We start from the raw sequence: 90,726 nt of genomic DNA on the forward strand, positions 1-90,726 counted from the left end.
GACCTGCTGCGGCGACAGCGAGCCGTCCTCCGGCTGGTCGTAGCCGAGCGGGTAGGTGTCGCGCCAGCGGGTGAGGTCCTTCCACCAGGCGCTGTAGTCGCCCCGGTGGCCCTCGCTGTGCTCCTTCTGGACGGCCTGGACGAGGTCGGCGATGACCTCCCGGGCGTCCCCGACGATCGGCACGTCGGCGGCGCGGTTCTTGCCGATCTCAGCCGGGTCGATGTCGGCGTGGACGATCTTGGCGTAGGGGGCGAAGCTGTCCAGCTTGCCGGTGACACGGTCGTCGAAGCGGGCTCCGAGGGCGACGATCAGGTCGGCCTTCTGCAGCGCGGTGACGGCGGTGACCGAACCGTGCATGCCCGGCATCCCCACGTGCAGCGGGTGGCTGTCGGGGAATGCGCCGAGCGCCATCAGGGTCGTGGTGACGGGCGCTCCGGTGAGTTCCGCGAGGACCTTGAGTTCGGCGGTGGCCTTGGCCTTCAGGACGCCGCCGCCGACGTAGAGGACGGGCCGCTTCGCGGAGGTGATCAACTTGGCGGCCTCGCGGATCTGCTTGGCGTGCGGCTTGGTCACCGGGCGGTAGCCGGGCAGGTCGGTGACGGGCGGCCAGCTGAAGGTGGTCTGGGCCTGGAGGGCGTCCTTGGCGATGTCGACCAGGACCGGGCCGGGGCGGCCGGTGGAGGCGATGTGGAACGCCTCAGCGATCGTCCGGGGGATGTCCTCGGCCTTGGTCACGAGGAAGTTGTGCTTGGTGATCGGCATGGTGATGCCGACGATGTCCGCTTCCTGGAAGGCGTCGGTGCCGATCGCCTTGGAGGCGACCTGGCCGGTGATCGCGACCAGCGGCACCGAGTCCATGTGGGCGTCCGCGATGGGGGTGACCAGGTTGGTGGCGCCGGGGCCCGAGGTCGCCATGCAGACGCCGACCTTGCCGGTGGCCTGCGCGTAGCCGGTGGCCGCGTGGCCCGCACCCTGCTCGTGCCGCACCAGCACGTGCCGCACCCGCCGGGAGTCCATCAGCGGGTCGTACGCCGGAAGGATCGCACCGCCGGGAATACCGAATACCGTCTCGGCGCCGACCTCCTCGAGAGAGCGGATGAGGGACTGCGCACCCGTGACATGCTCGGGTGCGGACTGGTGTCCTCCGGATCGGGGCCGCGGCTGCGGGTGATGGGCCCCGGTGGCCTGCTCGGTCATCGGCATTCTCTTCTCGATGCTGAGGGTTTTTGCGAGGTTCGGGCGGTGTTCGACTGGTGCGTGTGCAACAAAAAACCCCTCGTGCCGGTAGGCAAGCGAGGGGAGCGCGCCGGGTGTGGTCGCTGGGTGTTCCGGTTCATTTCCGGTGGGTCCCAGCTCAGCCGACGCGCTTTCCAAGTACGAGAATTCGGGTGCGCATGGCACTGACCCTCCCCCCGGCACGCCATAACTGTCAAGTGGGTGGGACGGGAGTCTCACTATGTGAGCGTAGGGCGTTCCCACCCCCGAAAACGGCAGGTACACCGCTTGTGTACAGCGTCGCTCCCCCGATCGCGAACGCCGGCGCCGGCTCCACCGGCCCGTGCGGCACGGCACAGTGGCCGGAAGTGAGCGCCCGGCGCAGCCGGTGCTCGTCCAGCGGTCCCGAGAATGCCATGCCCTGCCCGTGCGTACAGCCCATCGCGCGCAGGGCGACGACCTGCTCGGGCAGGTCCACCCCGTCGGCGACCGACTGAAGACCGAGGTCCGTGGCGATGCGCAGCAACCCACTGGTGATCTTGTGCAGACGCGCGGACTCCACGACCCCTTCGACCAGGCCGCGGTCGAGCTTCAGTACGTCGACGGGGAGCCGGCGCAGCGCCGTGATCGCCGCGTAGCCGCTGCCGAGCCCGTCCAGGGCGACCCGGACGCCGATCCTGCGCAGTGCGCCGAGTCTGCGCTCCAGCTCGTCCAGGGAGACCTTCGGGTCGATGTCGGACAGCTCGATGACCAGGGCACCCGATGCCAGGCCGTGCCGGGTGAGCAGGCCCTCGACCGAGCCGAGGGGCAGGGAGCGGTCGAGAAGGCGGCGGGCGCTCATCCGTACGACGACCGGAACGGCGAGCCCGGTCGCGTTGCGTTCGGCGGCCTGCTCGACGGCCTCCTCCAGCACCCAGCGGCCGAGCTCGGCGGCCTTGTCGCTGTCCTCGGAGACCCGCAGGAATTCCGCGGGAGTGAAAAGCACGCCCTGGGAGCGCCAGCGCGCCTGCGCGCTGACGGAGGCGATCCGGCCGTCCTCGAGCGACACGACGGGCTGGTGCAGCAGGGTGAACTCGCCGTCGTGCAGAGCGGCCCGCAGCCGGGTGGCCAGCTCGCCCTTGCGTACGACGTCCTGCTGCATCTGGGGCACATAGAGCTCGACGCGGCCCTTTCCGGCGGCCTTGGCGCGGTACATGGCGAGGTCGGCGTTGCGCAGCAGTTCGCCCGCGCCCAGCCCGGGCTCCGCGAAGGCCACTCCGATGGACGCGGCCACCCGGACATCGTTGCCGTCGATGTCGTACGACTGCGAGAGAGTGATCCGGAGCCGGTCGGCGAGTTCCAGGATGTGCCCCTCACGGGCGGCGCGGTCACGGGTGCCGTCGCCGACGATGAGAGCCGCGAACTCGTCACCGCCCAGGCGCGCGGCGGTGTCCCCCTGGCGTACCGAGTCCTGGAGTCTGCGGGCGGCCTGGACGAGCAGCTCGTCGCCGGCCTGGTGCCCGATGGTGTCGTTGACCGCCTTGAAGCCGTCGAGGTCGATGAAGAGGACCGCCGTGTTCCGCAGGGCGGCGCCGCGGTCGGAGGCACGGCGGCCGGAGAGCGCCTGCTGGACGCGCTTGGTGAACAGGGCGCGGTTGGGCAGGTCGGTGAGCGGGTCGTGTTCGGCGTTGTGCTGCAGCTGTGCCTGAAGGCGCACACGTTCGGTCACGTCGCGGCTGTTGAAGATCAGGCCGCCCTCGTGGCGGTTGACGGTGGACTCGACGTTGAGCCAGCCGCCGTCGCCGGACCTGAAGCGGCACTCGATACGGGTGGTGGGTTCCACGAAGGGGCTGACGGCCAGGAAGCGGCGCACCTCGTGGACCACGCAGCCCAGGTCGTCCGGGTGGATGAGCGCGGCGAGTTCGGTTCCGACGAGCTCCTCGGCGGGGCGTCCGTAGACACCCGCGGCCGCCGGGGAGACGTACCTGAGGATGCCGCTGGGGGCGGCGATCATGATGACGTCGCTGGAGCCCTGCACCAGGGAGCGGAAGTGGTTCTCCTTCTGCGCGAGTTCCTGGGTGAGGGTGATGTTGTCGAGCAGCATGATGCCCTGGCGGACGACGAGCGCGAGGACCACGGCTCCCGCGGTGATGAGCACCACGCGGTCGACGCTGTGGCCGTTGAGGACGTTGTAGAGGATCCCCAGGGTGCAGACGGCGGCGGCCAGATAGGGGGTGAGCGCGGCCAGCGATCCGGAGATCGGGCGTGTGGCCGGGTAACGGTCGCGCTCGGTTCCATGGGGGACCCCGGCCGGGTAGCGGTCGTACGCGGGCTGCTGCGCGGAGCCGGGCCCCGCCTGCCGCGGGAGTACGGGCGTGTGCCCTTGCCCCCGGTCCACCCGTCCGGAGTCCGGCCGGCGCCGGCCCGGTACGTGCTGGTGCACCACGCGCGCGTGGGCGCGGTCGCGCGGCAGCCGGTTCCGGACGCCGACCCAGGGGGCGTACGCGAGGAGCAGCGAGCCGGAGAACCAGCCGGCGTCCAGCAGTTGGCCCGAGTGGTAGCTGTTGTGCAGCAGCGGCGATGTGAACAGGGCGTCGCACATCACCGTCAGGGCGAGCGCGCCGATGGCGGTGTTGACCGCCGACCGGTTGACCGCCGAGCGGCGGAAGTGGAGTGCGACCACCATGCTGATCAGGGCGATGTCCAGCAGGGGGTAGGCGAGCGACAGCGCGGCGTGCGCGACGCTCGGTCCGTCGAACCTCGCCGCCTGGGCGAGCGCGAGGCTCCACGACAGGGTGAGGAGCGAGCCGCCGATCAGCCACGCGTCGAGCGCGAGGCATACCCAACCCGCCTTGGTGACGGGCCTTTTGGCGAGCACGAGCAGTCCTACGATGGCGGGCGGAGCGAAGCAGAGGAAGCAGAAGTCGGCAAAGCTGGGCGAGGGGACGGGGCGGTCGAGGACGACCTCGTACCAGCCCCATACGCCGTTGCCCAGTGAGGCCATGGCGGAGGAGAGCGCGAACAGCAGCCAGGCGGGTCGAAAGCGGCTGCGGCTGCGGCGGGCGTAGACAAAGCAGGAGACCGATGCACTGCCCGCCGCGAGACTCAGGCCGAAGTCACCCATGAAGAGCGCGAGGCTCCGGCTGCCCCAGTCGAGCGCGGAACCGAGGGCGTATCCCGCGCACACCAGGGTCAGGACCAGTTGCGGAACCAGACGCGTCCGGCCTCCCAGGTCCGGACGGCCGGCCGGCAGTGCTCCGGGGGAACTCACCGGATCCTCCCGGTCCGAGGCGCCGCCGGGTCCCGCTGGTCCCGGTGCGCCGGGTGCGCATGCCTCTTGCGGCCGCTGTGCCGGCGGTGGTGGTGATGACCGCCGTGTCCGCTGTGGCCGCGTCTGCGTGTAGTCGCTCGCCAGGGTCGCAGCCCGCGACCCCGCCGCGTCGGATCGTTCGTCCATAGGCCGTGCATCGCCCGTCGCCCCCCTCGCATGTCTGAAAATTCCGTCCCCGGCGCCGAGCGGTGCGCGGCGCAGCCCCTGTCCGGGACGATACACCAGTCTCGTCACTCTGGGACATAGCTTCTCTACGCTCAGTGACGACCAGCGAGGATGCGCGTACGTACTGCGTACGAGGGACTGCGGAGCGTACTGGAAGCGGACGGGGGGACAACGGGGAACGACACGTGCGCCGGTGGTGCGCCCCCTCGAGAGGCACGCGCGCGGGCGGCGGCGATGGCGTGAAACATACGCCCACGGGTTGTCCCGGCGTCCGTTCGCCGGCCCCTCTCCGCCCCGGTGCGGCGGCTTATTCGAGGCCGGTGGTCAAGACCACGTTCGCCATCGGTTCCCCCTGCGCGAAACGGTTCAGCTGGGCGCTCAGAAGGCGTGTGGCGCGGGGCCGGAACGCCGAAGTGGGACCGCCGACATGAGGGGTGATCAGCACGCCCGGCGCATGCCACAAGGGGTGTCCCTCGGGCAGCGGTTCGGGGTCCGTGACGTCGAGGGCGGCCGTGATGCGGCCGGCCTCCAGCTCGGCCAGCAGCGCCTTGGTGTCCACGACGCCGCCGCGCGCGACGTTGACGAGCAGCGCCCCGTCCTTCATCCGGGCCAGGAAGCCCGCGTTGACCAGGCCTTTCGTCTCCGTCGTGAGCGGCGTGACGACCACCACGATATCGGCGTCGGGAAGAAGTTCCGACAATCGGGAGAGGGGATGCACAGGACCGCGCCCTGACTCACGCGCACCGCGCGCGATGCGCGCCACCCGCGCGACTTCAAAGGGCGCGAGCCGGTCCTCGACGGCGGCGCCGACCGAGCCGTATCCGACGATGAGGACCGACTTGTCGGCGAGTGCGGGACGGAAACCGGAACGCCACTCCTCGCGATCCTGTCCCCGGACGAAGTCGGGGATGCCGCGCAGCGAGGCGAGGATGAGGGTCAGGACGAGCTCGGCGGTGCTGGCGTCGTGCACCCCACGCGCGTTGCACAGCTGCACCCCGTCGGGCAGCAGTGGCAGGCCGGGTTCGACGTGGTCGTAGCCGGCGGAGAGCGTCTGCACGACCTTCACGGACGTCATGGCGGCCATCGGGCGCACCGCCACCTCGCTGCTCTTCATGTAGGGCACCACGTAGAACGCGCAGTCGGCGGGATCCGCGGGAAACTCCCGGTCGCCGTCCCAGAAACGGTAGTGGAAGCGCTCGGGGAGGTCCCCTGTCTCGTCGGTGCGGAACGGAAGCCAAACGTCTTCGGTCATGGTCAGGAGGCTATGCGAAGGATCGCGTGTCGCATTGGTTAGTTTGGGGTGCAAGGAAAGGGAGGACACGGCCAGGTGGAGCGCAGGACGATCGGCGCGGCAACGCTCGAAGTGGGGGCCGTCGGACTCGGGTGCATGCCGATGAGCTGGGCGTACTCCGGTTCGCGGCAGCGGGGCGACGAGTCGCTGCGGACGGTGCACCGGGCGCTCGACCTGGGAGTGACGCTGCTCGACACGGCCGACATGTACGGGCCGTTCACCAATGAGCTGCTGGTGGGCCGGGTGCTCAAGGAGCGGCGTGCCGAGGCGTTCGTGTCGACCAAGGTCGGTCTGCTGGTGGGCGAGCAGCACATCGTGGCCAACGGCCGTCCGGGCTATGTACGGCGGGCCTGTGACGCCTCGCTGCGGCGGTTGCAGACGGACGTCATCGATCTGTACCAGCTCCACCGCGCGGACCCCGAGGTTCCCGTCGAGGAGACCTGGGGTGCCATGGCGGAGCTGGTACGGGCCGGGAAGGTACGGGCGCTCGGGCTGTGCGCGGTGGGCGCGCGGGGCGGGCGGCGGACCGGGGCGCGGCTGCACGACGGCACGATCCGGCAGCTGGAGCGGGTGCAGCAGGTATTCCCGGTGAGCGCGGTGGAGGCCGAGCTGTCGGTGTGGTCGACGGAGGCGCTGGACGCGCTGGTGCCCTGGTGCGCGTCGCGCGGGGTCGGCTTTCTCTCCGCGATGCCGCTCGGCAATGGCTTCCTGACCGGCACGCTGACGCCGGGCGAGGGCTTCGAGCCGGACGATCTGCGCGCCCGGCACCCCCGCTTCACCGCCGAGATGATGGCGGCCAACCAGCCCATCGTGGCAGGCCTGCGCCGGGTGGCGCTCCGCCACGGCGATGACGTCACGCCCGCTCAGGTGGCCCTGGCCTGGGTCCTGGCACAGGGACGGCACGTGGTCCCGGTGCCGGGGGCGAAACGGAAGCGCTGGGTCACGGAGAACGCGGGCGCGCCCGGCCTCCGGCTGACCCCGCAGGACCTCACCGACCTCGCGGGCCTGCCGACGGCGCAGAGGTCCTGGGACTGAGCGGCGGCGTGGGGCCGACCCGATCGGTCGGTTCTCCGCCGGGCGGGGAACCCTGGGGCGTCGCGCAGCGTACGTAGGGAAGAAGCCCCGCGTCGAAGGGACCTGGATCGTGCGACGTCGAGCTGTGGCGGCCGTGTCGGCCGCGGCCGCGCTCCTGCTGGCGGCGGGCTGCTCCTCCGGTGCCGGGGGCACGCCCGGCGACGGGAACTCCTCCTCCGCACCGGGGACGTCCAGGCCCGGGCAGACGGGCGAACGGACCCCGCCCGCAAGGGGTTCCGTCCGCGTGGTGCGGACGGTCGCCGAGAACCTCAGGACCCCCTGGGGCCTCGCCCCGCTGCCCGGCGGCGGGCTGCTGGTCTCCTCCCGGGACGACGGGACGATCACCCGTATCGACGACAGGAGCGGGAAGAAGACCGAGCTGGGCGCGGTGCCCGGTGTCTCGGCCGCCGGCGAGGGGGGCCTGCTGGGTATCGCCCTCTCCCCCGGCTACGCCTCGGACCACCTGGTCTACGCCTACCTGACGACCGACTCCGACAACCGCATCGTGCGCATGCTGTACGACCCGCGGAAGCCGGCCGGTGCGCAGCTGGGCGCACCGGACACGGTCTTCAAGGGCATCCCGAAGGGAATGATCCACAACGGCGGCAGGATCGCGTTCGGCCCGGACGGCATGCTGTACGCGGGCACGGGCGAATCCGGCGAGCGGGGTCTGGCTCAGGACCGGGCGTCCCTCGGCGGCAAGATCCTGCGCATGACGCCGGAGGGCGAGCCCGCCCCCGGCAATCCGTTCGGGAACTCGGCCGTGTACTCCTTGGGCCACCGCAACGTCCAGGGCCTGGCCTGGGACGGCAGGCAGCGGCTGTTCGCCGCGGAGTTCGGCCAGAACACCTGGGACGAGCTGAACGCGATCAAGCCGGGCGACAACTACGGCTGGCCGAAGGCCGAGGGGAAGTCGGCCGATCCCGAGTACCACAATCCGCTCGCCCAGTGGCACACCGACGTCGCCTCCCCCAGCGGTGTCGCCTACGCCGAGGGCTCCCTGTGGACGGCGGGCCTGCGCGGGCAGCGGCTGTGGCGCGTGCCGCTGAACGGAACCGAGGCGTCCGCACCCCCGCAGGCGTTCCTGACGGGCGCCTACGGCCGCCTGCGCACCGTGGTCGCGGCCGACGGCAACAGACTGTGGCTGACCACGAGCAACACGGACGGCCGGGGCAAGCCCGCGAAGCCCGACGACCGGATCCTGGAGCTGGAGGTCTCGTAGGGCACCCGCCACGCTCAGGCCGGGCGGCTGTCCGGATCGTCGTCGGGAGCCTGCTGCGGGATCCGTATGACGACCTTGCCCGAGGCCAGGTCGATCGGGCCCGTCCCCGGATCGCCGTCCGTCACGTCCACCCGGGACAGTTCCAGGCGCCGCTGCTCGTCGTGGGTGTGCTTGCGGCCCGGTGCGAACAGTTCTTCGAACATGTTGAACACAGTGCCTCCTAGTGCCCCGTTCCCCGGGGCGCAGTCCTCACCCCGAACTCGCCGGGACGGCCATCCCTTTGAACGCGCGAAGGGGCCCCGGCGCTCCCGCTGAACACGTGAAAGGCCCCGGTCCTTCCGCACGGATACGGCGGAAGGACCAGGGCCCCTGTCAGGAGCTGCGCGGACTCAGCCGGCGGACGGCAGTCCGAGCAGGACGTCGGTGTACTTGAGGACGGCCAGGAACAGCCCGATGACGCCCAGGGCGACACCGCCCCAGGCGACCGACTTGATCCACACGGCCTGCGGCTTCCCGGGCGCCCCGAACGCGGGGCGGGCCAGCACGACGACGCCCACGATCAGCGCTGCCAGCGCGAACAGGCCGCCCCACAGCGCGGTGGCGTGCCAGGCGTCGCCGTACACCTCCTTGATCTGCTGGGAGACGCTGGCCGTCGACGAGGTCCGCAGCTGGCCCACGAGGGTCTCCCGCGCGGAGGCCACCGTGGAGACCCAGCTGCCGGTGAGGGAGACGATGCCGAGCCCGGCCGCGACGACCGCGCCCGCTCCCTGACCGACCCCGGACGGCCCCTCGGGCGTCTTCTGCTCGGACGCCGTCTCGTCGGACGCCGTCTCCTCGGGCGCGTTCTCCTCGGGCCGGCCCTCGGCCCCGGGCTCCCCGGCCCTCTCCTCGCCGTCGATGGCCTCCACCTTCTCCTCGTCGTTGGTCGCCTGGGCGCCGGTTGCGGCCCCGGCCTCGTCGACTGTCTTGGTTCCCATGTCCCGCACCGTACGGACGCTGTCTGAGAGGTCTCTTAATGATCCTCCGATGACCGTCGCGGGCGCCGTGCACGCGTGCCGCCCGCCACTCGGGCGCGAGCACCGACCACACCTCGGTGTCCTGGCGCACACCGCGGTACAGGTGGCTCTCGCGCAGTACGCCGTCCCTGGTCATGCCCAGCCGCCGGGCCGCCTTGATGCTCGGGACACCGGCGGAAGACGCGTACCACTCCACACGGTGGATACCACGCTCGTCGATCGCCCAATCGATGAGCACCCGCATGCCACGGGTGACGAGTCCCCGCCCGGTCGCGGCCGGCTCGGGCCGGCAGCCCGGGTGACGAACTCGCGCCCCCGGCCGAGGTGCGCCAGGAACTTCCCGGCATGCCACGGTTCCACGGGACGCAGTTCCGCCCCGTCGTCACCCAGGGATATCGCGTACGTCCCGCTGCCGCTCCCGCACGAGTACGCTCGCCAGCGCGTCCTCGTCGACCCGCTGCCCCGGCGTCGCCGCACGGCACTCCGGCGGTTCGATGCAGAGACGCGGCAGCCGGCGGTCCAGCCAGGTCGGCAGCCACCAGTTGGCGCCGCCGAGCAGATGCATCAGGGCGGGGACGAGAAGGGTGCGCAGGACGAACGCGTCCAGCGCGACGGCCGAGGCCAGCGCGACACCGAACATGGCGATCACCCGGTCGCCGCCGGCCACGAAGGCGAGGAAGACGGAGATCATGATGACGGCCGCCGAGTTGATCACCCGGCTGGTCTCGGCGAGGCCGACCCGCACGGCCCGCCTGTTGTCCCGGGTCTCCAGCCACTCCTCGTACATACGGCTGACCAGGAACACCTGGTAGTCCATGGAGAGGCCGAAGAGCACCGAGACCATGATCACGGGGAGGAAGGGCTCGATCGGTCCGGCCCGGCCGAGACCCAGCAGCTCGCTTCCCCAGCCCCATTGGAAGATCGATACGACCACTCCGAACGCGGAGGCGACGGCGGCGAGGTTCATCGCCGCGGCCTTCAGCGGGATGCCGAAGGACCGGAAGGCGAGCAGGAGCAGCACAGAGCCCAGGCCGATCACCACGCCCACGAACAGCGGCAGCTTGCCGACGATCACCCCGGCGAAGTCGTCGTAGGCCGCCGTCACACCGCCCACCGACACGTCCAGCGTGGTGCCCTGCTCGGCGCGCGGCAGCACCTCGTCGCGCAGCCGGTGCACGAGGTCGCTGGTCTGCTGGGACTGCGGGGAGGACTGCGGCACGACGCTGAGGTAGGCGGTGTCGCCGCCGCTGTTGTAGGTCACCGGGGTCACCGAGGCGACGCCCTTGGTGGCCGCGAGGGTCCTGTCGAGGTTGTCGAGCGCGAGCCTGTCCTCGGCGCCGCCGACGTGGGTCACCAGGGTGAGCGGGCCGTTGACGCCCGGTCCGAAGCCGTCGGCGAGCAGGTCGTACGCCTGCCGGGTGGTCGACGTCTTCTGGTCGTTGCCCTGGTCGGAGGTGCCGAGGTGAAGGGAGAGCGTGGGCAGCGCGAGCACGGCCATCACGGCAAGCGCGACGGCGCCGAGCTTCTTGGGGTGACGCTCGACGAACGCGGACCAGCGGGCGGCGAGCCCGGTCGGCACCTCGGGTTCGGGCCCGTGCTCGGACAGCCGGCGCCGCTCGCGCCTGCTGAGGGCGCGCGGACCGATGAACGACAGCAGGGCGGGCAGCAGGGTCACGGAGGCCGCGACGGTGAGAAGGACGGTCAGACACGCGGCGAACGCGACACCGTTGAGGAAGCCGAGCCGCAGGATCAGCATGCCGAGCAGCGCGATGCACACGGTCGCGCCCGCGAAGACGACGGCCCGTCCGGTGGTGGCGACGGCGCCCACGGCCGCCTCCGTCACCGGGATGCCGCGCTTCAGGCTCCGGCGGTGCCGGGTCACGATGAACAGCGCGTAGTCGATGCCGACGCCGAGCCCGATCAGCAGGCCGAGCATGGGCGCGAAGTCGGCGACGGCCATGGCGTGGCTCAGCAGACCGACGCCGGAGTAGGCGGTGCCGACGCCGATCAGTGCGGTCGCGATGGGCAGCAGGGAGGCGGCGAGCGAGCCGAAGGCGAGGAAGAGGACCACAGCGGCGACGGCCACGCCGACGGCCTCGGCGAGATGCCCGCCCTTCGGCTGGGTGAGCGCGACGGCGCTGCCGCCCAGTTCCACCTTCAGGCCGGTGGTCTCGGCGGCCTTGGCGGTGTCGACGACGGCCTTGGCCTCACCCTTGCCGATGTTCTCGCTCGGCTCGTCGAAGGTGATCGTGGCGTACGCGATACGGCCGTCGCCGCTGATCTGGCCGCTGTGGCTGCCCTCGTAGGGGTTGGTGACGGAGGCGACGCCGGGCAGGTTCCCGATCCGGTCCAGGGTGCGGGTCATCGTCTGCTCGACGTCGGCGGAGCGCACACCGCCGGGGTCGGTGGTGCGCCATACGACGCTGTCGCTGTCGCCGCCGAGGCCGGGGAAGCCCTGCTGGAGCAGCTGGGTCGCGCGGCCGGCCTCGGTGCCGGGGGCGTCGTAGTGGTTCGAGTACGCGGAGCCCGCGACGGTGGCGCCGACCGTGACACCGGCGAAGGCGATCAGCCAGAGCAGGACGGTCACAAGGCGGTGGCGTACACACCAGCGCGCGAGGGCTGCCACAGACGTGCTCCCTGGGGGGTGGTTCGTGGATCTTTGACCGGGAACAGCCGCTGATGGAACTGAACAGCCCGCAAAGAACGAATGAGCGATCTCCAACACTGTGGCATCCGAAGGAGATCATTTGTCGCTTTCGTGGGGTTAGTCACATGAATGAGACCCAGGTCACACAAAGGGGCGGTCCATCGCATGCGATGGACCGCCCCTGAGGACGTACGCCCCTGAGGACGTTCCGCTCGTGGCCTCTCAGCCTTCGCTGACGCCCAGCTTCTCCAGGATCAGCTCCTTGACGCGGGCGGCGTCGGCCTGGCCGCGGGTGGCCTTCATGACCGCGCCGACCAGGGCACCGGCCGCGGCCACCTTGCCACCGCGGATCTTGTCCGCGATGGCGGGATTGCCGGCGATGGCCTCGTCGACGGCGGTGGTCAGTGCCCCCTCGTCGGAGACGACCTTCAGACCGCGCTTCTCGACGACCTCGTCCGGGGTGCCCTCGCCCGCGAGGACGCCCTCGATGACCTGGCGGGCCAGCTTGTCGTTGAGGTCGCCGGCGGCGACCAGCTTGGCGACCCGGGCGACCTGCTCCGGCGTGATCGTCAGCTCGTCCAGGGCCTTGCCGGTCTCGTTCGCGTGGCGGGCCAGCTCGCCCATCCACCACTTGCGGGCGGAGGCCGCGTCGGCGCCCGCCTCGATGGTGGCGACGATCAGGTCCAGGGCGCCGGCGTTGAGGATCGCCTGCATGTCGGTCGCGGAGATCCCCCACTCCTCCAGCAGCCGGGTGCGGCGCACGAGGGGCAGCTCCGGCAGCGCCGCGCGCAGCTCCTCGACCCACTCGCGCGGGGGCGCGACGGGCACCAGGTCCGGCTCGGGGAAGTAGCGGTAGTCCTCGGCCTCCTCCTTGGTGCGGCCCGAGGTCGTCGAGCCGGTGTCCTCGTGGAAGTGGCGGGTCTCCTGGATCACCTTGCCGCCGCCGTCGAGCACGGCGGCGTGGCGCTGGATCTCGTAGCGGGCCGCGCGCTCGACGGAACGCAGCGAGTTGACGTTCTTCGTCTCCGAGCGGGTGCCGAACCTCTCGGCGCCCTTCGGCATCAGCGACAGGTTCACGTCGCAGCGCATCTGGCCCATCTCCATCCGGGCCTCGGAGACGCCCAGCGCCCGGATCAGCTCGCGCAGCTCGCGGACGTACGCCTTCGCCACCTCGGGGGCGCGCTCGCCCGCGCCGACGATCGGCTTGGTGACGATCTCGATCAGCGGGATGCCGGCCCGGTTGTAGTCGAGGAGCGAGTGGGACGCGCCGTGGATACGGCCGGTGGCGCCGCCGACGTGCGTCGACTTGCCGGTGTCCTCCTCCATGTGGGCGCGCTCGATCTCCACGCGGAAGGTCTCGCCGTCCTCCAGTTGTACGTCGAGGTAGCCGTTGAAGGCGATCGGCTCGTCGTACTGGGAGGTCTGGAAGTTCTTCGGCATGTCCGGATAGAAGTAGTTCTTCCGGGCGAAGCGGCACCACTCGGCGATCTCGCAGTTCAGCGCGAGACCGATCCGGATCGCGGACTCCACGCCGATCTCGTTGACGACGGGGAGCGCGCCGGGCAGGCCGAGGCAGGTGGGGCAGGTCTGCGAGTTCGGCTCGGCGCCGAGCGCCGTGGAGCAGCCGCAGAACATCTTGGTCTTGGTGCCGAGTTCGACATGGACCTCGAGGCCCATGACGGGGTCGTACGACGCCAGCGCGTCCTCGTACGACACCAGGTCGGTCGTGGTGGTCACGGTGAAACTTCCCTCTCAGCCCAGCAGGACGTCGTCGTCGCCCAGCCGCTTCAGCTCGCGGTAGAGGATCGCGAGGCCGGTGACGATGGCGGCGGCGGACACGGCCGCGTCGATCAGGCGCAGCGTGTCGTTCTCGAGGCGGGCCTTCTTGGCCTGCTTCGCGACACTGATCGCGCCGAACGCGGTGGTGGCCATGGACAGGTACATACCGGACTTGGACTTCTTGAAGCCCTTGGCCTTGGACAGTGCCTTACTCACAGCGACGGAGCCTCCTCGAGAAGCGGGTGCCCCCACTTTTCCACGAAGGCGGCCTCGACGGCAGCGCCCACCTTGTACAGCCGCTCGTCCTTCAGCGCCGGGGCGATGATCTGGAGGCCGACCGGGAGGTTGTCCTCCGGGGCGAGACCGCAGGGCAGCGACATGGCGGCGTTGCCGGCCAGGTTGACCGGGATGGTGCACAGGTCCGCCAGGTACATCGCCATCGGGTCGTCGGCGCGCTCGCCGATCGGGAAGGCGGTTGTGGGGGTCGTCGGCGAGACGATCACATCCACCTGCTCGAACGACTTCTCGAAGTCGCGGGTGATGAGCGTGCGGACCTTCTGGGCGGAGCCGTAGTACGCGTCGTAGTAGCCGGAGCTGAGGGCGTACGTGCCGAGCATGATGCGGCGCTTGACCTCGGCGCCGAAGCCCGCCTCACGGGTGAGGGAGGTGACCTCCTCGGCGGAGTGCGAGCCGTCGTCGCCGACGCGCAGGCCGTAGCGCAGGCCGTCGAAGCGGGCGAGGTTGCTGGAGCACTCGCTCGGGGCGATCAGGTAGTACGCGGCCAGCGCCAGGTCGAAGGACGGGCAGTCCAGCTCGACGATCTCGGCGCCCAGCTCCTCGAGGACCGCGACGGCCTCGTCGAAGCGCTGCACGACACCGGCCTGGTATCCCTCGCCGCGGAACTGCTTGACGACGCCGATGCGCATGCCCTCCACGCTGCCGTTGCGCGCGGCCTCGACGACCGGCGGGACCGGGGCGTCGATGGAGGTGGAGTCGAGCGGGTCGTGGCCGCCGATGACCTCGTGCAGGAGGGCGGCGTCCAGGACCGTACGGGCGCAGGGGCCGCCCTGGTCGAGGGAGCTGGAGAAGGCGACCATGCCGTAGCGGGAGACGCCGCCGTAGGTCGGCTTGACGCCGACCGTGCCGGTGACGGACGCGGGCTGGCGGATGGAGCCTCCGGTGTCCGTGCCGATGGCGAGCGGGGCCTGGAACGAGGCGAGCGCGGCGCTCGACCCGCCACCGGAGCCACCGGGGATACGGGTGAGGTCCCAGGGGTTGCCGGTCGGGCCGTAGGCGCTGTTCTCGGTGCTGGACCCCATGGCGAACTCGTCCATGTTGGTCTTGCCGAGGATGACGACGTCCGCGTCCTTCAGCCTCTTGGTGAGGGTCGCGTCGTACGGCGGGATCCAGCCCTCGAGGAACTTGGACCCCACGGTGGTGGGCACGCCCTTGGTGGTGAAGATGTCCTTGAGCGCGAGCGGCACGCCGGCCAGCGGGCCGAGCTTCTCACCGCGCTCCCGCTTCTCGTCCACGGCACGGGCCTGCGCGAGCGCGCCCTCGCGGTCGACGTGCAGGAAGGCGTGCACCTTCTCGTCGACGGCCTCGATCCGGGCCAGGTGGGCCTCCGTGACCTCGACGGCCGTCAGTTCGCCGGAGGCGATCTTCTCGGCGGTCTGGGCGGCGGTCAGCCGGATGATGCTGTTCTTGTCCGTCATGGCGGGCTACTCCTCCCCCAGGATCTGCGGCACCTTGAAACGCTGCTGCTCCTGGGCAGGGGCGCCGGACAGCGCCTGCTCGGGGGTGAGCGACGGACGGACCTCGTCCGCGCGCATGACGTTCGTCAGCGGCAGCGGGTGGGAGGTCGGCGGTACGTCTTGGTCGGCGACCTCGCTGACGCGGGCGACCGCGCCGATGATGTCGTCGAGCTGGCCTGCGAAGTGGTCGAGCTCTTCGGGCTTCAGCTCCAGACGCGCCAGCCGGGCGAGGTGGGCGACCTCCTCGCGCGTGATGCCAGGCATGCAGCGATCCTCTGGGGTGAGTGTGAGTGGTTTGGGGCCAATCCTATGGCGCGAGCCCGGGTGCCCGCGCATGGGTTTGCCCCGGCCCCGCCGCGCCCGGCCCACACGACACCACGAGGGACAAGCCCCCTCGCCCTCGCCGGGCGGCCCACCAGCACCGGCGACCCGCCGACCGCGGGCGGCCCGCCGGGCTCCGGTCGGGCCGCCGGCTGGTGCCGGACCGCCTCGCCGACAACGGGCCACGCGTCGGCCACGAGGCGCACAGGCCGGTGGCGGGGCACTCCACACAAGACACGCCTATGAAACAAGACACGCCTACGAACCACTCGCCCGGCGCGCACCGCTTGCCGGCCGGAGGCCCCCCCTGCACGTCCGCTCGTCTACTCGTCCGTCGCCGCCGCGGGAAGGGCGGCCCGCGGGCGCTGCCAGCCTCGGGCGCCGCGCGCTCGGAGCCAGGCCGTCGTCTCCTCGGGCGGCATCGCGGCCGCGACCAGCCAGCCCTGGACCGCATCGCATCCGAGGTCGCGCAACCGCTCCCACGTCTCGTCGTCCTCGACCCCCTCCGCGACGACGAGCAGCCCCAGCGAATGCGCCAGGTCGACCGTGCAGCGCACGATCTCCGCGTCCTCCGCGTCCACCGCGAGCCGCGCCACGAACGAACGGTCGATCTTCAGCTCGCTCACCGGCAGCCGTCGCAGATGGACCAGCGACGAGTACCCCGTGCCGAAGTCGTCCAGCGACATCTTCACGCCGTGCCCGGCCAGCCCGGCCAGCGTGTCCGCGGCGCGCTGCGGGTCCTCCAGGAGCACGTGCTCGGTTATCTCCAGTTGCAGCGCACCCGCGGGGACCCCGTGCCGCGCCAGCCGCGCGGCCACCGCGCCGGCGAATCCGGGCGTGTGCACGTCCCGGGGCGAGACGTTCACGGCCACCGGGACCCGCAGCCCCTGGGCCCGCCAGCGCGCCACCTGTCCGAGTGCCGTCTCCAGTACGTACTCCGTCAGGTGCGGCATCAGCCCGGACGACTCCGCGATCGCGATGAACTCGTCCGGCGGCACCTTCCCGCGTTCGGGGTGCACCCACCGCACGAGCGCCTCCAGCCCGGCGACCTGCCCGTCGAAGCGCACCTTGGGCTGGTAGTGCAGCTCCACCTCGTGGGCGTCCAGCGCGCGTCGCAGATCACCCAGCAGCCCGAGCCGGTCCGGGGTGTTCGAGTCCCGCTTGGACTCGTACACCTCCACCCCCGTACGGTCCCGCTTCGCCTGGTACATCGCGACGTCCGCCCGCTGGAGCAGCCCCTCCGCGTCCAGCGCGTGCTCGGGGAAGACGGCGACCCCGGCACTGGCCTCCAGGACGAGCGTGAGTCCGTCGAGGTCGAGCGGCGAGCCGAGCGCCGCGACCAGGTTGCGGGCCGCCCGTGAGGCGGATGTCGTGGAGTCCGCGACGGGAAGTAACACGGCGAACTCGTCCCCTCCGAGCCGCGCCGCCTCCGCCCCGCGCGGCAGCGCGAGGCGCAGCCGCTCGGCTATCTGGAGGAGCAACCGGTCGCCGGCGAGATGACCGAGCGTGTCGTTCACCGACCGGAAGCGGTCGAGGTCGATCAGCATCAGGGCGGCCCGCGCACCGATCCGCTCGGCGTCGTCCAGCGCCGTCCAGGTGCGCTCCAGCAGCCACTGCCGGTTGGGCAAGCCGGTCAGCGGGTCGCGCAGCTGTTCCTCGGCCCGGGCCCGGGCGATCCGCAGGGTGGAGTCCAGCGCGATGAGCGGGATGGCGAACAGGGGCAGCAGGATCGGCAGGGCGACGGCGACGACGCAGATCAGCGGGGCGATACCGAGCAGGGCGACGGCGACGATTCCCTGCCTGACCAGGGCGGAGCGGGCGACCGTGGGCAGTCCTCCGGCGCGCGGCACCTGCACGTACCACAGCAGCAGCCGGGTCACCACGAGGTACGCGGCGGCGACGAGGACGACCTGGGGGGCGGCGTAGAGGGTCCAGCTCTGCGGGTTCCAGGGGTCCTCGACGGTCGGGACGCGTCCGAAGACGGCCAGGACGAGGGCTCCGGCGCCGATGCCGAGGATGTCGACCGCGCCGTACAGGATGCCCTGCCGCCAGTGGCCGAGCCGGGCCGCTCCGGCCAGCGCGACGACGGTGAGGCTGACCAGTCCGGCGGGCACCCAGCCGTACAGCAGCAGCACGGCGAGGGTCAGGGCGGCGCCGGAGCCCGTGGCGCCCCACCACCGCACACGGCCGAGCGCGACCAGGTGGCCGACGATGATGCCGGTGAGCACGGCCAGGGACCAGCCGACGGTGCCGGACGGGAAGAGCGCATGGTGTCCGCCGAACGCACGGTAGAAGCCGGCGCCGAGGACGCCCGCGGCCGCCGCGACGACCGCCGCGGGCAGCACGCGCCGGGACCCGTGCCCCTCGCCGTCCGGACCGGGCGGGCCGGACGGCAGCCCGGCGGGGAGCGGACCGGCCCCGGGCGGGGCGGCCTGCACGGGGATGAGGGCCGGCAGGTTCCTCGGGGGGACGTCGGCGCCGTGAGCGGTGCCCGCCGCGGGTGCCGGGCCCGGGAGGGAGCCCGGCACGGCGCTCGTGCCGTGGTTGCGCCGCGGGGTGCGCGCGGTGCGGCGGCAGGGCCGCCAGGCGCCGGACATCCGGCGCAGGCGCAGCCGTGAGTCCGAGGGGGCGCTCTCGGTCGGTTCCATTCCCGTCCCTCTCACAGCCGGCGGTGCCCACGCCACGCGGCCCGCTGCCCGACGAACCGTCAACGGCACCGCGTCTGAGAACCCGCCACGCGTCCGGGCACGGCAGGCGCACACCTCAACAGTAGGCCGCAGAAGGCTTTCACGGGCAGCGGTCGGAGACGGTTGCCCGAATGCAACCCGGCCACCCTATGCATCTGATATGCGCAGAACGGGTGGCCTTCAACCACTACTCTCCGGTCGGAAGGGCCACTTCCGCCGCCGCGTCGGGCCCCTGCTCCAACAGAACGGTGAAACCGTCCTCGTTGAGCACGGGAACCTTCAGCTGCATGGCCTTGTCGTATTTCGAGCCCGGGTTCTCACCGACGACCACGAAGGACGTCTTCTTCGAAACAGAACCGGTCACTTTCGCTCCCCGGCTCTGGAGGGCTTCCTTGGCCCCGTCGCGGGTGAATCGTTCGAGAGTGCCCGTGACGACGACGGTGAGCCCCTCCAGCGGGCGCGGGCCCTCGTCCTTGCCCGAGCCCTCGTCCTCCATACGGACGCCCGCGGCCTTCCACTTGCGGATGATCTCGCGATGCCAGTCCTCGGCGAACCACTCCTTGACGGAACGCGCGACGATCTCCCCCACGCCGTCCGTGTTCTTCAGCTCCTCCTCGCCGGCCTGGTCGATACGGTCGATGGAGCGGAAGGCACGGGCCAGCGCCTCCGCGGCGACCGGACCGACGTGACGGATCGACAGACCGGTCAGGACACGCGCGAGCGGGCGCTGCTTGGCGGCCGCGATGTTCTCCAGCATCGCGAGGGCGTTCTTCTTGGGCTCGCCCTGCTGGTTGGCGAAGACCGTGACGATCTTCTCCTCGCCGGTCTTCGGGTCACGCTTGGGCAGGCCGCTGTCCTGGTCCAGGACGTACGCCTTGATGGGCAGCAACTGTTCGGCGGTGAGGTCGAAGAGGTCGCCCTCGTCCCTCAGCGGCGGCTCGGAGGGCTCCAGCGGCTTGGTGAGGGCGGCGGCGGCGACATATCCGAAGTGCTCGATGTCCAGCGCCTTGCGGCCGGCGAGGTAGAACAGCCGCTCGCGCAGCTGGGCCGGGCAGGTCCGGGCGTTCGGACAGCGGAGGTCGACGTCGCCCTCCTTCATGGGCCGCAGCGGCGTACCGCACTCGGGGCACTCGGAGGGCATCACGAACTCGCGCTCGGTGCCGTCCCGCAGGTCGACGACCGGGCCGAGGATCTCCGGGATGACATCACCGGCCTTGCGCAGCACCACCGTGTCGCCGATGAGCACGCCCTTGGCCTTGACGACGTCCTGGTTGTGCAGGGTGGCGAACTCGACCTCGGAGCCCGCGACGGTGACCGGCTCGACCTGCGCGTACGGTGTGACCCGGCCCGTACGGCCCACCCCCACGCGGATGTTGACGAGCTTGGTGTTGACCTCCTCGGGCGCGTACTTGTACGCGATCGCCCAGCGCGGGGCGCGCGAGGTGGAACCCAGGCGCCCCTGGAGGGGGATCTCGTCGAGCTTGACGACGACCCCGTCGATCTCGTGCTCCACGGAGTGGCGGTGCTCGCCGTAGTACGCGATGAACTCGCGTACGCCGTCGAGGTCACCGACCACCTTGTTGTGCTTGGCGGTCGGCAGGCCCCAGGAGTGCAGCAGGTCGTACGCCTGGGAGAGACGGGTGAGGCCGTCCTGGAGGCCCTTCAGGGCGCCGATGCCGTGCACCACCATGTGCAGCGGGCGGGTGGCCGTGACACGCGGGTCCTTCTGCCGCAGGGAGCCCGCCGCCGCGTTGCGCGGGTTGGCGAAGGGCTTGTCGCCGCCCTGGACCAGGCGGGCGTTCAGCTCCTCGAACTTCTCCATCGGGAAGTAGACCTCGCCCCGGATCTCCACGAGGTCGGGGACCCGGTCGCCCGCGAGGCGGTCCGGGATCTCCGCGATGGTCCGGACGTTCGGGGTGATGTCCTCTCCGGTGCGGCCGTCTCCCCGGGTCGCCGCGCGCGTGAGGCGGCCGTGCTCGTAGGTGAGGTTGACCGCGAGGCCGTCCACCTTCAGCTCGCACAGGAAGTGGTGCGCCGAGGTGCCGACCTCCTTGGCGACGCGGTCGGCCCAGGCGGCGAGCTCCGCGTCGTCGAAGGCGTTGTCGAGGGAGAGCATGCGCTCGCGGTGCTGGACGGCGGTGAACTCCGTCTCGTAGGCCCCCGCGACCTTCTGGGTGGGCGAGTCGGGGGTGCGCAGCCCGGGGTACTGCTCCTCGAGCGCCTCCAGGGAGCGCAGAAGCCGGTCGAACTCCGCGTCGCTGATGACGGGAGCGTCCTTCACGTAGTACCGGAAGCGGTGCTCCTCGATCTGCTCGGCGAGCTGCGCGTGCTGCTCCCGGGCCTCGACGGGCACCGTCGTCTCCGCTTGCTTGTCGCCGGCCACCGTGTTGTCCTCCCGTTACTCTGGGTTGTCCGCGAGGGATCTCGCCGCCCGGACGCAGTGGGCGAGCGCCCTGCGGGCGTAGTCCGGGGAAGCGCCCGCGAGCCCGCACGTCGGGGTGACCGTGACCGTCTCCGCGAGAAGCCCCGGACGCAGGCCCAGCCTGCGCCACAGCGTCCTGACCCCCATGACGCTACCGGCAGGGTCCGACAATGGGCCGTCCGTGCCCGGCACGACCCCGGCGAAGAGCCGGGTGCCGCCCTCCACCGCCTCCCCGATCGCCTCGTCGTCACGCTCGGTGAGGAGCGAGAAGTCGAAGGACACGGCGGCGGCACCCGCCCGGCGCAGCAGGGCGAAGGGCACGTCGGGTGCGCACGAGTGGACGACGACCGGGCCGTCCGCGTGCACCGCGACGACGTCCCGCAGGGTGGCCTCGACGACCTGCCGGTCGACGGCCCGGTGCGTCCGGTAGCCGCTCGCGCTCTTCACCTGCCCGCGCAGCACCGCGGTCAGGGACGGCTCGTCGAGCTGGAGGACCGGCCGGGCGCCGGGTACGCGGCGCCGCACCTCCTCGAGGTGGAGCCGCAGCCCCTCCGCGAGGGACCCGGCGAGATCCCGGCAGGCGCCGGGGTCGGACAGCGCTGCCTCTCCGTTCCTCAGCTCCAGGGCGGCGGCGAGCGTCCAGGGCCCCACCGCCTGCACCTTCAGCGGCCCCTCGTACCCCTGGGTGAACTCCTCGAGCGCGTCCAGGTCCTCGCCCAGCCAGGAGCGGGCCCGTCTGGTGTCCCGCCCGGGCCGGTCACCGAACCGCCAGCCGCTGGGCTCCACGCGCGCGTACAGGTCGACGAGCATCCCGGCGGTCCGCCCGATCATGTCCGCGCCGGGGCCCCGGGCGGGCAACTCGGCGAGGAACGGGAAGTCCTCGAAGCTTCCGGTGACGGTCTTGGCGGCTTCCCGGGCGTCCCCACCGGGCATGGACCCCACCCCGGTCGCGGCACCGAACCTGAACTGGCTGTTTTCGCTCACCGGTGCAGCCTACGGAACGACCCCGGGCCGGTTTCAACGTCTGTGCGTTCCGTGCCGCTCCGGAAAGGCGAGCAGCCCGGCGGTACGCGCCCACGCCTCGTCCAGCCAGGCGCGGATCCCGTCACCGCCCGCCGCGCCGGCCGCCCTCCGCGGGCTCACCGTCCCGGCCGCACCGTCAGATCGTTGACCTCCGCGTCCCTCGGCAGGTCCAGGCACATCAGAACCGTCGTCGCGACCGACTCGGGTTCGATCCACCCGGAGGGGTCGTACGGCTTGCCCTCCTGCTGGTGGACCTTGGCCTGCATCGGGGTCGCGGTGCGGCCCGGGTAGACCGAGGTGACCCGGACACCGTTCGCGCGCTCCTCCTGGCGCAGGGAGTCCGCGAGGGCCTTCAGACCGTGCTTGGAGGCCGCGTACGCCGACCAGTCCGCATGCGCGTTCAGGCCCGCGCCGGAGTTCACGAACAGGACGTGGCCGCGCGCGACCCGGAGCTGGGGCAGGAAGTGGCGGGTCACCTCGGCGGGGGCGATCAGATTGACGTTCAGCTGGTGGCGCCAGGACTTGGGGGTCAGCTCGCTCACCGGGCCGAGGTCGACCACGCCCGCGATGTGCAGCAGGGAGTCCACCCGGTCCGGCAGGGCCTGGTGCGAGAACGCCCAGGACAGCTTGTCCGGGTCGGCGAGGTCGCCCACCAGGGTCGTGGCCCCGGGGAACTCGGCGGCCAGGTCCTTCGCCCTGCCCGCGTCGCGCGCGTGGAGCACGAGATCGTCCCCGCGCGCGTGCAGGCGGCGGGCCACGGCCGCGCCGATGCCGGAACCGGCTCCGGTGATCACATGTGTTGCCATGTCCGCCATGCTCGCACCCCGGCGCTAGCGGATGCCGAGCGACTCCTCCAGATACGCGAGCGCCCCCACCGGTTCCTCGGCGAAGAACACCAGCTCCGCGAGCGGACGCGGCAGAAAGCCCTCGTCCTCCATGCGCCGGAACTGCTCCTTCAGGCCGTCGTAGAAACCGGCCGAGTTCAACAGGACCACCGGCTTGTCGGTGTGGCCGTGCTTCTTCAGCTCCAGGATCTCGGTCGCCTCGTCGAGCGTCCCGGTCCCGCCGACCATGATCACGACCGCGTCCGCCTTCTCCAGAAGCAGCCTCTTACGCTCGGCCAGATCCTCGGCGACCACCATCTCGTCGGTGCCGGCCCGCGCCTTGGCGGCCAGGAACCGGACGGAGACGCCCACGAGCCTGCCGCCCGCCTCCTGCACTCCGTCGGCGACCACCTTCATCAGGCCGACGTCGGATCCGCCCCACACCAGGGTGTGACCGCCCTTGCCGAGCAGCTCCGCGAACTCGCGCGCGGGGCGGGTGTAGCGGTCGGCGAGGTCGGCGGCGGAGAGGAAGACACAGATATTCATGCAGCACACCGTACGCGGGAAGAACCGCGGTCCCGCAGGTGCTTTCCCGGTATGAGCAACGGACACACGATCACCATCGAGCAGGGCGACCGGCACGTGCGCGTGGTGCACGGCGGACAGGTCCTGGCGGAGAGCGACCGCGCCCTCGTGCTGCGGGAGACCGGCTGTCCCGAGCGGTACTACATCCCCGCCGAGGACGTCCGTATGGATCTCCTGACACCGTCCGAGACCCACACCCACTGTCCCTTCAAGGGGACGGCGTCGTACTGGTCGCTGCCGGACGCGGCGGACCTCGTGTGGGCGTACCCCGAGCCCAAGCCGGACGTCGCCCCGATCAAGGACCACCTCTGCTTCTACGAAGTGGAGGTGTCGTGAGCGACTAATGCCGCGCCCTGCGGCAGTCTCGCAGACATGGACAAGCAGACCATCTCACGCGACGGCACCCGCATCGCGTACGAACGCACCGGACAAGGCCCGGCGGTGGTCCTGGTGAGCGGCGCGATGTCCACGGGCGCCACGGTGGCACCCCTGGCCGCGCGCCTCTCCGACCGCTTCGGCGTCATCGTGTACGACCGCCGGGGCCGCGGCGGGAGCGGCGACACACAGCCGTACGCCGTGGCCCGCGAGGTCGAGGACCTCGCGGCGCTCATCGAAGCGGCGGGCGACGAGGCGTGGCTCTACGGCATCTCGTCCGGCGGCGCGCTGGTCCTGGAGGCGGCGGCGAGCGGGCTGCCGGTGCGCGGGGTCGCCGTCTACGAGACGCCGTACGCCGACTACGGGGGCGGTGAGCCGGAACGCGCGGAGTACACGATGAATCTCCGCGAGGCACTCGAACAGGGCCGGCGCGGTGACGCGGTGGAGCTCTTCCTCCGGCTCACCGGCCTGGCCCCCGGCGTGATCGCGAGCGCTCGCGAGTCCCCCATGTGGGCCGACATGGAGGCGATCGCACCGACCCTCGCCTACGACGACGCCGTGATGGGCGGCGGACTGGTGCCCCGGGAGCGACTGGGCTCGATCCCCGCCCCCGTGCTGTCCCTGGCGGGCGGCGCGAGCCCGGAGTGGCTGCGCAGGGCGGCCGAGGCGGTCGCGGAGTCGGCACCCCGCGGCACCTACCGGACCCTGGAGGACCAGAACCACATGGTGGAGCCCCAGGTGCTCGCCCCGGTGCTGGCGGAGTTCTTCGGGAGCTAGCGGCCGCACGCCGCAGCGGCCGCGTGCCCGGGCCTCAGGCCACCGCGCTCGTCGCGCGGGTCGTCGACGCGATCGTCGCCGAGCCCACCACGCGTGTGCCGTCGTACAGGACGATCGCCTGGCCGGGGGCGACGCCGCGGACCGGCTCGCCGAAGGTGACCCGCAGCTCGCCGTCGACGAGTTCCGCGGTGACCTCGCTCTCGCCGCCGTGGGCGCGCAGCTGGGCGGTGTAGGTGCCGGGGCCGGCCGGGGCGGTGCCGCACCAGCGGGGCTTGACGGCGGTCAGGGCGCTGACGTCCAGGGAGGACGCCGGGCCCACCGTCACGGTGTTGGTGACCGGCGAGATGTCGAGGACGTAGCGCGGCTTGCCGTCGGGCGCCGGGGTGCCGATCCTGAGGCCCTTGCGCTGGCCGATCGTGAAGCCGTAGGCGCCCTCGTGGGTGCCGACCTTGCTGCCCAACTCGTCGACGATGTCGCCCTCGGCCTTGCCGAGCCGCTCGGCCAGGAAGCCCTGGGTGTCGCCGTCCGCGATGAAGCAGATGTCGTGCGAGTCGGGCTTCTTGGCGACCGCGAGGCCCCGGCGCTCCGCCTCGGCCCGGATCTCGCCCTTGGTGGTGACCGTGTCGCCGAGCGGGAACATCGCGTGCGCCAGCTGCTTCTCGTCGAGCACGCCGAGGACGTACGACTGGTCCTTGGCCATGTCGGAGGCGCGGTGCAGTTCGCGCGTGCCGTCGTCGAGGATGACGACCTTGGCGTAGTGGCCCGTGCAGACGGCGTCGAAGCCGAGCGCGAGGGCCTTGTCGAGCAGCGCCGCGAACTTGATCTTCTCGTTGCAGCGCAGGCACGGGTTCGGGGTGCGGCCGGCCTCGTACTCGGCGACGAAGTCCTCGACCACGTCCTCGCGGAACCGCTCGGCGAGGTCCCAGACGTAGAACGGAATGCCGATGACGTCCGCGGCGCGGCGTGCGTCGCGCGAGTCCTCGATGGTGCAGCAGCCGCGCGCGCCCGTGCGGAACGACTGCGGGTTCGCGGACAGCGCGAGATGGACGCCGGTCACGTCATGGCCCGCTTCGGCGGCGCGGGCGGCGGCGACGGCGGAGTCGACTCCGCCGGACATGGCGGCGAGGACGCGGAGGGGGCGCTGCGGGGTCTCAGTCATAGCCCTTCAAGAGTACGGGGCGTCCGGTGCCCCGGGCTCGCGAGTATCCGTGGGGGCCGGAAAGGGGCCGCTCAGGTCAGGCCCGCGCTGCGCGCACGCTCCACCACGGGCCCGATCGCCTTGGCGACCGCCTCCACGTCCGCCTCCGTGGAGGTGTGGCCGAAGGAGAACCGGAGGGTGCCGCGGGCGAGGTCGGCGTCGGCTCCGGTGGCGAGCAGGACATGGCTCGGCTGGGCCACCCCCGCGGTGCAGGCGGAACCCGTGGAGCACTCGATGCCCTGCGCGTCCAGCAGCAGAAGCAGCGAGTCGCCCTCGCAGCCGGGGAAGGTGAAGTGGGCGTTGGCCGGAAGCCGGTCCACCGGGTCCCCGCCGAGGATCGCGTCCGGGACCGCCGTACGGACCGCGCTGATCAGCGCGTCGCGCAGCGCGCCGATCTCACGGGCGAACCACTCGCGCTGCTCGGCGGCGAGCCGTCCGGCGACCGCGAAGGAGGCGATGGCCGGCACATCGAGGGTGCCGGAGCGCACATGGCGTTCCTGGCCGCCGCCGTGCAGCACGGGCACCGGGCTGTACTCGCGGCCGAGGACCAGCGCGCCGATGCCGTACGGGCCGCCGATCTTGTGGGCGGAGACCGTCATGGCGGCGAGGCCGGACGCCTCGAAGTCGACCGGTACCTGGCCGAAGGCCTGGACCGCGTCGGCGTGCAGCGGGACGCCGAACTCGCCCGCCACAGCGGCGAGTTCGCGAACCGGCATGACCGTGCCGATCTCGTTGTTGGCCCACATGACCGTGGCGAGCGCCACATCGCCCGGGTTGCGGGCGATGGCCTCGCACAGGACCTCGGGGCGGACGCGGCCGTAGGAGTCGACGGGCAGGTACTCGACCGTGGCGCCCTCGTGTTCGCCCAGCCAGTGGACCGCGTCGAGCACCGCATGGTGTTCGACCGGGCTGGCCAGGACCCGGGTGCGGGCCGGGTCGGCGCCGCGGCGGGCCCAGTACAGGCCCTTGACGGCGAGGTTGTCGGCCTCGGTGCCGCCGGAGGTGAAGACGACCTCGCTGGGGCGGGCGCCGAGGGCTTCCGCGAGAGTCTCGCGGGCCTCTTCGACGGTGCGCCTCGCGCGGCGGCCGGATGCGTGCAGCGAGGAGGCGTTGCCGGTGGCCACGAGGTGGGCGGTCAGTGCCTCTGCCGCCTCGGGGAGCATCGGAGTGGTCGCGGCGTGGTCGAGGTAAGCCATGGTGGGCCAATTCTATGACCGGCCGTTTTCCGCTCGGGCCGGGGCCCGTTGCCGGGGGCGGGTACGGCCGGGCGTCCCGGCCGTCGCGGCGCCGCCCCTAGAAGCTCCAGGAAACGGTGTGGTCCATCTGTATGACGGTCAGCAGGACCACCAGGTCCGCGATCCCGAGGCCGAGGCCGAGGTAGGCGCGGCCACGGCGCTCGGTGCCGCGCCACAGGGCCACGGCGGCCAGGACGATGGCGATGGGGCCCAGGAAGACATTGAGGACGAGCAGGCCGAGGAGACCCAGGATGAAGGACGCCACGGCCATGCCCTCGGTGTCGCGCGTGCCGGTGCGGCGGGCCGGAGCCGTGGTGTCCCGGGTGGCCCGGGCCGTGGTGCTCTCGTTGCGTGTCGCGGTGAGGTTCATGATGCGGTCATCTCCCGAACGGTCGGATGGCGTACGGCGGTCAGTGGGCCGACGTGTGCCGCCGGCGCGCGTGCCGCTCACGGACCGCGAAGATCACGAGCCAGACGGCGATACCGGCCGCGGCCACGAGGGTGACGGGCAGCGGGGCATGCGCGACGGTGCCGAGGACGGTCCCCAGCAGCAGTAGGGCGGCGACGAGGAACAGCATGGGATGAGATCCCCTTCCGGAATACCTCGTGTTACGGGTCGGTGAACGGTTGTGGTTACAATCGTTCACTGACTTTCTAGTCTAACGTGTCTCACAGCTTTTCAATTCCAGCGAACAGTTGTTAACTGCATGGCATGAGTCACACCCTCGGCATCCGGCAGGCCCAGAAGCAGAAAACCCGCCAGGCGCTCATGGACGCGGCGCTCGGGCTGCTGGAGGAGCAGAGCCTCAGCAGCCTCGGTCTGCGCGAGGTCACCCGCGCGGTGGGCGTCGCCCCCACCGCCTTCTACCGGCACTTCCGGTCGACCGCGGACCTCGGCGTGGAACTGGTCCAAGAGGCCCTCGGCAGCCTCCACCCCATGATCGAGTCAACGGTCACCGCGGAAGGCGACAGCGACGAACGCATCGTGCGCACCGTCGAGCTGATCGCCCGCCACGTGGACGCGTACCCCGCGCACGTACGGTTCATCGCACGGGAGCGGCACGGTGGCGTCCAGCCGGTGCGCGAGGAGATCCAGCGCCAACTGGCCCGGTTCGCCGAGGAGGTGACGGACGCGCTGGCCGGGCACCCAGAATCCGCGGGGTGGAGCCGGGAGGACCTGCTGATGCTCGCCGGTCTGTACGTCGACCAGATGCTGGCGAGTGCCTGCCAGTTCCTGGAGGCACGGGAGGGTCCCGCCGAGGAGCGGGAGCAGGTGGCCAGGATGGCGGCCCAGCGGCTGCGCCTGATCAGTATCGGGCGCCATCACTGGAAGTCGTAGCGGGCCGGTCCGTGGCGTACAGGTCCGTTACGGAGGCCGCCGCCCGGGCCAGTTCCTCGCGCGCCTCCGGCGGCGTCAGCACCTCCACCCGGTCGGCGAACACCAGCAGTGAGCGCACCTCGCGCACGACGCCGTACGACAGCCGGGCGGTCACCCAGTCGCCGTCGCCGTTCTCCTCCGGCGGGGCCACCAGCGCGAAGGCGGTCAGGCGCCGGAACATGCCGAGGTGTTCGCGGCGCACCCGGACCGTCACCTCCAGACCGCCCGGCCGCTCCTCGACCTGCCGGCGCAGCACCTCCCAGGCGTCGGCGAGTTCGACCCCCGGGCGCCGCCGGACGGGATCGCTCAGCAGGGTCGCCGCATGCACCCGGTCCGCACGGAAGAGATGCGGTCTGCCGCGACGGTCTGCGACCAGGTACCAGACGCCCGCCTTGGAGACGAGGCCGTAGGGGTCGACGGTGTAGGTGCGCGGCTCTGTGTCCCCGCTGTGCCGGTAGCGCAGCCGCAGCCGGCGGTCGGTGAACACCGCGTCGTGCAGGGTGTCCAGGTCGGCGGCGGCCTCGGGGCCGCCCCTCCAGCGCGTCGCGTCCACGAGGATGCGGCGGCTGGTGGCCTCGGCGGCGGGCCGGTGCGGTACGGGCAGCGCCGCCATCACCTTGCGCAGCGCGGAGCCCAGGGCCGCGTCAAGACCGAGGGCGGCGTGCGCATCCTGCGCGGCCAGGACGAACAGGGCGCGCGACTCGTCGGCGGTCAGCCCTGTGACGTCCGTACGGAATCCGGCGAGCAGTTCGATGCCGCCGTACCGTCCCCGCTCGGCGTACACCGGCACACCGGAGGCGGACAGGGCCTCGATGTCGCGGTAGACGGTGCGCACCGACACCTCCAGCCGGTCGGCGAGTTCGCGGGCCCGGACGCGGCCGCGGGTCTGGAGCAGCAGGAGGATCGAGAGCAGGCGGTCCGACTTCACCGGCCCAGCATCGCGGCGGCGGCGGAAGGTCCGCAAAAGTTGACGGAAACTGTCAGGTTCTGCGGGGAGCCTCGCGTCACCGACTCACCGGGAGGACCCTCATGAACACCGATCCCCGTCCCCTGTACGCCCGTGCCGCCGCGCAGGTCGCCGCGCTGATCGAGACCGTACGGCCGGAGCAGCTCGCCGGCCCCACGCCGTGTACCGAGTTCGACGTACGGACGCTGCTGTCGCACATGGTCGGCGGCACCCGCCGGATCGCCGTGGTCGGCGCGGGCGGCGACGGGCTGGCCGTGCGCCCGTTCGCGGACGGCGTCGCGGACGACGGCTGGGCGGCCGCGTACGACGCGGCCGGCCGCGAGGTCCGGGAGGCCTGGGCGGACGACGCCCGGCTGGACGCGCCGGTGCGGGTGCCGTGGGGCGAGACGGCGGGGCGCAACGCGCTGTCCGGGTATGTGATGGAGACGGTCACCCACACCTGGGACCTGTGGGAAGCGCTCGGCCGGCCGCTTGAACTCGACCCGGAGGTGGCCGAGTTCGCGCTGGCCGTCGCCCGTGCCGTCCTGCCGGAGCCGGAGCGCGGCGACGACGTGCCCTTCGACTCGGCCCGCCCGGCTCCCGAGGGGGCCGACGCCTACGGGCGGCTGGCGGCCTGGCTGGGCCGCGGGCCGGCGGCCGCCCGCTGAGCCGCACCCGGCCGGACCGTGGGACGTCCCGGCCGTGCCCCCGCCGGGGCGCGGCCCGGATCCGCGGTCGGTCTCAGCGCAGCCTGACCCGGGCCAGCTGACGGGACTGCGCGACCAGGCGGTCCCGGCTGTCCCAGACCTCGGCGTCCTCCTCCAGGAAGCCGCCGGCGAGGTTGCGCGTGGTGATCGACACGCGCAGCGGTCCCGGCGCCGGACGGCACCGCACGTGCACGGTCAGCTCGACGGTCGGCACCCAGCCGGAGATGCCGAGCTCGAAGGCGGTGGGCGGCAGCGCGTCCACCGTGAGGAGCAGCGACAGCGGGTCCGCGTCGCGGCCGTCGGCGAGCCCGAACCACGCGCGCATCTCGCCCTTTCCGGAGGGCGCACCAAGGGCCCAGCCGAGGGTGGCCGGGTCCAGCTTGATCATCAGCCGGTCGGTGATCGCCGAGCTGCCGGGGACCGGCGCCGGGCCGTCCTGGGGACCGAAGCACTGGTCCATGGGCGGGATGACGGGCGGCCGCGCGGTGGTGCGCACGTCGTCGGGCAGGGAATCCAGGTCGCCGTACGAGGCCAGGACACGGATGCGCTCGACCTCGCGGCCCTCGTCGTCGTACTGGAAGAGGGACGCCTGGCCGGTGGAGAGGGTGCGGCCGGTGCGGACCGCGTCCGTGCGGACCACCGCGGGTCCCGGCTGGGAGGCGGTGAGGTAGTGGGCGGAGATCGTGAACGGGTCCGCGTGCGGCAGGGCGTCCGCGAGCGCACGGCCGAGGACGGCCAGCAGATAGCCGCCGTTGACGGCGCTGATGATCGTCCAGCCGGCGGAGAGGTCGATGTCGTAGACGCCGGGTTCCCGGAGGGTGACCGCGGTGTCGCGGTCGAACTCGCTGTCGCCGATCGTGGCGGTCGCGGCCCGTGCGGCAGCTGCTTCTGACATGCGGGAACCGTACAACACGAAATTACTAAGCAGTAGCTTTTCTCTGTTGCGAGTCCGTGACATCCGGCCGCCGGCGCACGGATCCAGCCATTCCTAGGTGAGCTTTTGGCAATTTTTAGGTAAGTGTCCGCACTCGTCCGTGACGGATGACCCCCGGTTTCCCTCTGAGAAGACGTACAGCTTGTTCCGCCCGTTCACAGGAAGAGCCGCCACGCCGATGAGCCTGACAGGGACGCCGTTCCTCCTCACGTCGATCGTCCTCGTGGCGGTCGCCCTCATCCTGCCTCTGGTCCTGTGGTCCCGGATCCGCGGCCCGGTACTGCTGCGGCACGCCGCCCGGATGGTGATGCTGCTGTTCGCGCAGGTCACCGCGGTCACCCTGGTCTTCGTCCTGGTGAACAACGCCAACAGTCTGTATGACAACTGGTCCGATCTGCTCGGCACGGGCAACCATGTGCGCCAGGCCGCCGACCTCGGCAAGGACGGCACCGGCGGAATCCAGATCAGGGCCCTGCCCAAGGTCCGCCAGACCTTCGTCCCGGCCGAAGGGCCGGGCATGCGCGCGGCCGGCGGTGTGCGCGTCACCCAGCTCAAGGGCCAGGTGTCGGGCGTCGACGCCGAGGTCTACGTCTGGCTGCCGCCGCAGTACCACGACCCCGCCTACAAGAACAAGAAGTTCCCCGTCGTGGAACTGCTCTCGGGCTACCCCGGCTCGGCGAAGGCGTGGTACGGGTCGCTCAAGGTGCACGAGCAGCTGCTGCCGCTGATGCGCAGCGGTCAGGTGGCGCCCTTCATCCTGGTGGCGCCGCGCACCAACCTCATCGCCAAGGTCGACACGGGCTGCGCCAACGTCCCCGGCGTGGTGAACGCCGACACCTGGCTCAGCATCGACGTGCCGAAGATGGTGACGGACAACTTCCGCGCCCAGTCCGCGCCGAACGGCTGGGCCGCGGCCGGCTACTCGGCGGGCGGGCACTGCGCCACGAAGCTGGTGACCGCGCACCCCGACCGCTACCGGGCCGCGATCAGCCTGTCCGGCTACAACGACCCGATCGGCGAGCGCAAGTCGCTGGCCGCGCGGAACGCCGCGCTGCGCCGGCAGAACAACCCCTACTTCCTGCTGAAGGCCCGGCCCACCCCGCCCCGTATCTCCCTGTACCTGTCCGGCCAGCTCGGTGACGGCTACCAGGCCGCCGCCGCGCTGGAGCAGATCGCCAAGCCTCCGACCGTGGTGCGCTCGATGCTGATCCCGCGCAGCGCGGGCGGGCACAGCATGGCCCTGTGGCGGCCGCAGATCCCGTACGTGTTCACCTGGCTCAGCCAGCAGATGACCGGGAGGGACACCATCGGGACTACTCCTCGGCAACCGTTGACCGACGGTTCCAAGCGCGCGGCGCTCGCCAGTGGAAGCGCATCGCCAAAAGGCGTAGTACGAAAGCGGTGACGACCGCGAGCCCCGACGTCAGCGGGGTCAGCGCGCCGTAGCGGATGCAGAGCACGACCATGGTGGCACCGACGATGGCCGGCACCGCGTAGAGGTCGCGGTCCCAGCGCAGCAGCGAGGGCACCTCGTTGGCGAGGACGTCGCGCAGGACGCCTCCGCCCACCGCCGTGGCGAGGCCGAGGGCCGCGCTCGCGGTGAGGCCGAGTCCGTATTCGTAGGCCTTGGTCGTCCCCGCGACACAGAACAGGCCGAGGCCGGCCGCGTCGAAGACATTGACGGCCACCTGGATCCGCTCCACCTGCGGGTGGAGGAAGAAGACCAGCAGGGCGGCCAGGAGCGGGGTCAGGAAGTACCCCAGGTCCGTGAACGCGGCCGGCGGTACGGCCCCGATGATCACATCGCGGAACAGCCCTCCGCCCAGCGCCGTGACCTCGGCGAGCACGGCGATGCCGAAGACGTCGAAGTTCTTTCGGACGGCCAGCAGCGCGCCGGAGATCGCGAAGACGAAGATGCCTACCAGATCCAGCGTGTGCTGGACGGAGGGGCTGAACAATTGCTGGAGCACCTTTACATTCTCACCCATCAGAGTGAATGCGCCTTGCAATACAAGGCCAGTGCTCCGAAAAATCTAGGTTACAAGACCGGCTTCCCCGTGCTGTAGATCCACGTCCGGAACAGGTCGTCCAGCTGCTGCCCGGAGACCCTTTCAGCGAGCCGGACGAAGTCGCCGGTGTTCGCGTTGCCGTAGCGGTGGAGCTTGGTCCAGGCGGGCAGGAGCCTGAAGAACGCGGTGTCGCCGATGCGCTCGCGCAGCGCCTGGAGGGCCATCGCGCCGCGCTGGTAGACCGCGGAGGCGAACATGGTGTCACGCTGCGGGTCGGCCACCTGGATCTGCCAGAACGCGCTCTCGGCCGGGCGGGCGTTGTACGCCGCGAGGAACGAGTCGTGCGCGGAGCGGGTGCCCTTGTGCTCGGCCCACAGCCACTGGGCGTAGGTCGCGAAGCCCTCGTTGAGCCAGATGTCCTTCCAGCGCTCCACCGAGACCGAGTCGCCGAACCACTGGTGGGCCAGCTCGTGCACGATGGTCGTCTCGTTGCGGACGGCCGAGTACGCGGGCTTGGACTGGACCTCCAGCGAGAAGCCCGCCTCGGGCATGTCGTCGACGATGGCACCCGTCTCCTCGAAGGGGTACGGGCCGAAGATCTGCGACCAGTAGTCGGTGGCCTCGGCCGTGACGGCGTAGACATCGACGTTCTCGCCGCTCTCGAGGGACGGGTCGATGGCCACGTAGATCGGGATTCCCGACGGTGTCATCCCGGTCCGCACGTCGAACCTGCCGATCGTGGCCGTCGCCAGGTAGGTGGCCATCGGCCGGGACTCCCGCCAGTGGGTGACGGTCCGGCCGCCCTTGTCGTGCGTCGACACCAGCCGGCCGTTGGACACCGCGGTCAGGCCCTTCGGTGTATTGATGCGGATGTCGTAGGTGGCCTTGTCGGCGGGGTGGTCGCTGGAGGGGAACCAGGTGGAGGCGGCATTGGGCTCGCACGCGACGAAGACGCCGTCGGCCGTCTTCATCCACCCGTACTGCGAGCCGAAGACGATGGGGCCGCCGAGCGGCTCGGGGACACCGCCGTAGGTGACGGTGACCGTGAAGTCGCCGCCCCGGGGGAGGACGCCGCGCGGGGTGATCCGTATCTCGTCGCCCGCGCGCGTGAACGCGGCCCGTCTGCCGTTCACCTCGATCCGCGTGACATCCAGCTTCTGGAGGTCGAGATCGAAGGACGTGAGGCTGTGGGTGGCCCGGGCCCTGATCGTCGTACGGCCGTCCAGACGGCCGCTGCCCGGGTCGTACGCGACGTCGAGAGCGTAGTGGCGGGCGTCGAAGCCGCCGTTGCCGAGCTGCGGGAAGTAGGAGTCGCCGATGCCGTCCGCCCCGGGCGAGGGGGCGGAGGAGGCCGCGATGACGAGGAAGGAGGCCGCCGTGGCGGCGAGTGTCCCTAAGCGTGCCGAACGGGAGAGTGCCATGAGTCGTCCCTTCGAGCGTGCTGTCGATCCGGCGATCAGACGGACACGCCAGACTCTGCGCTCTTCCGTTCGGTCATGTACATGGCTTTACCGATTTGTCATGCGCCACCCGGCCACTGGCTCCTGACACGTGTGCCCCGGCGACCGGGAATCGGGTTGCCGGGGCACATGCGTCGGTGCGACCGTCTGTCTACTTCCGGCCGCCGGACTCCGGCGCGTCGTCGGACGCGCCCGCTGCGCCGGGGGACGCATGCTCGGCGGTCTCCTCCGTGGAAGCCTCCGCGGCGTCCGCAGTCTCTTCCGCGGCCTCCTCGGAACCGGCCTCCGCGGCCTCGGAGGACGGAGCCTCAGCCGACTCTTCGGAACCGGCCTCCGCCGCCTCTTCGGAACCGGCCTCCGCCGCCTCCGAAGACGGAGCCTCAGCCGCCTCCTCGGCGGCCGGCTCGGACGACTCCTCCGCGGCCGGCTCGGCCGTGTCCGCGTGGACCTCCGCGGCCACGGCCGCCGACGTCTCCGCGGACTCCTCCAGCACCGCGTCCGGTACCAGCTCCGCCGCCTCCTTGGCGGCGGACAGCAGCACGGTGTCCTGCGGCGCCTGGTCCTCGAAGTTCTCCGGGTGGTGGCAGGCCACGCGCTGGCCGGGCTTCAGCTCCAGAAGCTGAGGCTCGGTCGTCCGGCAGATCTCCGTCGCCTTCCAGCACCGCGTGTGGAAACGGCAGCCGCTCGGCGGCGCGATCGGCGAGGGGACGTCGCCCTTGAGCAGGATCCGCTCGCTCTTGGCCGACTTGCGCTTGGGGTCCGGGATCGGCACCGCCGACATCAGCGCCTTGGTGTACGGGTGCATCGGCGCCCTGTACAGCGATTCCCGGTCGGCCAGCTCGACGATCTTGCCGAGGTACATCACCGCGATCCGGTCCGAGACGTGCCGGACGACCGACAGGTCGTGCGCGATGATCACGTACGTCAGGCCCAGCTCCTGCTGGAGGTCGTCGAGCAGGTTGACGACCTGTGCCTGGATCGACACGTCCAGCGCGGAGACCGGCTCGTCGGCCACGACCAGCTTCGGGTTGAGCGCGAGCGCGCGGGCGATGCCGATGCGCTGGCGCTGACCGCCGGAGAACTCGTGGGGATACCGGTTGTAGTGCTCGGGGTTGAGACCCACGACCGACAGCAGCCGCTGCACTTCCTTCTTGATCCCGCCCTCGGGCGTGACGCCCTGGAGCCGGAAGGGAGCGCCGACGATCGTGCCGATGGTGTGGCGCGGGTTCAGCGACGAGTACGGGTCCTGGAAGATCATCTGCACATCGCGGCGCATCGGGCGCATGCCGCTGACACCGAGATGCGTGATGTCCTTGCCCTCGAACTCGATGGTGCCGGCGGTCGGTTCCAGCAGCCGGGTGATCAGCCGGCCCATCGTCGACTTGCCGCATCCCGACTCGCCCACGACGCCCAGGGTCTCACCGGACTTGACCTCGAAGTCGATACCGTCGACCGCGCGCACCGCGCCGACCTGACGCTGGAGAAGGCCCTTGCGGATGGGGAAGTGCTTCTGCAGCCCCGTGACCTTCAGCAGGGTCTCGCCCGGCGCGGCGTCCTTGGTGAGGGTGGCCGTACCGGAGCTCTTCGCCTCCGCGCCGTCGCTCTGGGCAGGGATGCTCACTGCCTTGTCCTCTGCGTTCTCACTCACAGCTTCGGCGCAATCTCTTCGGTCCAGATCCGCTCCCGCTGCTCCTGCGTCATATGGCAGGCGGCCCAGTGCCGGCTGCCGACCTCGGTCAGCTCCGGCCGGACCGTGCGGGTCACGTTGTCCTTCGGGACGTCGGCGTACGGGCAGCGCGGGTTGAAGGCGCAGCCGGACGGGACATTGATGAGGGAGGGCGGGGAGCCCTTGACCGGGATCAGGCGCTCCTGCTGCTCGCGGTCCAGGCGCGGCATCGAGCCGAGCAGGCCCCAGGTGTAGGGGTGCCGGGGCTCGTAGAACACCTTCTCGGCCGGGCCCCGCTCGACGCAGCGGCCGCCGTACATCACCAGGATGTCGTCGGCCAGCTCGGCGACGACGCCCAGGTCGTGGGTGATGACGATGACCGCGGAGCCGAACTCCTTCTGGAGATCGCGGATCAGGTCGAGGATCTGCGCCTGGACGGTCACGTCGAGGGCGGTCGTCGGCTCGTCCGCGATGAGCAGCTCGGGGTTGTTGACGAGCGCCATCGCGATCATGGCGCGCTGCCGCATACCGCCGGAGAACTCGTGCGGGTAGCTGTCCACCCGCTTGTCCGGCTGCGGGATGCCCACCCGGTCGAGCATCTCGATCGCGCGCTTGCGTGCGGTCTTCTTGTCGACGTTGTGGTGGATGCGGTACGCCTCCACGATCTGCTGGCCGATCGTGTAGTACGGGTGCAGCGCGGACAACGGGTCCTGGAAGATCATCGCCATGTCGCGGCCACGCAGCCTGCGCACGTGGTCGGGATCGGCGGACAGCAACTCGGTGCCGTTCAGCCAGATCTCGCCGGAGATCTGCGCCTTGCGCTTGCCGTACTGGCCCGCGGTGTGCAGGCCCAGGATGCCGAGCGAGGTCACGGACTTGCCGGAGCCGGACTCGCCCACGATGCCGAGGGTCTTGCCCTTCTCCAGCTGGAAGCTGAGCCCGTCGACGGACTTCACCAGGCCGTCGTCGGTCGGGAAGTGCACCTTCAGGTCGCGCACTTCCAGGAAGGCGTTCGGAGCAGGGGAGGCGGTGGTGGGCTCCCCCACGGCCGCTCCGCTCTTGCTGAGTTCGGTCATGCGAGCCTCACTCGGGGGTCGATCACGGCGTACAGGACGTCCACCACGAGGTTGGCGAGCAGCACCGCGAGGGAGGTGATCAGGGTGACGCCCAGGATGATGGGCAGGTCCTGGTTCCTGATGGCGTTGAGCACGGCCTGGCCGAGGCCGGGCAGGCTGAAGGTGGTCTCGGTCAGGATCGCGCCGCCGATGAGGGCGCCGAGGTCCATACCGAGCATCGTCAGGATGGGCGTCATCGTGGAGCGCATGGCGTGCTTGCCGATGACGGTCTGCTCGCGCAGGCCCTTGGCGCGGGCGGTGCGGATGTAGTCCTCGCCGAGGACCTCCAGCATGGTGGCCCGGGTGATCCGCGCGTACATCGCCGCGTAGAGGAAGGCGAGGGTGACCCACGGCAGGATCATGCCGCCGAGCCAGCCGGTGAAGCTCTGACCGAGGGGCACGTACTGCGCGTCGATCCACTTCAGACCGAAGGCGAAGATCGCCAAGGAGAGCAGACCGGTGAAGTAGATCGGGAGGGAGACGCCCGCGAGGGCGACGACCATCGCGCTGCGGTCCCAGAGGCTGCCGCGCTTGAGCGCGGAGAGGACACCCGCTGCGACACCGAAGACCAGCCACAGCACCGCGGCACCGAGCGCGAGACCCAGGGTCACCGGGAAGCGGTCGGTCAGCACCGGCCAGACGGCCTGTTCACTGCGGAAGGAGTAGCCGAAGCACGGCGCGGCGCAGTGGGTGACGTCGCCACCCGCCGCGTAGGTGCGGCCGGCGAAGATGCCCTTGAAGAAATCCCAGACCTGGATGTAGATCGGGTCACCGAGGCCCAGCTTCTCCCGCACCGCCTGGACGGCGGCGGGGTCGGCCTGCTTGCCCACGAAGCTCGTGGCGATGTCGACGCCCGCCCACTTGGGGACGAGGAAGAAGATGCTGAAGACCACCAGGATGATGACCATCAGCATCACTACGGCGGCGAACAGCCGCCTGATGAGGTAAGCGAGCACAGCTTACGGCCCGCCGCGGGACCGCGGGCACCGGAGGTTGTCCGGTGGCCCGCGGCCCCGCCGCGCCGGCCTTCACCTGCCTTTCGTGCCGTGCGGCGGGTGTGCCGGGGTTACTTCGCGGACTTCAGGCCCAGGTTGACGAAGTCGTACTGACCGCTGTACGCGTCGGTCGTGTACACGTTCGCCAGTCGGTCCCCGCGCCAGTTGATGAACTTCTCGAAGACGAAGGGCAGGTAGTAACCGCCCTCCATCACCTTGTGGTTGATCTGCGTGGCGATCTGCGTCTTCTTCGCCTCGTCGAGCGTGTTGACGTAGTCGTTGAACAGCCCGTCGATCGCCTTGTCCTTGATCAGGGCGTAGTTGTTGTTACCGCTCTGCAGGATGTACTTGCTGTCCCACAGCGGCAGACCGAAGCCCTGGACGGTCGGGAAGTCCGGACCCCAGCCCATGATGATGACGCCGTAGCCCTTCTTCTTCACGTTCGAGGGGCTGCCGATGATGCCGGTGGTCTGCGAGCCGTCGTACTGGTCGATGTCGGCGGTGATGCCGACCTTCTTCAGCGACGCCTGCAGGGACTGGGCGGTGGCCACCTCGACCGGCTTGTTGTTGCGGACGGCGATGGTGGTCTTGAAGCCGTTCGGCTGGCCGCAGGCCTTCAGCTCTTCCTTGGCCTTGGCGGCATTGCCGGTCTTGTTGGCGCCGGCCAGCTCGAACGGGTCGTACTTCTGGCCCTCGGAGCCCGGGACGGACGGCGGCAGCATGTTGGTGCCGATGTCACCACCGGCGACCGGGCCACCGCGCGCGGTCTGCAGCGACACGTGGTCGGCGCCGTAGATGACGGCGTTGCGGCAGTGGATGTTGTCGAACGGCTTCACGCTCTGCGGGAAGGCCGCGTAGCGGATGTAGCCGGAGACCGGGTTGTCCAGGTTCGCCTTGTGCTGCTTCAGGGCGGCGGTGCGGCCCTGCGGCGACATGCCCGTCTGGTTGATGTCCAGGTCGATGTCGCCGTTGATCAGGCGCTGGTCGAGGTCGTTGGCGTTCGAGAAGAACTTGATCGTGATCTTGTCCGGGTACGCCTTGCGGACCGGGTCCGAGGACTGCTTCCAGTTGGTGTTGCGGACCAGCGTCAGGTCCTTGCCCGGGTTGTACGACTCGAACTTGTACGGTCCCGAGGAGAACGGGTGCAGGGAGTACTTGGACTTGGTGTCCTGGTCCTGGCGGACCGGGGACGCCGAGGTCAGCGCGAGCACTTCCTCGAAGTCCGCGTTCGCCTTGGGCAGGTGGAAGACGATCGTCTTGTCGTCGGGCGTGTCGATCGCCTTGAGACCGAGGTGGTCCGCGGCCTTGTCCTTGTACGGGCCCTGGTACTTGCCGTCGGGGTCCAGGAAGTCCTTGAGGTAGGTGGGACCGCCGGACAGCACGTCCTGCGCCCAGACACGCTCGATGCCGTACTTGATGTCCTTGGAGGTGATCGGCTTGCCGTCCTCCCAGGTGATCCCGTCGCGCAGCGTGTACGTGTACGTCTTGCCGCCGTCGCTGACCTTGGCGAGCCCGGTGGCGAGGTCCGGGGTGAGCTTGGCGCCTTCCTTGCCCGGCTCCGTCTTGTTCGTGACGAGCTGACGGCTGTAGTAGCGCATGAAGTTCCACGCGAAGCCGTAGTAGCCGCGGGTGGTGTCCCACGAGTCGGCGTCCTGGGCGCCGCCGAACCTCAGCGTGCCGCCCTTCTTGGCCAGCGAGGCCTGGGCGACCTTGTTGTTCGCCGCGTCGAAGCCGGCCGCACCGTTCTTCGAACCGTCGCTGTCCTTGCCGCCGCCGCACGCCGCCGTGGTCAGCAGCGCGGCGACCACGGCGGCAGCGGCCATGGCCTGCTTGCGCCGCCCTGAGGTGCGTTGGGTAGTCACGATCTCGGATCCTCCGGGTTAGATGAGAGACCCCGTGTGTAGTGCCACGGGTCGCTTGGGGTACGGCAGTTCAGCGGGAGCCCTTCGGGTCCAGCGCGTCGCGCACGCCGTCGCCGAAGAGATTGAAGGCAAGAACGGTGATGAAGATCGCCACGCCCGGGACCACCATGTACATCGGGTCCGAGTCGTAGTAGTCGATCGCGTTCGAGAGCATCTGCCCCCAGGAGGCCGTGGGCGGCTTGACGCCCACGCCCAGGAAGCTGAGCGCCGCCTCGGTGAGGATGTTGGTGGGGATCATCATCGTCGTGTACACGATGATCGGCGCGACGAGGTTGGGCAGCAGTTCCTTGAAGAGGATGTAGAAGCGTCCTGCACCCAGCGAGCGGGCCGCCTCCACGTACTCGCGCTCACGCAGCGAGAGCGTCTGGCCGCGCACCACACGTCCGATGTAGGGCCAGCCGAAGAAGCCGATGACCAGGATCATCACGAACACTCGGACGCCCGTGCCGCTCAGTCCCAGCATCTCGTTCGGCATGACCGAGACCAGGGCGATGATGAACAGCAGCTGCGGGAAGGCGAGCAGTCCGTCCATGACCCGGCTGATGGCGGAGTCGACCCAGCCGCCGAAGAAGCCGGCCAGGATACCCAGGACGGTACCGAGGATGACGGCGACGACCGCCGAGAGGAAGCCGACCAGGAGCGAGATCTGGGCGCCGTAGAGGATGCGGGCGAAGATGTCGCGGCCGTTGACCGGCTCGATGCCCAGCAGGTGGTCGCCGCTGATTCCACCCAGCGAACCCGTGGGTGTGCCGAACAGCGGGTCGATCAGGTTCTCGTGGTAGGCGTCCGGGTCCTGTCCGACGAGGTTCGTGATGACGGGCGCGAGCAGCGCGATCACGATGAGGACAAGCACGACGACGCCGCCCGTCAGGGCCAGCTTGTCCCGCTTGAGGCGCTCCCAGGCGATCCGGCCCAGGGAACGCCCCTGTACAGCCTTCGCGTCAGCGCTGACTACGGCCGCTTCCTCGGCAGCACTCGGCGCCGCTTCCGCGGTCGGCTCGTGCAATGGTGCCGTCATCTGGCAGGGACCCCTCTCAACCGGCGGTGACCGGCGCGCACTTGCCGCGGTGGCGGCATGATCAGTCCGTCGTACACAGGGGTCGAACCCCTTGAAGCGGGAGTCTTCAACGCTTCGGCGATCAGTTGCCAGACTTGAGGGTGAAAGGATGCGTAAACGTGATACGGGTAGAGGGGTTCCGTTATCCGGACGGTGGGTAACGGGGTGCGGACACCCGCCAATCAGGGCACTTCGCACGTTAACTGGACTATCCACGCTCATCTACGCGCGAAGAGGGGCTCTCGGTGGCGGAGGTGACCGAAAGCCGGACACCGCACGGAGGGTCACCACCGCGCGGCCGGACATCAGTACGCGCCGCGCACCGGCGGGTAGCCGTATCCGCCGCCCGCCGGGGCCTGGACCGGGGGCGCATGGGCCTCGCGGTCGTAGAACGGGCGGGCATGGGCGCGGAGCCACATCGCGACCGGGTCGTGCTCGTCGGACATCGCGACGGTCGACACGGGCAGTCCCTCCGGGACCGCCGCGACGGACTGCTGCATCATCGCGCGCACCGAGTCGACGGCGGGCGGCGAGGTGTCGTAGACGTCCAGGCCGATCGCCAGATAGGGCGCGCCGAGGGCAGGCTGCACCCAGGCGCGGCGCAGCGAGCGCACCGCGGGAGTGCGGTGCGCGTTCTGCGTGAGGAGGGCGTAGAACTGCGGGATCTCGATGGCCGGTTCACCGAGCCGGAGCGGGCCGGCGGGCTGGCGCTCGAGACCGGCCGCGATACGGCGCAGGTCCAGCCAGGGGATGCCTACGCCGCCGCCCGGCGCGTGCGGATTCAGCCAGAGGCCGTAGTGGTCCGGGTAGAGGGTGCGGGCCACGTCGAGGCCGTCGACCACCTCGTAGGAGCGGTTCCAGCCGCTGGCCGAGAGTTCCTGGGCGGAGGTGACGCAGGGCGCGTAGCCGTAGCCGTTCACCTCCATGTTGCCGTACTGGGCGTCGGGCGATCCGGCCTGGCCGTGCCAGAGCAGCATCCAGACCTGGCCGGACGACGGGGTCGCGAGTACGCCCAGCAGCGCCTCGTAGGCGTCGTAACGCCCGGGCGTCACCTGGCGCAGCATCTGCTCGACCTGTCCGGCCGCGGCCGTGCCCGACGCGCTCACCCTCTACCGCCCCTTCACCACAAACCTGACAACCCCGACGGAGGCTCTTCGGTGCGGTGTGCACGGTTTTCAGCCGCGTCACTCCGACCGAGCCATTCTCCCCTGTCCGCAGGACACCGCATCCCACCGTGTACGGCCGCGGCGCGGGCCGGGCCTCCGGCCGGAAGCGGGCTTGTTCCGTCCCGGCCATGAAACCAGGTTAAGGCGCCATACTGACAGCACCTCGGCGCGCACCACCCCGCATCCCCGGGCACCGCGCGCCGCGTCCGCGGGCGGCTCGGTGACCGGGCCGGCGAAGGCTCAGTAACCGTGCTGGTAGAAGGGCCGCACCCGCTCTCGCAGCCACTCCCCGACCGGGTCCTGGGCGACATCCAGGAACACCATGTTCACGGGCGTCGCCACCGGTACCTTGCCGAGCGCCCGGCCGAGCGCGTCGAGCGGGAGCGCACGTATGTCGGCGTCCCAGGAGGAGAGTTCGACGCCGATGAACATCACCGGGTCGGCGGTCTCGATCGCGGCCAGGCAGCGCCGTGCGGTGAGCACCACCCCGGTCGCCGCGAACTCGGCCGACGCGGCGGCGAGGAAGTCCACCGGGTCGTCCTGCCAGTCGGGCTCGAAGAGCCGGACACGCCCGCCGCTCACCGGGCCGTCCAGAGGGGTACGCCCGGCGCGGCACAGCTCGGCCACCGCGTCCGGCGGCAGCGGCACCCCGACCACGCCGCCCAGGTTGACCGCGATGCCGACCTGCGGGGGCAGCCCGCGGGCGAATTCGACGGCGGGCGCGATCGTGTACGACATGTGGTTGCCGACGACCTGGCGGAACTGCTCCTCCGAGCTGAACACCGGCACGTACGCCTGCCCCTCGATCTCCGTCGTGGGCAGGTCGAGCGGGCCGCTGTGCGGGCCGCCGCCGCTCGGCAGCGGCACCCACAGGAAGCTGCGGCCGAGGACCTCGACGATCCGGCCGCCGGCCGAGGGGATGCCGAGCGAGGCGGAGAGCACCTCCTCCAGCTCGTTGCCCGGCCATCCGCCGTGCGGGTGGGGGTGTGCCTGTGCGGGGAAGTCCGCGGGAAGATCCGCCGGGAAGTCCATCTGCTACCGCCTGCTGAGGAACCACTGCTGAGACCGGAAAGGCTATCGGGCGCCGGGGCCGCCGGTCGGCCCCACCCCGCAGCCGCCCCCGAAATCGATACGGCCCACGAGACCGACGCGCCTCGGCCCGCGACGTCGAAACGCCCCGGCCTCCCGAAACCGACTCGGCTCGGCCCGCGACGCCGATTCGACCCGGCCCCCTGAAGCCGGGGCGGCCCGCCCCCGATGTGGACGGGCTCGGCCCGCAGAGGCCACGTAGTCCCGCACCCGAGTGGATACGGCCCCGCAGCCGAATGGATACGGCCCCGCGCCCGAATGGATACGGCCCGGCACCCTAAGCCGATACGGCTCAGTCCTCGAAGTCGATGCGCCCCAGGACGTCCGCCGCTTCCCGGTCCAGGAGGATCACCGAGCCGCAGCCGTCCGGGACCGTGCCCTGCTCGACGGAGCCCAGCAGGCGCCGGGTGGCTCGGCGGTGCTTGAGGAACGCGTACCGCGAGACGCCCCGGCCGCGCTCGCGCTGGCCCGCCAGGGCGGTGTCGGCGGTGACGTCGAGCACGAGCAGGTGGAGCGTGCCCCCGCGGCGGCGGGCCGACCGGGCCAGCCAGGCACGCACCCAGGTCTGCGCACCGCAGTCGTGGACGACGACACCGGTGCCGGCCCGCAGGGCGCGGCGCAGGCCGGCGTAGTGGGCGAGGCGGACGAGGGGGCGGTAGACCGCGTACGGCAGGAAGCGGGAAAGGCGCGCGTCCCAGCGGTCGCGGACGTCCTGGGAGTCGATCCGCACGCCCCGCACGGCACGGCGCATGAGAGTGGACTTGCCGCTGCCGGGCAGACCCGTGATCACGACGACGTCGCTCGGGCCGAAGGTGAGGCCCTGGGGGCCACGGCCCGCGCGGTCGCGCAGGTCGCGGACCCTGACCGCCCGCGCCGGCCGGTGGGCCTGACGGGCCGGGGATCCCGGCTGCCCGGGCACCGCGATGCCCGACGTCGTCGCGTAAGCCGTCGTCCTGTTCACCGTGATCGTCCTCCCCTGGGGGTCAGGAAGTCCCGTGCCCGTCGAGTGTAAAGAGAAGGTAATGCGCGGTGTCTCGTGATTCCGTCGTCGTAGCGCCACAGGCCGGTTACAGATGCGGCCCTGCCACGATCGGACGAGGCATGCAATGATGTGCCCGCCAACTGCATACCGGCCGCTTGAATCCGCGCGGGAGAGTCCCGGGCCCGTACCTCTGCCGTACGACCGCCCGGGCGCCGAAGGAGCAAGTCCCTCCCTTGAATCTCTCAGGCCCCGATACCGCGCGGGCGAGGCACATCTGGAAAGCGGGCCGCTTCAGGTGGCTCCACCCAAGGTGCAAGCCGTGACGACCCGCCCGGCGGGGTCATGGCGAACCTCTCAGGTTCCGATGACAGATGGGGAGGAACGACCTCGCCCCTCCCCCACGTTCGCGCGGGGGACCCCATCGCCCTGGGAGCACAACCGATGAGCAGCAGCCCCCTGCGCCGTACCGCGCTCGATGCCCTGCATCGTTCGCTCGGCGCCACGATGACCGACTTCGCCGGCTGGGACATGCCCCTGCGGTACGGCTCCGAGCGCGACGAGCATGTCGCCGTCCGGACCAGGGCGGGCCTCTTCGACCTCTCGCACATGGGCGAGATCACGGTGACCGGCCCCGAGGCGGCCCGGCTGCTCGACCATGCCCTGGTCGGCAACATCGGCTCCGTCGGCGTCGGCCGCGCCCGCTACACCATGATCTGCCAGGCGGACGGCGGCATCCTCGACGACCTGATCGTGTACCGGCTCGGTGAGCGGGAGTACATGGTCGTCGCCAACGCCTCCAACGCCCAGGTGGTGCTCGACGCGCTCGTGGAGCGTTCCGCCGGCTTCGACGCCGAGGTGCGCGACGACCGGGACGCCTACGCGCTGATCGCCGTCCAGGGCCCCGAGTCCCCCCGCATCCTGAAGTCCCTGACCGACGCCGACCTGGACGGCCTGAAGTACTACGCGGGCCTGCCCGGCACGGTCGCCGGCGTCCCGGCCCTCATCGCCCGCACCGGCTACACCGGCGAGGACGGCTTCGAGCTGTTCGTCGCCCCCGAGCGCGCCGAGAAGCTGTGGCAGGCGCTGACCGAGGCGGGCACGCCGGCCGGCCTGATCCCCTGCGGCCTGTCCTGCCGGGACACGCTCCGCCTGGAGGCGGGCATGCCGCTGTACGGGCACGAGCTGACCACCTCGCTGACCCCCTTCGACGCCGGGCTCGGCCGGGTCGTGAAGTTCGAGAAGGAGGGCGACTTCGTGGGGCGCACCGCGCTCCTCGAGGCCGCCGAGCGCGCGGCGCAGAACCCGCCGCGCGTCCTGGTCGGGCTGGTGGCCGAGGGCCGGCGTGTGCCGAGGGCCGGGTACGCCGTCGTCGCCGGCGGCGAGGTGATCGGCGAGGTCACCTCCGGCGCTCCCTCGCCCACGCTGGGCAGGCCGATCGCGATGGCGTACGTCGACGCCGCGCACTCCGCGCCCGGCACGGCCGGGGTCGCGGTGGACATCCGGGGCAGCCATGAGCCGTACGCGGTCGTGGCGCTGCCGTTCTACAAGCGCCAGAAGTAGACACTGGGCCCGGGCCGGACGGACACCGCACCCGTCCGCCCTGCTCACGCGCGTCCTCAGCACTCCCCCCTTCACCATCACTCCCCCGCGTACAGGAGAATTCAGGCCATGAGCAACCCCCAGCAGCTGCGCTACAGCAAGGAGCACGAGTGGCTGTCGGCCGCCGAGGACGGCGTCTCGACGGTCGGCATCACGGAGCACGCGGCCAACGCGCTCGGCGACGTCGTGTTCGTCCAGCTTCCGGAGGTCGGTGACACGGTGAGCGCGGGCGAGACCTGCGGCGAGCTGGAGTCGACCAAGTCGGTCAGCGACCTCTACTCCCCGGTCTCCGGCGAGGTCACGGAGGTCAACGAGGACGTGGTGAACGACCCGTCCCTGGTGAACACCGCCCCGTTCGAGGACGGCTGGCTGTTCCGGGTGCGCGTGTCGAAGGAGCCCGCCGACCTGCTCACCGCGGACGAGTACACCGAGTTCTCCGGCAGCTGAGGAACCGCATCCATGTCGCTTCTGAACACACCCCTGCACGAGCTCGACCCTGACGTCGCCGCCGCCGTCGACGCCGAGCTGCACCGCCAGCAGTCCACCCTCGAGATGATCGCCTCGGAGAACTTCGCCCCGGTCGCGGTCATGGAGGCCCAGGGCTCGGTCCTCACCAACAAGTACGCCGAGGGCTACCCGGGCCGCCGCTACTACGGCGGCTGCGAGCACGTCGACGTGGTCGAGCAGATCGCCATCGACCGCGTCAAGGCGCTCTTCGGCGCCGAGCACGCCAATGTGCAGCCGCACTCGGGCGCGCAGGCCAACGCGGCGGCGATGTTCGCGCTGCTCCAGCCCGGCGACACGATCATGGGTCTGAACCTGGCGCACGGCGGCCATCTGACCCACGGCATGAAGATCAACTTCTCCGGCAAGCTCTACAACGTGGTCGCGTACCACGTGGGCGACGACGGCACCGTCGACATGGACGAGGTCGAGCGCCTCGCCAAGGAGAGCCGGCCGAAGCTGATCGTCGCGGGCTGGTCGGCCTACCCGCGGCAGCTGGACTTCGCCGCGTTCCGCCGGATCGCGGACGAGGTCGGCGCGTACCTCATGGTCGACATGGCGCACTTCGCAGGTCTGGTGGCGGCGGGCCTGCACCCGAACCCGGTCCCGCACGCCCATGTGGTCACCACCACCACCCACAAGACGCTGGGCGGCCCGCGCGGCGGCGTGATCCTGTCGACGGCCGAGCTGGCCAAGAAGATCAACTCCGCGGTCTTCCCGGGCCAGCAGGGCGGTCCTCTGGAGCACGTGATCGCCGCCAAGGCTGTCGCCTTCAAGGTCGCGGCGAGCGAGGACTTCGAGGAGCGGCAGCGGCGGACGCTGGAGGGCGCCCGCATCCTGGCCGAGCGCCTGGTCGAGGACGACGTCAGGGCCGTGGGCGTGGACGTCCTGTCCGGCGGCACCGACGTGCACCTCGTCCTGGTCGACCTGCGCGACTCCGAGCTGGACGGGCAGCAGGCCGAGGACCGCCTCCACGAGGTCGGCATCACGGTGAACCGCAACGCGATCCCGAACGACCCGCGCCCGCCGATGGTCACCTCGGGCCTTCGGATCGGCACGCCCGCCCTGGCCACCCGCGGCTTCACGGCCGAGGACTTCGCCGAGGTCGCGGACGTCATCGCCGAGGCGCTGAAGCCGTCGTACGACGCCGAGGCGCTGAAGGCCCGGGTGAAGGCCCTGGCCGACAAGCACCCGCTGTACCCGGGTCTCGGCAAGTAAGTCACCTACCGGCCGGCACCGCGCACACTGGAGTGTGCGCGGTGCCGGGTCGGCCCCTGCACCACCCCGTAATTGAGGAGTCACCGTGGCCATATCGGTCTTCGACCTGTTCTCGATCGGCATCGGCCCGTCCAGCTCCCACACGGTCGGCCCGATGCGCGCGGCGCGCATGTTCGCCCGCCGCCTGGAAAACGAGGGCCGGCTGGAATCGGTCGCGTCCGTGCGCGCGGAGCTGTACGGCTCCCTCGGCGCCACGGGCCACGGCCACGGCACGCCCAAGGCGGTCCTGCTCGGGCTGGAGGGCTCCTCGCCGCGCACGGTGGACGTGGAGGGCGCCGACCAGCGGGTGGAGGACATCAAGGAGTCCGGCCGTCTCCGGCTGCTCGACCGGCACGAGGTCGCGTTCTCCTTCGACGACGACCTGGTGCTGCACCGCCGCAAGGCGCTCCCCTACCACGCGAACGGCATGACCCTGTGGGCGTACGACGCCTCGGATGCCGAGCTGCTCACCAAGACCTACTACTCGGTGGGCGGCGGCTTCGTCGTCGACGAGGACGCCGTCGGCGCGGACCGCATCAAGCTCGACGACACGGTCCTGAAGTACCCCTTCCGCACCGGGGACGAGCTGCTGCGCCTGACGAAGGAGACGGGTCTGTCGATCTCCTCGCTGATGCTGGAGAACGAGCGGGCCTGGCGGACGGAGGAGGAGATCCGCGAGGGCCTGCTGGAGATCTGGCGGGTCATGCAGGGATGCGTGGCACGCGGCCTGTCCCGTGAGGGCATCCTGCCGGGCGGCCTCAAGGTGCGCCGCCGCGCGGCCGTCACCGCGCGCCAGCTGCGCGCCGAGGGCGACGCGCTGGCCCACGCGATGGAGTGGATCACCCTCTACGCGATGGCGGTGAACGAGGAGAACGCGGCGGGCGGCCGGGTGGTCACGGCCCCGACGAACGGTGCCGCGGGCATCATCCCGGCGGTGCTGCACTACTACATCAACTTCGTGCCCGGCGCGGACGAGGACGGGGTGGTCCGCTTCCTGCTCGCCGCGGGCGCGATCGGCATGCTGTTCAAGGAGAACGCGTCCATCTCCGGCGCGGAGGTCGGCTGCCAGGGCGAGGTCGGCTCGGCCTGCTCGATGGCGGCGGGCGCGCTGGCGGAGGTGCTGGGCGGCACTCCCGAGCAGGTGGAGAACGCGGCCGAGATCGGCATGGAGCACAACCTCGGCCTGACCTGCGACCCGGTCGGCGGTCTGGTCCAGATCCCGTGCATCGAGCGCAACGGCATGGCGGCGGTCAAGGCCGTCACGGCGGCCCGCATGGCGATGCGCGGCGACGGCTCGCACAAGGTCTCCCTGGACAAGGTCATCAAGACGATGAAGGAGACCGGCGCCGACATGAGCGTGAAGTACAAGGAGACGGCCCGGGGCGGGCTTGCGGTGAACATCATCGAATGCTAGGAAGCAGGCCCTGACCAGCGCGTTACTTCTTTCGGCGCTGTCAGGGCCTTCCCTGTCCACATGGCGGAATGGACGTTGGCGGTGCGGTGGCCGGGCGACGACCGCACGGTGCGACACGTGGCCGGAGGGCCGAAGACCGCAAGGAACGGTCTTCGGCCCTCCGGCTGGGTACAGCGGCCGTGGCGGCTATGACGACGGGCGGCAGGTGTGGGCCTCCGCATCACAGCACGGCCTCCGAGGCAGGCTAGTGGTGGCCGAAGTAGCGGTCGTGATCCCGGTACCGGTCGCCGTACCAGCCGTGGCGCCCGTCCTGGCCCCGGTGCCAGCCCCGGTTCCGCTCCCAGCCCCGGTGCCAGCCCCTGTTACGCTCCCAGCCCCGCTCCCAGCCCCGGTGCCAGCCCCGGTCCCGGTCGCCGAAGGGACCGTCGTGGTCGCTCCTGTGGCTGAGCGAGTGACCCCTGCTGTTGTCGCGGTCATCGCCGGCTCCGGCGGCCAGGGCCGGCATGGCGGCCGCGCCGACGAGTGCGCCCGAAGCCACACAGATGGCGATCAGGCGAACCGCCGTACGAGAAACAGACATGAATCTGTCACCTCACGTTCGTGCACACCGACCCCGGTCGGGGCGGACGTGCAATCCCAAATTCCCGGCTCGGTGCCGAGACCCCACACGGTGGCTCCCCACGGCGACACCAGGCCAAGGAAACGATTCGCGTTACAAAGCGCGGATATATCCGTAACTCTCCCTTGTATGGGCCATTGATACCGGGGAAGGGCCTGGGCGTCGGCCCTGTCCCCACTCGGAACCACGCTGAGAGCAGGCGAACAAGCAGCTGACGGTCCGTCACGCTCCTGACTGTCTCGCTGCCTCGACTCCTTCGAACGGCTCAATGGCTTCGGTAACGACCGGGGGGCGTCTGTTCGGGGGACCCGTTGCGGTCCGCGGCGATCCGGTCGACCGGCAGCTCCGACCGGCCGTGGGCAGTGGCCCGCGGCCGGTCTCGTGGGGTGCTGTGCCGCGTGCACGGTGCCCTCGTACCGCTGGGCGCAGCGGGTGCCGGTGGCGGCGGTGACCGTGACGTCGTACCGGCCCTCGTCGGTGCGCCAGGTCAGCCGGGTGCGCTCGCCCGTGCCGACCCACACGGTGCGCTCCTCACCGGCGAAGTCGTTCGGCGTGATCGTGAACGCCACCTCGGTGCCGCCGGCGTTCCGCAGCTCCAGCTCCAGCCAGGCGTGGCCCGGCTGCCGGTCGCCGTCGTACACACCGATCCGGTTCTTCGCGTCGGGTGCGTCCCTCGTCCAGTGGAAGGAGAGCCTGTCGCCCTCGTGCGGGGCGGGGGTCCTCAGCTCGACCGGGTCGCCGACGGGGGCGCCGGAGAAGCCGAACGGCTCCGTCTTGGCGAGGACGCCGTAGCCGTCCTTGGCAGATACGCGATGTACGGGCCGCCGCTCAGGCCGGAGGTGTCGAGGGTGGTCTGCCCGGACGCGCCGGGCACATACGTCCACACCAGGGAGCTGCCGCCGCTGCCGGGCAGCCGGTCGGCGGGGTAGACGCCGATCCGGTTCCTGGCGTCGGGCGCGTCCGCCGCCCAGGTGAAGGCCGGTCTGTCGCCGCGCTGCGGGGGTGCCGGGGAGGCGATCGCGATGCTGCTCCCGGACGTGGCGGCCTGTGAGAGGGCTGGCACGGTGTTGGGTCCTCTCCGCTCCCGGGTGCCGCCACGGCGATACCCGGGTGAGCAAAAGTTGTCTCGATAACTTCGCCCTCAGCAAGCCGTCCTACGACAACGGGCCAGTGAACGACGGGTTGCCGCCATCCGGGAAGCAGACAGAAATCCAAGGTTGCCCGGTGGGCGCCGGACGACCGACACCGGACCTCGAAACCCGGTCTGATCAGGGAGGTTATGAGCCGGCCGGACTCCTCGACGGTCCACGAAGGCCCGGAGCCGCGTCTTTGGCCGGACGGCGGCTCAGGGAGACATGGCGCCCCTCGCCCTTCGGCGACCCGCAAGGTGCTGTGCACACATCGGCCCGTACGCGGACGGCCGCGGTGCCGTCCACGGCCCCGGGCCGCCCCGGGGCCGTTGTTCCCCCCGGGGCTACCGTGCAGTAATCCGCCCCTTCTAGGCTTCCGCCAACTCGGTTCGGCAGAAGGGGAGTTGATGTGCGAGTGATGAGACGGGTGGCGGCACTGCTGGGTGCCGCCGCGATGGTGACGGCAGCAGGGAGCACCGCCCATGCGGCGACGCCCACATTCACCGACGCGACCACGATCGGGACGCACAACGCCTACGACAAGGCCAAGTACACGTACTTCGCACAGGCGTTGGACTCCGGCGCGTCACTGCTGGAGCTGGACGTCTACGTCGACAGCCTGACCAAGCGGTGGCGAGTGAGCCACAGCAACCCGCTGGGCAACAACAACAACTGCGAGGCCGCGAAGACGCCGGGCGAGCTGTACAGCAAGAGCCGCGACCAGGATCTCGGCAGCTGTCTGGACAACATCGCGGCCTGGAACCAGCTCCACCCCGACCACCCGCCGATCGTTTTCAAGGTCGAGATGAAGGTCGGCTTCAACAACAACGCGGGCCTCGGCCCGGACGAGTTCGACACTCTGGTGTCGCAGAAGCTGGGCAGCAGCGTCTACAAGCCGTCCGACCTGATGGGCGGGACGTACTCCTCCCTGGACGCGGCCGCCAAGGCCAACGCCTGGCCCTCCCGCGACTCCCTCAAGGGCAAGTTCCTCTTCGAGCTGATCCCCGGCACGGTGGAGCAGGCCAACCCGTTCGACCACTACTGGACGGACCGGGAGTACGGCGACCACCTGCGCGACCTGTACGCATCCGGGAACATCTCCAAGGCCGAGGCGTTCCCGGCCGTTCTGGGCGCCTCTTCCGGCGATCCGCGTGCCGGCCGCTACGACGCCTCGATCCGCCCGTGGTTCGTGTTCTTCGACGGGGACGCGGCGGCGTATGTCAACAACGGCTACGACACCGCCTGGTACGACACCGACCACTACTTCCTGATCATGACGGACGCGGCCGGCGTCTCGCCGGCGATCTCGTCCACGAACCCGACGGACGCGGAAGTGGCGGCACGGCTCTCGCTGCTGGCCGGGCGTCACGCGAGTGTGATCACCTCCGACTGGGCGGCCAAATCGGCCTCGGTTCTCGGTTCGGTGGCCGAGCGCGGCTGACAGGCCCCCTCAGGGGGCATACCACCGGTACCAGGGTGAACCAGGCAGCGATCCCTGCCCCACGAGCACTTCAGGGAGCCCCCATGCTGCGAGGCATCGACGTCAGCGCGTACCAGTCATCCGCCTACGACACGGACGGCCTCTCCTTCGTCTTCATCAAGGCGACGGAGGGGCGTTCGTATGTGAACCCCAAGCTCACCGCCCAGACCAAGACGGCCCGGGACGCCGGCTGCGTGGTCGGCTTCTACCACTTCCTGTGGCCCGGGAACATCGCGGCCCAGGCCGAGTACTTCGTCGCAAAGGCCCCGGAGAAAGCGGGCGACGTACTGGCCGTGGACTGGGAGACGACCGGCGACGGCACGCACGCGAGCACCGCGGAGAAGGACGCCTTCATCCGCCAGGTGAAGCGGCTCCGGCCGGACAACCGCGTCGTCCTCTACGCCAGCCGCAACTTCTGGCTCACCATCGACACCACCTCCTACGCCGGGGACGGCCTGTGGATCGCCGACTACGTCACGGCGGGCAAGCCGCGCATCAAGGCGGCGTGGCGCTTCCACCAGTACACCTCCGACCCCGTGGACAAGGACGTCGCGAATTTCACCAGCAAGGCCGCCCTGCGGGAGTGGGCCACGAGCGCCTGAACCGCTCGTGTTCCCTCACAACCGCCTGTGCGGCTCCGGATCGAGCAGCACCTCGCCCAGCTCGGCGGCGGTGAGCGGGGGCGCGGGCAGGCGGGGTACGGCGGGGCGTGCGCGCAGCCCGCCCCGTGGTGTGGCCGCCGGTCACGGTCGCGGGCCGTCGATGGATGGACGGCGGCTCACGTTCGACCGCCGACCTCCGACTGGCCCGCGGCTGCCGTCGGGTGCCGGCGGGTGCCGGCGGGTGCCGGCGGTCGTACCGGTCCCCCGCGCGGTCGGCCCGCATCCGAACGCCTCGCGGGAGGCCGACGAACTGTCCGCCGACGGGACGCGCGTCGTCCTGCTCTCGCCGGACCGTGCCGCGCGGCGGGCGATGGGCCGCAACCCGGCGGACGACTCGCGCCGCCCGGCCGCCGCCCGCGCGGGCCACACCCGGGGAGTCGCGGCCGCCGCGTCCGTGACCGGGATCTGGCAGGGCTGACGTCCGGGCGGGCCCGGCGAACGGGGGCGGCGGGATACCCGACGGGGCCGGGGTGCCGAGGTCTTCCTGCCCGGCCTCGGGCGGCGGCGGCCCTTACCCGCGGAACTCGGGGGTGCGCTCGGGGGACGCCTCCGCGAGGGCCTTGGTGACGGCGCCGGCGCCGGCCCGCAGGCCGTACACGGGGGTGGCGGGCTGCTGGCGCCAGGAGTCGTCGATGCCGCCGGCGTCGACCGTGTCGAAGCCCAGCTCGTCGACCAGGGCCCGCACCGTGCGCTTCGCCGCCTCGTCGTCGCCCGCGACCGGGAGCGCCATCCGGTCGGGGTCGCCGGCCGGGCGGGGGCCGTCCAGGAGGTCCTGGGCGTAGGTGCCGTTGAACGCCTTGATCACGGGGTGGCCGATCTGCCGTTCGGTCCAGCGGCTCTCGGTGAGGCCCTCGTCCTCGATCGCCGCGATCCGCCCGTCCCGCTCCCTGGGGTAGTAGTTGCCGGTGTCGATCACGGCGACGCCCTCGGCGGCGCCGTCCAGCAGCCCGGACGGCAGGTCCGGTACCGCCTTGACGGGAATCGTGATCACGACGACTTCGGCGCCGCGTGCCGCGTCCTCGACCGTGACGGGGGTCGCGCCCGTCTCCTCGGCCAGTGCGGTGAGCGTGTGGGGACCACGGGAGTTGGCGACGGAGACGTCGTGCCCGAGGGCGGTGAGCCGCCGGGTGAGGTTGCCGCCGATGTTGCCCGCCCCGATGATGCCGATCTTCATCACTCGTGTCGCCCTTCCGGGGGTCGGTGTCCTTGCACGGTGTTCGTGGGCAGCACCAACCCCGGGACGCTCCGGACTATTCCACCCGTGTGCGCCTTATGGCCGACGAGGGGGCTCCCGTCCCTCACCGGGCGGGCGCCCCTTCGTCATGGGCTCACTTGTTCAGGTACGTCCAGAACTCGTCGAACGACAGAACCTTGTCGCCGTTGAGGTCGCGGGTCCTGATGACGGCCTCGGCCACCGCCTCGGTGACGTTCCAGTCGCCCCCCTGGGCCAGCGCGGACTTGAACTCGGCGGCGGTGATGAATCCGTCACCGTCCGCGTCGATCCGTTCGAACTGCCTGCGTGCTTCCTCGATGTCCGCCACCGATCCGCCCCTTCTTGGTGCCTTTGCCGTCGTACGGCCGTCCTACTGACGGAGGTCAGATTAACGGCACCCCCGCGCCCCCAGCCCGGCGGCCACCCGGGCGGACTCCTCCCTGTGAGCCGGCCGGGGTCCGGCAGACGCGTCAGCGGAAGACGCCCGTGTGCCCCAGCGAGTAGCGGCCGGGCTGCGGATAGACCGCGAGGCCGTGCGGACCGCTGCCCACCTTGATCCGGGCGAGCTGCTTCCCGGTCCGCGTGTCGATGGCGTACACCACGGAGTTGTACCGGCCGGACAGCCACAGCACGGTGCCGTCCGTGGAGACGCCGCCCATGTCGGGGCTGCCGCCTCCCGGCAGGCGCCACTTGGCGGTGAGCTTGTTCTTCGGGAAGTCGAAGACGGAGATGGTGCCCTCGCCGCGGTTGGAGATGTACATCTCGCGGGAGTCGCGGCCGACGTAGAGGCCGTGCGCGCCCTTCCCCGTGGCGAGGAAGGACGGCTTGGCGAAGGTGTCGCCGTTCAGGACCCACACTCCGTCGGCCACCATGTCGGCGACGTAGAACGTCCTGCCGTCCGGGGAGATCTTCACGTCCTGCGGCATCGCACCGTGGAACGGCAGCTTCTGCTGGCCGGCGACCTCCATCTTCGCGGTGTCGACCTTGAGCAGCTCGCCGCTGAACTCGCAGGAGACGATGAAGTAGCGGCCGTCGGCCGAGAAGTCGGCGTGGTTGACGCCGTAACAGCTCACCGGAAGGGTCTTGGCCACCTTCATGGTGTGCGCGTCGCGGAAGACCAGTTGGCGGTCCTTGGAAGCCATCACGACCGCGTACTTGCCGTCCGGGGTGAAGTACAGGTTGTACGGATCGTGCACGGCGACCGGCCGGCCGGCCTCGCCGGTCTTCGGGTCGATGGGGGTGAGGGAGTTGCCCAGGTCGTTGTTGACCCACAGGGTCTTCAGGTCCCAGGACGGCACGACGTGCTGGGGCTGCCGGCCGACCTGGATCGTGTCGATGACCTTGTACGTCTTCGGGTCGATGACGGTCACGGTGTCGCTGTTGGTGTTGGGCACATAGACCCGGGACGGGAACTTCCTGACCACCTCGGAGAGCCGGCCCGGCCGGTCGGCCGTGTAGATGTCGTTCCCGTCCAGCACGGGCGGCATGCCCGGCAGGACCTGTACGGCGCTCTGCTGCTGGGAACGGCGGTCCGGGGCCTTGGAACCGTGGCTCCGGTCCTTGTGGGGGGATCCGCTGCTGCACCCGGCGAGCGCGACGAGGGCGGCGCCGGCGATCAGTACGCGCGTGACGGTCGAGAGGGGCATCAGCTCAACAGCTCCGTGGTGGTCACCGCGGAGAGGCCGCGGCGGTCGAGTGCGTGGAGGAGGGCGGGAAGGGCGACGACCGTGTCCGCGTACCCGAAGTGCAGGCTCACCACGGACCCGTTGCGGACCTCGTCGGCGATCTTGCGGGTGACGGCCGAGGCGCCGGGCGAGGTGTAGTCGAGCGAGTCGACGTCGTACGACAGGACGTGCGGGTAGCCGACGTCGCGGGCCAGCCGCGAGACGAGCGGCGTCGCGCGGCGCGCCCGCGAGGGGCGGAACCAGGTGCCGATGGAACCGGTGAGCCGCCGCAGCCGGTCCGCGCACTCCTGGATCTCGGCGCGGGCGTCCGCCTCGGGCATGGTGTTGATGTCGAGGTGGCGCTGGGTGTGGTTGCCGAGGTCATGACCGCCCCTGAGGATCCGGCGGGTGATGTCGGGGTGCTCGTCCAGCCAGGAGCCGACCGCGAGCACGGTGATCCTCGCGCCCGCGTGCTCGGCCGTGTCGAGGATCGTCGTGGCGATGGAGGGGTCGCCCTGCCCGTGGAAGGTGAGGGCCACCCGGGGGCGGTCGCGGGGACCGTGGGAGATCTGGTCGGGCTGGCCGGGAAGGGCGCGGGGCGGGGGCGCCTGGATGCCGGCCCCGGCGGAGCGCCTGTCGGTGGTCCGGGCCGGGAGGGCCGACGGGTGGACGACGGTGGGGCCGGGGGAACAGGCGGTGGCGATCGTGCCGACGACGAACCCCGCGCCCGCTCGCAGCGCCGAGCGACGGTCTGGCACCGGGCGCGGGGTGCCCGTCGCACGGTCCCGTGGGGCGGGGTCCGGGACGGCGGGGTCCGAGGGAGGGGGAGGGACGGGCGTGGTCACTCTCCCATTTAAGGGCCAGACTGTGTCCAAAGCGGCGATTGGCCCGTCCGGTGGAAGCGCGGGTCGTACCGGCACATGATCGGACGAACTGCCCGCAGACTCCGGCTCCGTGCGGTGCTCCGGAGGAAACCCGGCCGCCGGGCGGTGGGGGTTTTCGCCGTACGGGCGCACGCCTGCCGGCGGTTCCGGGCGTGCAGTCAGCGGTCGGCCGCGCGCATCTCGAACCAGGTCGTCTTGCCGCGCGGCAGCAGGTCGACGCCCCAGCGGTCGGCGAGCTTGTCGACGAGGAAGAGGCCGCGGCCGCTCACGTCCATGTCCTGCACCGGCATCAGACAGGGCAGTCCGCGGGAGGGGTCGCGGATCTCGACGCGGATCCAGCCCCGGCGACGTCGCATACGTAACCCGAAGACGCGGGCACCGGTGTGCCGTACGGCGTTGCCGACGAGTTCGGAGACGAGCAGCACCGCGTCCTCGGCCATCCTCGGGGAGTGCCCCCAGTGACGCAGGACCACGACCTGGGCGAGGCGGCGCGCGATGGCCGCGGATTCGGGGCGGGACGGCAGCGGGACCTCCGCCTCGGCGGGGTTGCCGAACAACTCCACCGCCTTCAGCGCCCGTTCGTCCTCGACCGCAGGTGACCAGCGTGCCGCGGTCGCACTCGCGTGCCGCCGCGGCTGTTCGAAACCCTCCAGCCCCGCCATGGCCCCATCATGGCCGTCCAGGGGCCACCGGGGGGCGTTACGGCGGAACACGCCCCCCGGAACCACACATTCCACACGATTCGATTGACATATGTCAGACGCAACTTGAGGCCCTTGACACACCAACCAACCTGCGAAAACAGCTCAGTTGGCGGCAAGGGCCACGCGCCTGGGGCGAGACAGCCTTAAGGTTGCCTTAAGGCTGTCATAATCCGCCCCTTCGGGGGACACCGGGTAAGACGCCGCGTCAACTGCAAGTGGATCAGCGTGATTTCCTGAACAATTCTCAGGTCCACCCGGAACCGCGCGCTTCGCGACCGCGATCAGACGAACTTCGCCTTGCCCGGCCCCTCTTCCACGAAGCTGCGCATCCCGCGCTCCCGGTCCTCGGTCGCGAACAGCCCCGCGAACCAGTTCCGTTCCACCGCGAGACCGGTCTCGATGTCCGTCTCCAGACCCGTGTCGACGGCCTCCTTCGCGGCGCGCAGCGCGATCGCCGGCCCCTGGGCGAGCCTGGCGGCCCAGGCGTGCGCCTCGGTGTACACCTCCTCGGCCGGGACCACCCGGTCGACGAGGCCCAGCGACAGCGCCTCGTCGGCCTTCACCATCCGCCCGGTGAAGATGAGGTCCTTGGCCCTGGACGGGCCGATCAGGCGCGCCAGCCGCTGGGTGCCGCCCGCCCCGGGGATCAGGCCGAGCAGGATCTCCGGCTGCCCCAGCTTCGCGTTCTCGGCGGCGATGCGGTAGTCCGCGCAGAGCGCCAGCTCGCAGCCCCCGCCCAGGGCGTAGCCGGTGACGGCGGCGACGACCGGCTTGGGGATGCGGGCCACGGCGGTGAAGGAGTCCTGCAGGGAGCGGGAGCGCAGCACCATCGCGGTGTGGTCCATGCCCTGCATCTCCTTGATGTCCGCGCCCGCCGCGAACACCTTCTCCCCGCCGTAGAGGACCACGGCGCGCACGTCCTCGCGGCGCGTGGCCTCCTCGGCGAGTTCCTTGATCCGGTCCTGGGTGGCGACGTCCAGCGCGTTCATCGGCGGGCGCTCCAGACGGAGGGTGCCCACGCCCTCGGCGACTTCGAGATGCACAGTCATGCCAGGAAGGTTAACGGGCACTAACGCCGCCGGGCCCGGTGTGCTCGCTCACAGCGGCACACCGGGCCCGGCCGGAAGAAGCTGTTACTTGATCCACTCGTCCCAGGGCATGTTCCAGCCGTTGAGCCCGTTGTCGGGCGCGACCGTCCGGTCGTGCGAGCGCTTCACGACGACGACGTCACCGATCATCGAGTTGTCGTAGAACCAGGCGGCCGAGACGGACTTGTCGTAGCCGCCGCGCACGTCGCGCAGGCCGACGCAGCCGTGGCTCGCGTTGTAGTTGCCGAAGGCGTCGCCGCCCCAGTAGTTGCCGTGGATGAAGGTGCCGGAGTCGGTCAGGCGCTGGGCGTGGGGCACGTCCTTGATGTCGTACTCGCCGCCGTAGCCGACGGTCTCGCCGTTCATCCGGGTCACGACGAGGCGCTCGCTGATGACCATCTGGCCGTTCCAGGTGTCGTAGCCCGGCTTGCCGGTGGTGACCGCGAGGGTCTTGAGGACCTTGCCGTCACGCTTGACGACCATCTTGTGGGTCTTGGCGTCGACGGTGGAGACCTGGCTGCGGCCGATGGTGAAGCGCACGGTCTTGGTCTGCTTGCCGTACACGCCGGGCCGGCCCTCGACGCCGTCGAGGTTGAGGTTCACGGTGACCTTGGTGCCGGCCTTCCAGTAGTGCTCGGGCCGGAAGTCGAGGCGGTCGTTGCCGAACCAGTGGCCGCGGACCTCGACGGCCGGCTCGGTCTTGACGGTGATGGCCCTCTCGACGTCCGCCGGGTGGGTGATGCCCCGGGTGAAGCGGATCGAGAACGGCATGCCGACGCCGACGGTGGTGCCGTCGTCGGGCCGGTAGATGCCGACGAAGGTGTTCTTCGGGGTGAGCGTGGTGAACGAGGACTCCTCGGCGGACGTGAGTCCCGCGGAGTCCTTGGCGACCGCGTGGACCTTGTACGTCGTGGCCGCGGCCAGATGGGTCGAGGGCGTCCAGGCGGTGCCCGAGCCGGATATCGTCCCGGCGACCGCACGGCCCTTGGCGTCCTCGACCCTGACCTCGGTCAGCTTGCCCTTGGCGGCCGTCACCTTCAGGGCACCGGCGGTGTCCACGGCCCCGGCGCCGTTCTTCGGCGCGATGGTGACGACGGCCTGCGACTGCTTGCTCCCGGTCTTGCCCGGGTCGTGGCCCTTGCCGTCACCGGCCCCCGCACCCGAATTCCCTCCCCCGCCGCACGCGGTGGCGGTCAGCAGGACGGCACCGAGTATCAGTGCCGTGAATCCCTTGCGTCTCCGCGTCCCCGCACCAACCGACGCCCCCGATATCGGTCGCCCGCTCACGTTCCGTCTCCCCTCGCACGGCCTGATCCAGGCCCGCACCCCTCACTCCAGCGCGACCGCGCGCGCATTGCGCAAATTAATCACACCCCCCGGCCGGATGACTCCCCGCGATTGTCACTGTTCAGTCCCAACCTCGGGTGCGCCAAGGCGCATGACGGGCCGCCGGACGCGCACCCCCGCGAACCCCCGCGCCCCCTTCCGGGTTACTGCGCCGCACCGCCTGCCTTCCACTCCTGCCAGCTCATGTTCCAGCCGCCGAGCCCGTTGTCGGGAGCGACCTTCTTGTCGTCGCTGTGCACGACCTCGATCACATCCCCCACGAGGCTGCGGTGGAAGAACCAGCCCGCAGGGGTGTTCGGGCCGCCGCCCTTGACGTCCCGGAGGCCCACGCAGCCGTGGCTGACGTTGACGTGGCCGGGAGCGCCCGGCGCCCAGTAGTTGCCGTGCAGGAAGGTGCCGGAGTCGGTCAGGCGCAGGGCGTGCGGGACGTCGGGGATGTCGTACTCGCCGCCGAACCCGACCGTGCGGCCGTCCATACGGGTGACCTCCAGCATCTCCATGACCACCATCTTCCCGTTGTACGTGGTGGTCTTCGGGGCGCCCGCGGTGATCGGCACGGTGGCGATCAGCCCGCCCGCGCGGCGGACCTGCATCGTGTGCGCGGCCGCGTCGACGAGCGAGACCTGGCTGCGGCCGACGGTGAACGAGAACGTCTTGTACTGGAGGCCGTAGACCCCGGGCGCGCCCTCCAGGTCCCGCAGCCGCAGTGAGACGGAGACCCGGGTGCCGGGTCTCCAGTAGTCCCGGGGCCGGAAGTCGAGACGGTCCCTGCCGAACCAGTGCGGGCGGATCTCCACGGGCGGTCGTGCGGTCACCCGGATCGCGCGCTCGACGGCGGCCCGGCGCGCGATCTCCCGGTTGAACTCGAGGGAGACGATCATCCCGGTGCCCACCGTGGAACGGTTCTCGGGGGTGACGTACGCGATGAACCGCCGGCCGGGGACGAACGTGGTGAACGTGGCGTGCCGGGCCGAGCGGCGGCCGCGGCCGTCGTGGGCCACCGCGTCGACCGTGTAGCGGGCGGCGAGGGCGAGACGGTCGTCGTCGGGCTGCCAGACCCTGCCGTCGGCGGAGAGGTGGCCGGGCACCGGGGAGTCCTGCGCGTCCTGCGACCTGACGACGGTCACCGACTCCAGCCGGCCGTGCGCCACGCTCACTTGCAGCCGCCGGCCGGGGCCCACGGCTGTGCTGCCGTCGTCCGGGGAGACGCGGATGACGTCCTCGGGCGCCGGCGGCTTGTCGAGCGTGTCGTCGGCTTCCTGGGAGGTGCAGCCGGCCACGAGGGCCGCCCAGGTCAGTGCGGCGGCCAGGGCGGCTGCCGCGCGCCGCGCGTGCGTCTGTACGTGCATCACGCCGAGCCCAACGACCCAGGCCTCCTGGGGAAACGTGAGTGCGAGCCACGCTCTGGGCAGAACAGTGGGGAGGACGACGCGACGGGAAGCCGCGCCCGTGAGCCGCAGGGGCGCACCCGTGCCGGACGACCGAGCGTGCGCGGGCCCGAGGGTCCCGCACGGCCGGCCTCCCGGCACCGGCCGAGGCGCCCCGAAGGCGGGCAGGCCAGAAAAGGGCGGGATGCCGCGCGCCCTTTTCCCGTGTCGCCGCGACGAGCCGCGGGAGGCTGAACGGTGTCGAGCGCAGCCGAGCAGGAGGCAGTGCAGAGGGAGCGGGCGAACGGGGGACGGTCCGCCCGCCCGGCCGCCGTGCTCAACGGCAGGCGGCGCCCGGTGCCGGCCGTTCCGGTGTGGCCGGGGGCACCCACCCCGCTCGGGGCGCGCTTTCGCGCGGGTCCGGACGGGGCCGTGGGCACCAACTTCGCGCTGTGGGCCGGCGGCGCCGAGGCGGTCGAGCTGTGCCTGTTCGACGGGCGGGGCCCGGAGAGCCGGGAGACACGGGTCGCGCTCACCGAGCTGACGCACGAGATCTGGCACGGATTCGTGCCGGGCGTGATGCCCGGTCAGCGGTACGGCTACCGGGTGCACGGCCGCTGGGACCCGTGGACGGGCGCGCGCTGGAACCCGGCGAAGCTTCTCCTCGACCCGTACGCGCGGGCGGTGGACGGCGACTTCCGTCTGCCGCCGGAGGTGTACGGGCATGTGCGGGACTGGCCCGACCAGCGGGTCGCGGACACCGTGCGCGACGAGCGGGACTCGGCACCGTACGTCCCCAAGGGCGTCGTCGTGCACGATGACGACGACTGGTCGGACGACCGGCGGCCGAAGACGCCGTGGGCCGACTCGGTGATCTACGAGCTGCACGTCCGCGGCTTCACCCGGCTGCACCCCGGCATCCCCCCCGAGCTGCGCGGCACCTACGCGGGTCTGGCGCACCCCGCGGCGATCGACCACCTGGTGCGGCTCGGTGTGACGGCCGTGGAACTGCTGCCCGTGCACCAGTTCGCCGACGAGGACCATCTGCTGCGGCGAGGCCTGGGGAACTACTGGGGCTACAACTCGATCGGCTACTTCGCCCCGCACGCGGCCTACGCCTCCTCGGGCACGACCGGCCAGCAGGTCGGCGAGTTCAAGCGGATGGTACGGGCCCTGCACGCGGCCGGGATCGAGGTGATCCTCGACGTGGTCTACAACCACACGGCCGAGGCGGGCGAACGGGGCCCGACGCTCTCCCTGAAGGGCATCGACAACGGCGGCTACTACCGCCTCCGGTCCGACGGACGCGGCTACACCGACTACACGGGCTGCGGCAACACGCTGCACGTGGTGCAGCCGCACGTGCTGCGGCTGATCACCGACTCCCTGCGGTACTGGGTCACCGAGATGGGGGTGGACGGCTTCCGCTTCGATCTGGCGGCGGCGCTGGCCAGGTCCATGCACGACGTCGACATGCTCTCCCCGTTCCTGGCCGTGATCGCCCAGGACCCGGTGCTGCGCCGGGTGAAGCTGATCGCGGAGCCCTGGGACGTGGGCTCGGGCGGTTACCAGGTCGGCGCCTTCCCGCCCCTGTGGACAGAGTGGAACGACCGCTACCGCAATGCCGTACGGGACTTCTGGCGGGGTGCTCTGCCGGACGTGCGGGACCTCGGGTACCGCCTGTCGGGTTCCAGCGACCTGTACGCCTGGGGTGGCCGCCGCCCGTACGCCTCGGTCAACTTCGTGACCGCGCACGACGGTTTCACCCTGCGCGACCTGGTGTCGTACGAGCGCAAGCACAACGAGGCCAACGGAGAGGGCAACCGCGACGGCACCGACGACAATCGCTCCTGGAACTGCGGCGCGGAGGGGGAGACGGACGACGAGTCGATCCGGGCGCTGCGGCGGCGGCAGCTGCGGAACCTCCTCACCACCCTGCTGCTGTCGACGGGCGTGCCGATGCTGGTGGCGGGCGACGAGATGGGCCGCACCCAGCGCGGCAACAACAACGCCTACTGCCAGGACAACGAGACCGGCTGGGTGGACTGGGGCCTGCTGCGGGAGCCGGGCTGGCGGGAGCTGTTCGAGCTGACCTCCCGTCTGATCGCGCTGCGCCACCGCCACCCGGTGCTGCGCCGGCGGGCGTTCTTCTCCGGACGGGCCCATTCGGCGGACGGACTGCGGGACCTGGCGTGGTTCACGGCGCGCGGGCAGGAGATGACGGAACCCGACTGGTACGCGCCTGCGGCGACCCTCGGCATGTATCTCTCGGGCCGCGACATACCGGGCCGGGACTCCCGGGGGGCGCCGGTGGCCGACGACAGCTTCCTGGCGGTCCTGCACGCCGGGGACCGGCCGGTGGGCTTCGCGCTGCCGGGACCGCCCTGGGCACAGCGGTACGAGCTGGTCGTGGACACCTCCCGGGAGGAGCAGAGCCGCCCGCCGGAGACGGCGTATCCGGCCGGCTCGACCGTGACGGTGCCCGCACGGGCGGTGCTGCTGCTGCGGGTGGCGGACTGACGAGGGCGTGACCGGCTCCGCGACGACGGGTCGTACGACCCCGAACACGCAGGTCGTAGGACTTACGGCGGAGCCGGGTCCGGCCAAAACCCGGTGGGCACTGTCCGTGCCGGTCCGTACTCTCGCCAGTGATGCCCACACAACGTGTAACGCCCGAAGACCGCTCGGCCGTCCGTACCCTGCTGCGTCTGTGGCCGTATGTGCGGCCGGTGCGGACGCGGCTTCTCGCCGCCGCGTTCGTCGCGATCGTCGCCTCCTGTGCCGGCCTGGTGATCCCGCTGGTCCTGAAGTGGCTGGTGGACGGGCCGGTGGCCGACCGGGACCCGGCGGGCGTATGGCTCGGCGCGCTGTACGTGCTGCTGCTCGGGATCGCCGAGGCGGTGCTGTTCGGGATACGGCGGTGGCTGGTGGCGCGGCCGCTGTCCCGCGTCGAGGCCGACATGCGCGCGGATCTGTACCGGCATCTCCAGCGCCTTCCGGTCGCCTTCCACGACCGCTGGGCGTCGGGACAGCTGCTGTCGCGGGGTACGACGGATCTGATGCTGCTGCGTCAGTTCCTCGCCTTCCCACTGACGTTCTTGCTGGTCAACGGGGTGACCATCCTCGTGGGCGTGATCATCATGCTGGCCCAGGACACAACGCTCGGCCTGGTCATCCTGGTCCCCGGCATCCCCGTGGTGGTCATGTGCGCGGTGTTCGAGCGGCGGTACGCGGAGGTGGCACGACGGGCACAGGACCAGATGGGCGATCTGACGACCGTGGTCGAGGAGAGCGTGCTCGGCATCCGGATCACCAAGGGGTTCGGCCGCCACCGCAGCCAGGCACGGGCGTTCGGGAAGCTGTCCCGCACGCTGCGCGGGACCGAGCTGGCCAAGGCGCGGCTGCTCGCGTCGATCTGGGCGGTCATCGTCACCCTGCCGGAGGTCGCGATCGGTGCGGCACTGGTGCTGGGCACCGTGCGGGTGGCGAACGGTGACCTCTCCACGGGCACCCTGGTGGCCTTCCTGTCCACGGCGCTCGCGCTGCGATGGCCCGTCGACTCGATCGGGTTCCTGCTGGCGATGAGCCAGGAGGCGGCGACGGCGACGGATCGGTTCTTCGAAGTCATGGACGAGAAGCCGGAGTCGGAAGGACCCGAGGGTCCGGGCGACCGGTCACCGGAGACCGAGGACAGCGGACTCCGGTTCCAGGGCGTCCGGTTCCGCTACCCCGACGCCCCCTCCGGCTCGCCCCCCGTCCTCGACCGCATCGACCTGCACATCCGCCCCGGCGAGACCATGGCCCTGGTCGGTGCCACCGGCAGCGGGAAGACCACGCTCACCACACTCATCCCCCGTCTCCACGAGCCGATCTCGGGCCGCATCACGCTGGACGGCCGGGACATCACGGCCATGTCCCGCCGGGAGCTGCGCTCCGAGGTGGCCGTCGCCTTCGAGGAACCCACACTCTTCTCCGCCTCCGTCGGCGAGAACGTCCTCATGGGGGCTTCGGACACGGCCGGTGAGCAGGACCTCGAGCGCGCCCTCGGCATCGCTCAGGCCGGCTTCGCGTACTCCCTCCCGCAGGGCACCCGGACGCAGGTCGGCGAGCAGGGCCTCAGTCTCTCCGGCGGCCAGCGGCAGCGCCTCGCCCTGGCCCGCGCGGTCGTCGGCAGGCCCCGGTTCCTGGTCCTGGACGACCCCCTGTCCGCCCTGGACGTGCACACGGAGGCCGCGGTGGAGGCGGCGCTGCGCCGGGTGCTGGACGGCACGACCGCGCTGGTCGTGGCGCACCGCCCGTCCACGGTCCTGCTCGCCGACCGTGTCGCCCTCCTCTCCGGCGGCCGCATCGCCGCCGTCGGCACCCACCAGGAGCTGCTGCACACCAATGCCGAGTACGCCCATCTGATGTCCGGAGACCCCGAGCACGGCGAGGACCGCGAGGAGGCCCGATGACGGCGCAGACGACCGCCGCGCCGAACGACGAGCACGACGAGCACGACGAGAGGGGCCTGCCCGCCCCGCCCTCCGCCGCTTCCGACGACCCGTTCGGCCGTGACGCCCTGCCCACACCCCCGGGCGCCACGGCCGCGCTGCTGCGTTCGCTGCTCGCCCCGCTGCGGGCCCGGACCCTGGTGACCTGTGTCCTCCTCCTGCTCCAGCAGGCCGCCGTGCAGGTGGGCCCGCTGCTGGTGGCGTACGCCATCGACCGTGCCGTACCGGCCTTCCGGCACGGCGACCACGGCCCGCTGATCGCGGTGGGGGTCGGCTATCTGCTGTCCGCCGCGGCCGGCGGCGCGCTCCAGTACGCGTTCATCGCCGCCTCGGCCCGCGTCAACCAGGATGTGCTGCTCGATCTGCGCGGCCGGATCTTCCGCCACGCGCAGGCCCTGAGCGTCGACTTCCACGAGCGCTACACCTCCGGCCGGCTGATCTCCCGTTCCACGACGGACGTGGAGTCGCTGCGGGAACTGCTCAGCGAGGGCCTGCAGGAACTGGTCACGGTCATTCTGTCGTTCGTCTACATCTCCGTGATGCTGCTCTGGCTGGACCTCGGCATGGGAGCGGTGGCGGTGGCGTCCCTGGTGCCGCTGTACTGGCTTGTGCGGCTCTACCGGCGCCGGGCGGGCCGGATCTACCGCCGCCGGTCGACCGCGATCGCCGCGGTCATCGTCAAGTTCGCGGAGACGATGAACGGCATCCGGCCGGTGCGCGCGTTCCGCCGCGAGGCCGTCAACGACGGTGAGTTCGGCGTCCTGAACACCCGGCACGCGCGGACCAACGGTGACGCGCTCCTGGAGATGGCCCGCTATGTCACCGGCTCCCGGCTGGTGGCCAACACGGCCGTGGCCTGCATCGTGCTGTGGGGCGCATACCGGGTGGCGGACGGCTCGCTGGAGCTGGGTGTGCTCGCGGCCGCGGTCCTGTATCTGCGGCGCCTGTACGACCCCATCGACCGGCTCGGGATGTTCCTCAACGCCTACCAGTCGGCGGCGGCTTCGCTGGAGAAGATCGCGGGGCTGCTCGCGCAGAGGCCGTCGGTGCCCGAGCCGTCCGCGCCGGTGCCGCTTCCGGGGCGCGCGAGCGAACGGCCGGGCCGCGAGGTCGTGTTCGAGGACGTGCGGTTCGCGTACCGCACGGGCGGGGAGGTGCTGCCGCGCTTCTCGCTGACGCTGACCGCCGGGCAGACGGTCGCGGTGGTCGGCGCGACGGGTGCCGGCAAGTCGACGCTCGCCAAGCTGCTCGCCCGCTTCTACGACCCCACCGGCGGACGGGTCCTGCTGGACGGTGTGGACCTGCGGGACCTCACCCTGCCCGAACTGCGCCGCGGGGTGGTGATGGTGACCCAGGAGGCGTTCCTGTTCTCCGGCACGGTCGCCGAGAACATCGCCATCGGCCGACCGGACGCGACGCGCGAGGAGATCGAGCGGGCGGCGAAGGCGATCGGTGCGCACGATTTCATCAGCGCGCTGCCCGAGGGCTACGACACCGACGTCCGCAAGCGCGGTGGCCGCATCTCGGCCGGTCAGCGCCAACTCGTCGCGTTCGCCCGCGCGCTGCTGGCGGACCCGGGGGTCCTGATCCTCGACGAGGCGACCAGCTCCCTGGACATCCCCGGGGAACGGGCGGTGCAGCGGGCCATGGAGACGGTGCTGCGGGGTCGTACGGCCGTGGTGATCGCGCACCGGCTGTCGACGGTGGAGATCGCGGACCGGGTCCTGGTCATGGAGGACGGACGCGTCGTCGAGGACGGCAGCCCCGCCGAACTGATCGCGGGCACCGGCCGGTTCGCCGATCTGCACCGGGCCTGGCGGGACAGCCTGGCGTGACCGCGGGCACGCCTGAGACACCCGGCCCTGCCGGCGGGTGGCCTAACTCACCGCGTCGACCGCTGGTTTGACGTAGTTTTCGTAGGGGGCGTACCGGTCCCGGCGGCGATGGGCCACCACGACATACGGCCGGTCGCCTTCGGCACCGGTGTGACGCGCGGCCGGCATTCAGCAGTTGCAGTGAACGGGCACCGTGACCCCAAGGGGCACGGCCGGCACGGAAGGACCACCCTTGAGCGGTACCGCAACGCGTCACCCCGGCGGGGTCCGGCTGTTCGGATTCCACCACGCCGGGGGTTCGAGCAGCCTGTTCCAGGCCTGGCGCCGGCTGCTCCCGGACGGCTGGGAGCTGCGAGCGCTCGACGCGCCCGGACACGGCACCCTCATGGGACAACGGCCGATCGACGACCTCGACGACCTTCTGGCGTTCTTCCTCGACACCGTCCGTCCCGAACCGGACGTACCCTACGCCTTCTTCGGACACAGCATGGGGGGCGTCGTCGCTTATGAGCTGACCCGCCGGCTGGTCGCGGAGGGGCGCGTTCCGCCGGTCTGGCTCGGCGTCTCCGCCTGCCGGGCACCCGGCACCCCGCTCACCCTGCGCCGCCACACGCTCGGCGACGAGGAGCTGCGCCGGCATGTCGCCGGGCTCGGCGGCACGCCCCGGCAACTGCTGGACGACCCGGGCCTGTGGGGGATCTTCGGCCCGCTCATCCGGGCCGACCTGCGTCTGGTGGAGACCTGGGAGTCCACCGCGGACCGGCCGTTGCACGTGCCCCTGTCGGTGTACGGCGGCCACGACGACGCCTCCGTGTCGCCGCGGCAGCTGGCCGCGTGGACGGATCAGTCCGCCGCGTTCCTCGGCACCCGGCTGTTCGACGGGGGCCACTTCTACTTCAGCGCCGATCCACGGCCCCTGCTGACCCACGTCGTCCGGGATGTGCGCGCGGCCGTGGAGTCCGCCGCGCAGAGGATCGGGTGATCCCGGCGGCGGCCTGCCGGGTGTGGTGGGCGCGGGGCGGCGACTACCGGCCGGAACTGGACGCCCTGCTGGGCCCCGCCGAGGCCACCCGCCGCGACCGGTACGCCAGGGAGGCGGACCGGCGCCGCTTCACCGTGTCCGCCGCCCTGCTGCGGCTGGCCGCCGCCCGGGAGTTGGGGTGTGCCGCGCGGGAGGTGCCGGTGGTGCGGGACTGTCCGGACTGCGCCGTGCCGCACGGCCGGCCCCGGATCGGGGGGCCGCTGCATGTGTCGGTGTCGTACGCGGGCGAAGCGGTCGCCGTGGCGGTGAGCACGGGCGCGGCGGTCGGTCTCGACGCGGCCGAGGCGCCGCCCGACGGCCCGGCTCGGCCCCGGCTGGCCGCCCTGGAACGGGCGCTGCGGCCGGAGGAGCGGGCCGAGCTGGGCGAGGCGCCCGAGGAGCTGCGGCCGGGGATGCTGGTGCGGTGGTGGACGTACAAGGAGGCGGTCCTGAAGGCCACCGGGGACGGTCTGCGTGTCCCGCCCACGGAGATAGGGGTGAGCGAGCGGTCCGGCGCGGCGCGGCTCACCGCGTATCCGGGTCGCCCCGAACTCCTCGGCGCGGGAACGGTGTTGCGACCCGCCGGGGCACCCGTCGGACGACGTTCACCTGCGGCCGTGGCATCCGTCGCGTTCTTGGTGGATCGTGGAATCCGTGTCGATCACGTACGAGGGGAAGACGGCCGGGAACTCCTGCGCCGTGCCGCGGGACGCTGAGCCGGCCGGCCTCTCGCGCACCGGCACCGCCGCACGGGCATCATCGAGGGGAGACACGCTGTGACAGGACAGGCGAGGCCGCGGCTGACGGTCGTGGGCAGCGGAGGGCGGCCCTACCGGGAGTACTGCTTCCACGCGCTCGTCGAGGACTACGAGTTGACGGCGGTCCTGCCGGCGCCCCCCACCTGGCAGTCCCGGTATCTGGCGGATCACCGGGTGGTCGACTGCACGGACCCGGACGCGATCGCCGCCGCGGTGTGCGAACTCGCCGGGCCGGACGGGCGGACGGGGGTCTTCACCTGGGACGAGCTGGTCCTCGAGGCCACCGCCGCGGCCGCCGGAAAGCTGCGTCTGCCGCATATGTCGTCCACCGCGGTGGCCCGGTGCCGGGACAAGTACCTGACCAGGTCGCTGATGGCCGAGGCGGGGCTGCCGTCGCCCCGCCACCGGCTGGTGACGTCCGCGGACGCGGCGGCGGACGCGGCGGCGGAGTTCGGCCGGCCGGTCGTGGTGAAGCCGCGCTCGCTGGCCGGCAGCATCGGGGTGGTCAGGGCCACGGACGAGGACGCGGTCCGTGCGGGCTTCGAGCTGGCCTCCCGGGCGGCGTACGCCACGCTGCCGGCCGGTGAGGGCATCCTCGTCGAGGAGTACCTGGACGGTCCCGAGATCAGTGTGGACAGCGCGGTCTTCGACGGGGAGGTCTCCTGTGTGCACGTGGCCCGCAAGCGGCTCGGGTTCCCGCCCTACTTCGAGGAGGTCGGCCATCTGGTGACGGCCGTCACCCCGCAGTCGCTGCCGCCGGAGGTGATGGAGCTGGTGCGGGCCGCGCACCAGGTGCTCGGGGTCGACTTCGGGGTCACGCACGCCGAGGTCCGGCTCACGCCGGCCGGGCCCCGGCTGGTCGAGCTGAACGGCCGGCTCGGCGGCGACCTGATCCCGTTGATCAGCCGGATGGCGACCGGAATCGACCTGGTGAAGGCGGCCGCCGAGATCGCCCTGGGCCGCGCGCCCCGGTTCCGCGGGGCCGCGGAGGGCGACCGCGGCCGCACGGCGGAGGTCCGCTTCGTCTACCCCGCGGAAGACTGCGAGGTGCGCGGCATCGATCTCGACGAGGCCGCCGCCGTGCCCGGCATCGTCCACGCCGCGGTGCTGGCCCCGCCCGGGACCCGTCTGCTGCTGCCGCCGAAGAACCCGATTCCGCGGCTCGCGGCGCTGATCGCGGTGGCCGACGACGAGGAGGGCACGAGGCACGCTCTGGACGTCGCCGAGCAGAAGGTCGCTGCGGACGTCGTTCCGTCGGCCGGCTGAGCCGAGGGCCGGTCCGGGAGCGGCGGCACGGCCCGCCCGCGGGCTACTCGCTTCCGGCCGGCGCCTTGACGATGCGGGCGACGAAGAAGCCCTCGAAGGTGTCGGTGGGCGCCACCCGGACGGCGTCCTTCAGGCGCTCGTCGAACTTCATGCCGCGCCACGAGGTGACCCCGGGCCGGAACGACGGCTCGGAGAAGTCCAGCGGCTCCAGGGTGAGGTCCTTGTGCCGTTCGAGATTCCTGCTGACCGGGAACTCGTTCTCCTCGGGGCTGAGGGTGCAGGTGGAGTACACCATGACGCCGCCGGGCCGCAGCAGCTTGTAGGCCGCGCTGATCATCTTGGTCTGGAGGAACTTGTACTTCTCGATGCGCTCCTCGGACCAGAACCGCAGAGAGCTGGGGCGGCGCAGGTCGATCCGGCCCTCGCCGGAGCACTGGACGTCCAGCATGATTCGGTCGAAGGACTCGGCGGGCAGCGACTTGTCGATGTACTGCGCGGGGTGCGTGGTCAGCTCCGCGTAGCGCACACCGTAGACCTCGGCCAGCTCGCCCATCTTGCGGGCTCGGGGGGCCGCGCCGTCGTTGAGCCACAGCCGGCAGTCGTTGCCGACCCGCGCGGCGAGGTGGAAGGCCTTCCCGCCGGGGGCCGCTGCCACGTCGAGGACGCTGTCGCCGGGGCGCGGCGACAGCGCGACGGGCGGGATGAGGCTGGAGGCGTTCTGGAGATAGACACGGCCCTCGTGGGCCATCGCGAGGATGTCCTCGAAGCCGTCACCCTCCGGCCACAGGAACGTGTGCTCGCACCAGTCGACCGGGAAGGCCTTGGGTGCCTTCTCCCGGACGGCCCGCAGCGTGTCCTGGTACGTGTCCTCGTCGAGCAGCCGGTTGACCCTGATGGAGGTCGGGCGGGCGCCCCGGAAGATCTTGTTGACCTCGGCCGGTCGGATCCGGAGGACCTCGGCCATACGCTGCTCGAACTGGCGGATGGTCCGCGCACTGGACACGGCCGGGCTCCTTTCTGGCCGACCCCCGGGTCGGAACGGTCTCTGGGCCACCAGTCTCTCACCCGGCGGTGGCCCCCCGATCCGCACAGCGAGACGCCCGCCCCGCCCCGTTCTATTCGAACACGAGTTTGACGTGGTTCCGCGTCTCCTCGTGCAGATACGGGATCCGGTCGACGTCCGTGCAGTGGTAGAAGGCGTCGTAGGTGTACATCCAGCCCTCGCGGGTGGCCTTCGACTCACCACGGGCCGGCACCCGGTGGCCGGGCTGCAGATACTGCTGCTCGAAGTCGAACTCCGGCTGGGCGCGCACCCAGTCCAGTCCGGTGAACTCCTTGAAGATCCCGGACTCCTCGGCGTTGACGAACACCCCGAGGAGGAAGCCCTCCTTGGCGCGCGGGTACGTCCGCGGCAGCGGCTCGCCCATCTGGAGCTTGCGGCCCATGTCGCGGACGTCGACGTCGAGCCACGCCATGAGCGTCTTGGCCACGCTGCCCCCGCCGATGCGCGGGTTCACCTCGATGATCGACACGCGCTCGCCGTCCCACTTCAGCTCGATGTGGACGAAGGTGTCGTCCACGCCGAGCTTGCGCAGCGCGTCCTGGAGGATCACACGGATGCGTTCCTCCTCCTCCGCCGAGACGAACGGCGTCGGGCAGACGTTCGCCGTCTCCAGCCGGAACCCGTCCTCCTGGGCCCAGAGCAGCTTCTCCTGGATCAGCAGCGACACCAGCTGACCGCCCTGCACGAACGCCTCGAACGACAGCTCCCGGCCCTTGGCGATGAACGACTCCAGCAGCACCTCGCCGCGCGGGTCCCACACCCGGGTCCCGTCGTCGAACGGGCCGTGCGGATGGCCCTCGCGCAGGCCCTCGAAGGTCTCCGCCAGCTCGTCGTAGGCGCGCTCGGGGTCCTGCACGATCTCCACGAAGGCGCTCGCCTGGCCCCAGATCGGCTTGATCACGAAGGGCACGCCCAGCCGCTCGACCACGGCGGCGGCGTTCTCCCGGGACAGGTCGGCGGCCTTGAACACCTCGGTGCGCAGCGGCAGCATGCCGCCCAGCACCTCCCGCAGCCTGGGCTTGATACGGCAGTTCAGCTGCCCCTCGAAGCCGGGGAAGTCCATGCCGAGGCGGCGCGCGGCGCCCAACTGCATCGGCCAGATCTTGTCGTTGACGATCGAGAACCGGTCGAGCCTGCCACGGTAGGGGGTCAGCGCCTCCACCACGGCCTCTTCGGAGAAGACGTCGGAACAGACGACCACTTCGTCGGCGACCTCCTCGTACACCGAAACGAACTCGGCGGCACAGAGGAAGAGAACGGGAACGCCGTGCTCGCGAAGACTTCGGGCGCGGTTTCGCAACTCCGGCCAGAGTTCCATTCCGGGAATGGACACCTCGACGAAATATCCCGTATCAGCGGCCGAGTTGTGGTGGTCGATTGCATTCACGATGGTCACGCTAACACCGGCCCGAAGGTGCGGCAAGGCTCGACGGAGGCGCCGGCGAAGGAATGTGACAGTGCGTCATGCGAGGGCCACCGACATCACGTGCCGGCTCTCGGAGTTGTTGCGGGCGATCCACGGACCTCATAGGATCCGACCGGCCAATGAAATGATGGGGGAGGTGGCTTGTGAGCAGGACCGAGGCGGGCTTCGACGATACCGCAGTCGTTTCGGCCAGAGGCCTGAAAAAGCGGTTCGGCTCGTTCGAAGCGGTGCGCGGCATCGATTTCGAGGTGGCCCGCGGGGAAGCATTCGGCCTGCTCGGTCCGAACGGCGCGGGGAAGTCCTCGACCATGCGGATGATCGCCTGCACCTCGCCCCGCACCGGCGGTGAGCTACAGGTGCTCGGCATGGACCCGCAGACGCACGGTCCGGCCATCCGGGCCCGCATCGGCACCGTTCCGCAGACCGACAACCTGGACATGGAACTGACCGTCCGGCAGAACCTCCAGACCTACGGGCGGTACTTCGGGCTGTCCCGGGCGCACGTGCGCGGCAAGGCCGTCGAGCTCATGGAGTTCGCCCGGCTCTCCGACCGCGCGGACGACGAGGTCCAGCCGCTGTCCGGCGGTATGAAGCGGCGGCTGGCCATCGCCCGCGGCCTGGTCAACGACCCCGAGGTGCTGCTCCTGGACGAGCCGACCACCGGGCTCGACCCACAGGCCCGGCACCTGCTGTGGGAACGGCTGTTCCGGCTCAAGCAGAGCGGCGTCACCCTCATCCTGACCACGCACTACATGGACGAGGCCGAGCAGCTGTGCGACCGGCTGGTCGTGATGGACGGCGGCCGGATCGTCGCCGAGGGATCCCCCGCCGGGCTCATCGAGCAGTACTCCACCCGCGAGGTACTGGAGTTGCGGTTCCACCCCGGCACGCAGACCGACCACGTCTCCGCGGTGGAGGACCTCGCCGAGCGCATCGAAGTGCTGCCGGACCGGCTGCTGCTGTACACCAAGAACGCCGACGCTACGGCCGCCCGCGTCTCCGAGCGGGACGTCCAGCCGCTGTCCAGCCTGGTGCGGCGCTCCACCCTGGAGGACGTCTTTTTGCGTCTTACCGGCCGGACCCTGGTGGACTGAGATGGCCACCGAAACCCCCCAGCGGACTCTCGCCCCGCCCGCCCGGGCCACGGGCTCGGTGGTCGGCCCCTGGCGGGCCATGGCACTGCGCATGGAGGTCCTGTGGTCCTGGTACCGGCGCTACTGGCGCGCGAACCTGTACTCCTCCGGCCTCCAGCCGCTGCTGTTCCTCAGCGCGATGGGCCTCGGCCTCGGCTCCCAGGTCAAGGACGGCTCGTTCCTGGGCGATATCACCTACCTCCAGTACATCGCCCCGTCGCTGCTGGTCAGCGGCATCGTCGCCACGTCGGTGAACGAGGCCGGCCACCCCATCCTGTCCGGCTTCAAGTGGAAGCAGGACTACGTCGCGGTCGTCGCCACGCCCATCACGCCCCAGCAGCTGTACGGGGCGCAACTGCTGTGGATCGTCCTGCGCCTGTCGATCTCCGCGGTGATCTACGGGCTCGCCGCCGCCCTCTTCGGCGCCTGGACCGGACCGGGGGTGCTGCTCGCGCTGCCGCTGGCGGTGTTCACCGGAGCGGCGTGCGCCGCTCCGGTCATGGCCTTCGCCGCCGTCACCCGCGGGGAGGGGCACGCCTTCGTCGCCCTCAACCGGTTCGCCGTCCTGCCGATGACGCTGTTCGCCGGCACGTTCTTCCCCGTCGACCGGCTGCCCGGGCCCTGCCTGCCCCTGGTGTGGATCTCCCCCATCTGGCACGGCAACGAGCTGGTCAGGGCGGTCACGCTGGACGGTCTGCCGCCGCTGCCGGCCCTCGGGCACGCGCTGTTCCTGCTGGCCATGCTGGTCACCGGCGTGCTGCTCGGCCGCCGGAGCTTCTACCGCAGGCTGGTGATCTGAGATGACCGAGGGGACGACCCCCGCCCGGATCCCGGCGGCCGGGGCCCCCGGCGTGCGGCCGGACGACGCACGGCCGACCGTCGCCGGGCGGCCCGTCGGCGGCGGTCCGCTGCTGCGGATGCTGCCCTCCAGCTCGTACTCCGGGCTGTCCTTCCGTCTGGTCGAGCGCAGCGTGCTTCTGTACTCCCGGGCCTGGCTGGTGCTGGTGTCCGGGGTCTTCGAGCCACTGTTCTACCTGCTGGCGTTCCAGGTCGGTTTCAGCTCGCTGATCGGCGACGTGACCGGCCCGGACGGCCGCCCCATGAGCTATGTGGCGTTCGTCGCCCCGGCGCTTCTCGTGGCCTCGGCCATGAACGGCGCGGTCTACGAGACGCTGAGCATCTTCTACAAGCTGCGCTTCGACCGCCTCTACGACGCGGTGCTGGCCACGCCCATGGGCACGCTCGACGTGGCGATCGGCGAGATCTCCTGGGCGGTGCTGCGCAGCGGCCTGTACGCGACGGCGTTCCTCGGCGTCATGGCGGCCATGGGGCTGGCCACGTCCCCGTGGGCCCTGCTGCTGATCCCGACGGCCCTGCTCATCGCGACCGCCTTCGCGGCGATCGGCATGGTGTGCGCGACACTGCTGAGGTCGTCGTCGCAGTTCGACTACATCCACGCCGTCGTGATGCCGATGTTCCTGTTCTCCACGACCTTCTACCCGATGTCGGTGTACCCGTCGTCGCTGCGGTGGCTGGTGGAGCTGTCGCCGCTCTACCACGGCATCGAGCTGGCCCGCGGACTGTCCGCCGGGGCCCTGGACCCCACCATGATCGGTCATGTCGGGTTCCTCGCCGTGCTGGCCGCCGGCGGGCTGTACGTCGCCTCGCGCCGGATCGGGAAGCTGCTGCTGAGCTGAGCCGCCGGGCGTCACGCCGGACGGCGGGGTGGCCCGGGACCCGATCCCGGGCCACCCCGCCGTCGTACGCGGCCCGTTCAGAGGGTGGGGGCCAGTTCGTACCACCTGACCGGCGGATCGTCCGCCCGCAGCGGCAGCAGAAACCGATCGATCTCCAGGTCGGCCAGGGGATAGCGCTGGAATCCGTCCTGGAATCGCTGGCGTATCGCCTCGGAACGCGGATGGTAGTCGTCTTTCGTCAGCACCCGGAGGATGGCCGCCTCGGGCTGGAGCATGAAGAGGAAATGACCTTCGACGCCATTCATGTACCGCGAATGGTCATGTGGGTAGCAGGGCGCGAACACACTGATGAAACATTCCTCTCCCTCCAGCACGAAGAACCACTTGGGATCCGCGGCGATCGCCGGATCGAGACCCGCGGGAGCCGCCTCGGTGAGATTTCTGTGCAGAAACTCGACGAAATTCCTGAAAAGCTGGGTCAGATCGTCGAACGTCTCACCGAAGACCCGCGTGGGAAAGGCGTACACGAATCCGTCGATGACATCCCGGTCCTGAATCCGCAGGAAGCGGCGCACGGCCGGAAGGGACGCCTTCATGTTGTCCCCGAACGAGCGGCCCTCGTCGTAGGCCGGCGGCCCCCACAGCACCGACTTCTGGGCGAACGGGCAGAAGGTCTCCATCTGGACGGGGCGGATGATCCGCACCGACTCGGCCCGGGACGGGTCGAACTCCGACTCCTCCGCCGCCCGGTCCATGCTCCGGGTGCTCTCCAGCAGCCGCACCAGTTGCTCGCTCAGCTCCTCGTGCGAGGCGAAGCCGGCCATGGCGGCCGTCAGCAGACCGGGCAGCAGACGGCGCAGTGCCACCACGCTCGGATCGCTGCCCTGCCGGGCCTCGGAGCGGTCGAAGGCGATGGTGCGGCGGACCGGTTCGGCCGCGGCCTCGAGCCGGGCCACGGTTTCCGGCAGCGGCAGCGGCCGCTCCGACCACAGCGGCCCCTCGGTCAGGTCGGCCGGCCACGACGCCTCGTTGAAAGCCTGCTGAAGAGGGATGCCGTAGCTGTTGGCGAGCGCCACGGCCGCGACGATCACCTCGGCGAGGTACCGCCCCGCGGCGGCCTGGCCGGCGGCCTCTGCTCCGCCGGCCTCCCGCAGGGCGGCGACCCGGTCGGCGAGGTAGACGTCGGACGGGTCGGGAGCCCAGTACGGCCCCCGGTCCTCGACCATGCGGCGCACCGCCTCCTGGAGGCGCGCGATGTGCAGCTTCACTCGGCGGCCCCCTCCCTGCCTCCCTCGGTGCCCGCCTTGCGCACCAGAAACGGCCCGATGGCCAGGTAGTCGATCTCGGTCTTGAGGAAGGTGGCCAGAGCGTCGGCCGGGGAGCAGATGATGGGCTCCTGGTCGTTGAACGAGGTGTTCAGCACCATGGGCACACCCGTGAGGGTCTCGAACTCGCTGATGATCCGGTGGAAGCGGGGGGTGACGTCGGCCCGGACGGCCTGGATGCGGCAGGTGTTGTCGACGTGCAGGACGGCACCCATCCGGTCGTGCTTGTCGGCCTTCGCCGGGTAGGCCATCAGCATGAAGTCGCCCGCGCCGGTCTCCTTGGCGACCTCGAACCACTCGGGCACCGCCTCGCTGAGCACGCTGGGCGCCAGCGGACGGAAGTACTCCCGGTGCTTGACCTTGTGGTTGAGGTCGTCGCGCATGGAGCGGCTGCGGGGGTCGCCGATGATGCTGCGGTTGCCGAGCGCCCGGGGACCGAGCTCCATGGCACCCTGGAACAGCCCGATGACATGGCCCTCGGCGAGCAGCCGCGCCACCTGAACCTCGAAGTCCTCGGGGCGCTCCACGACCAGCCCGTCCCGGGCGGCCAGCTCCTTCTCGATCTCCGCCTCGGTGTAGGACGGCCCCCAGTAGGCGTGGCGCATCTCCTCGCCGCGCTCCTTGCCGAGGATCGCGTTCCACACATGGAGTGCGGCGCCCAGGGACAGGCCGCCGTCGTGCGCCGCGGGCTGGACGTACAGCTCCTCGAACGGCCCCTGCTCGAAGGCCACCTGGTTGGTGACGCAGTTGAGGGCGACACCGCCCGCGAGGCAGAGCCTGCTCGCGCCCGTCAGGCCGTGCAGGTGGCGCGCCATGTGCAGGACGAGTTCGTTGGTCTTCTCCTGGAGCGCCGCGGCGATGTCGTGGTGGACGTCCTCCAGCGGCTCGTCGGGGCGGCGCGGCCGGACGCCGAGCACCGCCTCCAGGCCCGAGGTGTCCGCGGACGGCGGGTAGTACAGGATGTCGCTGAAGTTCAGCAGGTCGTGGCGCATGTCGAAACCGCCGTCGTCGGTGGTCCAGGCGAGCCGGCCGAAGCCCTCCGCGAACCGCTGCGGGTCGCCGTACGCGGCCAGGCCCATGACCTTGGCGGCGTCGTAGACCCCGAAGCCGAGGAAGACCGACACCAGTTCCCACAGGTAGCCGATGGACGCCGGGTAGCGGACGCTCTGCACGACCTCCAGCTCGTTGCCCTTGCCGTGGTAGAAGCGGGTCGAGTAGGCGTCGTCGCCGAGCGCGTCCACGACCAGCACCGCGGCGTCGGGGAAGGTGGACGCGAAGTACGCCGAGGCGCCGTGCGCGGTGTGGTGCGCCACCCAGTGGAAGTCGCCGGTGAAGCCCAGCTCCGCGAACTTCTTGGGAATGCCCGGCAGTGTGTCCAGGAACAGCGACTGCTTCTCGGCGCTGTCCCAGGGCGAGGGCAGCCCGCCGTCCCTGACGGCCTTGATCTCCGCGGGGTCGGCCGCGCAGGTCACATGGTCCACGTCCGCCAGGGTGATGCCGGCCTTGTCCAGGCAGAACCGGATGGCGTTCACGGGCAGTTCGTCGGGGTTGTCGGCGCGCGCCTGCTTGCCGTGCTTGACGCGGTTGAAGCGCTCCTCCTCCGCCGCCGCGACCACGTTCCCGTCCTTCAGCAGACAGGCCGACGACTCGTGGTAGACCGAGTTGATGCCGAGGATGTACATGGGGGCTCCCATCGTGAGCGGTCAGACCAGCGGCTGGTAGGCGAGACGGGGGAAGTAGTCCTCGCGGGTGCCTTCGCGCCGTACGTCCCAGGTGGCGCAGTGCAGGGAGCCGCCGTACTCGAAGACGTTGCGGAAGGGGACGGTGAAGACCTCGAAGCCGAGCTTGTCGAGCAGGTCCTGGAGGGGCTTCTCCTGCTCCTCGCAGATCAGCTTGGTCGGGGAGATGCTCAGCACGTTCATCGACAGCCACTTGGAGGACTGGCAGTACAGCGGCATCTCGTCGTTGTTCAGGACCGGCTGCGGCGCCTCGACCAGCTCCCAGTCGTTGTCCAGGAACATCCGCTCCTCGCCCTCGCGCAGCGGGCGCTCCGGGTTGGTGAGGATCAGCCCCGGGCGCAGCGGTACGAAGGTGCAGTCGATGTGGGACGGGAAGAAGTCCAGCGGGAAGTGGACCGGGTGGACGCGGAAGCCGCGCGGCTCCAGGTGCCGCTTGAGCCAGTGGATCCCGGCCCGGTTGGTGGTCATCGACTCCTGGACCAGGATGTCGCGGCCCAGCCGGCTCATGTCCGCCGCGTCGAAGACGACCTCGTCCTGGGTGATGCAGAACTCGAAGGAATGCATCCGGGCGTGCCGCTTCTCCAGCGGCCACTCCCAGAACTCCTCGCGGTACATCCCGGCGGCCATGGACGGCTTGGGCGCGGTGGTCCACTCCACGCGCGGGTCGGCGTTCCAGTACTCGTACACCAGCTTGCGGTAGGGCTGGTACTCGAAGTAGCGGGCGCGGCGCGACATGGTGGCCTCGATGATCTCGTTGCCCATGGTGATCATCACGTCGCGCGGGCAGACCGCGCAGTACTGGTTCTCCACCTCGAAGTCGGGGGTGCGCACCGGGGCGGAGAAGTCGTGCGGCTGCGGGCGGCGCACGGTGACACCCTGGGACTCCAGCAGCCGGACGAGACCGTCCAGTTCCTCGTTGGCCCGGTCGATGGCCTCCTTGGGCTTGGGGCCGGTGGGGAACGGGGTGCCGGGCGCGCTGCGGACGGCGGGCCGGCTGCCCGGCTCGGTGGGTTCGAAGTTGGCGTTGTCGGCGGAGCCGACCACCATCTCCTGCAGCGGGTCCCACTCGTTCCACGAGTTGACGATCAGGGGCTTGTCCATGAAGGGGTACCTGTCTCCTGGTGTCGGGTGTGCGGGAGTCGTGCCGTGCCGCGCCGGCTCAGTCGTACGCCTTGGAAAAGAGCTCCACCACGTAGGGGCCGAACTGGCAGGGCTCGTAGCGCGGCGGGTTGTCGTCGTCGCAGCAGACGTCCAGCGGTGTGATCACGGCGTCGTAGGCGGGCTCGAAGAAGAACGGGATCGAGTAGCGGTCGACGGCCCCCGGGAGCTGGACGCGGTGCCATGTGGCGCGATAGCGGTCGTTGGTCCAACGCTGCATCATCTGGCCGATGTTGACGAGGAAGGTGCCCGGGATGTGCGGTGCCGGGATCCAGTCCCCCTCCGCGTTGCGCACCTCCAGGCCGCCGACCTCGTCCTGCTGGAGCACGGCGAGGAAGCCGTAGTCGACATGGGCGCCGAAGCCGTGGTCGACCTCGTCCATCGTCAGCTTGTCGGGCGCAGTCCCGCCGACGGTCTCGTTGTACGGCGGGTAGTGCACCATCCGCAGGTCGCTCAGCTCCATGCCGTGGAACGGGGCGAAGTAGTGCTCGTCCAGGCCGAGGCTGAGGGCCATGCCGGCGGCGATGCGGGCGCTCAGGCCGTACAGCTGGTCCCAGGCCCGCATCACGGTCTCCCGGAACGACGGCAGGGCCGGGGGCCACTGGCCCGGGTCGTCAAGGGGATGCACGTCGGCCCGACGGGCGGCCGCCGCGGCGGCGATCGTGCCGGCCTGCCTGCCGGACTGCGGCTGGAGGTCCAGGCACTCGTGCCAGTCCGTCTTGCCGGCGGTGACCTCGCCGCCCAGCGGGACATAGCCGCGGAACTGCTCGGTGATGCCGAGACGGATCCTCATCTTCTCCTCCAGAGGGAGGGCGAAGAAGTCCCGGGCCGCGTCGAACAGGGCTCGGCTGTCGGCATCGGAGATGCCGTGGTCGGTGATGTAGAAGAAGCCGACGTCACGGCAGGCCTCGCCGACCCGCTCCACGGTCAGCCGCAGCTCCTCCGGGTCGGGGTCGGGCGTCACCAGGGGGCCGATGCCGATGACCGGGACTTCCTTGAAAGCCGTTCCGTGGGTGTTGTCGCTCATTGCCCCTCTTCGTTCTCGGTGTCCGGGCCGTCGTTGTTCCGCCCGGGGAAGATCACATTCATGCGCGCCCACTCCAGCTCGCCGACGGGGGTGGTCGGGATAAGCTCCCGGCCCCCGGCGAGCCAGGAGTTGCCGGCGGGCACCGCGACGGGCCCGCTCAGCCGCGGACTCAACGCGCGGTCGACCGGCACCAGCGGCCGGCGCAGGTCGGGCAGGAAGAACGACGCGTAGGAAAGACGCTCGGCGCGCAGCGCCGAGTTGTGTACGCGGTGCGGGCAGGCCCGGTAGTAGCCGTGCGTCCACACCTCCATCAGCTCGCCGCCGAACACCGAGAAGACATCCGTGGGCGGCTCCACGGGCACCCACCGGCCGTCCGCCGCCTCGGCCTCGAGTCCGCGCTGCTCCTGGAGGCTGACGGTCAGCAGCCCGCTGTCGGTGTGCCGTTCCAGCCGGGATTGCCCGGCGCCGAAGCCGGCCGGGTCGCGGTAGCGGATCAGCCGGGAGTAGGAGCACAGCTCGCCGCTGGTCACGGCGTGGTCCGTGTCGGCCGGCTGGTCCAGGGTGAGCAGCAGGGCGCGCAGGGTCGCCAGGGTGATGCGGTCCATGGCCGCCGAGTAGGCCTCGACCACGGGCCGGAAGCGGGGCAGTACGGACGCGTCGGGCCACTGGTTCGGCCCGTACAGGCCGGCGTGCCAGGGCTGCTCCTCGCCCTCGGGCGCCGCCGTCTCCTTGCCGAACTCGAAGGACTCCTTCAGGTCCGGCACGCCGTTGGTGTACTCGGCGCCCTGTGCGACATAGCCCCGGTAGTTGGGCGACTTGTCGATGTCCAGGGCCTGTTTGGCCTCCTCGGGCAGCGCGAAGAATGCCCTCGTCTGCTCGTGCAGGGAGGGGAAGAACTCCGGGCCGAGTTCGGCCCGGGCGTCGACGTGGACGATGGCGTGGTCACGGAGCGCGTCGTGCAGCCGGTCGAGCGTCGCCGGCCGGCCGGCCTCCAGGTCGGCGAGTGCGAGTACGGGTATCACGGACTCTCCTCGGGTCGGGGCTCTGTGGATACTCGGGGGGCGTTCAGCGCGGCAGGTCGTCGACGCGCCGCTCCGGATCGGCGGCCAGTGCCTCCAGCAGCTCCCGGAACCGTGCCGCCCAGGCGCGGACGGTGACGTCGTCGAAGAGGTCCGTGCGGTAGTCGAAGTCCAGGCGCAGTCCGCCGTCGTGTTCCAGGCCGTCGAGGCGGAAGTCGGTGAGCGCGAACCGCGTCGGCACGGGCCGGAACTCGGCCCGCAGTCCGTCGAAGTCGGGGCACGGGGTGGCCCGGTCCAGGTTGAAGACGGTGCGCAGGGGCAGGGGGTAGGTGGCGGGGTCCGCGCCGAGCGCGTCGTGCAGCCGCGCGAACGGCACCTCCTGGTGCTCGAACGCGTCCAGCACGGACTTTCGGGTGGCCCGCAGGTGGTCGGCGAGGGAGGCGTCCGCGGCCAGCCGGCTGCGCACCGGCAGGAAGTGGGCGCAGTAGCCGACGGCCGACTCGCTGCCCTTGAGGGTGCGGCCCGCCTGCGGGGTGCCGACGACGATGTCGTCCCGGCCGGTCAGTTCGTGGACGAGCAGGTTGTACGCGGTGAGCAGGGTCATGAACAGGCTCGCCTTGTGGGCCCGCCCGGTCTTCTTGACCGCGGTGAGCAGCTCGGCGTCGAGGGTGGTGGTGAACCGGGCGCCGTGATGGGAGCCCGGGTCGCCGTCCCTGGCGCGGTCGGCGGGCAGCAGTGTGTCGGGAAAGCCGTCGCGGAACCGCTCCAGCCAGTACGCCTGCTGCTCGCCCAGCTCGGGCCGCCGCCGCTGCTGCCACTCCACGACGTCGCGGTGCTGGAGGGGGCGGCCGAGCGTCGCGGGGGCGCCGCGGCGTTCGGCGGTGTACAGCGCGGCCAGCTCCTCGGTGAGGACGGAGACGGACCAGCCGTCCGACACGATGTGGTGGGCGAGCAGGGCCAGCTCGTGCAGGTCGTCGGCGAGCCTGAGCACGGTGATGCGCAGCAGCGGGCCCTCGGTGAGGGAGAACGGGTGCGCCATCGCCTCCCGCCACCACTGCCCGACCGCCGCGTCGCGCCGGTCGGCGGGCGTCGCGGTGAGGTCGACGACCTCGACGGGGATGTCGGCGGCGGGCCGCACCTCGGCGGTCCCGCTCGCGCCGTCGTCGGGGAAGACCGTGCGCAGCGCCTCGTGACGGGCGGTCAGGGCGGCCGTGGCGCGGCGCAGCGCGGGCAGGTCGAGGGGCCCGTGCAGCCGGATGTCCTCGGGGACCGTCCACGAGGGCCCGCCCTCGGCGCGGCGTTCCAGGGCCTGCAGGGGCCGCTGCTCCTCGCCGAGGGGAACGCGCCGCGGGGCGCCCGCCGTGGCGCCGGGGGCGGGCGGCAGGAACTCCCCCTCGCGCATGGCCGCGATGGACTCCCTGACGGCGGTGACGATGCCCTCGATGTCCTCGTCGGTGTGCGCGCTGGACAGGAAGCAGGTGCGTCCCTCCCAGATGTAGATGCCCCGGCTCAGGAGGTGGAAGTGGAACACCTCGATCTCCAGCGGCTGGTACGCGTAGCTGGCGTTGCCGCGCCAGGCGAACCGGAACACCGAGGAGAAGTGCAGGACCCGGATGGGCACCTCCTCTTCCTCGAAGAAGGCGTTGAGGGTCTCCGCGAGACGGGTGGTGCGCGCGGTGAGGGCCTCCTGGAGCGCGGGGCCCTGGTCGCGCAGGTGGCGCAGGATGCCCCGGGCACTGGCCATGGCCAGCGGGTGCATCTCGAACGTCGACCCGATGTAGGTCTTCTCGCTGTCGGGGTCGGGGCCCGGCCCGTCGGCCCACACACCGCCGTCGACACGATCCAGGAACTCGGCCTTGCCGGCCACGACGCTCACCGGCAGGCCGCCGCCGACGACCTTGCCGTAGGCCACGATGTCGGCCCGCACGCCGAAGTACGCCTGCGCACCGCCCGGGTGGACCCGGAAGCCGGTGATCACCTCGTCGAAAATGAGGGGGATGCCGAGCCGGGCGGTCAGCTCGCGCAGTTCCTTGAGGAAGTCCGCGGGCTGGAGCGCCGGGTTGCGGCTCTGCACGGGCTCGACGAGCACTCCCGCCAGCTGGTCCGCGTGCTCCTCGATGGCCTTCAGCGACGAGCCGGCGCCGTAGGTGAGGATCAGCGGGTCCCGGGCGGCCTCCGGAGAGATGCCGGGCGCCATCGGGACGGAGTGCGTGGGGTCGCCGAGCACGTCCGGCAGGGCCAGCACCCGGTCGTCCTGGCCGTGGTAGGACCCGGAGAACATCACGAACCGGGAGCGGCCGGTGGCCGCCTGGGCCACGCGCAGCGCGCCGCGGACCGCGTCGGTGCCGGTCACCGCGAAGAACAGCCGCTCCACGCCGGTCATCTCGCACACCAGCTCGGCGACCTCGTCGGACAGCGACGAGATGGGGCCGAGCTGGAGGCCGTACTCCAGCCGGTCGGCGACGGCCCCGGCGACGAAGTCGGGGTCGTGGCCGCACAGCAGCACGCCGACCCCCATGGCGACGTCGATGTACTCGTTGCCGTCGATGTCCCGGAAGCGGGCGCCGCGCGCCCGCTCGCCGATCACCGGGTACGAGACGGAGCGGGTCTCGGGCCGCACCGACCGCATCCGGGTGTCGGCCCGCCGCGCCCGGTGGTCGACGGCCCGCGCCAGCGAGCCCGCGGTGCGCTTCTTGTACGTGTCCAGCAGCTCGTCCAGGTGGGCGCGCTGCCGCGGGGTGAGTTGCCGGGGCGGGGTGCCGGCCGCGGCGGGGCGCTGTGCGGTGCCGGGCCGGGCGACGGGGGCCGTCTCGCGGCGCGGTACGGGCAGGGCGGCGGCCGGGGCCGGGCCGGGCAGGGCGGCGGGGGCGCTTTCCCCGTGCCGGGCCAGGACCTCCAGCTGGCGCTGCATCACCTCGAGTTGGGTCGCCATCAGCCGGGCGAGTCCGCTCTGGTCCGCGGCGCCGGCCGGCAGGCCGGCGGGGGCCGGCGGTCCGGTGGGCTGCGCGGGGGCGGGCACGGAGACCGGGGCGGGCATGCGGGCCGGGGCGGGCGTGTCCCCCGGCAGGGGGTGGCCGGCGGGAACGTGGGCGTCCACATGCTCCGCGAGGGCCTCGGGAGTGTCCAGGTCGTCGAAGAGCCGGCCCACGGTGAGGGTGATGCCGTACAGATCGGTGAGGTCCTGGATGATCCGCACCATCAGCAGCGAGTCCGCCCCGAGGTCGACGAGGGTGGTCCCGGGCGGAATGTCCGCGACCTCCATCTCCAGTCCGGCGCCGATGCGTTCCCGCAGATCGGCGAGGATCCGCTCGCGCCGCCCCGCCTCGTCGGCCGGCGCGGGGTCGTACACCTGGGGCGAGGACTGCTCGGACACAGTGGGCTCTTCTCTCCGTGCGAACCAGTGGGGAGTGCGCTGGAAGGGGTACGTGGGTGCGGGCACGCGGCGACGCGGGTACGGGCCGTCGAACGCGGCCCAGTCGATGTCCACACCCGCCGTGTACAGCTCGGCGACGCTGTGCAGCATCTGCTTCCAGTCGTCGCGGCCCTCCCACAGCGAGGACGGCCAGCGCACGGCGGGTCCGGTCCAGCTCTGCCGGCCGAGCAGTTGCAGCACCGGCTGGGGACCGATCTCCAGGATCGCGCCGCAGTCCTCCCGGGCGAGGGCGGCCATGCCGTCGAAGAACCGGACCGGCTCCCGCATATGACGGCGCCAGTAGGCGGCGTCCACCGTGTCGACCGGCCCGCCGGTCACGTTCGAGATCATCTTCACGCGGGGCTCGGTGTACGCGACCCGGGCGGCGGCCTCCTCGTACGCGGCGAGAGCGGGCTCGATCATCGGGGAGTGCGGGGCGTGCGGAATGCGCAGCGGGCGGCCGTCCAGCCCCCGGGCCTTCAGCTCCGCGAGCGCCTCGGCGACGGCGTCGGCGGCGCCCGCGATCAGGGTCTCACGGGGCCCGTTCAGCCCGGCGACGCCGACCTGCCCGGCGAAGGGTTCGAGAACCGGCACGACCTCGCCCGCCGGCGCGAGGACAGCCGCCGTGGCGCCGCCCGAGGTGGTGTCCTCGATGAGCCGGGCGCGGCGGGCGACCAGTTCCAGTCCGTCCTCCAGTGAGAAGAACCCCGCCACGCAGGCGGCCGCGTACTCGCCGGTGCTGTGCCCGAGCACCACCTGCGGCTCGACGCCCCACGAGCGCCACAGCTCCGCCAGCGCGTACTCCAGCGCGAAGAGCGCCGGCTGGGCGTGCGAGGTGCGGTCGATCAGTCCCTGTCCCGGGCCGTCGGGCTTCGGGTACAGCACGTCGAGCAGCGGGACGTCCAGGAGGCCGTGCCCGCGCAGGATCTCGTCGCAGGTCTCCAGGGTCCGCCGGAAGCCGGGGTGCGTGTCGAACAGCAGCCGGCCCATCCCCGCGTACTGGGATCCCTGACCGGTGAACAGGAAGGCGACGGCGGGGCGTCGGGTGGCATGGCCCGATGAGACACGGGCGCGGCGGCCCTCCGCGTAGGCGGCCAGCAGCCCGGCCGCCTCGGTGGCGTCGGCCGCGGGGACGGCCAGCCGGTGCGGGTGGGACGAGCGTGCCGTGGCGGCGGTGTGGGCCACGTCGGCGAGCGGGGGCGCGGAAGGGTCGCCGAGCAACGCGGCGTAGCGGCCGGCGAGTTCGCGCAGCGCCTCGGGGCTGCGCGCGGACAGCGGCAGCACCTGGCGGGGCCGGTCGGGGCCCTGGGGCAAGGGGGGTGCGGCCGGTGCGGGGGCGGCCTCCAGGACGACATGGGCGTTGGTCCCGCTGAAGCCGAAGGAGCTGACTCCGGCGGCGCGGGCGCCCTCGGGCCAGTCCCGCAGCTCGGTGGGCACCTCCACGGGCAGGTCCGCCCACGGGATGTGCGGGTTGGGCTCCCGGAAGTTGAGGTTGGCGGGGACCCGGCCGTGCCGCAGCACCTGGACGGCCTTGATCAGCCCGGCCGCCCCGGCGGCGGCCTCCAGGTGCCCGATGTTGGTCTTCGCGGCGCCGATCAGCAGCGGCCCCGAGGAGCCGCGGTCGCCGAAGACCGCGCCGAGCGCCTCCACCTCGATGGGGTCGCCGAGTTGGGTGCCGGTGCCGTGCGCCTCGACATAGCCCACCTCGTGCGGCGCGATCCCGGCGTCCGCCAGCGCCGCCCGGATGACCTCCTGCTGGGCGAGGCCGTTGGGCGCGGTCAGTCCGTTGGTGCGTCCGTCCTGGTTGACGGCGGTGCCCCGGATCACCGCGTGAACGGGGTCGTGGTCCGCGAGGGCGTCCGCGAGCCGCTTCAGTACGACGATGCCGGCGCCCTCGCCTCGCGCGTAGCCGTCGGCGCGGCTGTCGAAGGTCTTGCAGCGGCCGTCGGCGGCGAGCGCCGAGCCCTTGCAGAACGCGATGAACGCGTCCGGCGACAGCATCAGGCTGGCCCCGCCGGCGAGCGCCATGTCGCACTCGCCTGCGCGCAGGCTGCGTACCGCCAGATGCACGGACACCAGGGCCGACGAACAGGCCGTGTCCAGAGCCAGGCTGGGGCCGCGCAGACCGAGGTGGTACGAGAGCCGGCCGCTCGCCACGCTCAGGGCCGTACCCGTCACATCGTGCATCTCCACGGAGTGCGCGGCCGCACGCTGCATCTGGTGGAGGTACTCGGCCTCCGAGATGCCGACGAACACGCCGGTACGGCTGCCGCCCAGCCGGCGGGGGTCGCGCCCCGAGTCCTCCAGCGCCTCCCACGCCACTTCGAGGAGCAGCCGCTGCTGCGGGTCCAGACGCTTGGCCTCGCGCGGCGAGATCCCGAAGAAGGCCGCGTCGAAACCGGCGACATCGTCGAGGAAGCCGCCGCGGCGGCAGTACATGCGGTCCTCGGCCCCGGGGTCGGGATCATAGAGGGCGTCCACGTCCCACCGGTCGGCGGGAATGTCCCCGATCGCCTCACGGCCGGTGCGCAGCAGCTCCCAGTAGGCGTCCGGGTCGGGCGCCGACGGCAGGCGGCAGCCCATGCCGACGACCGCGATCGGCTGCGACCGCTCCTGTTCGAGTTCGCGCACCCGGGCCTGAAGTCCGCGGATGGCGGTGAGTGCCTTGCGCAGCCTGAGCGCGTCGGTGCTGTCGTGGTGGTCGGTCACGGCGTGGCGTCCTCGTCGTCGTTCAGCAGCAGGTCGAGTTCGCGGTCGACAAGCGCCCGCAGGTCGTCCAGGGGCAGGGCGTCCGGGTCGCCTGAGGCGTCGGGACCGCCGGAGTTCTCCGGGTGGCCGGAGGCTTCCGCGTGGCTGGAGGCGTCCGGGTGGCCGGAGGCTTCCGCGGCCGCCGCGCCTGCGGGCTTCGCGTCGAGGCCGAGCTGTTGCTCCAGATGGGCTTGGAGCTGTTCGACCGTGGGGTGGTTGAAGGCGACGGTCGCGCCGAGCGACACCTCCAGATCGCGCTGAAGGCGGTTGCGGAGCTCGACGACCATCAGCGAGTCCATGCCGAGTTCCGCGAACGTGGTGTGCCCGTCGACTCGGTACCCGGCGGGCAGCTCCATCAGGGTGACGAGCTGCCGCTCCAGGTAGCCGCGCAGCAGTGCGGGGCGCTCGGCGGACGGTGTCCGCGCCAGCCGGGCACGCCAGGACTCGGCCGGGGCGGACGGCGCGGCGGGGGCCGGCGCAGAGCCGTCACCGGACCCGGCCCGGGCGGTCCGTTCCCGCCCGACGGCCGGCATGACGCCGATCTGCGCGACGGGCGCGCCGAGCAGGGCCACGAGCGCGTCGACGCCCTGCTCCGGAGGGATCATCGCGGTGCCGGTCCTGGCCATGCGGTCGGCCATGTGGGCGGCCATCCCGACCTCGGCCCAGGGGCCCCAGCCGATCGCGAGACCGGGCAGGCCCTCGGCGCGGCGGCGGGCCATCAGCGCGTCCAGGAAGGCGTTGGCGGCGGCGTAGTTGCCCTGGCCGCCGTCCTCCAGGAGGGCGGCGACGGAGGAGAAGGAGACGAAGAAGTCCAGCGGCACGTCACGGGCCCGGGTCACCCGGTCCAGCTCCCACGCACCCCCCACCTTCGGCCCGAACACCCGCCCGAACCGCTCCGCCGACTGCGCCCCCAGCACCCCGTCGTCCAGCACACCCGCCGCATGCACCACACCCCGCAACGGCGCCACACCACACACCCCGTCGATCAAACGCTCCACCTCACCCGGCACCGACACATCGGCCGCCACCAGATGCACCCGCGCCCCCGACACCTCCATCTCCGCAACCGCCCGCACCACCTCCGCCGACGGCTCCCCCGCACCCCGGCCCGCCAGCACCACATGACCGGCACCCTCCGCCACCAGCCGACGCGCCACACACAACCCCAGACCACCCAGACCACCAGTGACCAGATACGCCGCCTCCGACGACAACCGCACCGGCCGGTCGAAGGTGAGCACGACCTTTCCGACGTGCCGGGTGTGCTGCATATGGGCATAGGCGCGGGCCGCGTCGCGGCGGGGGAACACCGTCATGGGCAGCGGGCGCAGCGCACCGGACGCGAACAGGTCGCCCAGCGCCTTGAACAGGCCGGGCAGCAGCGTGCCGTCGCGTTCGGCGTCGTCGCCGAGGTCGAACGGGAAGTAGCCGACGTCGGGCCGTTCGCGCCGCATCCGCTCGGGGGACCAGATGCCGAGCCTGCCCATCTCGACGAAGCGTCCGCCGGGGGCGAGCACCGACAGGCCGGCGGGGATGAACTCGCCGCTGAGGCTGTTGAGGACGACGTCGACTCCCTCTCCGCCGGTGACGGCCAGCAGCTCGTCGGCGAACGAGGTGCTGCGGGAGTCCAGGACGTGGGTGACGCCCATGGCCCGTACCGCGTCCCGTTTGCCGGCGCCGGCCGTGGCGAACACCTCCGCGCCGAGTGCCTGCGCGATCTGCACCGCGGCCCCGCCGACGCCGCCGGAGGCCGCGTGCACGAGCACCCGCTCGCCCGGCCGCAGACCGGCCAGCCGGGCCAGGGCGTAGTAGGCGGTGAGGAAGGCCAGCGGGATCGTGGCGCCCTCGGCCGGGGACAGCCCCTCGGGCAACGGGGCCACCTGGCCGGCCGGTGTGGTGACGTAGTCCGCGAAGCCGCCCTCCGTCATCGCCATCACGGCGTCGCCGACGGCCGGTTCCGTGACGCCGGGGCCGACGGCGGTGACGACGCCCGCGCATTCGAAGCCGAGTGGGATGTCCCCGGCGTGTTCGAGACCGTAGGTCTCTGCGTAGTGGTCCCGCATCATGCCCAGCGAGATGAGCACGTCACGGAAGTTGAGGCCGGCGGCCCGCACCTCGATCTCGACCTCTCCCGCCACCGGGGTGCGGCGCCGGGCCGGCTCCGACCGGAGGTACTCCGGGCCGCCGTACTCGGTGAGGACGAGCCGGCTCGGGGTGGGGTCGGGGGTGGGGTCGGCGGCGGGGGCGAGTGCCGGGCGCAGACGCGTCCGCCCCCGTACCGCGCTGTACGACAGCTCCGTACGCAACAACCGCTCCAGCGGCGCCACC

Annotated in this window: 73 protein-coding genes, 2 pseudogenes and 1 riboswitch (1 of these 76 running past the window's edge); of the genes and pseudogenes, 23 read left to right on the forward strand and 52 right to left on the reverse strand. The window is 71.3% G+C overall.

Annotated features, from left to right (window positions below; translation table 11 throughout):
• The 3 genes from ABZ876_RS20925 to ABZ876_RS20935 all read right to left on the reverse strand — a co-directional run.
• Positions 1-1,197, reverse strand: the 5' portion of a protein-coding gene (locus ABZ876_RS20925; protein ID WP_361783011.1) for an acetolactate synthase large subunit. 651 nt of this gene lie to the left of the window's left edge; the window shows 1,197 of its 1,848 coding nt (coding positions 1-1,197); its start codon is at positions 1,195-1,197; its stop codon lies beyond the left edge, outside the window.
• 232 nt (positions 1,198-1,429) lie between these two features.
• On the reverse strand, positions 1,430-4,651 hold the full coding sequence (locus ABZ876_RS20930) for an EAL domain-containing protein (RefSeq protein ID WP_361783014.1): 3,222 nt from the start codon (positions 4,649-4,651) through the stop codon (positions 1,430-1,432).
• 346 nt (positions 4,652-4,997) lie between these two features.
• Complete coding sequence (locus tag ABZ876_RS20935; RefSeq protein ID WP_361783017.1) at positions 4,998-5,942, reverse strand: 2-hydroxyacid dehydrogenase; 945 nt, start codon at positions 5,940-5,942, stop codon at positions 4,998-5,000.
• Positions 5,943-6,017: 75 nt separating this feature from the next.
• Here ABZ876_RS20935 and ABZ876_RS20940 point away from each other — a divergent pair, with 75 nt between their 5' ends.
• Positions 6,018-7,016, forward strand: a complete 999-nt coding sequence (locus tag ABZ876_RS20940; protein WP_361783020.1) for an aldo/keto reductase — start codon at positions 6,018-6,020, stop codon at positions 7,014-7,016.
• 109 nt (positions 7,017-7,125) lie between these two features.
• Positions 7,126-8,277, forward strand: a complete 1,152-nt coding sequence (locus tag ABZ876_RS20945) for a PQQ-dependent sugar dehydrogenase (protein WP_361783023.1) — start codon at positions 7,126-7,128, stop codon at positions 8,275-8,277.
• A 14-nt stretch (positions 8,278-8,291) separates the two neighbouring features.
• Here the strand turns inward: ABZ876_RS20945 and ABZ876_RS20950 are convergent, their stop codons facing one another.
• From ABZ876_RS20950 to ABZ876_RS21010, 13 genes and pseudogenes are all read right to left on the reverse strand, one after another.
• Entirely contained in the window at positions 8,292-8,489 is a 198-nt protein-coding gene (locus ABZ876_RS20950; protein ID WP_361783026.1) for a DUF6191 domain-containing protein, read from the reverse strand.
• Positions 8,490-8,666: 177 nt separating this feature from the next.
• Positions 8,667-9,254, reverse strand: coding sequence for a hypothetical protein (locus ABZ876_RS20955; RefSeq protein ID WP_361783029.1), 588 nt, complete (start codon positions 9,252-9,254; stop codon positions 8,667-8,669).
• Positions 9,255-9,327: 73 nt separating this feature from the next.
• A pseudogene (locus tag ABZ876_RS20960) lies at positions 9,328-9,689 on the reverse strand (GNAT family protein); the annotation flags it as partial.
• Complete coding sequence (locus ABZ876_RS20965; protein WP_361783032.1) at positions 9,676-11,919, reverse strand: MMPL family transporter; 2,244 nt, start codon at positions 11,917-11,919, stop codon at positions 9,676-9,678. The gene ABZ876_RS20965 and the pseudogene ABZ876_RS20960, both read right to left, overlap by 14 nt.
• 243 nt (positions 11,920-12,162) lie before the next feature.
• Positions 12,163-13,677 (reverse strand): Asp-tRNA(Asn)/Glu-tRNA(Gln) amidotransferase subunit GatB, encoded by a 1,515-nt coding sequence (gene gatB, locus ABZ876_RS20970; RefSeq protein ID WP_361783035.1) that lies wholly within the window; start codon positions 13,675-13,677, stop codon positions 12,163-12,165.
• A 15-nt stretch (positions 13,678-13,692) separates the two neighbouring features.
• Entirely contained in the window at positions 13,693-13,935 is a 243-nt protein-coding gene (locus ABZ876_RS20975) for a hypothetical protein (protein WP_361783038.1), read from the reverse strand.
• Complete coding sequence (gatA, locus tag ABZ876_RS20980) at positions 13,932-15,434, reverse strand: Asp-tRNA(Asn)/Glu-tRNA(Gln) amidotransferase subunit GatA (RefSeq protein WP_361783041.1); 1,503 nt, start codon at positions 15,432-15,434, stop codon at positions 13,932-13,934. Before gatA ends, ABZ876_RS20975 begins: the two co-directional genes overlap by 4 nt.
• A 6-nt stretch (positions 15,435-15,440) precedes the next feature.
• Positions 15,441-15,737 (reverse strand): Asp-tRNA(Asn)/Glu-tRNA(Gln) amidotransferase subunit GatC, encoded by a 297-nt coding sequence (gene gatC / locus ABZ876_RS20985; RefSeq protein WP_006130840.1) that lies wholly within the window; start codon positions 15,735-15,737, stop codon positions 15,441-15,443.
• Between the two features lie 380 nt (positions 15,738-16,117).
• The gene (locus ABZ876_RS20990) at positions 16,118-18,442 is read right to left on the reverse strand and encodes an EAL domain-containing protein (RefSeq protein WP_361783044.1); all 2,325 of its coding nucleotides are present in this window, start codon (positions 18,440-18,442) and stop codon (positions 16,118-16,120) included.
• 226 nt (positions 18,443-18,668) lie between these two features.
• Entirely contained in the window at positions 18,669-20,864 is a 2,196-nt protein-coding gene (gene ligA, locus ABZ876_RS20995) for an NAD-dependent DNA ligase LigA (protein ID WP_361783047.1), read from the reverse strand.
• A 15-nt stretch (positions 20,865-20,879) separates the two neighbouring features.
• A complete protein-coding gene (locus ABZ876_RS21000) occupies positions 20,880-21,887 on the reverse strand; it encodes a methionine synthase (protein WP_361783050.1) in 1,008 nt (335 codons plus the stop codon).
• A 155-nt stretch (positions 21,888-22,042) separates the two neighbouring features.
• A complete protein-coding gene (locus ABZ876_RS21005) occupies positions 22,043-22,732 on the reverse strand; it encodes an SDR family oxidoreductase (RefSeq protein ID WP_361783053.1) in 690 nt (229 codons plus the stop codon).
• A 24-nt stretch (positions 22,733-22,756) separates the two neighbouring features.
• Positions 22,757-23,296, reverse strand: a complete 540-nt coding sequence (locus ABZ876_RS21010; protein ID WP_361783056.1) for a TIGR00730 family Rossman fold protein — start codon at positions 23,294-23,296, stop codon at positions 22,757-22,759.
• A gap of 51 nt (positions 23,297-23,347) precedes the next feature.
• On the opposite strand from ABZ876_RS21010, the gene ABZ876_RS21015 reads away from it, so the two are divergent.
• Together ABZ876_RS21015 and ABZ876_RS21020 are read left to right on the forward strand one after the other, a co-directional pair.
• A complete protein-coding gene (locus tag ABZ876_RS21015) occupies positions 23,348-23,671 on the forward strand; it encodes a DUF427 domain-containing protein (protein WP_361783059.1) in 324 nt (107 codons plus the stop codon).
• 36 nt (positions 23,672-23,707) lie between these two features.
• Positions 23,708-24,487 (forward strand): alpha/beta hydrolase, encoded by a 780-nt coding sequence (locus ABZ876_RS21020; RefSeq protein WP_361783062.1) that lies wholly within the window; start codon positions 23,708-23,710, stop codon positions 24,485-24,487.
• Positions 24,488-24,521: 34 nt separating this feature from the next.
• On the opposite strand, the gene mnmA is transcribed toward ABZ876_RS21020, so the two are convergent.
• The 4 genes from mnmA to ABZ876_RS21040 all read right to left on the reverse strand — a co-directional run bounded on the left by mnmA (position 24,522) and on the right by ABZ876_RS21040 (position 27,498).
• The gene (gene mnmA, locus ABZ876_RS21025; RefSeq protein ID WP_361783065.1) at positions 24,522-25,646 is read right to left on the reverse strand and encodes a tRNA 2-thiouridine(34) synthase MnmA; all 1,125 of its coding nucleotides are present in this window, start codon (positions 25,644-25,646) and stop codon (positions 24,522-24,524) included.
• A gap of 71 nt (positions 25,647-25,717) precedes the next feature.
• On the reverse strand, positions 25,718-26,881 hold the full coding sequence (locus tag ABZ876_RS21030; RefSeq protein ID WP_361783068.1) for a cysteine desulfurase family protein: 1,164 nt from the start codon (positions 26,879-26,881) through the stop codon (positions 25,718-25,720).
• Between the two features lie 97 nt (positions 26,882-26,978).
• Positions 26,979-27,290, reverse strand: coding sequence for a DUF4190 domain-containing protein (locus tag ABZ876_RS21035; protein WP_361783071.1), 312 nt, complete (start codon positions 27,288-27,290; stop codon positions 26,979-26,981).
• Positions 27,291-27,330: 40 nt separating this feature from the next.
• Positions 27,331-27,498, reverse strand: coding sequence for a hypothetical protein (locus ABZ876_RS21040; RefSeq protein ID WP_361783074.1), 168 nt, complete (start codon positions 27,496-27,498; stop codon positions 27,331-27,333).
• 134 nt (positions 27,499-27,632) lie between these two features.
• On the opposite strand from ABZ876_RS21040, the gene ABZ876_RS21045 reads away from it, so the two are divergent.
• Positions 27,633-28,259, forward strand: coding sequence for a TetR family transcriptional regulator (locus ABZ876_RS21045; protein WP_361783077.1), 627 nt, complete (start codon positions 27,633-27,635; stop codon positions 28,257-28,259).
• Here ABZ876_RS21045 and ABZ876_RS21050 read toward each other — a convergent pair.
• The gene (locus tag ABZ876_RS21050) at positions 28,228-29,226 is read right to left on the reverse strand and encodes a YafY family protein (protein WP_361783080.1); all 999 of its coding nucleotides are present in this window, start codon (positions 29,224-29,226) and stop codon (positions 28,228-28,230) included. The two genes, ABZ876_RS21045 and ABZ876_RS21050, sit on opposite strands and share 32 nt — an antisense overlap.
• Before the next feature lie 101 nt (positions 29,227-29,327).
• On the opposite strand from ABZ876_RS21050, the gene ABZ876_RS21055 reads away from it, so the two are divergent.
• Positions 29,328-29,912 (forward strand): TIGR03086 family metal-binding protein, encoded by a 585-nt coding sequence (locus ABZ876_RS21055; protein ID WP_361783083.1) that lies wholly within the window; start codon positions 29,328-29,330, stop codon positions 29,910-29,912.
• Positions 29,913-29,985: 73 nt separating this feature from the next.
• On the opposite strand, the gene ABZ876_RS21060 is transcribed toward ABZ876_RS21055, so the two are convergent.
• Entirely contained in the window at positions 29,986-30,846 is an 861-nt protein-coding gene (locus tag ABZ876_RS21060; RefSeq protein ID WP_361783086.1) for a thioesterase family protein, read from the reverse strand.
• 217 nt (positions 30,847-31,063) lie between these two features.
• Between ABZ876_RS21060 and ABZ876_RS21065 the strand changes: the two genes are divergently transcribed.
• Complete coding sequence (locus tag ABZ876_RS21065; protein ID WP_361783089.1) at positions 31,064-32,290, forward strand: alpha/beta hydrolase-fold protein; 1,227 nt, start codon at positions 31,064-31,066, stop codon at positions 32,288-32,290.
• On the opposite strand, the gene ABZ876_RS21070 is transcribed toward ABZ876_RS21065, so the two are convergent.
• From ABZ876_RS21070 to ABZ876_RS21115, 10 genes are all read right to left on the reverse strand, one after another.
• Complete coding sequence (locus tag ABZ876_RS21070) at positions 32,199-32,855, reverse strand: trimeric intracellular cation channel family protein (protein ID WP_361783240.1); 657 nt, start codon at positions 32,853-32,855, stop codon at positions 32,199-32,201. The two genes, ABZ876_RS21065 and ABZ876_RS21070, sit on opposite strands and share 92 nt — an antisense overlap.
• A gap of 68 nt (positions 32,856-32,923) precedes the next feature.
• Positions 32,924-34,315: a M1 family metallopeptidase gene (locus ABZ876_RS21075; RefSeq protein ID WP_361783092.1), complete on the reverse strand. Its 1,392-nt coding sequence runs from the start codon at positions 34,313-34,315 to the stop codon at positions 32,924-32,926.
• Between the two features lie 190 nt (positions 34,316-34,505).
• Positions 34,506-35,975, reverse strand: a complete 1,470-nt coding sequence (locus tag ABZ876_RS21080) for a dipeptide ABC transporter ATP-binding protein (protein WP_361783095.1) — start codon at positions 35,973-35,975, stop codon at positions 34,506-34,508.
• A 23-nt stretch (positions 35,976-35,998) separates the two neighbouring features.
• Positions 35,999-37,096, reverse strand: coding sequence for an ABC transporter ATP-binding protein (locus ABZ876_RS21085; protein WP_361783098.1), 1,098 nt, complete (start codon positions 37,094-37,096; stop codon positions 35,999-36,001).
• Entirely contained in the window at positions 37,093-38,091 is a 999-nt protein-coding gene (locus ABZ876_RS21090; protein WP_361783101.1) for an ABC transporter permease, read from the reverse strand. Before ABZ876_RS21090 ends, ABZ876_RS21085 begins: the two co-directional genes overlap by 4 nt.
• Positions 38,092-38,201: 110 nt before the next feature.
• Positions 38,202-39,992, reverse strand: a complete 1,791-nt coding sequence (locus tag ABZ876_RS21095; protein ID WP_361783104.1) for an ABC transporter substrate-binding protein — start codon at positions 39,990-39,992, stop codon at positions 38,202-38,204.
• A gap of 70 nt (positions 39,993-40,062) precedes the next feature.
• Positions 40,063-41,070, reverse strand: a complete 1,008-nt coding sequence (locus tag ABZ876_RS21100; RefSeq protein WP_234514889.1) for an ABC transporter permease — start codon at positions 41,068-41,070, stop codon at positions 40,063-40,065.
• Positions 41,071-41,414: 344 nt separating this feature from the next.
• Complete coding sequence (locus ABZ876_RS21105) at positions 41,415-42,215, reverse strand: enhanced serine sensitivity protein SseB C-terminal domain-containing protein (protein WP_361783108.1); 801 nt, start codon at positions 42,213-42,215, stop codon at positions 41,415-41,417.
• 300 nt (positions 42,216-42,515) lie between these two features.
• The gene (locus ABZ876_RS21110; protein ID WP_361783111.1) at positions 42,516-43,307 is read right to left on the reverse strand and encodes an enhanced serine sensitivity protein SseB; all 792 of its coding nucleotides are present in this window, start codon (positions 43,305-43,307) and stop codon (positions 42,516-42,518) included.
• A 349-nt stretch (positions 43,308-43,656) separates the two neighbouring features.
• Positions 43,657-44,331, reverse strand: a complete 675-nt coding sequence (locus ABZ876_RS21115; protein WP_361783243.1) for an AAA family ATPase — start codon at positions 44,329-44,331, stop codon at positions 43,657-43,659.
• Positions 44,332-44,502: 171 nt separating this feature from the next.
• Positions 44,503-44,614, forward strand: a riboswitch (glycine riboswitch).
• Positions 44,615-44,787: 173 nt separating this feature from the next.
• Between ABZ876_RS21115 and gcvT the strand changes: the two genes are divergently transcribed.
• From gcvT to ABZ876_RS21135, 4 genes are all read left to right on the forward strand, one after another.
• Positions 44,788-45,906, forward strand: a complete 1,119-nt coding sequence (gene gcvT / locus ABZ876_RS21120; protein ID WP_361783114.1) for a glycine cleavage system aminomethyltransferase GcvT — start codon at positions 44,788-44,790, stop codon at positions 45,904-45,906.
• 108 nt (positions 45,907-46,014) lie between these two features.
• Positions 46,015-46,392 carry a glycine cleavage system protein GcvH gene (gene gcvH / locus ABZ876_RS21125; protein ID WP_361783117.1) on the forward strand — a complete coding sequence of 126 codons (378 nt, stop codon included), beginning with the start codon at positions 46,015-46,017 and terminating at the stop codon, positions 46,390-46,392.
• A gap of 12 nt (positions 46,393-46,404) precedes the next feature.
• Positions 46,405-47,667, forward strand: coding sequence for a serine hydroxymethyltransferase (glyA, locus tag ABZ876_RS21130; protein ID WP_361783120.1), 1,263 nt, complete (start codon positions 46,405-46,407; stop codon positions 47,665-47,667).
• Positions 47,668-47,752: 85 nt separating this feature from the next.
• A complete protein-coding gene (locus tag ABZ876_RS21135) occupies positions 47,753-49,120 on the forward strand; it encodes an L-serine ammonia-lyase (protein WP_361783123.1) in 1,368 nt (455 codons plus the stop codon).
• A 244-nt stretch (positions 49,121-49,364) separates the two neighbouring features.
• On the opposite strand, the gene ABZ876_RS21140 is transcribed toward ABZ876_RS21135, so the two are convergent.
• The 3 genes from ABZ876_RS21140 to ABZ876_RS21150 all read right to left on the reverse strand — a co-directional run bounded on the left by ABZ876_RS21140 (position 49,365) and on the right by ABZ876_RS21150 (position 50,802).
• Complete coding sequence (locus tag ABZ876_RS21140) at positions 49,365-49,700, reverse strand: hypothetical protein (RefSeq protein ID WP_361783126.1); 336 nt, start codon at positions 49,698-49,700, stop codon at positions 49,365-49,367.
• On the reverse strand, positions 49,670-50,380 hold the full coding sequence (locus tag ABZ876_RS21145; protein WP_361783129.1) for a phospholipase domain-containing protein: 711 nt from the start codon (positions 50,378-50,380) through the stop codon (positions 49,670-49,672). The genes ABZ876_RS21140 and ABZ876_RS21145 overlap by 31 nt, the downstream gene beginning before the upstream one ends.
• 80 nt (positions 50,381-50,460) lie before the next feature.
• Positions 50,461-50,802 carry a hypothetical protein gene (locus ABZ876_RS21150; RefSeq protein WP_361783132.1) on the reverse strand — a complete coding sequence of 114 codons (342 nt, stop codon included), beginning with the start codon at positions 50,800-50,802 and terminating at the stop codon, positions 50,461-50,463.
• A gap of 485 nt (positions 50,803-51,287) precedes the next feature.
• Here ABZ876_RS21150 and ABZ876_RS21155 point away from each other — a divergent pair, with 485 nt between their 5' ends.
• From ABZ876_RS21155 to ABZ876_RS21165, 3 genes are all read left to right on the forward strand, one after another.
• Positions 51,288-52,310, forward strand: a complete 1,023-nt coding sequence (locus tag ABZ876_RS21155) for a phosphatidylinositol-specific phospholipase C domain-containing protein (RefSeq protein WP_361783246.1) — start codon at positions 51,288-51,290, stop codon at positions 52,308-52,310.
• An 83-nt stretch (positions 52,311-52,393) separates the two neighbouring features.
• On the forward strand, positions 52,394-52,951 hold the full coding sequence (locus tag ABZ876_RS21160; protein WP_361783135.1) for a glycoside hydrolase family 25 protein: 558 nt from the start codon (positions 52,394-52,396) through the stop codon (positions 52,949-52,951).
• A 241-nt stretch (positions 52,952-53,192) separates the two neighbouring features.
• Positions 53,193-53,429: a hypothetical protein gene (locus ABZ876_RS21165; RefSeq protein WP_361783138.1), complete on the forward strand. Its 237-nt coding sequence runs from the start codon at positions 53,193-53,195 to the stop codon at positions 53,427-53,429.
• A 93-nt stretch (positions 53,430-53,522) separates the two neighbouring features.
• Here ABZ876_RS21165 and ABZ876_RS21170 read toward each other — a convergent pair.
• The 8 genes and pseudogenes from ABZ876_RS21170 to ABZ876_RS21205 all read right to left on the reverse strand — a co-directional run.
• Positions 53,523-54,209, reverse strand: a pseudogene (locus ABZ876_RS21170) (NAD(P)-binding domain-containing protein); the annotation flags it as partial.
• Positions 54,210-54,339: 130 nt separating this feature from the next.
• A complete protein-coding gene (locus ABZ876_RS21175) occupies positions 54,340-54,552 on the reverse strand; it encodes an EF-hand domain-containing protein (RefSeq protein ID WP_361783141.1) in 213 nt (70 codons plus the stop codon).
• Between the two features lie 142 nt (positions 54,553-54,694).
• Positions 54,695-55,870 carry a hypothetical protein gene (locus ABZ876_RS21180; protein ID WP_361783144.1) on the reverse strand — a complete coding sequence of 392 codons (1,176 nt, stop codon included), beginning with the start codon at positions 55,868-55,870 and terminating at the stop codon, positions 54,695-54,697.
• Positions 55,870-56,646 (reverse strand): polysaccharide deacetylase family protein, encoded by a 777-nt coding sequence (locus tag ABZ876_RS21185; RefSeq protein ID WP_361783147.1) that lies wholly within the window; start codon positions 56,644-56,646, stop codon positions 55,870-55,872. The genes ABZ876_RS21180 and ABZ876_RS21185 overlap by 1 nt, the downstream gene beginning before the upstream one ends.
• Before the next feature lie 284 nt (positions 56,647-56,930).
• Complete coding sequence (locus ABZ876_RS21190) at positions 56,931-57,434, reverse strand: ATP-binding protein (protein WP_361783150.1); 504 nt, start codon at positions 57,432-57,434, stop codon at positions 56,931-56,933.
• Positions 57,435-57,757: 323 nt separating this feature from the next.
• Positions 57,758-58,525, reverse strand: a complete 768-nt coding sequence (locus tag ABZ876_RS21195; protein WP_361783153.1) for an enoyl-CoA hydratase-related protein — start codon at positions 58,523-58,525, stop codon at positions 57,758-57,760.
• 84 nt (positions 58,526-58,609) lie between these two features.
• The gene (locus ABZ876_RS21200) at positions 58,610-59,851 is read right to left on the reverse strand and encodes an Ig-like domain-containing protein (RefSeq protein WP_361783156.1); all 1,242 of its coding nucleotides are present in this window, start codon (positions 59,849-59,851) and stop codon (positions 58,610-58,612) included.
• Between the two features lie 203 nt (positions 59,852-60,054).
• A complete protein-coding gene (locus tag ABZ876_RS21205; protein ID WP_361783159.1) occupies positions 60,055-61,260 on the reverse strand; it encodes an Ig-like domain-containing protein in 1,206 nt (401 codons plus the stop codon).
• Positions 61,261-61,536: 276 nt separating this feature from the next.
• Here ABZ876_RS21205 and glgX point away from each other — a divergent pair, with 276 nt between their 5' ends.
• The 6 genes from glgX (at position 61,537) to ABZ876_RS21235 (ending at position 70,651) form a co-directional block, all read left to right on the forward strand.
• The gene (gene glgX, locus ABZ876_RS21210) at positions 61,537-63,798 is read left to right on the forward strand and encodes a glycogen debranching protein GlgX (RefSeq protein ID WP_361783162.1); all 2,262 of its coding nucleotides are present in this window, start codon (positions 61,537-61,539) and stop codon (positions 63,796-63,798) included.
• A gap of 131 nt (positions 63,799-63,929) precedes the next feature.
• On the forward strand, positions 63,930-65,732 hold the full coding sequence (locus ABZ876_RS21215; RefSeq protein WP_361783165.1) for an ABC transporter ATP-binding protein: 1,803 nt from the start codon (positions 63,930-63,932) through the stop codon (positions 65,730-65,732).
• A complete protein-coding gene (locus ABZ876_RS21220) occupies positions 65,729-67,606 on the forward strand; it encodes an ABC transporter ATP-binding protein (RefSeq protein ID WP_361783168.1) in 1,878 nt (625 codons plus the stop codon). The genes ABZ876_RS21215 and ABZ876_RS21220 overlap by 4 nt, the downstream gene beginning before the upstream one ends.
• 232 nt (positions 67,607-67,838) lie before the next feature.
• Complete coding sequence (locus ABZ876_RS21225) at positions 67,839-68,588, forward strand: alpha/beta fold hydrolase (protein ID WP_361783171.1); 750 nt, start codon at positions 67,839-67,841, stop codon at positions 68,586-68,588.
• Positions 68,585-69,343, forward strand: coding sequence for a 4'-phosphopantetheinyl transferase superfamily protein (locus ABZ876_RS21230; RefSeq protein ID WP_361783174.1), 759 nt, complete (start codon positions 68,585-68,587; stop codon positions 69,341-69,343). Before ABZ876_RS21225 ends, ABZ876_RS21230 begins: the two co-directional genes overlap by 4 nt.
• 60 nt (positions 69,344-69,403) lie before the next feature.
• Positions 69,404-70,651 (forward strand): ATP-grasp domain-containing protein, encoded by a 1,248-nt coding sequence (locus ABZ876_RS21235; RefSeq protein ID WP_361783177.1) that lies wholly within the window; start codon positions 69,404-69,406, stop codon positions 70,649-70,651.
• Positions 70,652-70,694: 43 nt separating this feature from the next.
• Here the strand turns inward: ABZ876_RS21235 and ABZ876_RS21240 are convergent, their stop codons facing one another.
• Both ABZ876_RS21240 and ABZ876_RS21245 read right to left on the reverse strand, forming a co-directional pair.
• Entirely contained in the window at positions 70,695-71,654 is a 960-nt protein-coding gene (locus ABZ876_RS21240; RefSeq protein WP_361783180.1) for an RsmB/NOP family class I SAM-dependent RNA methyltransferase, read from the reverse strand.
• A gap of 112 nt (positions 71,655-71,766) precedes the next feature.
• Entirely contained in the window at positions 71,767-73,101 is a 1,335-nt protein-coding gene (locus ABZ876_RS21245) for an ATP-grasp domain-containing protein (protein ID WP_361783183.1), read from the reverse strand.
• Between the two features lie 182 nt (positions 73,102-73,283).
• On the opposite strand from ABZ876_RS21245, the gene ABZ876_RS21250 reads away from it, so the two are divergent.
• The 3 genes from ABZ876_RS21250 to ABZ876_RS21260 are packed head-to-tail and all read left to right on the forward strand — an operon-like array spanning position 73,284 to position 75,970.
• A complete protein-coding gene (locus ABZ876_RS21250; protein WP_361783186.1) occupies positions 73,284-74,234 on the forward strand; it encodes an ABC transporter ATP-binding protein in 951 nt (316 codons plus the stop codon).
• A 1-nt stretch (position 74,235) separates the two neighbouring features.
• Positions 74,236-75,072, forward strand: coding sequence for an ABC transporter permease (locus tag ABZ876_RS21255; protein WP_361783189.1), 837 nt, complete (start codon positions 74,236-74,238; stop codon positions 75,070-75,072).
• Position 75,073: 1 nt separating this feature from the next.
• Positions 75,074-75,970, forward strand: a complete 897-nt coding sequence (locus ABZ876_RS21260; RefSeq protein ID WP_361783192.1) for an ABC transporter permease — start codon at positions 75,074-75,076, stop codon at positions 75,968-75,970.
• A 77-nt stretch (positions 75,971-76,047) separates the two neighbouring features.
• Here the strand turns inward: ABZ876_RS21260 and ABZ876_RS21265 are convergent, their stop codons facing one another.
• The 7 genes from ABZ876_RS21265 to ABZ876_RS21295 all read right to left on the reverse strand — a co-directional run.
• The gene (locus ABZ876_RS21265; RefSeq protein ID WP_361783195.1) at positions 76,048-77,238 is read right to left on the reverse strand and encodes a YqcI/YcgG family protein; all 1,191 of its coding nucleotides are present in this window, start codon (positions 77,236-77,238) and stop codon (positions 76,048-76,050) included.
• Positions 77,235-78,977: a carbamoyltransferase C-terminal domain-containing protein gene (locus tag ABZ876_RS21270; protein ID WP_361783198.1), complete on the reverse strand. Its 1,743-nt coding sequence runs from the start codon at positions 78,975-78,977 to the stop codon at positions 77,235-77,237. The genes ABZ876_RS21265 and ABZ876_RS21270 overlap by 4 nt, the downstream gene beginning before the upstream one ends.
• A 21-nt stretch (positions 78,978-78,998) precedes the next feature.
• A complete protein-coding gene (locus tag ABZ876_RS21275) occupies positions 78,999-80,135 on the reverse strand; it encodes a glycine amidinotransferase (protein ID WP_361783201.1) in 1,137 nt (378 codons plus the stop codon).
• 58 nt (positions 80,136-80,193) lie between these two features.
• Positions 80,194-81,219 (reverse strand): 2-oxoglutarate and iron-dependent oxygenase domain-containing protein, encoded by a 1,026-nt coding sequence (locus ABZ876_RS21280; protein ID WP_361783204.1) that lies wholly within the window; start codon positions 81,217-81,219, stop codon positions 80,194-80,196.
• A complete protein-coding gene (locus tag ABZ876_RS21285; RefSeq protein ID WP_361783207.1) occupies positions 81,216-82,241 on the reverse strand; it encodes a 2-oxoglutarate and iron-dependent oxygenase domain-containing protein in 1,026 nt (341 codons plus the stop codon). Before ABZ876_RS21285 ends, ABZ876_RS21280 begins: the two co-directional genes overlap by 4 nt.
• Before the next feature lie 43 nt (positions 82,242-82,284).
• Entirely contained in the window at positions 82,285-88,359 is a 6,075-nt protein-coding gene (locus ABZ876_RS21290; RefSeq protein WP_361783210.1) for an aminotransferase class III-fold pyridoxal phosphate-dependent enzyme, read from the reverse strand.
• Positions 88,356-90,726, reverse strand: a 2,371-nt coding sequence (locus tag ABZ876_RS21295) for an SDR family NAD(P)-dependent oxidoreductase (RefSeq protein ID WP_361783213.1), incomplete at its 5' end; no start/stop codon positions are given. The genes ABZ876_RS21295 and ABZ876_RS21290, both read right to left, overlap by 4 nt.

Origin of the sequence: Streptomyces sp. NPDC046931, from assembly GCF_040644655.1 — a bacterium.
Lineage (GTDB): Bacteria > Actinomycetota > Actinomycetes > Streptomycetales > Streptomycetaceae > Streptomyces.

What these genes read in the sequence shown, in the direction of transcription:
- ABZ876_RS21270 (WP_361783198.1), bottom strand. Translation starts at nt 78,977, where the DNA reads ATGTACATCCTCGGCATCAACTCGGTCTACCACGAGTCGTCGGCCTGT.
- ABZ876_RS21015 (WP_361783059.1), top strand. Translation starts at nt 23,348, where the DNA reads ATGAGCAACGGACACACGATCACCATCGAGCAGGGCGACCGGCACGTG.
- ABZ876_RS21220 (WP_361783168.1), top strand. Translation starts at nt 65,729, where the DNA reads ATGACGGCGCAGACGACCGCCGCGCCGAACGACGAGCACGACGAGCAC.
- ABZ876_RS21205 (WP_361783159.1), bottom strand. Translation starts at nt 61,260, where the DNA reads ATGCACGTACAGACGCACGCGCGGCGCGCGGCAGCCGCCCTGGCCGCC.
- ABZ876_RS20955 (WP_361783029.1), bottom strand. Translation starts at nt 9,254, where the DNA reads ATGGGAACCAAGACAGTCGACGAGGCCGGGGCCGCAACCGGCGCCCAG.
- ABZ876_RS21035 (WP_361783071.1), bottom strand. Translation starts at nt 27,290, where the DNA reads ATGAACCTCACCGCGACACGCAACGAGAGCACCACGGCCCGGGCCACC.
- ABZ876_RS21255 (WP_361783189.1), top strand. Translation starts at nt 74,236, where the DNA reads ATGGCCACCGAAACCCCCCAGCGGACTCTCGCCCCGCCCGCCCGGGCC.
- ABZ876_RS21140 (WP_361783126.1), bottom strand. Translation starts at nt 49,700, where the DNA reads ATGTCTGTTTCTCGTACGGCGGTTCGCCTGATCGCCATCTGTGTGGCT.
- gcvH (WP_361783117.1), top strand. Translation starts at nt 46,015, where the DNA reads ATGAGCAACCCCCAGCAGCTGCGCTACAGCAAGGAGCACGAGTGGCTG.
- mnmA (WP_361783065.1), bottom strand. Translation starts at nt 25,646, where the DNA reads ATGACTGAGACCCCGCAGCGCCCCCTCCGCGTCCTCGCCGCCATGTCC.
- ABZ876_RS20935 (WP_361783017.1), bottom strand. Translation starts at nt 5,942, where the DNA reads ATGACCGAAGACGTTTGGCTTCCGTTCCGCACCGACGAGACAGGGGAC.
- ABZ876_RS21055 (WP_361783083.1), top strand. Translation starts at nt 29,328, where the DNA reads ATGAACACCGATCCCCGTCCCCTGTACGCCCGTGCCGCCGCGCAGGTC.
- ABZ876_RS21010 (WP_361783056.1), bottom strand. Translation starts at nt 23,296, where the DNA reads ATGAATATCTGTGTCTTCCTCTCCGCCGCCGACCTCGCCGACCGCTAC.
- ABZ876_RS21030 (WP_361783068.1), bottom strand. Translation starts at nt 26,881, where the DNA reads ATGGCTTACCTCGACCACGCCGCGACCACTCCGATGCTCCCCGAGGCG.
- ABZ876_RS21005 (WP_361783053.1), bottom strand. Translation starts at nt 22,732, where the DNA reads ATGGCAACACATGTGATCACCGGAGCCGGTTCCGGCATCGGCGCGGCC.
- ABZ876_RS21215 (WP_361783165.1), top strand. Translation starts at nt 63,930, where the DNA reads ATGCCCACACAACGTGTAACGCCCGAAGACCGCTCGGCCGTCCGTACC.
- ABZ876_RS21155 (WP_361783246.1), top strand. Translation starts at nt 51,288, where the DNA reads ATGAGACGGGTGGCGGCACTGCTGGGTGCCGCCGCGATGGTGACGGCA.
- gatC (WP_006130840.1), bottom strand. Translation starts at nt 15,737, where the DNA reads ATGCCTGGCATCACGCGCGAGGAGGTCGCCCACCTCGCCCGGCTGGCG.
- ABZ876_RS21195 (WP_361783153.1), bottom strand. Translation starts at nt 58,525, where the DNA reads ATGACTGTGCATCTCGAAGTCGCCGAGGGCGTGGGCACCCTCCGTCTG.
- ABZ876_RS21085 (WP_361783098.1), bottom strand. Translation starts at nt 37,096, where the DNA reads ATGACCGAACTCAGCAAGAGCGGAGCGGCCGTGGGGGAGCCCACCACC.
- ABZ876_RS21060 (WP_361783086.1), bottom strand. Translation starts at nt 30,846, where the DNA reads ATGTCAGAAGCAGCTGCCGCACGGGCCGCGACCGCCACGATCGGCGAC.
- ABZ876_RS21275 (WP_361783201.1), bottom strand. Translation starts at nt 80,135, where the DNA reads ATGGACAAGCCCCTGATCGTCAACTCGTGGAACGAGTGGGACCCGCTG.
- ABZ876_RS20990 (WP_361783044.1), bottom strand. Translation starts at nt 18,442, where the DNA reads ATGGAACCGACCGAGAGCGCCCCCTCGGACTCACGGCTGCGCCTGCGC.
- ABZ876_RS21260 (WP_361783192.1), top strand. Translation starts at nt 75,074, where the DNA reads ATGACCGAGGGGACGACCCCCGCCCGGATCCCGGCGGCCGGGGCCCCC.
- ABZ876_RS21065 (WP_361783089.1), top strand. Translation starts at nt 31,064, where the DNA reads ATGAGCCTGACAGGGACGCCGTTCCTCCTCACGTCGATCGTCCTCGTG.
- ABZ876_RS21075 (WP_361783092.1), bottom strand. Translation starts at nt 34,315, where the DNA reads ATGGCACTCTCCCGTTCGGCACGCTTAGGGACACTCGCCGCCACGGCG.
- ABZ876_RS21190 (WP_361783150.1), bottom strand. Translation starts at nt 57,434, where the DNA reads ATGGCGGGGCTGGAGGGTTTCGAACAGCCGCGGCGGCACGCGAGTGCG.
- glyA (WP_361783120.1), top strand. Translation starts at nt 46,405, where the DNA reads ATGTCGCTTCTGAACACACCCCTGCACGAGCTCGACCCTGACGTCGCC.
- ABZ876_RS21110 (WP_361783111.1), bottom strand. Translation starts at nt 43,307, where the DNA reads ATGGACTTCCCGGCGGATCTTCCCGCGGACTTCCCCGCACAGGCACAC.
- ABZ876_RS21180 (WP_361783144.1), bottom strand. Translation starts at nt 55,870, where the DNA reads ATGCCCCTCTCGACCGTCACGCGCGTACTGATCGCCGGCGCCGCCCTC.
- ABZ876_RS21160 (WP_361783135.1), top strand. Translation starts at nt 52,394, where the DNA reads ATGCTGCGAGGCATCGACGTCAGCGCGTACCAGTCATCCGCCTACGAC.
- ABZ876_RS21020 (WP_361783062.1), top strand. Translation starts at nt 23,708, where the DNA reads ATGGACAAGCAGACCATCTCACGCGACGGCACCCGCATCGCGTACGAA.
- ABZ876_RS20930 (WP_361783014.1), bottom strand. Translation starts at nt 4,651, where the DNA reads ATGGACGAACGATCCGACGCGGCGGGGTCGCGGGCTGCGACCCTGGCG.
- ABZ876_RS21100 (WP_234514889.1), bottom strand. Translation starts at nt 41,070, where the DNA reads ATGACGGCACCATTGCACGAGCCGACCGCGGAAGCGGCGCCGAGTGCT.
- ABZ876_RS21045 (WP_361783077.1), top strand. Translation starts at nt 27,633, where the DNA reads ATGAGTCACACCCTCGGCATCCGGCAGGCCCAGAAGCAGAAAACCCGC.
- gatA (WP_361783041.1), bottom strand. Translation starts at nt 15,434, where the DNA reads ATGACGGACAAGAACAGCATCATCCGGCTGACCGCCGCCCAGACCGCC.
- gcvT (WP_361783114.1), top strand. Translation starts at nt 44,788, where the DNA reads ATGAGCAGCAGCCCCCTGCGCCGTACCGCGCTCGATGCCCTGCATCGT.
- ABZ876_RS21040 (WP_361783074.1), bottom strand. Translation starts at nt 27,498, where the DNA reads ATGCTGTTCCTCGTCGCCGCCCTACTGCTGCTGGGGACCGTCCTCGGC.
- ABZ876_RS21280 (WP_361783204.1), bottom strand. Translation starts at nt 81,219, where the DNA reads ATGAGCGACAACACCCACGGAACGGCTTTCAAGGAAGTCCCGGTCATC.